Annotated in this window: 89 protein-coding genes, 2 tRNA genes, 2 rRNA genes and 5 pseudogenes (1 of these 98 running past the window's edge); 40 read left to right on the top strand and 58 right to left on the bottom strand. The window is 59.7% G+C overall.

The features are described from left to right. Together ACTG2O_RS08575 and ACTG2O_RS08570 are read left to right on the top strand one after the other, a co-directional pair. A protein-coding gene (locus ACTG2O_RS08575; RefSeq protein ID WP_019445698.1) for a cysteine hydrolase family protein crosses the window boundary here: on the top strand, positions 1-518 show its 3' portion. Its footprint begins 37 nt before the window's first position; only the last 518 of its 555 coding nucleotides appear in the window; its start codon lies off the left edge, out of view; the stop codon is at positions 516-518. Between the two features lie 35 nt (positions 519-553). Then, positions 554-937 (top strand): hypothetical protein, encoded by a 384-nt coding sequence (locus ACTG2O_RS08570; protein ID WP_005335256.1) that lies wholly within the window; start codon positions 554-556, stop codon positions 935-937. 85 nt (positions 938-1,022) lie between these two features. Here the strand turns inward: ACTG2O_RS08570 and hutZ are convergent, their stop codons facing one another. Together hutZ and hutX are read right to left on the bottom strand one after the other, a co-directional pair. Beyond that, positions 1,023-1,580 carry a heme utilization protein HutZ gene (gene hutZ, locus ACTG2O_RS08565; protein ID WP_005335257.1) on the bottom strand — a complete coding sequence of 186 codons (558 nt, stop codon included), beginning with the start codon at positions 1,578-1,580 and terminating at the stop codon, positions 1,023-1,025. Beyond that, positions 1,577-2,088 (bottom strand): annotated as a pseudogene (hutX, locus tag ACTG2O_RS08560) (heme utilization cystosolic carrier protein HutX). Before hutX ends, hutZ begins: the two are co-directional and overlap by 4 nt. A 170-nt stretch (positions 2,089-2,258) precedes the next feature. Here hutX and ACTG2O_RS08555 point away from each other — a divergent pair. The 5 genes from ACTG2O_RS08555 (at position 2,259) to pepE (ending at position 7,544) form a co-directional block, all read left to right on the top strand. Further along, complete coding sequence (locus ACTG2O_RS08555; protein WP_439975611.1) at positions 2,259-3,110, top strand: heme/hemin ABC transporter substrate-binding protein; 852 nt, start codon at positions 2,259-2,261, stop codon at positions 3,108-3,110. Then, complete coding sequence (locus ACTG2O_RS08550; RefSeq protein ID WP_439975610.1) at positions 3,107-4,138, top strand: FecCD family ABC transporter permease; 1,032 nt, start codon at positions 3,107-3,109, stop codon at positions 4,136-4,138. The genes ACTG2O_RS08555 and ACTG2O_RS08550 overlap by 4 nt, the downstream gene beginning before the upstream one ends. Positions 4,139-4,149: 11 nt before the next feature. Further along, positions 4,150-4,962, top strand: a complete 813-nt coding sequence (locus ACTG2O_RS08545) for a heme ABC transporter ATP-binding protein (RefSeq protein ID WP_439975609.1) — start codon at positions 4,150-4,152, stop codon at positions 4,960-4,962. Positions 4,963-5,192: 230 nt separating this feature from the next. Next, positions 5,193-6,563: an endonuclease/exonuclease/phosphatase family protein gene (locus ACTG2O_RS08540; protein WP_429019248.1), complete on the top strand. Its 1,371-nt coding sequence runs from the start codon at positions 5,193-5,195 to the stop codon at positions 6,561-6,563. A 243-nt stretch (positions 6,564-6,806) separates the two neighbouring features. Continuing rightward, positions 6,807-7,544, top strand: a complete 738-nt coding sequence (gene pepE, locus ACTG2O_RS08535) for a dipeptidase PepE (RefSeq protein ID WP_439975608.1) — start codon at positions 6,807-6,809, stop codon at positions 7,542-7,544. A gap of 120 nt (positions 7,545-7,664) precedes the next feature. Here pepE and ACTG2O_RS08530 read toward each other — a convergent pair whose 3' ends face one another. The 3 genes from ACTG2O_RS08530 to dnaB all read right to left on the bottom strand — a co-directional run bounded on the left by ACTG2O_RS08530 (position 7,665) and on the right by dnaB (position 10,743). Further along, entirely contained in the window at positions 7,665-8,084 is a 420-nt protein-coding gene (locus ACTG2O_RS08530) for a secondary thiamine-phosphate synthase enzyme YjbQ (protein ID WP_204477648.1), read from the bottom strand. Continuing rightward, entirely contained in the window at positions 8,084-9,157 is a 1,074-nt protein-coding gene (gene alr / locus ACTG2O_RS08525) for an alanine racemase (RefSeq protein ID WP_033114623.1), read from the bottom strand. Before alr ends, ACTG2O_RS08530 begins: the two co-directional genes overlap by 1 nt. A gap of 191 nt (positions 9,158-9,348) precedes the next feature. Next, positions 9,349-10,743, bottom strand: coding sequence for a replicative DNA helicase (gene dnaB / locus ACTG2O_RS08520; RefSeq protein ID WP_026035132.1), 1,395 nt, complete (start codon positions 10,741-10,743; stop codon positions 9,349-9,351). A 363-nt stretch (positions 10,744-11,106) separates the two neighbouring features. On the opposite strand from dnaB, the gene ACTG2O_RS08515 reads away from it, so the two are divergent. Further along, complete coding sequence (locus tag ACTG2O_RS08515) at positions 11,107-11,967, top strand: Tim44 domain-containing protein (RefSeq protein WP_019446894.1); 861 nt, start codon at positions 11,107-11,109, stop codon at positions 11,965-11,967. 195 nt (positions 11,968-12,162) lie between these two features. Here ACTG2O_RS08515 and ushA read toward each other — a convergent pair whose 3' ends face one another. Continuing rightward, on the bottom strand, positions 12,163-13,887 hold the full coding sequence (gene ushA / locus ACTG2O_RS08510; protein WP_439975607.1) for a bifunctional UDP-sugar hydrolase/5'-nucleotidase UshA: 1,725 nt from the start codon (positions 13,885-13,887) through the stop codon (positions 12,163-12,165). A 268-nt stretch (positions 13,888-14,155) separates the two neighbouring features. Between ushA and ACTG2O_RS08505 the strand changes: the two genes are divergently transcribed. From ACTG2O_RS08505 to ACTG2O_RS08495, 3 genes are all read left to right on the top strand, one after another. Continuing rightward, positions 14,156-14,500 carry a DUF2956 domain-containing protein gene (locus tag ACTG2O_RS08505; RefSeq protein WP_019446896.1) on the top strand — a complete coding sequence of 115 codons (345 nt, stop codon included), beginning with the start codon at positions 14,156-14,158 and terminating at the stop codon, positions 14,498-14,500. A 144-nt stretch (positions 14,501-14,644) separates the two neighbouring features. Further along, entirely contained in the window at positions 14,645-14,980 is a 336-nt protein-coding gene (locus ACTG2O_RS08500; protein ID WP_019446897.1) for a hypothetical protein, read from the top strand. Positions 14,981-15,093: 113 nt separating this feature from the next. Continuing rightward, positions 15,094-15,963, top strand: a complete 870-nt coding sequence (locus tag ACTG2O_RS08495; protein ID WP_019446898.1) for a hypothetical protein — start codon at positions 15,094-15,096, stop codon at positions 15,961-15,963. Between the two features lie 54 nt (positions 15,964-16,017). Here the strand turns inward: ACTG2O_RS08495 and ACTG2O_RS08490 are convergent, their stop codons facing one another. Both ACTG2O_RS08490 and fkpA read right to left on the bottom strand, forming a co-directional pair. Continuing rightward, on the bottom strand, positions 16,018-17,424 hold the full coding sequence (locus ACTG2O_RS08490) for a sigma-54-dependent transcriptional regulator (RefSeq protein WP_100654426.1): 1,407 nt from the start codon (positions 17,422-17,424) through the stop codon (positions 16,018-16,020). A gap of 149 nt (positions 17,425-17,573) precedes the next feature. Next, a complete protein-coding gene (fkpA, locus tag ACTG2O_RS08485; protein ID WP_019446472.1) occupies positions 17,574-18,377 on the bottom strand; it encodes an FKBP-type peptidyl-prolyl cis-trans isomerase in 804 nt (267 codons plus the stop codon). Between the two features lie 118 nt (positions 18,378-18,495). Here fkpA and ACTG2O_RS08480 point away from each other — a divergent pair, with 118 nt between their 5' ends. Together ACTG2O_RS08480 and ACTG2O_RS08475 are read left to right on the top strand one after the other, a co-directional pair. Further along, positions 18,496-19,464: a hypothetical protein gene (locus ACTG2O_RS08480; RefSeq protein WP_019446473.1), complete on the top strand. Its 969-nt coding sequence runs from the start codon at positions 18,496-18,498 to the stop codon at positions 19,462-19,464. A 14-nt stretch (positions 19,465-19,478) separates the two neighbouring features. Next, positions 19,479-19,694, top strand: coding sequence for a SlyX family protein (locus ACTG2O_RS08475; protein ID WP_005335285.1), 216 nt, complete (start codon positions 19,479-19,481; stop codon positions 19,692-19,694). Between the two features lie 101 nt (positions 19,695-19,795). On the opposite strand, the gene slyD is transcribed toward ACTG2O_RS08475, so the two are convergent. Together slyD and ACTG2O_RS08465 are read right to left on the bottom strand one after the other, a co-directional pair. Next, positions 19,796-20,467: a peptidylprolyl isomerase gene (gene slyD, locus ACTG2O_RS08470; protein WP_019446474.1), complete on the bottom strand. Its 672-nt coding sequence runs from the start codon at positions 20,465-20,467 to the stop codon at positions 19,796-19,798. Between the two features lie 143 nt (positions 20,468-20,610). Beyond that, positions 20,611-20,814, bottom strand: a complete 204-nt coding sequence (locus ACTG2O_RS08465; protein WP_019446475.1) for a YheV family putative zinc ribbon protein — start codon at positions 20,812-20,814, stop codon at positions 20,611-20,613. Between the two features lie 39 nt (positions 20,815-20,853). On the opposite strand from ACTG2O_RS08465, the gene ACTG2O_RS08460 reads away from it, so the two are divergent. The 3 genes from ACTG2O_RS08460 (at position 20,854) to ACTG2O_RS08450 (ending at position 23,619) form a co-directional block, all read left to right on the top strand. After that, a complete protein-coding gene (locus tag ACTG2O_RS08460) occupies positions 20,854-21,513 on the top strand; it encodes a hypothetical protein (protein WP_439975606.1) in 660 nt (219 codons plus the stop codon). Positions 21,514-21,666: 153 nt separating this feature from the next. Next, positions 21,667-22,566: a chemotaxis protein gene (locus tag ACTG2O_RS08455; protein ID WP_005335289.1), complete on the top strand. Its 900-nt coding sequence runs from the start codon at positions 21,667-21,669 to the stop codon at positions 22,564-22,566. Between the two features lie 66 nt (positions 22,567-22,632). After that, positions 22,633-23,619 carry a hydrolase gene (locus ACTG2O_RS08450; protein ID WP_439975605.1) on the top strand — a complete coding sequence of 329 codons (987 nt, stop codon included), beginning with the start codon at positions 22,633-22,635 and terminating at the stop codon, positions 23,617-23,619. Here the strand turns inward: ACTG2O_RS08450 and ACTG2O_RS08445 are convergent. Beyond that, positions 23,598-24,749, bottom strand: a complete 1,152-nt coding sequence (locus ACTG2O_RS08445; RefSeq protein WP_439975604.1) for a GGDEF domain-containing protein — start codon at positions 24,747-24,749, stop codon at positions 23,598-23,600. The genes ACTG2O_RS08450 and ACTG2O_RS08445 overlap by 22 nt on opposite strands. A 97-nt stretch (positions 24,750-24,846) precedes the next feature. On the opposite strand from ACTG2O_RS08445, the gene ACTG2O_RS08440 reads away from it, so the two are divergent. The 3 genes from ACTG2O_RS08440 to ACTG2O_RS08430 are packed head-to-tail and all read left to right on the top strand — an operon-like array spanning position 24,847 to position 26,543. Continuing rightward, positions 24,847-25,071 (top strand): YheU family protein, encoded by a 225-nt coding sequence (locus ACTG2O_RS08440; protein ID WP_005335298.1) that lies wholly within the window; start codon positions 24,847-24,849, stop codon positions 25,069-25,071. A gap of 52 nt (positions 25,072-25,123) precedes the next feature. Beyond that, on the top strand, positions 25,124-25,993 hold the full coding sequence (locus ACTG2O_RS08435) for a phosphoribulokinase (RefSeq protein ID WP_005335299.1): 870 nt from the start codon (positions 25,124-25,126) through the stop codon (positions 25,991-25,993). A 16-nt stretch (positions 25,994-26,009) separates the two neighbouring features. Next, entirely contained in the window at positions 26,010-26,543 is a 534-nt protein-coding gene (locus ACTG2O_RS08430) for a DUF4136 domain-containing protein (RefSeq protein WP_005335300.1), read from the top strand. 141 nt (positions 26,544-26,684) lie between these two features. Here the strand turns inward: ACTG2O_RS08430 and ACTG2O_RS08425 are convergent, their stop codons facing one another. Both ACTG2O_RS08425 and ACTG2O_RS08420 read right to left on the bottom strand, forming a co-directional pair. Next, positions 26,685-26,981 carry an MliC family protein gene (locus tag ACTG2O_RS08425; protein ID WP_019446909.1) on the bottom strand — a complete coding sequence of 99 codons (297 nt, stop codon included), beginning with the start codon at positions 26,979-26,981 and terminating at the stop codon, positions 26,685-26,687. 93 nt (positions 26,982-27,074) lie between these two features. Beyond that, on the bottom strand, positions 27,075-27,479 hold the full coding sequence (locus ACTG2O_RS08420) for an OsmC family protein (RefSeq protein ID WP_019446908.1): 405 nt from the start codon (positions 27,477-27,479) through the stop codon (positions 27,075-27,077). Between the two features lie 300 nt (positions 27,480-27,779). Here ACTG2O_RS08420 and crp point away from each other — a divergent pair, with 300 nt between their 5' ends. From crp to ACTG2O_RS08400, 4 genes are all read left to right on the top strand, one after another. After that, the gene (gene crp / locus ACTG2O_RS08415) at positions 27,780-28,418 is read left to right on the top strand and encodes a cAMP-activated global transcriptional regulator CRP (RefSeq protein WP_005335304.1); all 639 of its coding nucleotides are present in this window, start codon (positions 27,780-27,782) and stop codon (positions 28,416-28,418) included. Positions 28,419-28,543: 125 nt separating this feature from the next. Further along, entirely contained in the window at positions 28,544-29,344 is an 801-nt protein-coding gene (locus ACTG2O_RS08410; protein ID WP_019446907.1) for a putative RNA methyltransferase, read from the top strand. Positions 29,345-29,688: 344 nt separating this feature from the next. Then, on the top strand, positions 29,689-30,795 hold the full coding sequence (locus tag ACTG2O_RS08405) for a porin (protein WP_019445029.1): 1,107 nt from the start codon (positions 29,689-29,691) through the stop codon (positions 30,793-30,795). Positions 30,796-30,969: 174 nt separating this feature from the next. Next, the gene (locus ACTG2O_RS08400) at positions 30,970-31,605 is read left to right on the top strand and encodes a murein L,D-transpeptidase catalytic domain family protein (RefSeq protein WP_108613185.1); all 636 of its coding nucleotides are present in this window, start codon (positions 30,970-30,972) and stop codon (positions 31,603-31,605) included. A gap of 77 nt (positions 31,606-31,682) precedes the next feature. Here ACTG2O_RS08400 and ACTG2O_RS08395 read toward each other — a convergent pair whose 3' ends face one another. After that, entirely contained in the window at positions 31,683-32,114 is a 432-nt protein-coding gene (locus tag ACTG2O_RS08395; protein ID WP_005335309.1) for a universal stress protein, read from the bottom strand. A 189-nt stretch (positions 32,115-32,303) separates the two neighbouring features. Here ACTG2O_RS08395 and ACTG2O_RS08390 point away from each other — a divergent pair, with 189 nt between their 5' ends. Further along, positions 32,304-33,047: a substrate-binding periplasmic protein gene (locus tag ACTG2O_RS08390; protein ID WP_439975603.1), complete on the top strand. Its 744-nt coding sequence runs from the start codon at positions 32,304-32,306 to the stop codon at positions 33,045-33,047. A 119-nt stretch (positions 33,048-33,166) separates the two neighbouring features. Here ACTG2O_RS08390 and ACTG2O_RS08385 read toward each other — a convergent pair whose 3' ends face one another. Beyond that, entirely contained in the window at positions 33,167-33,619 is a 453-nt protein-coding gene (locus tag ACTG2O_RS08385; RefSeq protein ID WP_431362495.1) for an RNA methyltransferase, read from the bottom strand. 204 nt (positions 33,620-33,823) lie between these two features. Here ACTG2O_RS08385 and ACTG2O_RS08380 point away from each other — a divergent pair, with 204 nt between their 5' ends. After that, entirely contained in the window at positions 33,824-34,915 is a 1,092-nt protein-coding gene (locus ACTG2O_RS08380; RefSeq protein ID WP_064340751.1) for a PfkB family carbohydrate kinase, read from the top strand. After that, positions 34,909-35,817 (top strand): pseudouridine-5'-phosphate glycosidase, encoded by a 909-nt coding sequence (locus ACTG2O_RS08375; RefSeq protein WP_279499429.1) that lies wholly within the window; start codon positions 34,909-34,911, stop codon positions 35,815-35,817. Before ACTG2O_RS08380 ends, ACTG2O_RS08375 begins: the two co-directional genes overlap by 7 nt. Before the next feature lie 86 nt (positions 35,818-35,903). Here the strand turns inward: ACTG2O_RS08375 and ACTG2O_RS08370 are convergent, their stop codons facing one another. The 4 genes from ACTG2O_RS08370 to ACTG2O_RS08355 form a co-directional block, all read right to left on the bottom strand. Then, on the bottom strand, positions 35,904-36,629 hold the full coding sequence (locus ACTG2O_RS08370) for a carbonic anhydrase (protein WP_439975602.1): 726 nt from the start codon (positions 36,627-36,629) through the stop codon (positions 35,904-35,906). Between the two features lie 350 nt (positions 36,630-36,979). Continuing rightward, complete coding sequence (locus tag ACTG2O_RS08365) at positions 36,980-38,254, bottom strand: alpha/beta fold hydrolase (protein WP_439975601.1); 1,275 nt, start codon at positions 38,252-38,254, stop codon at positions 36,980-36,982. A 426-nt stretch (positions 38,255-38,680) separates the two neighbouring features. Beyond that, positions 38,681-38,756: transfer RNA gene (locus ACTG2O_RS08360), tRNA-Asn, on the bottom strand. A gap of 4 nt (positions 38,757-38,760) precedes the next feature. Further along, positions 38,761-38,836 (bottom strand) — tRNA-Phe (locus tag ACTG2O_RS08355). Between the two features lie 265 nt (positions 38,837-39,101). On the opposite strand from ACTG2O_RS08355, the gene rraB reads away from it, so the two are divergent. Continuing rightward, entirely contained in the window at positions 39,102-39,437 is a 336-nt protein-coding gene (gene rraB, locus ACTG2O_RS08350; RefSeq protein WP_439976652.1) for a ribonuclease E inhibitor RraB, read from the top strand. 63 nt (positions 39,438-39,500) lie between these two features. On the opposite strand, the gene ACTG2O_RS08345 is transcribed toward rraB, so the two are convergent. Continuing rightward, the gene (locus tag ACTG2O_RS08345; RefSeq protein ID WP_019445035.1) at positions 39,501-41,465 is read right to left on the bottom strand and encodes an EAL domain-containing protein; all 1,965 of its coding nucleotides are present in this window, start codon (positions 41,463-41,465) and stop codon (positions 39,501-39,503) included. Positions 41,466-41,641: 176 nt separating this feature from the next. Between ACTG2O_RS08345 and ACTG2O_RS08340 the strand changes: the two genes are divergently transcribed. Further along, positions 41,642-42,136, top strand: coding sequence for a hypothetical protein (locus ACTG2O_RS08340; RefSeq protein WP_019445036.1), 495 nt, complete (start codon positions 41,642-41,644; stop codon positions 42,134-42,136). Positions 42,137-42,205: 69 nt separating this feature from the next. Here the strand turns inward: ACTG2O_RS08340 and ACTG2O_RS08335 are convergent, their stop codons facing one another. From ACTG2O_RS08335 to trhA, 3 genes are all read right to left on the bottom strand, one after another. Then, positions 42,206-60,427, bottom strand: coding sequence for an immunoglobulin-like domain-containing protein (locus tag ACTG2O_RS08335; protein WP_439975600.1), 18,222 nt, complete (start codon positions 60,425-60,427; stop codon positions 42,206-42,208). A gap of 231 nt (positions 60,428-60,658) precedes the next feature. Next, positions 60,659-62,320, bottom strand: coding sequence for a putative transporter (locus tag ACTG2O_RS08330; RefSeq protein ID WP_005335335.1), 1,662 nt, complete (start codon positions 62,318-62,320; stop codon positions 60,659-60,661). Between the two features lie 127 nt (positions 62,321-62,447). Beyond that, a complete protein-coding gene (gene trhA, locus ACTG2O_RS08325; RefSeq protein ID WP_236285756.1) occupies positions 62,448-63,083 on the bottom strand; it encodes a PAQR family membrane homeostasis protein TrhA in 636 nt (211 codons plus the stop codon). Positions 63,084-63,258: 175 nt separating this feature from the next. Here trhA and ACTG2O_RS08320 point away from each other — a divergent pair, with 175 nt between their 5' ends. From ACTG2O_RS08320 to ACTG2O_RS08310, 3 genes are all read left to right on the top strand, one after another. After that, positions 63,259-64,782, top strand: coding sequence for an aminotransferase class V-fold PLP-dependent enzyme (locus ACTG2O_RS08320; RefSeq protein WP_236285757.1), 1,524 nt, complete (start codon positions 63,259-63,261; stop codon positions 64,780-64,782). A 90-nt stretch (positions 64,783-64,872) separates the two neighbouring features. After that, on the top strand, positions 64,873-65,436 hold the full coding sequence (locus ACTG2O_RS08315) for a septation protein A (protein WP_021229465.1): 564 nt from the start codon (positions 64,873-64,875) through the stop codon (positions 65,434-65,436). A 24-nt stretch (positions 65,437-65,460) separates the two neighbouring features. After that, the gene (locus ACTG2O_RS08310) at positions 65,461-65,757 is read left to right on the top strand and encodes a YciI family protein (RefSeq protein WP_236285758.1); all 297 of its coding nucleotides are present in this window, start codon (positions 65,461-65,463) and stop codon (positions 65,755-65,757) included. A gap of 80 nt (positions 65,758-65,837) precedes the next feature. On the opposite strand, the gene cysQ is transcribed toward ACTG2O_RS08310, so the two are convergent. The 11 genes and pseudogenes from cysQ to rpoE all read right to left on the bottom strand — a co-directional run bounded on the left by cysQ (position 65,838) and on the right by rpoE (position 75,508). Next, on the bottom strand, positions 65,838-66,605 hold the full coding sequence (gene cysQ / locus ACTG2O_RS08305) for a 3'(2'),5'-bisphosphate nucleotidase CysQ (protein ID WP_439975599.1): 768 nt from the start codon (positions 66,603-66,605) through the stop codon (positions 65,838-65,840). A 202-nt stretch (positions 66,606-66,807) separates the two neighbouring features. Further along, the gene (pdxJ, locus tag ACTG2O_RS08300; RefSeq protein WP_005335389.1) at positions 66,808-67,545 is read right to left on the bottom strand and encodes a pyridoxine 5'-phosphate synthase; all 738 of its coding nucleotides are present in this window, start codon (positions 67,543-67,545) and stop codon (positions 66,808-66,810) included. An 84-nt stretch (positions 67,546-67,629) separates the two neighbouring features. Continuing rightward, on the bottom strand, positions 67,630-68,340 hold the full coding sequence (gene recO / locus ACTG2O_RS08295) for a DNA repair protein RecO (RefSeq protein ID WP_064341349.1): 711 nt from the start codon (positions 68,338-68,340) through the stop codon (positions 67,630-67,632). Continuing rightward, a pseudogene (era, locus tag ACTG2O_RS08290) lies at positions 68,341-69,239 on the bottom strand (GTPase Era). Continuing rightward, positions 69,236-69,907, bottom strand: coding sequence for a ribonuclease III (gene rnc / locus ACTG2O_RS08285; RefSeq protein WP_058058543.1), 672 nt, complete (start codon positions 69,905-69,907; stop codon positions 69,236-69,238). Before rnc ends, era begins: the two are co-directional and overlap by 4 nt. Next, positions 69,908-70,831 (bottom strand): signal peptidase I, encoded by a 924-nt coding sequence (gene lepB / locus ACTG2O_RS08280; protein WP_005335395.1) that lies wholly within the window; start codon positions 70,829-70,831, stop codon positions 69,908-69,910. Positions 70,832-70,834: 3 nt separating this feature from the next. Then, on the bottom strand, positions 70,835-72,628 hold the full coding sequence (gene lepA / locus ACTG2O_RS08275; RefSeq protein WP_005335396.1) for a translation elongation factor 4: 1,794 nt from the start codon (positions 72,626-72,628) through the stop codon (positions 70,835-70,837). 116 nt (positions 72,629-72,744) lie between these two features. Continuing rightward, a complete protein-coding gene (locus ACTG2O_RS08270; protein ID WP_040068038.1) occupies positions 72,745-73,206 on the bottom strand; it encodes a SoxR reducing system RseC family protein in 462 nt (153 codons plus the stop codon). Positions 73,207-73,299: 93 nt separating this feature from the next. Further along, entirely contained in the window at positions 73,300-74,280 is a 981-nt protein-coding gene (locus ACTG2O_RS08265) for a MucB/RseB C-terminal domain-containing protein (RefSeq protein WP_005335407.1), read from the bottom strand. Between the two features lie 21 nt (positions 74,281-74,301). Beyond that, positions 74,302-74,904: an RseA family anti-sigma factor gene (locus ACTG2O_RS08260; protein WP_005335409.1), complete on the bottom strand. Its 603-nt coding sequence runs from the start codon at positions 74,902-74,904 to the stop codon at positions 74,302-74,304. 22 nt (positions 74,905-74,926) lie between these two features. Beyond that, positions 74,927-75,508 carry an RNA polymerase sigma factor RpoE gene (gene rpoE, locus ACTG2O_RS08255; RefSeq protein WP_005335411.1) on the bottom strand — a complete coding sequence of 194 codons (582 nt, stop codon included), beginning with the start codon at positions 75,506-75,508 and terminating at the stop codon, positions 74,927-74,929. 182 nt (positions 75,509-75,690) lie between these two features. On the opposite strand from rpoE, the pseudogene nadB reads away from it, so the two are divergent. Further along, positions 75,691-77,297 (top strand): annotated as a pseudogene (nadB, locus tag ACTG2O_RS08250) (L-aspartate oxidase). A gap of 158 nt (positions 77,298-77,455) precedes the next feature. Here nadB and ACTG2O_RS08245 read toward each other — a convergent pair. Together ACTG2O_RS08245 and ACTG2O_RS08240 are read right to left on the bottom strand one after the other, a co-directional pair. Beyond that, the gene (locus ACTG2O_RS08245; protein WP_439976651.1) at positions 77,456-77,848 is read right to left on the bottom strand and encodes a protein YgfX; all 393 of its coding nucleotides are present in this window, start codon (positions 77,846-77,848) and stop codon (positions 77,456-77,458) included. 19 nt (positions 77,849-77,867) lie between these two features. Continuing rightward, a complete protein-coding gene (locus ACTG2O_RS08240) occupies positions 77,868-78,137 on the bottom strand; it encodes a succinate dehydrogenase assembly factor 2 (protein ID WP_439975598.1) in 270 nt (89 codons plus the stop codon). A gap of 111 nt (positions 78,138-78,248) precedes the next feature. Between ACTG2O_RS08240 and ygfZ the strand changes: the two genes are divergently transcribed. After that, positions 78,249-79,157, top strand: coding sequence for a tRNA-modifying protein YgfZ (gene ygfZ / locus ACTG2O_RS08235; protein ID WP_438417632.1), 909 nt, complete (start codon positions 78,249-78,251; stop codon positions 79,155-79,157). Positions 79,158-79,163: 6 nt separating this feature from the next. On the opposite strand, the gene ACTG2O_RS08230 is transcribed toward ygfZ, so the two are convergent. Further along, positions 79,164-80,045, bottom strand: coding sequence for a LysR family transcriptional regulator (locus ACTG2O_RS08230; RefSeq protein WP_058053237.1), 882 nt, complete (start codon positions 80,043-80,045; stop codon positions 79,164-79,166). Between the two features lie 125 nt (positions 80,046-80,170). On the opposite strand from ACTG2O_RS08230, the gene ACTG2O_RS08225 reads away from it, so the two are divergent. After that, complete coding sequence (locus ACTG2O_RS08225) at positions 80,171-80,617, top strand: PACE efflux transporter (protein ID WP_005335423.1); 447 nt, start codon at positions 80,171-80,173, stop codon at positions 80,615-80,617. A gap of 162 nt (positions 80,618-80,779) precedes the next feature. On the opposite strand, the gene ACTG2O_RS08220 is transcribed toward ACTG2O_RS08225, so the two are convergent. Then, a complete protein-coding gene (locus ACTG2O_RS08220) occupies positions 80,780-81,136 on the bottom strand; it encodes a hypothetical protein (protein WP_069529227.1) in 357 nt (118 codons plus the stop codon). A gap of 244 nt (positions 81,137-81,380) precedes the next feature. Between ACTG2O_RS08220 and cutA the strand changes: the two genes are divergently transcribed. The 4 genes from cutA to ACTG2O_RS08200 all read left to right on the top strand — a co-directional run bounded on the left by cutA (position 81,381) and on the right by ACTG2O_RS08200 (position 84,459). Then, the gene (gene cutA, locus ACTG2O_RS08215) at positions 81,381-81,698 is read left to right on the top strand and encodes a divalent-cation tolerance protein CutA (protein ID WP_267519701.1); all 318 of its coding nucleotides are present in this window, start codon (positions 81,381-81,383) and stop codon (positions 81,696-81,698) included. Further along, complete coding sequence (locus ACTG2O_RS08210; RefSeq protein WP_439975597.1) at positions 81,695-83,494, top strand: protein-disulfide reductase DsbD; 1,800 nt, start codon at positions 81,695-81,697, stop codon at positions 83,492-83,494. The genes cutA and ACTG2O_RS08210 overlap by 4 nt, the downstream gene beginning before the upstream one ends. Next, positions 83,484-83,975 (top strand): GNAT family N-acetyltransferase, encoded by a 492-nt coding sequence (locus tag ACTG2O_RS08205; RefSeq protein WP_439975596.1) that lies wholly within the window; start codon positions 83,484-83,486, stop codon positions 83,973-83,975. The genes ACTG2O_RS08210 and ACTG2O_RS08205 overlap by 11 nt, the downstream gene beginning before the upstream one ends. A 70-nt stretch (positions 83,976-84,045) precedes the next feature. Continuing rightward, the gene (locus ACTG2O_RS08200) at positions 84,046-84,459 is read left to right on the top strand and encodes a hypothetical protein (RefSeq protein WP_439975595.1); all 414 of its coding nucleotides are present in this window, start codon (positions 84,046-84,048) and stop codon (positions 84,457-84,459) included. A 53-nt stretch (positions 84,460-84,512) separates the two neighbouring features. Here the strand turns inward: ACTG2O_RS08200 and ACTG2O_RS08195 are convergent, their stop codons facing one another. From ACTG2O_RS08195 to ACTG2O_RS08145, 11 genes and pseudogenes are all read right to left on the bottom strand, one after another. Continuing rightward, positions 84,513-85,103: a hypothetical protein gene (locus ACTG2O_RS08195; RefSeq protein WP_439975594.1), complete on the bottom strand. Its 591-nt coding sequence runs from the start codon at positions 85,101-85,103 to the stop codon at positions 84,513-84,515. Positions 85,104-85,342: 239 nt separating this feature from the next. Next, positions 85,343-86,647, bottom strand: coding sequence for an NAD(P)/FAD-dependent oxidoreductase (locus ACTG2O_RS08190; RefSeq protein WP_236285684.1), 1,305 nt, complete (start codon positions 86,645-86,647; stop codon positions 85,343-85,345). A 159-nt stretch (positions 86,648-86,806) separates the two neighbouring features. Further along, positions 86,807-87,886, bottom strand: a complete 1,080-nt coding sequence (gene fbaA / locus ACTG2O_RS08185; RefSeq protein ID WP_005340963.1) for a class II fructose-bisphosphate aldolase — start codon at positions 87,884-87,886, stop codon at positions 86,807-86,809. 115 nt (positions 87,887-88,001) lie between these two features. Beyond that, complete coding sequence (locus ACTG2O_RS08180; RefSeq protein WP_005335436.1) at positions 88,002-89,165, bottom strand: phosphoglycerate kinase; 1,164 nt, start codon at positions 89,163-89,165, stop codon at positions 88,002-88,004. Between the two features lie 61 nt (positions 89,166-89,226). Next, complete coding sequence (epd, locus tag ACTG2O_RS08175; RefSeq protein WP_236285688.1) at positions 89,227-90,237, bottom strand: erythrose-4-phosphate dehydrogenase; 1,011 nt, start codon at positions 90,235-90,237, stop codon at positions 89,227-89,229. An 80-nt stretch (positions 90,238-90,317) separates the two neighbouring features. Continuing rightward, entirely contained in the window at positions 90,318-91,247 is a 930-nt protein-coding gene (locus ACTG2O_RS08170) for an ROK family protein (protein ID WP_439975593.1), read from the bottom strand. 112 nt (positions 91,248-91,359) lie between these two features. Continuing rightward, the gene (gene hemE, locus ACTG2O_RS08165; protein WP_005335440.1) at positions 91,360-92,427 is read right to left on the bottom strand and encodes a uroporphyrinogen decarboxylase; all 1,068 of its coding nucleotides are present in this window, start codon (positions 92,425-92,427) and stop codon (positions 91,360-91,362) included. A 180-nt stretch (positions 92,428-92,607) separates the two neighbouring features. Further along, on the bottom strand, positions 92,608-93,387 hold the full coding sequence (nudC, locus tag ACTG2O_RS08160) for an NAD(+) diphosphatase (protein ID WP_439975592.1): 780 nt from the start codon (positions 93,385-93,387) through the stop codon (positions 92,608-92,610). A 218-nt stretch (positions 93,388-93,605) separates the two neighbouring features. Further along, a pseudogene (putA, locus tag ACTG2O_RS08155) lies at positions 93,606-96,767 on the bottom strand (bifunctional proline dehydrogenase/L-glutamate gamma-semialdehyde dehydrogenase PutA). A 331-nt stretch (positions 96,768-97,098) separates the two neighbouring features. Continuing rightward, positions 97,099-97,704 carry a TIGR04211 family SH3 domain-containing protein gene (locus ACTG2O_RS08150; RefSeq protein ID WP_236285694.1) on the bottom strand — a complete coding sequence of 202 codons (606 nt, stop codon included), beginning with the start codon at positions 97,702-97,704 and terminating at the stop codon, positions 97,099-97,101. 146 nt (positions 97,705-97,850) lie between these two features. Further along, positions 97,851-98,603: a potassium channel family protein gene (locus ACTG2O_RS08145; RefSeq protein WP_005354446.1), complete on the bottom strand. Its 753-nt coding sequence runs from the start codon at positions 98,601-98,603 to the stop codon at positions 97,851-97,853. A 101-nt stretch (positions 98,604-98,704) separates the two neighbouring features. Here ACTG2O_RS08145 and ACTG2O_RS08140 point away from each other — a divergent pair, with 101 nt between their 5' ends. Next, on the top strand, positions 98,705-99,955 hold the full coding sequence (locus ACTG2O_RS08140; protein ID WP_005362726.1) for a methyl-accepting chemotaxis protein: 1,251 nt from the start codon (positions 98,705-98,707) through the stop codon (positions 99,953-99,955). 205 nt (positions 99,956-100,160) lie between these two features. Next, on the top strand, positions 100,161-103,034 hold the full coding sequence (gene glnE / locus ACTG2O_RS08135; RefSeq protein ID WP_236285696.1) for a bifunctional [glutamate--ammonia ligase]-adenylyl-L-tyrosine phosphorylase/[glutamate--ammonia-ligase] adenylyltransferase: 2,874 nt from the start codon (positions 100,161-100,163) through the stop codon (positions 103,032-103,034). Between the two features lie 88 nt (positions 103,035-103,122). Here glnE and ACTG2O_RS08130 read toward each other — a convergent pair. The 9 genes and pseudogenes from ACTG2O_RS08130 to ACTG2O_RS08090 form a co-directional block, all read right to left on the bottom strand. Further along, a pseudogene (locus tag ACTG2O_RS08130) lies at positions 103,123-103,653 on the bottom strand (GNAT family N-acetyltransferase). 95 nt (positions 103,654-103,748) lie between these two features. Next, entirely contained in the window at positions 103,749-105,938 is a 2,190-nt protein-coding gene (locus ACTG2O_RS08125) for a glycoside hydrolase (protein WP_439975591.1), read from the bottom strand. A gap of 108 nt (positions 105,939-106,046) precedes the next feature. Then, positions 106,047-106,811 carry a DUF2861 family protein gene (locus tag ACTG2O_RS08120; protein WP_421293492.1) on the bottom strand — a complete coding sequence of 255 codons (765 nt, stop codon included), beginning with the start codon at positions 106,809-106,811 and terminating at the stop codon, positions 106,047-106,049. 80 nt (positions 106,812-106,891) lie between these two features. Next, complete coding sequence (locus tag ACTG2O_RS08115) at positions 106,892-107,539, bottom strand: response regulator transcription factor (RefSeq protein ID WP_058058526.1); 648 nt, start codon at positions 107,537-107,539, stop codon at positions 106,892-106,894. After that, a complete protein-coding gene (locus ACTG2O_RS08110) occupies positions 107,536-108,918 on the bottom strand; it encodes a DUF3404 domain-containing protein (protein ID WP_439975590.1) in 1,383 nt (460 codons plus the stop codon). The genes ACTG2O_RS08115 and ACTG2O_RS08110 overlap by 4 nt, the downstream gene beginning before the upstream one ends. Before the next feature lie 145 nt (positions 108,919-109,063). Further along, complete coding sequence (locus ACTG2O_RS08105; protein WP_439975589.1) at positions 109,064-111,226, bottom strand: AsmA family protein; 2,163 nt, start codon at positions 111,224-111,226, stop codon at positions 109,064-109,066. Between the two features lie 132 nt (positions 111,227-111,358). Then, positions 111,359-111,865 (bottom strand): NUDIX domain-containing protein, encoded by a 507-nt coding sequence (locus ACTG2O_RS08100; RefSeq protein WP_439975588.1) that lies wholly within the window; start codon positions 111,863-111,865, stop codon positions 111,359-111,361. Between the two features lie 184 nt (positions 111,866-112,049). Then, positions 112,050-112,164, bottom strand: a 5S ribosomal RNA gene (rrf, locus tag ACTG2O_RS08095). A 121-nt stretch (positions 112,165-112,285) separates the two neighbouring features. Beyond that, positions 112,286-115,174, bottom strand: a 23S ribosomal RNA gene (locus ACTG2O_RS08090). Between the last annotated feature and the right edge of the window lie 169 nt (positions 115,175-115,343).

Here is a 115,343-nt window from a genome sequence, read left to right as displayed (position 1 = left end):
TGTTCAACGAGCCCCGTTACCGCCAGGAGCAGGTGCTGGCAAATATCAATCGGGCTGCGGCCCATGTCAGGCAACAACAGGGGCGAGTCATCTATATCCAGCATGATGATCTACCGGGTGGCGAACTGGAACCCGGCACCCCGGGTTGGCAACTGCACAGTGCGCTGCAGCCAGCCAAGAGCGATAGCCGGGTACGCAAGACAGCCTGTGACAGCTTTCTCGACACCGAGCTTGCCTTCCTGCTGGCCGAGCAGCCGGTCGATCGACTCATTCTCTGTGGCTGCGCCACCGATTTTTGCGTCGATACCACGGTGCGCAGTGCCGCCTCCCATGGGTACGAGGTGCTGGTGTTGAGCGATGGTCACACCACCGCCGATCGCCCCCACCTGAGCGCGGCCCAGATCACCGAGCACCATCACTGGATGTGGCGCCACCTCAGCCTGCCGGAGGGGCGCAGTGTGACCCTGCTCACCACCGACGAGCTGCTGGCAGTAACACCCGCACTGCAGCCGTGCTAATCTGCGAGCCTCGTCTCGTTTCTCACCGGTCTGTCGTGCGCCTGTTGTCTGCCACCCTGTTGTTGATTGTTCCCCTGCTGTCGGCCTGCTCCAGCTTGCCCGGACAGAAGTATGACGGGCCGGAACCCCTGTTTCTGACCCACATCAACGAGGAGGGGAGCAAGCGGTTCACCTTTGAAGCTGCGCCCAACGACACCTTGCCACGCGGCCTCTCGGCGGCCCAGAGTCAACGGTTGCTGGAGCAGCGGGAGGCGTTGCAGGAGAACCTGTTGACCGAGACCCTGGCGACCAAGCAGTATTGCCGCCAGGGCTACATCGTACTGAGCCAGACCTCCTGGAAGGTGCGGGGAGAGTGCAACGAAACGGCCACCGACGCCGATCGTCGCGCTTTTCCCAACAAGGCCAGCTGGCAGGATTGAACTGGCGGATGAGATAACGCAATAAAAACGGGCAGCCCAGTGGCTGCCCGTTTTGTTATGCGGCTGTCGTGGTCGACAGGGATCGTCAGACCGGCGCATCGGCCGGGCTGGTGAGCTCGGCACCGTTATCGATGCGCTTGTGCCCTTCCACCAGATGGACGAAATCCACCAGCTCGTCACCGGAGACCGCGAACGCCTGGCCGAAGCCCTTGACGAACAGCCCCTGCTCCGGCTTGAGGCGGAACAGTTTGAAATCCTTGAGGTTGGAGAGACCCTTGATGATCTCGCCAAAACGACCTTCCAGTGCCGCCACCGCCTTGCTCCAGCGGGCGTCGTCACGGGCCACCACTTCAGCCACCGCATCGAAGGTCAAGCGCTTGCGGGCAAACAGCTCGCGGGCACCGCTCTCATCCTCGATCAGCATCAGGGATACCCGGGGCACCTGTTGCAGGTTGCGGGCGTGACGGGCGATCTCGGAGATCAGCACATAGTAGCCATCTTCCTGCAGCACGAACGGGGCATAGCTGGCGTTGGGATTGCCTTCGCCATCGACGGTGGCGAGCTGCAGGGTGCGACAGCTGTCGCGAAACTCGCGGATCTCCGGTTGCAGGCGGTTTTGCAGACGCTCCTGACGTTCACTCATGCTTTGACTTCCTCTTGAGAGTTGTGGCGCAGCGCCATAAAACGGGTGACCTGATCGGCCAGCAGCTGGCGTTTCTCGTCGCGACCCAGATAGACCTTGAAAATGCAGCGGCCGGAGTGACCGAAGAACTGGAAGGAGTGCCCCTCCTTGCCCATGAACAGCCTGCTGACCAGCGCAATCCCCGCCACGTTGTCGAGCTTGAGATGGCCATGCATTTCGCCGTCACGGCCCATCAGGTTGTAGTAACCGCGTGCGTCCTTGCCTTTCGGGAAGGGGGCTTTTACCTCGAAGATGGAACCTTCTGATTCGACGATGGTGGTCACCGGGCCCCAGTCGGCCAGATCTTCCAGCAGACCTTGGGCGCGATCGGCGGGCAGCAGGGTCACCAGCTCGGCGGGCAGATGGCGAACCACCTCCCATTCGCTAATGGCAAGCTGGGCCGCCAGGGTGGACGGATGAGCGCCGGATCCTGCTCCAGCAGCGCGTGAATGCGTTGTGCAATGCTCATGTTTTCTCCCTCTGCGGGACCATATTGTCCCGCTGTTTATCATGGCGGCTACTCTAATAAAGCACCGAAACCAATGCAATTGATAATTGCTATCATTATCAGTGCATTTTTTCCAAAGCCTTGATATTCTCGGCGGCACACCCGTTTCATTCACCCCTTCGGAGGTTAGCATGGGCCGTCGTCTTGCCCTCGCCATCACCCTGCTCTGCAGTTCACTCTCTCCCTTCTCTGCCGTTGCCGCCGACGGCCAGAAAGAGCGTATCGTCAGTATCGGCCCGGCCACTACAGAACTCATTCTGGCACTTGGCGGTGAATCGAGCCTGATCGCCACCGATGTCAGCAGCCCCTTGCCAAAAGGGTTGCCCAAGGTGGGTTATCACCGGGCACTGGCCGCCGAAGGTATCCTGAGCCTCTCCCCCACCCGACTGGTGGGCAGCGACGAGATGGGCCCGGCCCCGACCCTGGATCAGCTGCGCCGTGCCGGGGTCAAGGTGGAGGTGCTGGATACCGCGCCGACTCTCGCCAACCTCAACCAGCGTATCGACACCCTCTCCAGCCTGCTGGGCGACAAAGCCGCTGGCGATCGCCTGAAGGCAGAGATCCAGGCTCAGACCGATCAGCTGGCGACGCAAGCCAAACAGAACAAACCGCTCAAGGTCGCCTTCCTGCTGCTGCACAAGGGGCAACCCACCAGCATCGCCGGGGGTGACACCACCGCCAGCGCGCTGATCTCGCTGGCAGGCGGCATCAATCCGGTCGCCGAATTACGCAACTACAAGCCGGTATCCGCCGAATCCCTCATCGAGATGCAGCCCGATCTGGTGCTGGTCAGCGGTCGTGACTGGCAGCAGTATGCCGATCCGGCCAAGGTGCTGGCCGAAGTGCCCGCACTGGCCGCTACCCCGGCTGGCAATCGTAACGCCATTCACGCCATCGACGGCCACGCCCTGCAAGGGGGCCTGAGCCTCAACTCCCTGCAACAGGCGAACCAGATCGCCCAGTGGATCAAGCAGGGGTCATGATGCGGTTACCCCTCTCCTGGCTGCTGGCCTTCACCACGGCCGCACTGGCACTGTTGCTGCTCGGTTCGCTGGCAACCGGCTCCATGACCCTCACCCTGGGCGAGAGTCTGCGGGCGCTGTTTGCCGGGCAGGAGAGCGGGATTGAGTCACACAAGCTGCTGATCGTGCAGGAAATTCGCCTGCCTCGTACCCTGCTCTGCATCGCAGTGGGGGGGATCCTCGGGCTCTGTGGCGCCGTGATGCAGGGGCTGTTTCGCAACCCTCTGGCTGACCCCGGCATCATAGGTGTCTCCGGCGGCGCGGCGCTCGGTGCGGCGCTCGCCATCGTGCTGCTGGCCCCCCTCGGCCAGCAGTTGCAAGCCACCATCGGGGTTGGCCTGCTGCCGCTGCTCGCCTTTCTCGGCGGCGCGCTCACTACCACCCTGGTCTATCTGCTCGGCACCCGTGAGGGCGGCACCTCGGTCACCGTCATGCTGCTGGCCGGGGTCGCCATCACGGCGCTCTCCGGTGCGGTGATCGGCCTGCTCACCTATCTGGCGGACGATCAGATGCTGCGCAACCTGAGCCTGTGGCAGATGGGAACGCTGGCGGCAGGCAAACCGGCCGATGTGGCGCTGGCCCTGCTCACCCTGGCGGCCCTGCTGTGGCTCTTTATGCGCGATGCCAATCCCCTCAACGCCCTGCTGCTGGGTGAAGGGGAGGCCCGTCATCTTGGGGTCAATGTGCAACCCCTCAAACGCCGCCTGATTCTGCTCACCGCCGCGGGCGTCGGGGTGTCGGTGGCGGTATCGGGGATGATCGGCTTCGTCGGGCTGGTGGTGCCCCATCTGGTGCGCCTGCTGGCGGGCCCCAACCATGTCAGGTTGCTGCCGCTCTCGGCCCTACTGGGCGCAGCCCTGCTGCTGGCAGCCGATATGCTGGCACGCACCCTGCTGGCCCCGGCCGAGCTGCCGGTGGGCATCATCACCGCCCTGCTCGGCGCCCCCTTCTTCATCTGGCTGCTGGTAAAAGGCCGCCGCGCCCTGTGATACGGACTGTTATGCAACCACTCTCATCCTCACTCTCCTCTCCCCTGTTAAGCTGCAGCCAACTCAGCCTGCGCCGTGGCCAGCGCCAGATCCTGGATGGGCTCGATCTTAGTCTCGAGAGCGGCACCCTCACCGCGCTGCTCGGCCCCAACGGGGCGGGCAAGAGCTCGCTGCTCAAGTGCCTGACCGGCGAGCTGGAATATGAGGGTTCCATCACCCTGTTTGGCGCAGATCGCCAGCAGTGGGACAGCAGCCAGCTGGCCCACCGACTCGGGGTATTGCCGCAAAGCTCCTCCCTCAATTTCCCCTTTCTCTGCGAAGAGGTGGTCGCCATGGGGCGCTTGCCCCACAGTGAACCGGCGGCGCGGCGTGACGAGATAGTGGCAGCGGCCATGACCCATGCCGGGGTCGAGCATCTGGCCAAGCGGCTCTATCCCGGGCTCTCTGGCGGCGAGCGGCAGCGAGTGCAGTTTGCCCGGGTGCTGGCGCAGATCTGGCAGGCCCCCTCCCCGACCGGGCAGGCCGAGCAACCCCGCCTGCTGCTGCTCGACGAACCCACCTCGGCGCTGGATCTGAAATACCAGCATCAGCTGCTCACCATGGCGCGCGCCCTCGCCAGCCGCAATACAGCTGTGCTGGTGGTGCTGCACGACCTCAATCTGGCGGCGCGCTATGCCGATCGGCTGGTGATGCTGGAGCGGGGCAAACTGATGGCCGATGGCACACCAGCCGAAGTGCTGACCCCTGAGCTCATCGCCCGTCTCTATGACTATCCGGCACAGGTGATCCACCACCCCGAGAGCGGCCTGCCGATGGTGGTGTGACAAATTCAGAGTGCGGTAACGGCTGGAAGCGCGCCATTCATCCCGGAAACTGCAGCGTATAAACCGGTTTTTCACACCCCATATCGCCCTGCTAATATTCATCATCGCCAGATATGTGGTGTGAATATCCTCACACTTTGCTCAGGCAAAATCCCCGCAGCATCACCGTCTCCTTATAATGGCGCCGCCTCACAGAAGGCATAACTCATTGATGCTACGGAACAATTACAATGAAAAATATCAACAAAACCCTACTGGCTGCCGCCATCTCCCTCGGGATGCTGGCTGGCTGCAACAGCGACAACGACTCAAAGGCAGCTGATCCCATGGTTCGTTTTGCCACCTTCAACCTCTCTTTTGACCGCACTGCCGCCGGTATGCTGACCGGTGAGCTGGCCTTGACCCGCACCGAGCAGGATGCCCTGCTGGCCCGCCTCGCCGAAGGGAGCCTAAAAGGTACGGAAAAAGAGAAAGCTGAACATGTACAGCAGATCCGCAATGTCGCGGAAATCATCCAGCGCACCCGTCCGGATGTGTTCCTGCTCAACGAGTTCGACAACGACGGCAAAGGCGAGAGCACCGCCGATCTGAAAGCCTTCAACGACAACTATCTGGCCCACGCCCAGCATGCCGAAGTGACCGCCATCAGCTATCCGGTGATGCAGAACTTCGCCACCAACACCGGCCTGATGAGCGGTTATGACCTCAATCTGGATGGCAAGGTCAACAGTGGACCAGAAGATGCCTGGGGCTATGGCCAATATCACGGTCAGTACGCTATGGCGGTGATGTCGAAATACCCTATCGACACCAAGCAGATCCGCACCTTCCAGAACTTCAAGTGGAAGGATATGCCTGGCGAGAAGAACCCCATTATTGACGACTGCAAAAAACTCTTCGACAAGAACGGTATCAAAAATCCGTACCGTGAATGTGGCGATGCCTGGTATGCCGATGAGGTGTGGCAACAGTTCCCACTCTCTTCCAAGAACCACGCCGATGTGCCGCTGCGGATCAAGACTGCAAAGGGTGAGGAGGTGATCCACTTCCTGATCTCCCACCCAACGCCCCCTATCGGAAACAATGCGGCTCGCCACAATATCAAGCACAACCGCGCCGAGATCGCCTTCTGGAACGACTACGTCAAGGGGCTCAACTACATGACCGATGACAAGGGCACCAAGGGTGGCCTGGCCAAAAATGCCAAGTTCGTCATCGCCGGGGATCTCAACGCCGATCCGCTCACTGGCGACGGTGACCTGACCGCCATTCAGGCGCTACTGGACAACGCCCTGATGAATCAGGCCATCACCAATGGCACCCTGATCCCGGTCAGCGAAGGAGGCCTGGAGTGTGTCAGCAAAGGGGCCGACTGCAAACGCAACCTCAATCGCCCCAACCCGGAACGCATCACCAATAGCAGCGTGCTGCAGCTGGATCACGTCATCCCCTCCGCCAACCTCAACGCGGTCAAGAGCGGCGTCTTCTGGCCTGCCAGCTTCGAGGCCGGTTATCACCTGGTCTATGATGCGAAACTCGGCATCGCCAAAGGGGTCAGCTCGGATCACCGCATGGTGTGGGTCGATCTCAAACTCGACTAACTCTGCCATGACCCCGCTGCGGCGGGGTCTTTTATTGGCAATGGGTGGCGAGTTGACCACGGCCCATTAATCCACCGCTTGGCATTGAGTTATCCATCCATAACTCCTCCATAGCCGTTGAATGGGCCTCGCGATCACAGAACCGCCACGCCAATGGTGGTAGCTGCCTCCTCTTGCCATCCGGCCGCACGGCGGCTCCGGTGGTCCTCCCTCCTCCGCTTTCACTTTTTGAGGAACGATTTGATGGAACTGCTTCTGCTTAGCAACGGTAAAGCCAACGAATTTCCGGGTCTGCTCGGCTGGGCCCGCGATCGGGTTCAAAGCCTGCTCGCGCGCAAACAGGTCAAGCGCATCCTGCTCATCCCCTACGCGGTGATCCGCAGCGACTGGGATGCCCGCGCCAACGAACTTACCGAGAGCCTCGGGATCGAGACCATCAGCATTCATCACTTCGATGATCCGGTCGAGGCCGTCAATCAGGCCGATGCCATCTTTATCAGTGGCGGCAACACCTGGCGCCTCAACCAGATGTTGCATGAAAATGGCCTGATCGTGCCGATCCAGCGTGCAGTGCGCGAGCGGGGTGTCCCCTATGTGGGCTGGAGCGCCGGTTGCAACGTGGCGACCCCCAGCATCCGCACCACCAACGACATGCCGGTCTGCAACGCCGCCGTGCTGCCCGCGCTGGGCCTGTTCCCGCTGCAGATCAACCCGCACTATCTGGATGCCAGCATCAGCGGGCACATGGGCGAAACCCGCGACGAGCGTCTGGCCGAGTTCTGCGCCATCAACCCGAGCGAATACGTTGTGGCCCTGCGCGAAGCGAGTCTGCTGCAAATCACCGGAGAAAACGGCAGCGAGCGTCTGGAGTACTGGAGCGCCCGCGATCAGGACTTCAAGATCTTCAAACACGGTCAGGAGCCGCAAGCCTTTATGGACGCAGCCTCGCTGGCCGAGCTGACCCCCTTCAAGGTCGGCTAAGCCACGCAGAGCGCTTCACTACTGGCAAGCAGATAGCTCGCGAAACGGTAAAAACAAAAGAGGGATGGCTCAATGCCATCCCTCTTTTTTATCGTCATCTTTCAGCTGGTTGCAGCCTGATTACTCACCCTGCAGAGTCACCAGCACCTTGCGGGCGCCGCCATCAACGCGATGCTCGCCCAGCCAGATCCCCTGCCAGGTGCCGAGCGCCAGCTGACCATCGCGGATCGGCAGTTGCAGGCTCACCCCGAGCAGGGAAGATTTGATGTGGGCGGGCATATCATCCGCCCCCTCATAAGTGTGGCGATAGTAGGGGGCATCCTCCGGCGCCAGCCGGTGCAGATGGGCCTCCATATCGCTGCGCACGCTGGGGTCGCAATTCTCGTTGAGGGTGAGCGAGGCGGAGGTGTGTTGCAGCAGCAGGTGCGCCATGCCTACCCGGTAATCCGCCAGCATCGGCAGCTTGGCCACCAGCTCGTCCGTCACCAGATGAAAGCCCCGCGAACGGGGCTTCAACGTCAGCAGGCACTGCTGCCACATCAGACGTACTCCATAAAGACGCGGGAGGTGAGTTTGGTGATGAGCTCGTAGGGGATGGTGCCAATCTCGTCGGCCACCCGCTCCACCGGCAACCCCTCGCCCCACAGTACCGCCTCGTCACCGGCCTTGTCGGTGGCGCCGGGCCCAAGATCTACCGTGCTCATATCCATGGAGACACGCCCCACCAGCGGCACGATGCGGCCGTTGATCAGCACGGAAGTGCCATTGGGCGCCATGCGCGGATAACCGTCACCGTAGCCGATGGCGATCACCCCGAGCCGGGTATCGCGCTCTGACACCCAGTTGGCGCCATAGCCCACCGGCTCGCCCGCTTTGTGATCCCGCACCGCAATCAGCTGGGTCTTCAAGGTCATCACCGGCTGCAGGTCGTAATCGGCCGCCACCGTGTTGGGGAAGGGCGACACGCCATAGAGGATTACACCGGGGCGAACCCAGTCGCAGTGGGAGTCTGGCCAGGCCAGAATGCCCGCCGAGTTGGCCATCGCCCGCTCGCCCGCCAGCGGTGCGGTCAACTTGCTGAACAAGTCGATCTGCTCGCGGGTAGTAGGCTGCTCCAGCTCATCGGAACGGCTGAAGTGGGTCATGATGTTGAACGGCTGCACCACGTTCTTGCACTTGCCGAGTCGTTCGATAAAAGCGGGCATCTCGTCGGCACGCACCCCGAGGCGGTGCATGCCGGTGTCGAGCTTGAGCCAGGCCACCACGGGGGCTGGCAGCTCGACCTGCTCCAGCGCTTCGAGCTGCTCCCAGGTGTGAACCGCCGTCTGCAGGTTGTTGGCCGCCAGCACCGGCAGGTCATCGGCGGAGAAGAAGCCCTCCAGCAGCACGATGGGTTTGACCACGGCGCAGGAGCGCAGCATCAGCGCCTCTTCGATCCGGGCCACCGCATAGGCATCCGCATCCACCAGGGTGCGGGCGACCGGCAGCAGTCCGTGGCCATAGGCGTTGGCCTTGACCACAGCGATGATCTTGCAAGCGGGAGCGTGGCGCTTGACCACGGCGAGGTTGTGGCGCAAGGCCGCAGTGTTGATTTGGGCAGTAGCCGCTTTCATGGTTTTCCCTTACGAGGGCACAAATGGTCTCCCCCTCATCGGGCAGAAGACCGCCACTCACTTATCGTCGTCGAAGGCCGGACCGGCATAATTGTCGAACCGGGAAAACAGGCCCTGAGCAGCAGCCAATGACTGGCGATCGATCAGGGCAGTCGTGGTAATGACGAAACCGCCATCACCTTGGGTTTACATCAATAATCGTCGTCAAACGCCGGACCGGCGTAGTTGTCGAACCGGGAGAACTGCCCCTGGAAGGTGAGGCGCACTCTTCCGATAGGGCCGTTACGCTGCTTGCCGATGATGATCTCGGCAATCCCCTTGTCCGGGCTGTCATCGTGATAAACCTCATCACGATAGATAAACATGATCAAGTCCGCATCCTGCTCGATGGAGCCCGATTCACGAAGATCCGAGTTGACCGGGCGCTTGTCGGCCCGCTGTTCCAGGCTTCGGTTCAGCTGGGAGAGCGCCACCACAGGGCATTGCAGCTCTTTCGCCAAGGCCTTGAGGGAGCGGGAGATCTCGCCGATCTCCAGGGTACGGTTGTCAGAGAGCGCCGGCACCCGCATCAGCTGCAGGTAGTCCACCATGATCATGGATAGGCCGCCATGCTCGCGCGCCACCCGACGGGCACGGGAGCGCACATCGGTCGGGGTGAGGCCGGAGGCGTCATCGATATACATCTTGCCCTTCTCGAGCAGCAATCCCATGGTGGAGGAGAGGCGCGCCCAATCCTCGTCGTCGAGCTGACCGGTACGCACCTTGGTCTGGTCGATACGCCCCACCGAGGCGAGCATACGCATGATGATCTGCTCCGAGGGCATCTCCAGCGAGAAGATTAGCACCGGCTTGTCGGCAGTGAGGGCCGCATGCTCGCACAGGTTCATGGCAAAGGTGGTCTTGCCCATGGAAGGACGGGCCGCCACGATGATCAAGTCCGAGCGCTGCAAACCGGCGGTCATCTTGTCCAGATCGTTGTAACCGCTCGATACCCCGGTCACCCCGTTGTGGGGGGTCTTGAACAGCTCTTCAATCTTGTCGACGGTCTGCTCGAGGATGAGCTTCAGGGGCTGGGGCCCCTCGTTGGCGCTGGTACGCTGCTCGGCAATCTTGAATACCTTGCTCTCGGCCAGATCGAGCAGATCGCCGGAGGTACGGCCCTGTGGCTCGTAGCCTGCTTCGACTATCTCGTTGGCGACCGAGATCATCTCCCGCACCACCGCCCGCTCGCGCACGATTTCGGCGTAGGCGTTGATGTTGGCGGCACTCGGGGTGTTCTTGGCGATCTCCACCAGATAGGCGAAGCCACCCGCCTCTTCCAGCTGTTCGGAGCGCTCCAGCTCCTCCTGCAGGGTTATGAGGTCGATGGGGTTGCCCGCGTTGGAGAGGCGGGTCATGGCCTGGAAGATCAACCGGTGCGGACGGCTGTAGAAATCCTGATCGATAACCCGTTCGGCAACCCGATCCCAGGCATCGTTATCCAGCATCAGGCCGCCCAGTACGGACTGTTCGGCCTCAAAAGAGTGGGGAGGAACTTTCAGCTGTTGTGTCTTGGCGTCTTTTTTCGCCGTCACTTGCTCTGCCATACACATAAAAACCGCAGCGGGAAGGGGACGGGAATTTTACAAAAGAAAGCCAACTACGGCGAGCCCTATCTGGCGGCTCATACCATCATAAAGGGCCAAACCAGAGTCTGCTCTACCTTGACCATTTTGATTTTGCTTCGCATTTTGCGCTCCTTGCGACTCAATCTTCTGCTTTTCATCCGGTTTACTCCTCTTGTTTCACGCCGCATCGCGGCAACCTCGTTCATGAATAATTCATGCCAGAGGTGATATTGATGAATACAAGCTGCGACACAATTAGGGACAGGCAGCCTGCCATGCGCCTTGCTGAGCTTGCCAAAGCGGAGCATGCCCCACCCACAGACGAGAGTGAAAAGAGTCAAAATGAAAAAGATGCTGACCCTGTTTGCCGTGATCCTGGCCATTGGCCTGGGGGCACCTCACGCCGAAGCCAAGAAATTTGGCGGCGGCAAATCCTTTGGTAAAAGTTACAAAACTGCGCCGGCCCAGCCTGCGGCCAAACCGGTCGACAACAAGAATCCGACACTGAATGCCCAGACTCCGCCGAAAAAGAGCGGCATGATGGGTGGCCTGCTGGGCGGCCTGCTGGCTGGCGGCCTGTTTGCCTACCTGCTGGGCAGCGGTGCCTTTGAAGGTCTGCAAGGAATGGACTTCCTGCTGATCGCCCTGCTGGCGCTGGGGGCAGTCTTCCTGATCCGTACCCTGCGCAAGGGCAAGGTCGCAACGCCACAGCCACAACAGGCGGCCTATGCGGGCTATCAGCCACCACAATCCGCTGCCCCGCAACAGTTTGAGCAGAGCAACAGCGCACCGCAAGCCACCGGCTTTGCCGACAGCGACGTGCCGTTCCGCCTGCCGCCGGGCTTTGACATGAACAGCTTCCTGGCCGGTGCCCGCGATCACTATCGCACCCTGCAAGAGGCGTGGAACAAGAACGATCTGGAAAAGGTGCGCGAGTACGTCAGCACCGAGCTATTTGAGCAGCTCAAAGCCGAGCGCGCCGAACTGACTGGCGACCAGCACACAGAAGTAATGTATGTCGACACCCAGCTGGTACGTGCTGACTATGGCAGCGACTGGGCCCAGGTGAGCGTGCGCTTCAGCGGCCGCTACATGGACCGTCAGGAGCAGGTCGAAGAAGACATCAAAGAGGTGTGGCACCTCGAGCGCGATCTGGCCAAGAACAATGCCCCCTGGCATATCGTCGGTATCGAGCAGCTGTAAGGTTTAGATTGTCACTACGCAAGAGGCGGCCAACGGGCCGCCTCTTTTCATTTCATCCCCTCACCTGACCTCATACAGGCGATTGCTATCGTCATTGATGATTGAAGAGTTGTAACCGCCACCCAAACAACGACAAAGGGCAGCCACCGGCTGCCCTTGGGGATCACATCTGGAGCTAAACGCACCGCTGACGAATCAGTTGCACCCTTCGGCAGATGTTGAGTTCAGATAGCTCACCTCATTGCCTGGCTGATAATCGGCCACGTTGATGGTCTTCTTGATCTCGATGTACTCCTTCAGCACGGCAGCATCGACCAAACCGGCATTGATGGTATCGATCTTCGGATAGCCATCACCACCGGAGGCGCTGAAGCTCGGGATCGCGAAGCTGTAAGTTGCTGCCGGATCAAACGCCTTGCCACCGATACTGGTGATATTGACGCTCTTGGCCTGGCAATCCACCGCCATGTTGATACCGCCAAACTGGGCATAACCACCGGTATTGCGGGTCTTGCTTGCCACTTGGCCCAGATAGGTCGCCAGATCGCTTCCCTTCATGACAGCCTTGTTGACCGTGTTGCCAAACGGGTGCACCAGCAACACGCTGCGGTAGGTGATATCACCGGCCGGGATGCTGTCACGGACGCCGCCAGAGTTGACGATACCAAAGTCGACACCCAGCTTGCTGCTGGTCGCCGTGGTGATGAGGCGACCCAGGTTGGTCTGCTTGTTGCGAACCGAGTTGCGATCACCAACCAGCAAGCCATCTGCCGAGCCAATGACGACATTCAGCTCTTGCTGACCTTTCTCCTGATAACCCAGCAGGGTGTTATACAGCTCGGGATCCTTGGTGATCTCGTCCTGTACGAACTGCATCTTGGCCGGATCCTTGGTTACGGCGCCGTTGGCATCGATCGCCTCGCCCTTGGCGTTGCGCTTGATCAGGTTGACCGGGATCAGGTCATAGCTGGTCAGGGTCAATTTGCCATTCTGGTACTCAAACTGGGCACGGCCCACATACTTGCCCCACTCGTGAGCCTGCATGATCCAGGTGCCGTTTTGCTGATCCGGCTGGCAGTTATCACCCGGTTTGAAATTGGCGTACTTGTTGGTGGTACCCGGTTCCATACAGACCGGATTCTGGGAGTGGCCACCAATGATGGCATCCAGAGTCCCTGCCGGCAGTGCACGAGCCATCTCTACATCGCCCGGCGCATTGCTGCCGTGCTGACCATTCTCGTAATGGCCCATGTGAGTGATGGCGAAGACCAGATTGGCCTCCTTGTTACTGCGGATCTGCTGGCCCAGTTTGGCCGCCTCGCTGGTCGGATCGCGGAACTCCAGGGTCTGCACGTTGTTGGGATCAACCAGCTGCGCGGTATCCTCGGTGGTCAGGCCCAGTACGGCAACCTTGAGACCGCTCTCCAACTTGAACACCTTGTAGGGGTCAAAGTAGTGTTTGCCACTGGCCTTGTCGTAGATGTTGGCCGAGAGCATGGGGAACTGGGCCCACTTGCGCTGCTTCTCCAGTACGTTGAGGGGGTTGTCGAATTCATGGTTGCCCACCGCCATGGCATCGTAGCGAATGTTGTTCATCGCCATGAAGTCAGGCTCGGCATCCTGCAGATCGGACTCCGGCACGCCGGTATTCACATCACCACCGGAGAGAACCAGTACGTCACTGCCAGCAGCCTTGGCATCCGCACGCAGCAGTTCGACCAGAGTCTTCTGGGCAGCCATACCATACTCATTTTCAGCGTTGTGCCAGAAACGGCCGTGGGTATCGTTGGTGTGCAGGATAGTCAGTTTGCAGACATTTTCGGTGCAGGGTGCAACGGTGTCATTGGTCGAGGTATTACAGCCAGTCAGTGCAGCAAGCACGGCCAGTGCCACGCCGCCTTTGATAAAGTTATTATTCATTTCCATATCACCTTGATTGTTTTGTTATTTATCAACCCTGTCCAGCGGGTCGGGCGCCAATATAACAAACAACAGATGACCGTTTTTCATCGATGACTCACAAATTCTGCTAAATGTGATCTTCGGCCCAACATCCAGCTTCCTGCTGATTTATCAGGTTTTTTGTTGAGCAGTCACTCACTTGCTCCCCTCCCGCACCAAGGAGGCGCCACCCGGACGCGCCTTTATGGCATACTCCCCAGCCAGCCATGCCCGAGGAGATGATTTGATGGCCAAGTACGACAAGATTTCCCCCGAGACTAAGCAGGAGGCGATGAAAATTGCCCGTGCCAACCAGAAGCCGGGGCAGAGCAAGGAACAGACCCAGCTTATCGCGCAAGGGATCCAGAAAGGCATCGACGAATACAAGAAACAGATGAAGGCGCGGGCCCGTGAAGCGAGCCGCCAGAAAAAATTGCAGGCCAAAGCCAGGCAGCCACAGGGCGCGCCCCAAACCGAAGAGCCAGACGATCAGCTGGAGCTGGTTGAAGTAAGCCATCAGCATCCCCTGCCCTGGATCTTGCTGGTGCTGAGCTGGCTGGGATTTGCGGCAGCCTGGTTCTGGTTGCACTAAGAGTGCGCTAGCAAACCTTTATCCGGTATCCTCTTCACAGCCCGGGCCCGGGCTGCTGGTGATTACCTGCGAAGAGTGGTTAAATCCCGCGCCTCTTGCACCGGATAACCGGTTTTTTGACGATCAGTTTTCAGGAAAGATGTTATGAACCCCGCTCCGCTCTATCTGCTGGCCCCTTTTGTTCTGTTCCTTGTGACCATGCTGCTCTATCGCATTTCGCCGCTGCGGGCGGTCGCCGCCGGTGGGGTACGCTGGTTTATCCTGCCGGCCTTCACCCTGTTTATTTTGCTGATCATCATCAACAGTGCCGCCGATCCCGCCCTGCGCGATCCGGCATTCCACTGGTTGATGCCGGGCCTTGGCTTTGCCCTGAGCCTGTTTCCGGCCCTGCCCAAGGCGCTGGTACCACGGCTCGCCATCAAAGAGGGGGCCTTTGCCGCCCTCGGTCTGATGCTGATGAGCCTGGCTATGGTCTACTGAGCAACTGGCCACAGCCGTTAACATGACTCAAGGGGCGCTCTGTGACGGGCGCCCCTTGTACAAACAATGGCCTGCAGGCATCTTGGTGACAGGATAACCAGCAAGGAGGCCAAATGGACAATCCGCCCGATTTCATGGCGCTGTGGGATTATCAGGATCCCGCCGCCAGTGCCCTTCGTTTTCACACCCTTCTTCCCGAAGCGCGCGCCGCCGCCGACCTGCAACTCGAACTGGAGTTGCTGACCCAAATTGCCCGCACCCATTCACTGCAGCGCCAGTTTGCCGAAGCCCATCAGCTGCTCGACGAGATAGATCCTCGCCTCACAGATACAACCCCCAGAGCACGGATCCGGGCTCTGCTGGAACGAGGCCGCACCTTTAACTCGGCGGGCGACAAAGCCAGTGCCAAACCGCTGTTTGAACAAGCCTGGCAATGGGGGCTCAAGGAGAAAGAAACCTATCTCGCCATCGACGCCGCTCACATGATCGCCATCGCCGCACCATTGGAAGAGCAGAGCCGCTGGCATCAACTGGCGATGGAGCTGGCGGAACGCAGCAGTGACGAGAAGGTGCGTGGCTGGCTGGCCCCCCTTTACAACAATCAGGGCTGGACCCTGTTCGAACTGGGCCGCTTTGATGAGGCGAAAATCCAGCAACAGAAGTGTCTGGCCTGGCATCTGCAACATAACCAGCCGGCCAAGGCGTTTATCGCTCGCTGGAGTCTGGCTCGCCTGACCCGGGCCCAGGGTCAGCACCAGCAGGCACTGGCAGAGCTGCACCAACTCAAGGTTGATATGGCCGAGGCAGGCGAACCTGAGGATGGTTATCTGTTCGAGGAGCTGGGGGAGAATGCCTTGGTGCTGGACGATCCGCTGGCCGCGGAATACTTTTCCCGCGCCTGGTTTCTGCTGTCACAGGACCGCTGGTTCAGCGCCAACGAGGGAGAGCGACTGGCCCGCCTCAAGCGCCTAGCCAAACTCTGATCCCCAAAATAGCAAGGGCGGCACGCTAGCCGCCCTTTCTGCTGACAAGATGGTTCAGGCCCGATTGGACTCCTCCCACCCCTGCTTTTTACGGTAAATGGTGGAGGGGCTGATCTCGAGCAGGGCCGCCGCCTTGGGAATATTGCCGTCACAGCTGGCGATGGCCTGTTCGATCACCTCTTTCTCCACCAGCCAGAGCGGACGAATCGGCCCGTTGGCCACGCCAGTGGCGGCCGGAGCCGATGCCACCGCTGCCGCAATCGCAGTCGGTAGCTGGGGGCGCACCCCATTGAGCGGTGGCGGCAGAATATCCGGGCTCACCAGCTCCTTGTCATTGAGCACCACGATATTGCGCACCACGTTTTGCAGCTCGCGTACGTTGCCGGGCCAGGGGTAGTCGAGCAGCACTCGCGCCGCCTCAACGTCAAAATCCTTGAAGCGTTTGTTCTCCTCCTTGGCGTAGCTCTGCAGCAGGGTGCGCGCCAGCAGCAGTATATCCTCGCCCCGCTCCCGCAGCGGCGGCAGGGTGAGGGGAATGACGTGGAGCCGATAGTAGAGATCCTCGCGAAAACGGCCCGCTTTCACCTCCACCAGCGGATCCCGGTTGGTGGCGCAGATAAAGCGCACATCCACCGTCTCGAGCTTGCCGCTGCCGACTCGCTGCACTGTGCCGGTCTGGATAAAGCGCAGCAACTTGCTCTGCAGATCCAGGTCCATCTCGCAGATCTCGTCGAGAAACAGGGTACCGCCATCGGCCAGACTGGCCGCCCCCTTGCGATCCCCCTGCGCACCGGTAAAAGAGCCCTTCACATGACCGAAGATCTCGCTCTCCATCAAATCGTGGGGAATGGCGGCGCAGTTGAGGGCAATAAAGGGCTGTTCGCTGCGGGGACTGCACTGGTGAATCGCCTCGGCACACACCTCTTTGCCGGTGCCGCTCTCGCCAGTGATAAAGACGGTCGCCTTGCTGGGCGCCGCGCTCTCGATGATGCGATAGACCGCCTGCATCGACATAGAGGCGCCGATAAAACCGAAGAAGGAGCTGCGCTCGAAGTTCTCCCGATAGTGGGCAACCAGCGAACTCAACTGCTGATGTTTCAAGGCATTGCGAACGGTGGCGCAGAGCCGCTTGCTGTCAAACGGCTTGGTCAGAAAATCGAAGGCACCGAGGCGCATCGCCTCCACCGCCACATCCACCGAGCCGTGGGCGGTGATCACCACCACAGAGCAGGGCAACTGCTGTTCGGTGATCATTTGCAGAATATCCATACCGGACATATCCGGCAGCTCCAGATCCAGCAGCACCACGGGGGGAGGACTTGCCAGCAACTGCGCCAACGCCTGTTGACCGCAATCGGCCAGCACCACCTCATACCCCTCCTGGCGCAGGTACTGTTCATAGACCACCGCCAGACTACGGGTATCTTCCACCAGCAGGACACGCGATTTATTTTCAGCCACTGGACTCATCCTTGTATTTGATTCTGCGATCTATTTTGCCTTATTTTCGCGCGCAAACCCAACGCCAAGACAGCTCTGTTATCCCGCGATTGCAGGGAATACACAAGTAAAAACGGCTCCAAGGAGCCGTTTTTAACTACAAGAAGGGATTACTTCTTGGCGTCGTCTGCAGTCGGCTTCTCGATAGCCAGCAGCTCAACGTCAAACACCAGCACGGCGTTCGCCGGGATGGAGCCTGCACCGTGCTCGCCATAGGCCAGCTTGGACGGCAGGAAGAACTTGAACTTGGAGCCAACCGGCATCAGCTGAACACCTTCGGTCCAACCCGGGATAACCTGGTTGAGCGGGAAGGTAGCCGGCTCGCCGCGATCGACGGAGCTGTCGAACTTGGTGCCGTCGGTCAGGGTACCGGTGTAGTGAACCTTGACGATATCGGTAGATTTCGGCTTGGCGCCAGTGCCCATCTTCTCGACCATGTACTGCAGGCCGGATTCAGTGCTCTTCACACCCTCTTTCTTGGCGTTGGTAGCCAGGAACTCTTCGCCCTTCTTCAGATTCTCAACGGCGTCTTTCTCGGCCTTGGCCTTGGTCAGCTCGTTGATCTTGGCGTCGTAATCCTGCAGTACCTTCTGGATCTCTTCATCAGTCATCTTGGCTTCTTTGCCCAGACCGTCAGTCACCCCTTTCAGGATCACGGCGTTGTCCAGTTTGATGCCCAGTTCCTGCTGACGCTCCAGGGTATTGGCGATGTAACGACCCATGGAGAGGCCAATTGCGTAGCCAGATTGCTCTTCAAAGCTCTTGGCTTCGGCCTTGGTCGCCTCTGCCGGCTTGCTGGCTTCTGCCTTCACTTCGGCGGTATTGGCCGCAGCAGGCTTCTCGTCTTTTTGGCAAGCAGTCAGACCGACGGCAACGGCCGCCGCCAACAGGGACACCTTCAGAAATTTGTTCATCAGTTTCTCCAAACTCCAAATACCGCTCTCGGTTCCATCGTGAAATGAGAGGTTTATCGTGATAAGCGCCTTATACTAACGCCGTGATCGCAGGTAACAAAAGCGTGAGACCGCAAAAATGATAAAAAGTGCCATTTATCTGGTGAGCCTCTGTTTAATGCTCACCGGTTGCGAGCAGAGCTCCCAACCCAACCAGCAAATGACTCTCGCCAGCACGGGTCTGCTGACCGCAGATCTCTCCAGTGATGGCAAGCAGGCCATCGTCTCCAGCATCAGCCAGGGCATCATCGTCTGGGATCTGGAACAGAACCGTCAACGCTGGCGCTGGAAGCAATCCGACTCGGCGGATGAGCTGGTATTCATTACCCGTTTTTCCGAAGGCAACAGCCATGCCGTCACCGCTACCCCCGATACCTTTGCAACCTGGCGGCTGAGCGACGGGCAATCACAAGGCTACTACTCACTTCCTGAATCCAGGCTGAGGGACATCGCGCTCTCTGCCGACGGTCGTTATGTGCTGATCGGGCGGGAAGATGGCAAGGCCGAGTGGCTCGACACCCGAAGCGGCCGTCGCCTGCAGTTTCTGGGGCACACCGAACAGGTCAATACGGTGGATCTCTCCGCCAACGGTCGCTACGCCCTGACCGGCGGCAACGACTACAGCGCCTATCTGTGGGACACCCACAGCGGGCAGGTAATTTGGCGCTTCAACCATGGTGGCCGGGTGATCATGGCCAGACTGGAGCCGAGCGGCCGCTACGCCTTCACCGCCGACAGCAGCCGGGCCAGCATCTGGGATCTGAAAACTGGCAAGGAGGTGAGTCAGCTGCAATATGATCACCGCTTCGAGGTCTACACCAGCGCCCGCTTTGCCAACGATGGCAAGTGGCTCATCACTGGCGCCCCTTCCCGTCAGCTCTCCCTGTGGCAAGTGAGCGATGGTGCCCTGCTGCAGAGCTGGCGCGTCTCGCCGCAACCCAAGGTGAAACCGCCCAGCGCAGTGGTCTACGGCGTCGCTTTGCGCGACAATAGCCACCTTGTCAGTGCCAGCTCCAGTGGTCTGGCCGAAATCTGGACAATCAAGTAAGGACCCGAAGGCCCATGAGTCAGCAACTTAACGATCGCATCGAAACCCTGGAAACCCGTCTCGCCTATGCGGAGTACACCATAGAGCAGCTCAACGACGAGGTAACCACTCAGGGCCGTGAACTCGATCGGCTCAAATACCAGATCCAGCTGCTGATCGACAAACTGCAAAGCGTACAGCCCAGCCAGATTGCCAGCATGGCCGAAGAGACCCCGCCGCCGCACTACTGAACCGGCGCTATCTCCGGTCAGGCAACATGGCTTGGCACAGCTGTCAGCCAATAAAAAACCCGCGATAAATCGCGGGTTTTTTATCATCGGCGTGGCCGTGATCAGTGGTGATGGCCCTTGCCACCACAACCGCCACCACCGCAGCAGCCGCCATGACCATGGTCGTCGCCGTGGTCATGCTCGTGGCTGTGACCGGCACCGCCACAGCAACCGCCGTGAGCGTGCTCTTCGTCGTGGTCGTGACCGTGACCACCGCAGCAACCGCCATGGCCGTGATCGTGGTCATGACCATGGTCGTGACCGCAACCGCCGGCACCGTGAACGTGGCCGTGAGCCAGCTCTTCGGCAGTGGCAGCGCGCACGTCCTTGATCTCGACCTTGAAGCCCAGGGTCACGCCAGCCAGCGGATGGTTGCCATCTACCTTGACGAACTCTTCAGACACTTCAACCACTGTCACCGGACGATGGCCATCGTCGGTTTCAGCCACGAAAGTATCCCCTTCGGAGACTTCCATGCCGTCGAACAGCTCGCCCGGCACTTCCTGCACCAGAGACTCGTCGTATTCGCCGTAGGCCTGGCTCGGGGTCAGGGTCACTTCGAAGGCTTCACCTACCGCACGACCTTCCAGCTCGGCTTCAAGGCCGGAAACCAGATAACGGGTGCCGTGCAGATAGACCAGCGGCTCTTTGCCGACAGTGCTGTCGATGACTTCACCGTGCTCGTCGGTGACTGTGTATTCCAGCGTAACCACGCTCAGAGGAGCTACTTTCATGTCAGGATCCTGCGGATAGAAAAAAACGGGCCCAGAATAACCTAAAAAGCGGGCCACGCATATGCCATGCCCCGTCAGCGGGCGATGAAAAAATCGGCGATACCACCAGTTTGGGCAACAACGCCCTGCACTCTTCAGGGCTATCAGGGACGAAATACGCCGATCACCTCTTCGGCTTCACGGGTTACCCGCTCCACCTGTTCCGGCGTCTGCACCTGGGTATCACCGCACGCGACGCAGGTCACCTTCTCGACTCCATGCTCCATATACAGCATCATGTTGTCCAACTTGCCGCACGCTGGGCAAACCGCACCGGCAATGAAGCGTTTTTTACGTCTGGTTTCCATATTTGTTACCTCCAGGCAGCATCATATCAGGGTTTTTACATGCATCACGCCATCGAGTATCACCATTTTTCCTGTCACGGCCTGCAGGCTGGCAACCGCAAACGCACGCCGGTCGGACAACTGCTGCGGATCACCCGGGGCGCGGCGCTGCTGAGACTGGGCCAACATGAGCTGTTGCTGCCGGCAGGCAGCAGCTTCTGGCTCTGCGCCGATGCCCTCGCGGCCTTCAGCCCCCTCAGCGGTTGCGAGTACGATCAGCTGAGCGTCTCTTTGCGCGTGGCTCAGCCGCAGCTGGCTGGCTGGCTGCAGGCCACGCCTCTGCTCGATGCCCTGCTCGACTCGCTGGCCCGGTGGCAACGTCCGAAAGAGTGGCAAGGAGCCTATGGTCAGCGACTGCAGGTGATCCTGGATGAGCTGCAACAGTGCGCCATCAGCCAGCAGGGTCACGGTGAGCTGCAAGCCTGCTGGCAAGCGCTGGCCAATGGCCAACCGGAGTCTCAGCAACAGTGGGCACAACAAGCCGATGCGCCGGTAGAAGGGAGTGAATTGCAACAACAGTGGCAACTGCTGCAGGCACTCAGATTGCTCAAGGGCGGCAGCAAGCCCGCACAGGTGGCCAGCAAGCTGGGTTATGCCGATGAGGCCGCATTGCAAGCTGCCTGCCAACAGTGGGGCGTTGGCGAGGATGGTGATCAATAACCGGACGCCGGTGTGAGTGTGCCAACGAAATTGGCTGAATGAGTCCAGTTTTTTGCCAGATGGTCGTTAACAAGGAAGGGCCATTCCCCCCGTAATCCTTTATGCTAGAGGCCTGAAGTGACTGCCAACGTTTCGACCAACAGGACATCTGCCATGACGAGCAAAGCCAATCAATCCCAGGGCATGTTGCTGTTTCACCTTTCAGCCAAACAATCCTTTGCCATCGGTACCCTCAAGGTGAAGGAGATAGTGCCCTACACCCAGCTGACGGCAATGCCGCACTCGCACCCGACCGTGTTGGGGGCTGCCAATATGCGCGGCTCCACCATTCCGGTAATCGACATGGCGATGGCGGTGGGCTATCGCCCCATCAGCAAGGAGGAGATGCCCCACTGCTTCATCATCATTACCGATTGCCGCCGCACTCTGGTGGGTTTTCTGGTACGGGGCATCGACAAGATCACCGAGTGCAACTGGCGCGATATCGAATCGCCCCCCGCCTCCCTCGGCCACAATGTGTTCGTAACCGGCGTGACCCGGGTCAATGACCAGCTGATCCAGCTGCTGGATGTGGAGCTGATCCTCTCCCGGGTCTATCCGGACGATCCGAGCCACCTCTATCCGGTGCTGACCGATGTGCAGCGGGAGCGGATCAAGCCGATGCGGATCCTGCTGGTCGATGACTCTTCGGTCGCCCGCCGTCAGCTGATGGCTGCCCTCGACTACATCAATATCCCCTATGAGGTCTGCACCAATGGCAAGGATGCACTGACCCTGATGCAGACGCGGGCAAGCCAGAAGACCCCGATCGACATTCTGGTTAGCGATATCGAGATGCCGGGGCTTGATGGCTACGAGCTGGCCTTCGAGGTACAGAGCGACAGCAAACTGGCGGGGGCCTACATCATCCTGCACACCTCACTCTCCAGCGAGATCAGTGTGGAGCGAGCCCATCAGGTGGGTGCTCATGAGGCGCTGACCAAGTTCGAAGCCAATGAGCTGATCCAGGCCATGCTGCGCGGTGCCGAACATCACGATCGCCTGCTGAAATAAGCCAATGACTGGCGGGAGGAACACGCCTCCCGTCCTCCTTATCTTCGACCCAGACCGACTGACCCCATGCTGACCGAGAGCCACTTCCACGCCCCCTGGTGGGCACGCAATCCTCATCTGCAGACCATATTGCCCAAATGGCTGCGCCGCCCCCCAGCCCGTTTTGTGGCGGAGCGGTTTGAACTGCAGGATGGGGACTTTGTCGACCTCGCCTGGAGCGGGAAAGTCAGCCTTGATGAACGGCCGCTGATAGTGGTGTTTCACGGGCTGGAGGGGAGCATTCACTCCCACTATGCCAAGGGATTATTCGCCCATCTGCAGCAAGAGGGCAGAGAGGCTGTGCTGATGCACTTTCGCGGTTGCAGCGGCGAGCCCAATCGCCACCTGCAGGCCTATCACTCCGGCGCCATCGGTGATGCGCAGGAGCTGATTGCCGAGCTGAGCCAGCGCTTCCCGGGCAAGCCGCTGATCGCCATCGGCTTTTCACTGGGTGGCAATATGCTGGTCAATCTGCTGGCGCGGGGCTGTCCTGCGGCATTGAAAGCAGCGGTGGTGGTCTCGGCCCCTCTGCAACTGGCGAGCTGCGCCGAGCGGGTCAATCAGGGCTTCTCGAAGGTCTATCAGAACTATCTGCTGCGCACCATGCGCCGCAACCTGCTCAACAAGATCAGCCAGCAGCAGAAAGCGAGTGAATGCTGGCAACCTCGACAAGTGGAGCAGATTGCCACCCTGCGCGATTTTGACGAGCTGGTCACCGCGCCACTGCACGGCTTTCACAGCGCCAGCCACTACTACCAGAGCTGCTCGGGGCTACCGCTGCTGGCTCAAATCCCCATCCCTACCCTGATCCTGCACGCCGCCGACGATCCCTTTATGTCACACGCGGTCATTCCCCGGCCGGAGCAACTCTCGCCCACGGTGCGCTATGAGCTGAGCCAGCGTGGCGGCCATGTCGGCTTTCTGCACGGCACGCCCTGGCGGCCACGGTTTTGGCTGGATGAGCGGATCAGCAGCTGGATTGCCGAACAGAGTCACTCCGCAACACAGAATTGATTGCGTCCCGACTCCTTGGCCCGATAGAGCGCCTGATCGGCCCGCTCCAGCAACTGGCTAGCCCCTTCGCCGGACACATTGCTGGCAATCCCCTGACTCACCGTCACCCAGGGGGCAACCTCGGACGCCAGATGCTCCAGCCGCAGGCTGGCCAAGCCATCTTGCAGCCGCTGCGCCACGCTGGCCGCCGCCTGACGGTCGGTATTGGGCAGCAGCAGCACAAACTCTTCCCCGCCATAGCGGGCAACCAGATCAGATGGCGTGCGTACCGCATGGTTGAGCGCTTGTGCCACCTCCTTGAGACACATATCCCCCACCTGATGGCCATAGTGGTCGTTGAAGCGCTTGAAATAGTCCACATCGATCAGGATGAGCGATAGCGGAGCGCCGCTCTCCTGGCTATGGGCTAACGCGCGATCCAGCTCGATATTGAAATGCCGCCGGTTGGCGACACCGGTCAGAGGATCTTGCTTGGCGAGCTGATCAAGTTGGCGCAGCAGCATCAGATTTTCATGCTCCCGCATGATCGCCAGCTCAAACCAGCGGTGCAGCATGCGGCGGCCGACCTCCAGCGCAATCACGCCAAACAACACGCCAAGCAGGTAAATCTGGAGAAAATCGACGCGTAAAAAGAGTTCCAACCCCACACCCACCGTCATCGGGCCCAAGAGATAGCCATAGAACACCTTGCGATCGGGATAAAACGCAATGAGCGCAGCCAGCAGGTTGAGCCGCATGATCCCGTTGGCATAGCTGACCCCTCCCCGCAGCTCCACCTGACCAATCGTGTAGATGTGCAGCGTCCAGAGTCCGCCCCATAGCACCATCATCAGCGCAGCCATCCGTAACCAGAGGCGGTCCTGCATATGGTCACAAAACAGGCTGACAACAGGTAGCAGCAATAGCACCACCATGACCAGGGCCAGCTCACTCTGAAAGCGCCAGGGCAAGCTGTCATCACTGGCAAGCCCGACCTGGCTGTAAACCTCGTAGCGTATCGAAAGAAACAACACCACCAGCCAGTTCAACAACCAGAACCACACCATGCCTCGGGCAATCGCCTCTCGACGTGCGCTGTCCAGATGCTCAGTCAGGGTTAACGGCGCGCTGCGCTGCGCTTCAGACAACATCTCTCAGACTCCGGTGAAAAGGTAAAAAGTGATTGCATTCGCAGGATTCAACACAACAATAGCCTGACGATCACCTCTTTTGCTGTGAGACCTTTAAATGATCATTCCCTGGCAAGAACTGGACGGCGACACCCTGACCAACCTGATCGAACACTTTGTGTTGCAGGAAGGAACCGAATATGGAGAGCAGGATGTACCGCTTGGCGTCAAAGTCGATGCAGTGAGAGAACAATTACAGCAAGGCAAAGCTGTCATCGTCTATAGCGAGCTGCACGAATCGGTGAATATCGTGATGAAAGACCGCTTCATCGAGCAGTCTTGACCCAACCGCAATCCGGACCTTATAACGGAATTCCCAAGGAAGAGAGAATCCCATGTCGGCCAAGCACCCCATTATTGCCGTTACCGGTTCGTCCGGTGCCGGCACCTCCACCTCCACCAACGCCTTTCGCTCCATGTTCCATCAACTGGGATATACCGCGGCGGTGGTGGAAGGTGACAGTTTTCACCGCTACACCCGACCGGAAATGGATGTAGCGATCCGCAAGGCGCGCGAACAGGGGCGTCATATCAGCTATTTTGGCCCTGAGGCCAATGACTTCGGGCTGCTGGAGAGCTTTTTTCAGGGCTATGGACAGGATGGCAATGGCCAGTATCGCCGCTACCTGCACAGCTTTGACGAGGCGGTTCCCTTCAACCAGATGCCCGGCACCTTTACCCCTTGGCAGCATCTGCCCAGCAATACCGATCTGCTGTTTTATGAAGGGCTGCACGGCGGAGTGGTAACCGAGGATCACAACGTAGCCCGCCACGTGGATTTTCTGATAGGCGTAGTGCCCATCGTCAATCTGGAGTGGATCCAGAAGCTCATTCGCGATACCTCGGAGCGAGGGCATTCCCGCGAGGCGGTGACCGACTCCATCGTTCGCTCCATGGATGACTACATCAACTTCATCACCCCGCAGTTCTCGCGCACTCATATCAACTTCCAGCGAGTACCGACGGTGGACACCTCCAACCCCTTCAGTGCCAAGGTGATCCCGAGTCTGGACGAGAGTATGCTGGTGATCCGGTTTCGCGGCATCAAGCAGGTGGATTTCCCCTACCTGCTGTCGATGATCGATGGCTCATTCATGTCGCGGATGAACACCATAGTGGTGCCGGGTGGCAAGATGGGCTTTGCGATGGAGCTGATCCTGCGCCCGCTCATCCAGCAATTGATCGAAACCGGCAAAATAACCTGATTCAAAGGAGTTCACGATGCGGCTTGCTTATCTCTCTGTGGCACTGCTCGCCCTGCTTGGCGGTTGCAGCAGCGGGCCGGCGGCCCCCACGCTGGAGTCCGGCACCATGCTGGTTCGCCCGATGGGCAACTGGACCTATGGTGCAACCCCGCGCTACGCCCTGGCCGAACAGTATCAATTTGCCGGTGAGTTGGCGGAAGGGTGGCTGGAGCCGATGCAGCAGGCGGTAAGCCGGGAGCTCAATGGCAAGGGATGGCAGAGTGCACCGCTCGACGAGGCGGATCTGTGGGTCGCCATCGGCGTCGCGGGCGGCAAGGATATGAGTGATGGCGAGATTTTCGCACGTCTTGGCATGACACCCGGGGTATATGCCTCGGCCAACCAGCGCAAAGGGTCGCTGGCCATCGTGCTGCTCGATCGCAAAACCCAGAAAGCGGTCTGGAGCAGCATCATCCAGCTGACCAGCGATGTGAGCATTGCAGACAGCCAGCGCCAGGCACTCAGCCAGCAGCTCGCGGCCGAGCTGCTCAATCGCGTCCCCACCAACTAGCGCTTGTTTAGTGATAACGGATGGATAGAAAAACGGCTTGCCTCCCGGCAAGCCGTTTTTTGTGGTCTCAACCTCTTGACCCAATCCAGCCTAGGCCAGACCCGGGCACAAAGCTGCACACCTTCAGCTATCTGTGGTCACTTATTTAAGCGTACAGGTCAGCAGTGTGACCCCTTTCTGGGTGAGGAGGGCTTGTTTCTCCTGATTCCAGAAGGTGGTCAGGCCGTCAGAATATTTGGCGCCAGACTCTGACTCAATGCGCGCCAGCTTGTGATAAACCCCGGCATAGGGGAACTGCACCATGTCGGCCTGAGCATCATAGGTAACGGCCAGCATCTCTTCGCCACACTGGTATTGGCTGTATTGATACTGGGTAGGTTGCGGGCTGCTGCACGCCGCCAAACCCAAAAGGGGAAGCAGAGCGATCAATTTTTTCATTGCACTTTCCTTATGTAATGGCTTTATGTCATGGCCTTGTGCAGTGGCCTTACGTAACGGCCTTATGCCAGGGTACCAACGAAACAATCGTTATCAAGCTTCAACAATTTGATAACTATGGGTAATTTGTACCGCTTTTTCCAACATCAGGGAAACAGAACAGTATTTTTCCATCGACAGCTCGACCGCTCTGGCCACCTGTTTCTCTGCCAATCCCTTGCCCGTCACCACGAAGTGCAGATTAATCTTCTCGAAAACCCGGGGCACGCTATCGACCCGTTCGCCACTGACATCAACATGGCATGCGGTCACCGACTGGCGCGCTTTTTCGAGGATGGAGACCACATCAATGGAGCTGCAGCCACCGACCGCCAGCAGGATCATCTCCATCGGGCTGGCCCCCTCACCGGGGTTGGCACCATCCAGGATCACCTTGTGACCGGATTCACTCTCACCCACAAACTTCATCCCTTCCACCCAGCTGACCTTGGCTTTCATCTCGCACTCTCTCCTGTTAATCATGATGATGGATCCCTAGCATAACCCAGTCGCTTATCTCTGCCGAACAGGGGGAGTTGGGATGGAAATAGATCAAAATCAACATCTCCGACCTCTATCTTCCCTAGAATGGCCGAAGCGGCGCAGCAGGCATTACTCAAAGGGCTCTGTCAAAAGCCCGCAAAGCCTTGTCAGCACAGGCAAAGGCTCTTATCCTACTGCGACCAATACAAGGAATGGCAAGATTGGCAGCTTGCCCGGACGCACAAGTCCATAAAAAGACACTACAGAGGAATTCTCATGGTCATTGGCAAACCGCAAAGCGATCCCACCCTGGAATGGTTCTTGTCGCACTGCCACATTCATAAGTATCCCGCCAAGAGCACCCTGATCCATGCGGGTGAAAAAGCGGAGACCCTCTACTACATCGTCAAGGGCACTGTGGCCGTCTTGATCAAGGACGATGAGGGCAAAGAGATGATCCTCTCCTATCTGAACCAGGGCGATTTCCTGGGCGAGATGGGGATGTTCGAGGAGAACGAGAACCCCGAGCGCTCCGCCTGGGTTCGCGCGAAAGGCTCTTGCGAAGTGGCAGAGATCTCCTACAAGAAGTTCCGCCAGCTGATCCAGGTCAACCCGGACATTCTGATGCGTCTCTCTGGCCAGATGGCCAAGCGCCTGCAACACACCAGCCAGAAAGTGGGTAACCTCGCATTCCTGGATGTGACCGGCCGGATCGCCCAGACCCTGCTCAACCTGGCCAAACAGCCGGATGCCATGACCCACCCAGATGGCATGCAGATCAAGATCACCCGTCAGGAGATCGGCCAGATCGTCGGCTGCTCTCGTGAAACCGTGGGCCGCATCCTGAAGATGCTGGAAGAGCAGGAGCTCATCTCTGCTCACGGCAAGACCATTGTGGTATTTGGCACTCGCTGATGACCCGTCCGCAGGCCTGACTGAGGCCTTGGGATAAAAAAGGCTGCTACGGCAGCCTTTTTTGATCCTCTCCCCTATAATCCCGAACGCCCTTCACTGTTCCGGCATTCGCCCAGAGAGTTACTATGCACCTTCAATGTCCCCGCTGCCGCAGTCCGCTCCATCTTCATGAAGCCTCCCAGGGGCGCTATTGCGACAACAAGCATCACTTCGATCCGGCACCGGAAGGTTATCTGGATCTCATCCCCGGCAAGAAAAACCCCAAAGACAGCGACAGCCGGGCCCTGATGCGCGCCAAACACCATTTCCTGGAAGCCGGCCACCAACTGCCGCTGGTTGAGGCCATGGCCGCCCTACTCGCTCCGCTGGCCCCGCAAGAGCTGGTTCATCTGGGATGTGGTGAAGGCTACTACTGCCGCGCGCTGGCAGAGCGCCTGCCCGGCTGGCAGTTTGCTGGGGTTGATATCGCCAAGAACACCATCTTTGCCGCCAAAAAAGCGCAGCCGGACGGCCAGTTTGTCATTGCCGATCCCGCTCGCGCGCCGTTGCAAACGGGTTCTGCTCAGGTGCTGTTGGTCAACGATCTCAAGGTCAAGACCGAACAGCTAGTCAGCTGGCTGGCCCCCGGTGGCTATCTGCTCTATCTGCAGCCAGGCCCGCGCCATCAGTGGCAACTGCGGGTCAGCCTCAATCCGGTGAGCATGGAACACCCCCTCAGCTGGCCAACCCTCGGCGGCCTCAATTCGGTGGCTCAACAGCGCTGCCAGTTCAGCCTCACCATGGATCAGGCCATGCGCAGCTTTATTCTGGAGACCAGCCGTCTTGGCTGGCGGGCAACCGGTGAGCAGCGTCACGCTTTCGCTCAACAAGGCCCGAATGAACTGGAACAGGATCTGCTGCTGACCCTGTGGCAAAAGCCCATCTGATCACTGGGGGGAGCCTTGCAAGGCTCCCCCCCCCCCGTTTTTCCCGCCCCGCCCCATTCTCCCCTGTGTGATATAGCTCACAACTTGAGCCATCGACCTTGTTGCTTAGAACAGTCTTGATGTCAAAAAAGTCACTAGAAAATAATTCATTGAATTTAATCTCTTTTTATCTTGTCAAAAACCGTCACATCCAGTCTTGATAACGACCTCGCCACCTCAATTAAACAACGATGGATTCAGGCCCAGTCAAGGTTGGGACGCCTACCGTGTGGCTATCGGACTATTTCCGATTTCACAGAACCGACAACAAGTTCGGAAGTGTTTACATCAGAGGAATAACGCATATGAAGAAGTCTGCACTGACTATTGCCATCTCCAGCCTGCTGCTGGCGAGCGGCGCCCATGCTGCTACCGTTTACAACCAGAACGATACCAAGCTGGAAATCGGCGGCCGTGCACAAGGTGCTTACTACGGTACTGACGACAACGGTTCCGAAGGCGACCAGAGCTATTTCCGTGTAAACATGCGCGGTGAAACCAAGATCGCCCCCGAAATGAAGGCGTTCGGCTTTGCCGAGTACAACCTGCCGACTTCCGGTTCTGACAACGACGAGCTGCGTTATGCCTATGCCGGCATCAAGCACGACCGTTTCGGCGCATTCAGCTATGGTCGTCAGGATGGCCTGTTCACCAAGGCCGTCAACAACTATACCGACGTCCTGCCTGAGTGGGGCGGTGACGGCTTGGGCAAAGATACTGAAGTATTCGGTACCGGCCGTACCAACGGTCTGGCCCAGTACATCTATAACTACCAGGGTCTGACTCTGGGTGCCCAGTTCACCGGTAACAACGATCCGCAAAACGCCGGTCGCAGTGCAATCACTGAATCTTTCAACGGCAACACCTACAACGGCGAAAGCTGGAATAGCAAAGGTTCTGCTGAAGGCTTCGCAGTATCTGCCAACTACGATTTCGATATGGGCCTGAGCCTGGGTGCTGCCTATAACCAGGCTGGCAAGACTGACGAGCAAGCTCGCTACGCCGCCTTCGGTGGCGACAAGGATGCCAAGCTGATGGGCTTCGGCGCCAAATATGCAACTGGCGACCTCTACCTGGCTGCAACCTACTCCCACGGTGAAGACCACCTGTTCGTCAACAACGGCTACGCCGAGAAGATGGATGGCTACGAAGCCGTTGCCCAGTACACCATCGGCAAGTTCAAGCCTTCTCTGGCCTACCTGCGCACTGACGTGAAAGACTCCGCTCGCGGTATCGATGATACCTACACCGAGTACGTATCTATCGGTGCCTGGTACAACTTCACCGACAACTTCAACGCCTACGTTGATTACAAGCTGAACCTGCTGGACTCCGTAGATGGCAAGTCCACCAACTCTCTGGGCAAGAACACCGACGACGTAGTCGCGGTTGCCCTGCAGTACAACTTCTAAGTAATTGGAAGTCAGTTATACCCTGTGATACCAATGTCTACTGTTTGAATTACTTCCGGCCGCTCTGCGGCCGGTTTTTTTATTGCGCCTTTTCAGCACCTTGCATATAACTATCGAGCGGATTGATGGCAATATCCGCGCCGTTGACAGGGAGTGACAAGGAGATATTCACGGATGAGACAAGCGCGCGGAAACATAGACTGGCAACGCGGATGGCTGTTGTTGCCACTGCTGTTGATATCGCTTATCTGGAGCAGCACGGCAGATGCCAGCTGGGATCAGAGCCTCTATCGTCAACTGGGTCTGGCCGGCAAGCTGGATAAACAGACCTTTCGTCAGGCCCTCAACAGTTATCAAACTGTGCGCCACAAACGCAAACCCATTCTCACCATCATCGATTACAGCAAGCCATCTACCCAGCGCAGACTGTTTGTCATCGATATGAAGCGCCACAAGCTGCTTTATCACACCTGGGTCAGTCATGGCCGCAACTCAGGTGAACTGGCTGCAGAGCGCTTTTCCAACCAGCTCAACTCCCGCCAAAGTTCCCTCGGTGTCTATCGCACTGCAGAAACCTATCTGGGCAAACATGGCTACTCCCTGCGGCTGGACGGGCTCAGCCCCGGCAAGAACAGCAATGCCCGCAAGCGCGCCATTGTGGTACATGGCGCCGCCTATGCCAGCCCGACCCATCTGCGCAAATATGACAAGCTGGGCCGCAGCTGGGGTTGCCCCGCCCTGCCCAAAGAGCAGGCCAGAGCCATCATAGATACCATCAAGGGGGGGAGTGTCATCTACGCCCACGGCTAGCGGGCACAACACCAGAAAACGCAAGGCCAGCAATCGCTGGCCTTGTTTGTTACGCTTTTCACACTAAACGTGGCGCGTTATTGGCGCACCACCAGTACCGGACAGGGTGCATGACGCACCACAGACTCGGCGACACTGCCTACCAGCAGATGGCTGATACCGGAGCGGCCGTGGCTACCCATCACGATCAGCTCAACCTCATCCTCCTTGGCCTGAATGACAATTTCATCGGCGGCGCGGCCAAAGCGAATATCAAAGGTGGCCGGGATCGGCAGGGTGGCAACCAGCTCTTTGAGCTGGGTTCTGGCCTGACGCTCCATCTCGTGAGTGATCTCGATGGCCGTCATATGAAGGATCTTGTAACTATCAAAACCGTGCAGTTGATCAACCACGTGGATCAGCTTGAGCTGGGCCTGATGGCTCTGTGCCATGAAAACGGCATAGTCGAGTACCGCGCGAGACATTTGGGAAAAATCGACTGGACAGAGCAGAGTCTTGATCGATGGCATAATGCAGTCTCCTCTACTGATTGGGGTGCTATTGAATCTTTACTCGATCATAACGATCCGACCGCAAATAACCCTCGACCCTGTCGCAAAATGGAGATGCGAGATGTTTTCTCCGCCCGCCGCGATCAATGGCATGGTATAAATCAGGTGATAAATGCTCTCCTCACCCCTGCGAGGATAATGCTGACCATGCTGCGCATCGGTTGTTTGCTGCTTTGCTCTCTGTGTGCGATCACCCACGCTCGCACAGCCGATATTCACGTCTATTGCGATGGCTGGCCCGGTTTCTGCCAACCGGATGGCCGCGGTATCTATCTCGATCTGGTGCGAACCATCTACCAACCCCACGGCTATCAGATCGTGCCCCATATCGTGCCCTACAAACGCGCCGTCGCCATGGTAGCCAGGCAAGAGGGGGATATGGCGATGAGTGTCTATCGGGACGAGCTCAAGGGAGTCAAACAGCCCCACCAGCCAGCCTCCGCCGATGATGTGACCGTCTTCATGCTCAAGCAGTGGCAGCCACAATGGCGGGGAGAACGCAGTCTGGAGGGAGAGACCGTGCTCTGGCGACGAGGATGGGTGCTGGATAAATATCTTCCGGTCACCATGCGGTGGCACGAAATCGACAACCATGAGATGGCACTGCAGCTGATTGGCAAGGGGCGCTATCGCTATTACCTGACCGCTGGCGTGCTCCATGCAGCCGATGAGACCCCGGCCAATATGTACCGCACCATTTTGCGCTGGATCCCGACTTACCCCATTTTTACCGATACCGAGCAGGGCGAGCGCTTATTGCAGCTGTGGGATCAGGAGATGGTGAATCTGATCCGTCGCGGCACGCTGGCCGAGATATATCGCCGTTATCACCTCTATGACTACTATCGCGACTTTCTCGAGGAGCAGGCGGTCAAGGCCAGCGAAAACTGATCCCACCATAGGGGAAAGAGAAGGATACCGCTGCCCCGTCAACCGCGGCCACCGCCAGCAACCTGTCCATGAGCAACACCTTTCCATTGTGGTTTGAGTCACCGTAGCCACGCCACAACTCAGGGTTGCCGGAACCCCTTCGCCAAGCGGTCATAGAGGATCACATTGACCGAGGCAGCCAGATTCATGCAGCCCTTAGTCGGCACATAGACCACATCTTTCACCGCGCCATAGAGGGCGGGATCGAGCGTACCATCCTCCGGCCCGAAGATATAAAAAGCGCGTTCCGGATGGACATAGTCGGGGAGCGGCGTGGCGCCATCGATCAGATCGACCACCACGGGCACGCATCCCTGCGGGATAAACGCCATCAGGTCATCCACCCCGAGCAGCGGGATCTTCTCCACCATCTGTTTGGTATCGGTGGCAAAGCGGCGCGCCAACTCGAAGCGGTTGCCAGTGTAGTAGACCTCGTCCACCCCGTAACAACCCGCAGCCCGCATCACGGAGCCGACATTTTCCGGAGACTTGGGATTGACCAGCCCCACGCAGCAGAATGCACTCTTTTCCATCATCTCTCCTCATCTTGCGGCGGCCATTATAAGCCGTTGCAGGGCCACCGACCCGTTAAAAGTCCCCTCCCCGGCTAAACCGCTTGCCAACCCAGCTTTGAATGTCGATTTTTTGTGCGCAAGCCGACAAATTTTGTACAAGCCGATAGCCAGCAAACGTTTCCCAGCAATAATGGACAAACGTTTGAAAATGGATGTTTGTCTATGACTGAGCGTGAACAAGAGATCCTCGCCCTGCTGCGTCAGGATCCCATGATTGCCCAGCAGGAGCTGGCCGATCGCCTCGGCATCAGCCGCTCCGCGCTGGCCAGCCACATCTCCAGCCTGATCCGGCAGGGATATGTGCAAGGCAGAGGTTATGTACTGCGAGAGGGCCCCTACGTAGTGGTGATCGGCGGTGCTAATATGGATATTTGCGGCACCAGCCATGACAACCTGCTGCTTGGCGACTCCAACCCGGGCAAGGTACGCACCTCGGCGGGCGGCGTTGGCCGCAATATCGCCGAGAATCTGGCGCGGCTCGGCAGCGACACCCGGCTGCTGACAGCGGTCGGCAACGACCAGTATGGCCACCATCTATTGGAAGTGAGCCAGCGTGCTGGCGTCGATGTGCGCCAGACTCTGGTGCTCGATGGTCACGCCACCTCCTGTTATCTCAGCCTGCATGATGGTAGCGGCGAAATGAGCTGCGCCATCAACGACATGGCCATCATAGAGCAGCTCACCCCTGCCCGCCTGACCCCCCTCGCAGGCTTTCTCGGCGGTGCCCGGCTCTGGGTACTCGACACCAATCTGGCCATCCACACCCTCGACTGGCTGTTCGAGCGACAGGGGGAGCACGCCATCTTTGTCGATACCGTTTCGGTGGCCAAGGTGGAGAAGATCCGCCCCTGGCTCGGCAAGATCCACACCCTCAAACCCAATCGCAGCGAGGCCGAACAGCTGTGCGGCATGACCATCGCCGGGCCCGAAACCTGGCCCATGGTGGCCGCCTGGTTCCACCGCGCCGGGGTCAAGCGACTGTTCCTCAGTCTGGGTGAACAGGGGATCTTCTACAGCGATGGCGAGCAGCAGGGCCACCTGCCGGTGCTGGGCAGTCCGGTGCTCAACGTCACCGGCGGCGGGGATGCCTTTATGGCTGGCCTCGCCCACGCCTGGCTGCAAGAGCTCGACATTGCCCAAACCACCCGCTTTGCCCTGGGCTGCGCCGCCCTCACCGTCAATTGTTCCGATACCGTTTTTTCCGGTCTGAGCAAGACCGCCGTTGACCGCATACTGGAGGAGTACTCATGCTGAACGCTTACCTCGATATCCAACCGGAAGTGGCTGCCGCACTGGCCGCTGGCAAACCGGTGGTCGCCCTCGAATCCACCATCATCTCCCACGGCATGCCCTATCCGCAGAACGTGGAGACGGCCCGTCAGGTGGAGCAGGTGGTGCGCGATAACGGCGCCATTCCGGCCACCATCGCCATCCTCGACGGCCGCCTCAAGGTGGGTCTCGATGCGGGTGCACTGGAAGCGCTCGGCCGGGCAGGCCACAGCGTGACCAAGTGCAGCCGCCGCGACATTCCGTTCGTACTGGCGCGCAAGGGGATGGGGGCCACCACGGTCGCCTCCACCATGATCATCGCCGCCATGGCGGGGATCCGGGTCTTTGCCACCGGCGGTATCGGCGGGGTACATCGCGGTGCGCAAGAGACCTTCGATATCTCGGCCGATCTGCAGGAGCTGGCACAAACGCCGGTAGCCGTAGTCTGTGCCGGTGCCAAGTCGATCCTCGATATCGGCCTGACGCTGGAGTATCTGGAGACCCAGGGCGTACCGGTGATCGGCTATCAAACCGAGGAGCTGCCCGCCTTCTACACCCGCGAGAGCGGCTTCAAGGTCGATTATCGCCTCGATACCCCGGCAGCCATCGCCGAGGCGCTGCGCCTCAAGTGGGAGCTGGGACTGGCGGGCGGCGCCGTGGTGGCCAACCCCATCCCGACCGCACACGCCATGCCAAAAGCCGATATCGACGCAGCCATTGCCCAAGCGCTGCGTGAAGCCGATGAGCAGGGGATCAAGGGCAAGGCGTCTACCCCCTTCCTGCTGGCCCGCGTCTGCGAGCTGACCGGCGGCAACTCACTCGCCGCCAACATCCAGCTGGTACTGAACAACGCGGCACTTGGCGCCCGGATCGCTGCCGCGCTTTAATTGCACACCGATACCTCACCATGTAAAAGAGGGCCTCGCGGCCCTCTTGTTGTTTTTGCTATCTGCAGCGCTATTGCAACGCTGTGTTATTGCAGTACCACGCGCCCATTGAGGGGCTGCACCGGCCGGTTGTTAGGGTGGTGCATCACCGCCTTGAAGGCGTCGATCTGGGCCTGACTGACCTCAACCGGCTGCTTCATTACCAGCCAGCGCACTCCTTCCGAGCAGGGTGGCGTTGTAAGGGAACCGCTGAAGCGATAGTAGTCACGGCTTTCCGGCAGCAGTTGCTCAGCAGAGAGCGGCGCCTTGAGGGCCTGGGTCTCCCCCACCTTGGCAGGTAGTTCACCCCAGGCAGCCGCCAGCACCGGATTGGCCTTGCCAGCCTCGAACATCACCGCCACCACGGCGATCTCTCCCTTGTCACTGACGTGCACCAGATGCCCTTCCAGCGGATAGGATTTGCCCTCGATGAGGTTTTCACTCGGGGCGTGGAAGTGGAACTGCTTGAGCTCAAAGGTGGTGCCATCGAGTTGCAAGGTGCTGCCCGGGGCATAACCGACCTGCACGGTATGACCGTTGTTGACCACTGTGTTGCCACCCGCCTGATAGTGGAGTACCAGCGGGGCCAGTTTGGCCTCGACCAATCCGCTCAGGTCAACCGGCGACTGATTGCTGCCCGCACACTGGCCAAACTCCGGGGTCAGCTTGGCCCAGTGGGCAGGCCCCGCCTCACCGCTATATTCCCAATGGGGGGTGGCAGCAAACACGACAGGGCACAGCAACAGGGAGCAGACCAACAGAGACTTTCTCATCATACATCCTTATCTTGATTGAAAAGCACGACCATCCCCTCCCCCGGATAGCGGGGCATGCAGAGATGGCATATCTGATACGCGGAATACAGAGCATCGGAGCGACTTTCTAATGGTAACGAGCACGGGTTGGTCAATCGGTTTGACAGCGGCTCAATACAGAGTCGTTTGGCAAGTATATGGTGAGGGATCGACAGAGACAGTGAAAGAGGGGGAAATTAATCAGCCGGCTATCCACTCATCGTCTGGCGGATACGGGTCAAGGTTCAGGGTGTCACGCTTTCATAACAACCATCCATCACAACCATCGCGGGAATCCGAGCTCCCGCGATGGTTGCCGATAATGGCAATTAACGGTCGCGATTCAACGCGATCAGACGATCAAGAATCGCTTCACCATCGGCACGCAAACCGTTGTGCTCATACTCATTGGTGATCCAGGCGCGACTGTTGCCAAGGCCACGCAGGGTTTCACGACTGTAGTCAAACTCCACATACATATCCTCGGCATAGACGGCGCATGCTACCGGCACCTGGTTGCGGGCCAGTTGTGCCGGGTCATAGAGCGCCCCCCAGTCCGCCTTGTTGGCCAGCAGATGAGCCGCCTCTTTCAGGGACAGCAACTCGCGGAACTGCTCGAACATCCAGGGGTAAACCATCTCGCCGGTGAAGGCGAAATCCTTGCCTGGCGCCCAGTTCACCGCAGGAAACTCCCCTCTGACCCGATCTGCCGCCCAGCGAGTCGCCTCCCCTTCGGCGTAGATAGCCTCGTGCAGAATGGCAAACAGCGGGTTGGTATTGAATGGCTGCATGCTCTGCACCTGATAGAGAAAGGCCGGGCTCAGCTTGTCACCGATAAAGGCCTCTTCCAGCAGGTAATAAAGCTCCTCGAAAGCACCCGTAGCACCGAGATCCAGCCCCTGCTGCTGGAACTGCTCCACCGTCAGGCGCTGACCGTTGGGCAGCCGCACATCGTGCTGGTGCAGATGGTTGGCCAACCGGTTGGCAATCCCCTGAGCGTGGGGGAAGCGGGCGAAGAAGGCTCGGTTCTTGTCAGCCACCCGCTGATAGGTGGCGCGGTAAACCTCCTCGGCGCTGCGGCCAATCGGCGCGATGCCGCCGGTGATATAGACCTCCCGCAGGCTATCGGGGAAGAGCGAGAGATAGGTCAGGCAGCAAAAGCCGCCAAAGCTCTGACCCAGCAGGCTCCAGCGATGCTTGGGGCTGAGCTCCTGCCGGATGAACTCGGCATCTTGCACTATGCTGTCGGCGCGAAAATGGCCGAGATACTCCGCCTGCTCGGTCGGTGTCATTTTGGCCAGAATCTGCCCATGGATGGGGCTCGACATCCCGGTGCCACGCTGATCCAGCAGCAGCACTTTGAACTCCTGCAACGCCCGTTTGAGCCAACCACTGTTGGCCGTCGGGCGCGGAGCCCCGAATCCCGGCCCCCCTTGCAGAAAAAGCAGCCAGGGCAACTTCTCATCGAGCTTGTCTTTACGGCAGAGGGTACGGGCAAACAGAGTAATGCTGTCGCCATCCGGCTCATCATGATCGAGGGGAACGGTATAAAAGTGCGGCTCGCAATGAATACCGTCCAGTACATAGCTCAAGGGGCTGTTCATCTGGGATCTCTCCGTCAGGATGGGAACATCATTGACCCCATCATATCCCCGCCCGGCCACAGGGTCACTCCGGTTTTCCAAAATGTTAACAATAGCTTAAAGCTCGAAACATCACCCGACAAGCCGCTCTTCAACAGTGCTGAATTAATTGTTTTGCAGGGGAGATTGACGCCATGGCGCCATTCAACAAAGATGGCTCGCCTGCACAGGAGTGCAGCCATTCAGGCCGACAAAATGGATAAGGGAATGTGATGAAACCGAAGTGGATCAGGGCCAGAAAAAGAGAGAAGAAGCCATGCCCTGGCAGCATGTTGCAGACCGGAATGCTGCTGTTCAGTGCCACCTGTGGCGCGACGCTCTTTTTGGCAGCATGCAACAGCAACTAGAAATGAAAAAGCCCGCTCGATTGAGCGGGCTTTTCGAATTTGGCTCCTCCTACTGGACTTGAACCAGTGACATACGGATTAACAGTCCGCCGTTCTACCGACTGAACTAAGGAGGAATTATGGTGCCCAGAGACGGAATCGAACCGCCGACACGGGGATTTTCAATCCCCTGCTCTACCGACTGAGCTATCTGGGCAACGGCGCGCATTAAACCCTTTCCAGCGCAGAGTGTCAACCATGATGGCACGATAAAAAGCGCGTTCGCTCAACAACCGAACGAAGCGACCATTTATTATCCATTTCAGTCCTGTTTGCCATACTTGCTGGCCTCTGCACGCCCTGCAGGCTGTGCCAATATGATGGAAATTCGAGGTTCAGTGGGTCCGCCGCATTGAGCCGAATCCACTCTGCGAGTATGCTTTGCCGCAATGATACCGCCTGGAGGCAACATGAGTCTGAATATGCAAGAGTGGCGTGATGAGACCACCGAGATCGTCAACGAACTGCTGGCCGATGGCAGCAATCCCGATGCGGATTACGACATCGAGCACCACTTCGCCTGCCAGGATTTCGACCGTCTGGAAAAAGCAGCGGTTGACCTGTTCAAGGCCGGTTTTGAAGTGACCGATGCCGAAGAGATGGAGCTGGATGACGGCGCCACTATCTTCTGCTTCGATGCCACCATCGAGTGCAAGCTGAATGTCGAAGCGATCGTCACCGATATCGCCAAGATGCTGCCCATCCTGGAAAAATATGGGGTGGATTACGATGGCTGGGGCACCTACTTCCAGGATTGATCCTGCCTCCATCGTAAAACAACAAGGCCACCTTGCGGTGGCCTTGTTGTTTCTGACGATCTCTCACACCAGATAGCTGGCAGCAAACTCCGCCGGCGGCAGTGGGCGACTGAACAGATAGCCCTGAAGCCGATCACACCCCGCCTCGGTCAACCACAGCTGCTGCTCGGGTGTCTCTACCCCTTCGGCCGTGATCCGGATCCCCAGCTCATGGCCCAACCCGATGACCGAACGCACGATAGCGGTGGTCGCGCTATTGCTGGCCAGCCCCTGAGTGAAGCTGCGATCCAGCTTGAGGGTCGCCACCTGCAAACGCGGCAGATAGGCCAGTGAACAGTAACCGGTACCAAAGTCGTCGATGGCCAACTGAAAACCGGCGGCAATCAGGTTGTCGAGGTTGGTCTCAATCTCGTCGGCGTTCTCCATCAGTACCCCTTCGGTGATCTCCAGCTCCAGTTGACTGGCCTTGAGACCATGGCGAGCGATGCAGGCAGAGACCCGCTCACAAAGCGCCGGATCACGGAACTGCAGCGGCGAGAGGTTAATGGATAGCACCATATCCGGCTGCGCAGTTTGCCACTGCGCCAGCTGAGCACACCCCTGCTCCAGCATCAACTGGCCAAGCTGACCGATGATCCCCATCTCTTCCGCCAACGGAATGAATTCGTCGGGGGAGATCATCCCAAGCTCGGGATGGGGCCAGCGACAGAGCAGCTCAGCGCCATGCAGCCGGTGGGTGCGGGTACAGATGATGGGCTGATAGACGGCAACCAGCTGGGCGGACTTGATAGCGAGCGGCAACTGGGCGGCGATCAACTGACGCCGCTTGAGCCGGGCATGCAGCTCGGGATCAAACAGGGTGCAGTACTGCTGCTGCCGTTTGCCCTGCGCCAGCGCAGCCTCGGCATGGCTGAGCAACCGCTCGGCATCGCTTGCCCGCCCCTGGGCCAGCCCCAGAAACACCGGTATCTGGATGCGATGATCTTCCACCTGATAGTGCTCCATCAACTGCTGCTGCAGATGCTGGCTCCACCCCTGCAATGGCTCGTTGAAGTCGGGCAACAGCAGGCTGAAGTCATCGGCAGCGACCCGACAGAGCAGGGAACGCGGCGGTACCAGCTGCTGCAACCGCTTGGCCACCTGGCTGAGCAGGCGGTCGGCAATCCGGATCCCGAAGCGATCGTTGATTTCACGAAAATGGTGCAGATCGACCAGCACCAATGTGGCACTGCGTCCCCCAAGATGGCGGCTGGTCTGCAAGAACCGGGAGAGTTTGAGCAGTCCGGTCAGACTGTCGTAGTGCTGCTCCTGCTGCAACTGCGCCTGAGTGGTGCGCAGACCGGTGATGTCACGCCCCAGCGTCAGGATCCCGAGAGAGTGACCATCACCATCGGGGACATCGACCCGGGTAATCTCCATGTGTCGCCCCTGCCCGCTGGCATCCAGCAGACAACACTCGCCATGACCCATCCCCTGCGGCGCCGCCAACCGGAACGGCAGCTGCTGACCCAGCACCTCATCGGCCCCATGGCCGATAAAGTCGAGAAACGCCTGATTGCACTCCAGCAACACCCCGTTGTGATCATCGAAACGAATCAGGTCAGGAATGGCATCGAGCAGAAAACGCTGCAACAACTGCTGCTTTTTGACCGTCTGTTCAAGACTTTTGCGCTGGGCAATCTCGTTAACCACGCCAAACACTGCGCAAGCTTCCCCCTGCGGGGTGTAAAGAGGCACCTTGTGCACCTCCATCCAGCAGGTATTCCCGCCCCGGTTGCAATGAAGCTGCTGATACAGCATCGGCACGCCTCCGGCAAGCAGCTGCTCATCCTCACTGCGAAAGAGATCGCCCCAGGGCATCTCTGCATCTGTCTTGCCGACAACCTCGGCAGGCGACTCCAGTTTGGCTTCACGGGCGAACTCACGATTGGCGAACAGGTAACGCCCATGACTATCCCGACAGAAGATACTCATTGGCAATTGGTCGATGATCTGCTGCAGCAGATCCGAGGTGAGCATGTTGTTCACAGGGGCGCTTATGGAGGAATTTCGAGCAAATCTATGATAGCAAACCAATTTTGTAAAGCATCCCGATCACCTCCCCATAACACCAAACGCTGGATGGTTGCTGACAGAGATTGTCGCTCCGGCGATAATAGGCGCCGGTTGGCCAATGGCCTGGTGATATGGACGAGAGAAACAAGATGAAAAAGATGATGGGGAGCGCATTGGCGCTGCTGCTGGTTGGTTGTGCTGGTGACAATAACGGCGGTGAGGAGTATCGCTACAACCCGCCAATTGCCAAGGCAACCAACAACACTCAGGAAATGGCGATCCCGGTGGATCTGGTGTGGGCTCGCGCCGAGAAGTGGTTCACCGATCACGGCCTCACCATCGAAAACAGCCAGCGTGGCTCCGGCCTGATGACTGCCAACGTCAACCAGTCAGCCGACGGGCTGGAGTGGCTGGACTGCGGCACCATGGGTTCCAAAGTTGCACTGGGCAACCCGAACCTGCAGATAAACCTGATCATCACCCAGAGCGGCAACAGCAGCGTGGCCACCGTCAACGTCAAGGGCAACACCGAGCTGTTCTTCGTTGAATCCTCAGGCGAGCGCGTACCGGCCCCGTCCATCAAGCCGGTCTGTGTCTCCCGCGGTACCCTGGAGCAGAGCCTGTTCGCCACCCTCGGCAACTGATTTCGCTTCCCTGCAAAGATAAAAAAAGCGGCAGATTGCTCTGCCGCTTTTTATTGCCCCGAGTTGGGCTTACTTGTCGATATCGAGCATGTTGTTGGTCAACATGAAATCGATCACCTGGTTGGCCGTGGTGCCAGAACCGCCCGTCAGACTGTCGAAGGTATGGTTCATCAACACAATCTCCTGAGTCACCGGCGCAGTACTGCTCTCCTTGACCTGCAGGTGCACCCCTTCATTGTCCTGGAACACCGAGAGTAGACTCTTCAGATCGGTCGTACTGTGAGAGCCATCGTGATCCAGCAGATCGCTCAGATCCAGCTTGTCACCTTCCAAACGGTTGATGGTGCCTGACCCCTTGTTGAAGTCCATGATGTAATCCTTGGTCAGGGAGCCGGATACTGTATCTCCCTTGTTCCAGACAAAGGTATCAGCCCCTTCCCCACCAATCAGGATGTCATTACCCAAACCACCGATCAGATAGTCATTACCAGCTCCACCATCCAGCACATCGCTTCCACTCCCTCCACGCAGCCCATCTTTACCGTCACCACCGTAGAGATGGTCGTTACCCGAACCACCAAAGATGACATCAGAGCCATTTTGACCATAGATGCGGTCATCACCACCACCACCACCATGAGCAATATCCAGATAGGCATTGCTGTTTGCAGTGATTTTCAGGTCGCTGTTTTCATTGTTGGGGTCTTGCAGCAGAAGCGAATCTGCTCCACGGCTGAAGTTATCCACGGCAAGCTCTGCTGCATCCTGTTTCTGCTGGGAATTGCTATCGAAACCGGATACATGGCTGTCTCCCAGATAGATAATATCGTTACCCTTACCCAGGTAGACCTTGTCGCCACCGACACCCACATCGACAACTATGCCGTTTTCAACGTGCTGCAGCGTCTTGTCGATCGGGGTGCCAGTTCCGGATGTCGACCATTGCACTTTCTGATTACTGGCTGTGGGGTCATACATCTGTACAGAGTCGATCATATCGCCCGTTGACTTGATGTCATAACCCACAACAAAGGTCAGCGTGCTTGCACTGGTGTCACCATCGAGATCTTTCAAGGTGTAACCGAAATCAAGCTTGACCGAGGGCGACACTGCAGCACCAAAGAACTGATAACTGCCGTTATCAAGATCGACAATCAACGAATGCTTGTTATCGATGTAGATAGTCAGCGTTTTGGTTGCTGCATCAAAGCTATGGCTGAGCGCGCTCGAACTGCCTGCAGTAGTAACTGTGCTGCCGTCAAAGTTATACGTCACGCCGCGGATCGTAAGTTGGCCAACAAAACCACCATCAGCACCAACTCCATATCCCTCAACACCGCTCAACAAATTACCGCCTATCGGCTGCACCACAGATTGCAACAGAATGGGTGGCAACTTGGTCACGTCCGGGACAATTACCGCATTGCCATCCACATTCAAGTAACCATCAAATGCAACTTTGTCCAGCTCGCCAGCTGGCACACTGTTCCCCATGCCGTATGCAAGCGCAGTCACCTTATTGTTTTGCAGATGTTTCGTCCACGCAGCAAGTTCACTCGCCTCAATGGTGTTGGGATTGCTGCCATCGCTACCTTCCGGTACACCATCAGAGAGGAAATAGCTTACGTTGGAAGCTCCGGTTAACGGTCTTGCATTACTATTGCCACTCCAAAAACTCTCAGCCCATTTAATGGCGTCGTCGTAATCCGTTCCACCATTTGCAGTCAAGCCATTAATCCATCCTTTGGCCTGCTCAACAGTCATCCAGTAGATGGGGCTACCACTTGTTCCCTGATTCACAATACGTGCTTCAGAACTGAACAATACCAACTGCACCCGGGTTTGCCCTTGCGCCAGATATTGATCCAGCAACTGGTTAGCAGACTCTTTCATAACTTCCAAGCGAGTCTTTCCATTACCGGCTGCAAAGCCCATAGAACCGGAAACATCCAAAACCAGCTGTACGTTGGCACCAACTTTGGTTTCTGACTCCACGGCATGGAAGATCGGGCCAGCAACCGGTACATCGTCACGCACAGCCAAGTCAAACGAGCCAGTGGCAGTCTCAGCTCCAGATTTGCTTACCTCATAGTTGACGGTAAAACGCAGTTCATCCTGGCTGGTCAACACTGTGCTCTGGCCATCTACTGTGTGGCTAAGCGGCTTGAGCAGATTAAAGGTGTAGCTCGGTGGATTAGCACTGTTATCCACCGTCACAGTAAACGCCACATTGGCAGGGTTGTTGCCAAAGTACCCTTTGAGCCCGGCGCCATCCTGAACAACATTGACCGGCTGACCATCAATACCCGTCACCCCGCTCAGACCCGTGATGCCAACAAGTTTGAGTTGTACGCCAGAGACATTGCCACCACTGCCATCAGTCACCTGCAGCGACTGAGTCACAGAAAGCGGGCCGCTAGCAGGCATACCCACAGGCTCAGGCAAGTGTGCATTTCCGCCAGACAAACCATCCTCATCAACCAGACCATTGCCCAGTCGCACAGAGAGATCGTTGTCAGTAATGGTTCCGACTCCGGTCGCACCACCTACAGTCAGAGACAAGGTTTCAGTCTGTTCTACCAGCTTGTCATTCACAGTAGGCACTGACACGGTAAAGCTCGTCACACCGGCTGGTACTGAGATTTTGCCTGTGCTGCTGTTATAGGTAACACCGTGACTGAATTGCAGAGTTCCCCAGTCAGAGTTAGATGCAGCATAAGTACCACTGCCCGCGATTGAGAGGCTGTACTCAGTCGCCACATTAGTCGCACCACTCAAGGTCACAACATGCTGCAAGGTGGCCCCTTCAACCACAGTGGCACTCGATACGCCGGTTACATCAGGGCGCGCCAGCGGGTTGACAGCAAAGCTGCCTTGCGAGCCGTCACCGTCCCGATCATAGGCCTTGAAGGTGAAGTCAATGTCGCCATCACCAACCGGGCGCTGCATCTCTGCATACTGGAAGAACTCCCACTTGCCCGTTGCAGGCGTGAATTGCATCTTGAATATCAAGCTGCCATCACTGGCCTTGCCAACCATGCTGTTGGCACCTTCTGCGGTAATGGTAATTGCCAGACCAGCAGCCGTTTTCAGACCCGTTTCAACGGTGCCGGTAACCAGCTCCAGACGCCCTTTACCATCAGCTCCCCATTGCGGTGCCACTGTCCCCGAGCCATAGGCAATTGCCTGCGGAGTAGAGGAGCCAAGGAACTCGATAGACTTGACGGTAAAGTCGCTGTTGTCCTTGACGTTGAACGAATTGCCGTTATCGGTTGCTTTGATCACCATGGTGTCAAAACCACCCTGCTGCACTTGGAAGTTCTGGTTGTACTCTCCCCCCGCTGCATCCGACCTAAAGGGAAGTGTTGAGATCAGTACTCCGTCACGGTAGAACTCGACCACGCCGCTCTCCAGCTCACCACCGAACATCTTGCTGAACTCGATCTTGGCACCGTAAGCCACAGTGCCGGCATCCAGCTTGATCACAAGCTCTTCAGATACCCCTGAGCCGTCGGCCAGTTTGCGGAAATCGACCTCGTTCTCAATATTGTGGTAAGGGGCTGTCGAGCTTTTGACACCAATGCCTTCGCCCGAGCCATTAACCAGTGCATCAGTCAGAGCCGTAGACATTGAAGAGAGGAACCCTTTAGCCGTAATGGTGAACTTGCCACCATCAATACTGGAACGATCCCCGTTATAGCCGGTCATGCTGAACTTGCCGGTCAATACATCAGGAATACTGGTTTTCACCAGCGAAACCGCTGCAGCATCGCCAGCAATGGGGGCATCATCCTCCACAGTGATAGGCAGCGAAGCACTCGTAGTACTCTGACCATCAGAAACAGAGACTCCGACGTTGAAGCTCAGCGCGTCCTCGGCACCAGTCACCGGATGATCGAGGGCTCCTTTCAGAGTAACGTCATAACCCCAATCTCCTTTGGTACTACCTGCTGGTGCAGTCAGCTTGACATCCAACACAGTCTTGTAGTCCGCACCACCCAAGGTACCGGTATACCCGGTCAACACCTTGCCTGACGCATCCCAACTCCACTTCACATCTAGTCCGCCAGACTTGAGCCCAGACGGGCCAGAGAGGCTGACCGTCACGCTACTGCTATCGATATCCCCCACTGTAATAGTGCCGCTAGCGATGGTCGCATTGGTGGTATCAGTATTACCTGTGGTATCAGGCAACCCGTTGGCCAGCCCCTCTTCAGACACCACAGCAGGTTTATTGATCACCACGGTAGGCGGCGCATCGTTGTCAATAATGGTTGCAGTACCGGTCGTGCCATAACCATTAGCCGTAGCCGTCAGGTTGTAGCGCTCCGAGCTTTCCTGCTGAGTGTCATCGATCGTGTTGACCTTGACTTGGAAGCCAGTCTGGCCCGCCGGCACGCTGACACTGAAGCTGCCATTGGCAGCCACAGCCACGCTCTGGCTCACGCTACCAATCACCACGGTCACAGTGGTGCCGGTGAAGTCTACCCCCTTGGTGGCGCTGTCGCCTGCCAAGGTCAGGTTGACGGTGGTGGCTGTGGTGCTGGCGTTGGAGAGGTTCACGCTGAAGGTGTTGGCACTGCCTTCCGCCACGCTGTCGCCCACCACGCTGCTAACCTTCGGCAGATCGGCCTCATCAGTGATAATTGACTCGGTACTGCCTTTAACAGCGTTAATCTCGATAGCTTCAAACGCAGTGTTGGTTTTCACACCGCTGATTGAAGCGGTTAACTTCTCATTGCCTTCATAAATCGTGTCATTGACTGTCGTAACGGTGAACTCAGCCTTGCCATTTGCACCGATTGTCACACTGGCCGGGCGACCGTTGGTGTCGCTGTTATTAGCTGCAGCACCGCCCCAGCTAAGGTTGAGAACCACCTCTTTACCTGCAGGCAAGGCAACAAGATTGCCGTTTTTATCAACCAAGCTGATGGTGAACTTCAGCTGGCCACCTTCCGCCACGCTCGATTTATCAACCTCAATCTGGGCATACACTGAGTCGCCTTCCCCGTTGGGCTCGTCGGTCACCTTGGTGGTCACCGTCTCTTTGCCCAGCGTCAGCTTCTCGAAGCTGTCACCACCGCTCACCCCGGTCAGGGTGGCGCTCAGGTCTTTCTGGCCACCGACGTACACATCATCCCCTGCGGTCACGGTCACGCTGCCGCTGGTCTGGCCCGCTGCGATGGTGATGGTCTGGCCGTTGCTCAGGGTAAAGCTCAGACCGTTGTGGCCACTCACCGGCAGGCCGTCCTTATTGGTCAGGGTCACGGTGTAGGTCACCGTGCCACCTTCGGACACGGTGGGCTTGTCTGCACTCAGGGTGGCAACCACTTCACTTTCGGTATCGCTGATGGTGACGGTGGCATCGCCACCAAGCTCCAGGTTCTCGAAGGTTTTGCCCACCACCGTGGCACTGTCGATCCCCACGGTCAGGGTATCGCCATCCTTGAACACGTCATCGCCCTGCGCCGCCGGGCTGTAGGTCACGCTGGTCTGGCCCGCCGCGATTGTCACACTCTTGCCATCGCTCAGGGTCACGGTCAGATCGCGATCCAGTACCTGGCTCACCTTGATGGTGAACACCGGCTGGTCAGCTTCGGTCACATCACCGTTGCTCTCGATGGTCACCGAAACCTTGTCGCCTTCCCCGTTGGGCTCGTCAGTCACCTTGGTGGTCACCGTCTCTTTGCCCAGCGTCAGCTTCTCGAAGCTGTCACCACCGCTCACCCCGGTCAGGGTGGCGCTCAGGTCTTTCTGGCCACCGACGTACACATCATCCCCTGCGGTCACGGTCACGCTGCCGCTGGTCTGGCCCGCTGCGATGGTGATGGTCTGGCCGTTGCTCAGGGTGAAGCTCAGACCGTTGTGGCCACTCACCGGCAGGCCGTCCTTATTGGTCAGGGTCACGGTGTAGGTCACCGTGCCACCTTCGGACACGGTGGGCTTGTCTGCACTCAGGGTGGCAACCACTTCACTTTCGGTATCGCTGATGGTGACGGTGGCATCGCCACCAAGCTCCAGGTTCTCGAAGGTTTTGCCCACCACCGTGGCACTGTCGATCCCCACGGTCAGGGTATCGCCATCCTTGAACACGTCATCGCCCTGCGCCGCCGGGCTGTAGGTCACGCTGGTCTGGCCCGCCGCGATTGTCACACTCTTGCCATCGCTCAGGGTCACGGTCAGATCGCGATCCAGTACCTGGCTCACCTTGATGGTGAACACCGGCTGGTCAGCTTCGGTCACATCACCGTTGCTCTCGATGGTCACCGAAACCTTGTCGCCTTCCCCGTTGGGCTCGTCAGTCACCTTGGTGGTCACCGTCTCTTTGCCCAGCGTCAGCTTCTCGAAGCTGTCACCACCGCTCACCCCGGTCAGGGTGGCGCTCAGGTCTTTCTGGCCACCGACGTACACATCATCCCCTGCGGTCACGGTCACGCTGCCGCTGGTCTGGCCCGCTGCGATGGTGATGGTCTGGCCGTTGCTCAGGGTGAAGCTCAGACCGTTGTGGCCACTCACCGGCAGGCCGTCCTTATTGGTCAGGGTCACGGTGTAGGTCACCGTGCCACCTTCGGACACGGTGGGCTTGTCTGCACTCAGGGTGGCAACCACTTCACTTTCGGTATCGCTGATGGTGACGGTGGCATCGCCACCAAGCTCCAGGTTCTCGAAGGTTTTGCCCACCACCGTGGCACTGTCGATCCCCACGGTCAGGGTATCGCCATCCTTGAACACGTCATCGCCCTGCGCCGCCGGGCTGTAGGTCACGCTGGTCTGGCCCGCCGCGATTGTCACACTCTTGCCATCGCTCAGGGTCACGGTCAGATCGCGATCCAGTACCTGGCTCACCTTGATGGTGAACACCGGCTGGTCAGCTTCGGTCACATCACCGTTGCTCTCGATGGTCACCGAAACCTTGTCGCCTTCCCCGTCAGGCTCGTCAGTCACCTTGGTGGTCACCGTCTCTTTGCCCAGCGTCAGCTTCTCGAAGCTGTCACCACCGCTCACCCCGGTCAGGGTGGCGCTCAGGTCTTTCTGGCCACCGACGTACACATCATCCCCTGCGGTCACGGTCACGCTGCCGCTGGTCTGGCCCGCTGCGATGGTGATGGTCTGGCCGTTGCTCAGGGTAAAGCTCAGACCGTTGTGGCCACTCACCGGCAGGCCGTCCTTATTGGTCAGGGTCACGGTGTAGGTCACCGTGCCACCTTCGGACACGGTGGGCTTGTCTGCACTCAGGGTGGCAACCACTTCACTTTCGGTATCGCTGATGGTGACGGTGGCATCGCCACCAAGCTCCAGGTTCTCGAAGGTTTTGCCCACTACCGTGGCACTGTCGATCCCCACGGTCAGGGTATCGCCATCCTTGAACACGTCCTCGCCTTGCGCCGCCGGGCTGTAGGTCACGCTGGTCTGGCCCGCCGCGATTGTCACACTCTTGCCATCGCTCAGGGTCACGGTCAGATCGCGATCCAGTACCTGGCTCACCTTGATGGTGAACACCGGCTGGTCAGCTTCGGTCACATCACCGTTGCTCTCGATGGTCACCGAAACCTTGTCGCCTTCCCCGTCAGGCTCGTCAGTCACCTTGGTGGTCACCGTCTCTTTGCCCAGCGTCAGCTTCTCGAAGCTGTCACCACCGCTCACCCCGGTCAGGGTGGCGCTCAGGTCTTTCTGGCCACCGACGTACACATCATCCCCTGCGGTCACGGTCACGCTGCCGCTGGTCTGGCCCGCTGCGATGGTGATGGTCTGGCCGTTGCTCAGGGTGAAGCTCAGACCGTTGTGGCCACTCACCGGCAGGCCGTCCTTATTGGTCAGGGTCACGGTGTAGGTCACCGTGCCACCTTCGGACACGGTGGGCTTGTCTGCACTCAGGGTGGCAACCACTTCACTTTCGGTATCGCTGATGGTGACGGTGGCATCGCCACCAAGCTCCAGGTTCTCGAAGGTTTTGCCCACCACCGTGGCACTGTCGATCCCCACGGTCAGGGTATCGCCATCCTTGAACACGTCATCGCCCTGCGCCGCCGGGCTGTAGGTCACGCTGGTCTGGCCCGCCGCGATTGTCACACTCTTGCCATCGCTCAGGGTCACGGTCAGATCGCGATCCAGTACCTGGCTCACCTTGATGGTGAACACCGGCTGGTCAGCTTCGGTCACATCACCGTTGCTCTCGATGGTCACCGAAACCTTGTCGCCTTCCCCGTCAGGCTCGTCAGTCACCTTGGTGGTCACCGTCTCTTTGCCCAGCGTCAGCTTCTCGAAGCTGTCACCACCGCTCACCCCGGTCAGGGTGGCGCTCAGGTCTTTCTGGCCACCGACGTACACATCATCCCCTGCGGTCACGGTCACGCTGCCGCTGGTCTGGCCCGCTGCGATGGTGATGGTCTGGCCGTTGCTCAGGGTAAAGCTCAGACCGTTGTGGCCACTCACCGGCAGGCCGTCCTTATTGGTCAGGGTCACGGTGTAGGTCACCGTGCCACCTTCGGACACGGTGGGCTTGTCTGCACTCAGGGTGGCAACCACTTCACTTTCGGTATCGCTGATGGTGACGGTGGCATCGCCACCAAGCTCCAGGTTCTCGAAGGTTTTGCCCACTACCGTGGCACTGTCGATCCCCACGGTCAGGGTATCGCCATCCTTGAACACGTCCTCGCCTTGCGCCGCCGGGCTGTAGGTCACGCTGGTCTGGCCCGCCGCGATTGTCACACTCTTGCCATCGCTCAGGGTCACGGTCAGATCGCGATCCAGTACCTGGCTCACCTTGATGGTGAACACCGGCTGGTCAGCTTCGGTCACATCACCGTTGCTCTCGATGGTCACCGAAACCTTGTCGCCTTCCCCGTTGGGCTCGTCAGTCACCTTGGTGGTCACCGTCTCTTTGCCCAGCGTCAGCTTCTCGAAGCTGTCACCACCGCTCACCCCGGTCAGGGTGGCGCTCAGGTCTTTCTGGCCACCGACGTACACATCATCCCCTGCGGTCACGGTCACGCTGCCGCTGGTCTGGCCCGCTGCGATGGTGATGGTCTGGCCGTTGCTCAGGGTAAAGCTCAGACCGTTGTGGCCACTCACCGGCAGGCCGTCCTTATTGGTCAGGGTCACGGTGTAGGTCACCGTGCCACCTTCGGACACGGTGGGCTTGTCTGCACTCAGGGTGGCAACCACTTCACTTTCGGTATCGCTGATGGTGACGGTGGCATCGCCACCAAGCTCCAGGTTCTCGAAGGTTTTGCCCACCACCGTGGCACTGTCGATCCCCACGGTCAGGGTATCGCCATCCTTGAACACGTCCTCGCCTTGCGCCGCCGGGCTGTAGGTCACGCTGGTCTGGCCCGCCGCGATTGTCACACTCTTGCCATCGCTCAGGGTCACGGTCAGATCGCGATCCAGTACCTGGCTCACCTTGATGGTGAACACCGGCTGGTCAGCTTCGGTCACATCACCGTTGCTCTCGATGGTCACCGAAACCTTGTCGCCTTCCCCGTTGGGCTCGTCAGTCACCTTGGTGGTCACCGTCTCTTTGCCCAGCGTCAGCTTCTCGAAGCTGTCACCACCGCTCACCCCGGTCAGGGTGGCGCTCAGGTCTTTCTGGCCACCGACGTACACATCATCCCCTGCGGTCACGGTCACGCTGCCGCTGGTCTGGCCCGCTGCGATGGTGATGGTCTGGCCGTTGCTCAGGGTAAAGCTCAGACCGTTGTGGCCACTCACCGGCAGGCCGTCCTTGCTGGTCAGGGTCACGGTGTAGGTCACCGTGCCACCTTCGGACACGGTGGGCTTGTCTGCACTCAGGGTGGCAACCACTTCACTTTCGGTATCGCTGATGGTGACGGTGGCATCGCCACCAAGCTCCAGGTTCTCGAAGATTTTGCCCACCACCGTGGCACTGTCGATCCCCACGGTCAGGGTATCGCCATCCTTGAACACGTCCTCGCCTTGCGCCGCCGGGCTGTAGGTCACGCTGGTCTGGCCCGCCGCGATTGTCACACTCTTGCCATCGCTCAGGGTCACGGTCAGATCGCGATCCAGTACCTGGCTCACCTTGATGGTGAACACCGGCTGGTCAGCTTCGGTCACATCACCGTTGCTCTCGATGGTCACCGAAACCTTGTCGCCTTCCCCGTTGGGCTCGTCAGTCACCTTGGTGGTCACCGTCTCTTTGCCCAGCGTCAGCTTCTCGAAGCTGTCACCACCGCTCACCCCGGTCAGGGTGGCGCTCAGGTCTTTCTGGCCACCGACGTACACATCATCCCCTGCGGTCACGGTCACGCTGCCGCTGGTCTGGCCCGCTGCGATGGTGATGGTCTGGCCGTTGCTCAGGGTAAAGCTCAGACCGTTGTGGCCACTCACCGGCAGGCCGTCCTTGCTGGTCAGGGTCACGGTGTAGGTCACCGTGCCACCTTCGGACACGGTGGGCTTGTCTGCACTCAGGGTGGCAACCACTTCACTTTCGGTATCGCTGATGGTGACGGTGGCATCGCCACCAAGCTCCAGGTTCTCGAAGGTTTTGCCCACCACCGTGGCACTGTCGATCCCCACGGTCAGGGTATCGCCATCCTTGAACACGTCCTCGCCTTGCGCCGCCGGGCTGTAGGTCACGCTGGTCTGGCCCGCCGCGATTGTCACACTCTTGCCATCGCTCAGGGTCACGGTCAGATCGCGATCCAGTACCTGGCTCACCTTGATGGTGAACACCGGCTGGTCAGCTTCGGTCACATCACCGTTGCTCTCGATGGTCACCGAAACCTTGTCGCCTTCCCCGTTGGGCTCGTCAGTCACCTTGGTGGTCACCGTCTCTTTGCCCAGCGTCAGCTTCTCGAAGCTGTCACCACCGCTCACCCCGGTCAGGGTGGCGCTCAGGTCTTTCTGGCCACCGACGTACACATCATCCCCTGCGGTCACGGTCACGCTGCCGCTGGTCTGGCCCGCTGCGATGGTGATGGTCTGGCCGTTGCTCAGGGTGAAGCTCAGACCGTTGTGGCCACTCACCGGCAGGCCGTCCTTATTGGTCAGGGTCACGGTGTAGGTCACCGTGCCACCTTCGGACACGGTGGGCTTGTCTGCACTCAGGGTGGCAACCACTTCACTTTCGGTATCGCTGATGGTGACGGTGGCATCGCCACCAAGCTCCAGGTTCTCGAAGGTTTTGCCCACCACCGTGGCACTGTCGATCCCCACGGTCAGGGTATCGCCATCCTTGAACACGTCATCGCCCTGCGCCGCCGGGCTGTAGGTCACGCTGGTCTGGCCCGCCGCGATTGTCACACTCTTGCCATCGCTCAGGGTCACGGTCAGATCGCGATCCAGTACCTGGCTCACCTTGATGGTGAACACCGGCTGGTCAGCTTCGGTCACATCACCGTTGCTCTCGATGGTCACCGAAACCTTGTCGCCTTCCCCGTTGGGCTCGTCAGTCACCTTGGTGGTCACCGTCTCTTTGCCCAGCGTCAGCTTCTCGAAGCTGTCACCACCGCTCACCCCGGTCAGGGTGGCGCTCAGGTCTTTCTGGCCACCGACGTACACATCATCCCCTGCGGTCACGGTCACGCTGCCGCTGGTCTGGCCCGCTGCGATGGTGATGGTCTGGCCGTTGCTCAGGGTGAAGCTCAGACCGTTGTGGCCACTCACCGGCAGGCCGTCCTTATTGGTCAGGGTCACGGTGTAGGTCACCGTGCCACCTTCGGACACGGTGGGCTTGTCTGCACTCAGGGTGGCAACCACTTCACTTTCGGTATCGCTGATGGTGACGGTGGCATCGCCACCAAGCTCCAGGTTCTCGAAGGTTTTGCCCACCACCGTGGCACTGTCGATCCCCACGGTCAGGGTATCGCCATCCTTGAACACGTCATCGCCCTGCGCCGCCGGGCTGTAGGTCACGCTGGTCTGGCCCGCCGCGATTGTCACACTCTTGCCATCGCTCAGGGTCACGGTCAGATCGCGATCCAGTACCTGGCTCACCTTGATGGTGAACACCGGCTGGTCAGCTTCGGTCACATCACCGTTGCTCTCGATGGTCACCGAAACCTTGTCGCCTTCCCCGTTGGGCTCGTCAGTCACCTTGGTGGTCACCGTCTCTTTGCCCAGCGTCAGCTTCTCGAAGCTGTCACCACCGCTCACCCCGGTCAGGGTGGCGCTCAGGTCTTTCTGGCCACCGACGTACACATCATCCCCTGCGGTCACGGTCACGCTGCCGCTGGTCTGGCCCGCTGCGATGGTGATGGTCTGGCCGTTGCTCAGGGTGAAGCTCAGACCGTTGTGGCCACTCACCGGCAGGCCGTCCTTATTGGTCAGGGTCACGGTGTAGGTCACCGTGCCACCTTCGGACACGGTGGGCTTGTCTGCACTCAGGGTGGCAACCACTTCACTTTCGGTATCGCTGATGGTGACGGTGGCATCGCCACCAAGCTCCAGGTTCTCGAAGGTTTTGCCCACCACCGTGGCACTGTCGATCCCCACGGTCAGGGTATCGCCATCCTTGAACACGTCATCGCCCTGCGCCGCCGGGCTGTAGGTCACGCTGGTCTGGCCCGCCGCGATTGTCACACTCTTGCCATCGCTCAGGGTCACGGTCAGATCGCGATCCAGTACCTGGCTCACCTTGATGGTGAACACCGGCTGGTCAGCTTCGGTCACATCACCGTTGCTCTCGATGGTCACCGAAACCTTGTCGCCTTCCCCGTTGGGCTCGTCAGTCACCTTGGTGGTCACCGTCTCTTTGCCCAGCGTCAGCTTCTCGAAGCTGTCACCACCGCTCACCCCGGTCAGGGTGGCGCTCAGGTCTTTCTGGCCACCGACGTACACATCATCCCCTGCGGTCACGGTCACGCTGCCGCTGGTCTGGCCCGCTGCGATGGTGATGGTCTGGCCGTTGCTCAGGGTGAAGCTCAGACCGTTGTGGCCACTCACCGGCAGGCCGTCCTTATTGGTCAGGGTCACGGTGTAGGTCACCGTGCCACCTTCGGACACGGTGGGCTTGTCTGCACTCAGGGTGGCAACCACTTCACTTTCGGTATCGCTGATGGTGACGGTGGCATCGCCACCAAGCTCCAGGTTCTCGAAGGTTTTGCCCACCACCGTGGCACTGTCGATCCCCACGGTCAGGGTATCGCCATCCTTGAACACGTCATCGCCCTGCGCCGCCGGGCTGTAGGTCACGCTGGTCTGGCCCGCCGCGATTGTCACACTCTTGCCATCGCTCAGGGTCACGGTCAGATCGCGATCCAGTACCTGGCTCACCTTGATGGTGAACACCGGCTGGTCAGCTTCGGTCACATCACCGTTGCTCTCGATGGTCACCGAAACCTTGTCGCCTTCCCCGTTGGGCTCGTCAGTCACCTTGGTGGTCACCGTCTCTTTGCCCAGCGTCAGCTTCTCGAAGCTGTCACCACCGCTCACCCCGGTCAGGGTGGCGCTCAGGTCTTTCTGGCCACCGACGTACACATCATCCCCTGCGGTCACGGTCACGCTGCCGCTGGTCTGGCCCGCTGCGATGGTGATGGTCTGGCCGTTGCTCAGGGTGAAGCTCAGACCGTTGTGGCCACTCACCGGCAGGCCGTCCTTATTGGTCAGGGTCACGGTGTAGGTCACCGTGCCACCTTCGGACACGGTGGGCTTGTCTGCACTCAGGGTGGCAACCACTTCACTTTCGGTATCGCTGATGGTGACGGTGGCATCGCCACCAAGCTCCAGGTTCTCGAAGGTTTTGCCCACCACCGTGGCACTGTCGATCCCCACGGTCAGGGTATCGCCATCCTTGAACACGTCATCGCCCTGCGCCGCCGGGCTGTAGGTCACGCTGGTCTGGCCCGCCGCGATTGTCACACTCTTGCCATCGCTCAGGGTCACGGTCAGATCGCGATCCAGTACCTGGCTCACCTTGATGGTGAACACCGGCTGGTCAGCTTCGGTCACATCACCGTTGCTCTCGATGGTCACCGAAACCTTGTCGCCTTCCCCGTTGGGCTCGTCAGTCACCTTGGTGGTCACCGTCTCTTTGCCCAGCGTCAGCTTCTCGAAGCTGTCACCACCGCTCACCCCGGTCAGGGTGGCGCTCAGGTCTTTCTGGCCACCGACGTACACATCATCCCCTGCGGTCACGGTCACGCTGCCGCTGGTCTGGCCCGCTGCGATGGTGATGGTCTGGCCGTTGCTCAGGGTGAAGCTCAGACCGTTGTGGCCACTCACCGGCAGGCCGTCCTTATTGGTCAGGGTCACGGTGTAGGTCACCGTGCCACCTTCGGACACGGTGGGCTTGTCTGCACTCAGGGTGGCAACCACTTCACTTTCGGTATCGCTGATGGTGACGGTGGCATCGCCACCAAGCTCCAGGTTCTCGAAGGTTTTGCCCACCACCGTGGCACTGTCGATCCCCACGGTCAGGGTATCGCCATCCTTGAACACGTCATCGCCCTGCGCCGCCGGGCTGTAGGTCACGCTGGTCTGGCCCGCCGCGATTGTCACACTCTTGCCATCGCTCAGGGTCACGGTCAGATCGCGATCCAGTACCTGGCTCACCTTGATGGTGAACACCGGCTGGTCAGCTTCGGTCACATCACCGTTGCTCTCGATGGTCACCGAAACCTTGTCGCCTTCCCCGTTGGGCTCGTCAGTCACCTTGGTGGTCACCGTCTCTTTGCCCAGCGTCAGCTTCTCGAAGCTGTCACCACCGCTCACCCCGGTCAGGGTGGCGCTCAGGTCTTTCTGGCCACCGACGTACACATCATCCCCTGCGGTCACGGTCACGCTGCCGCTGGTCTGGCCCGCTGCGATGGTGATGGTCTGGCCGTTGCTCAGGGTGAAGCTCAGACCGTTGTGGCCACTCACCGGCAGGCCGTCCTTATTGGTCAGGGTCACGGTGTAGGTCACCGTGCCACCTTCGGACACGGTGGGCTTGTCTGCACTCAGGGTGGCAACCACTTCACTTTCGGTATCGCTGATGGTGACGGTGGCATCGCCACCAAGCTCCAGGTTCTCGAAGGTTTTGCCCACCACCGTGGCACTGTCGATCCCCACGGTCAGGGTATCGCCATCCTTGAACACGTCATCGCCCTGCGCCGCCGGGCTGTAGGTCACGCTGGTCTGGCCCGCCGCGATTGTCACACTCTTGCCATCGCTCAGGGTCACGGTCAGATCGCGATCCAGTACCTGGCTCACCTTGATGGTGAACACCGGCTGGTCAGCTTCGGTCACATCACCGTTGCTCTCGATGGTCACCGAAACCTTGTCGCCTTCCCCGTTGGGCTCGTCAGTCACCTTGGTGGTCACCGTCTCTTTGCCCAGCGTCAGCTTCTCGAAGCTGTCACCACCGCTCACCCCGGTCAGGGTGGCGCTCAGGTCTTTCTGGCCACCGACGTACACATCATCCCCTGCGGTCACGGTCACGCTGCCGCTGGTCTGGCCCGCTGCGATGGTGATGGTCTGGCCGTTGCTCAGGGTGAAGCTCAGACCGTTGTGGCCACTCACCGGCAGGCCGTCCTTATTGGTCAGGGTCACGGTGTAGGTCACCGTGCCACCTTCGGACACGGTGGGCTTGTCTGCACTCAGGGTGGCAACCACTTCACTTTCGGTATCGCTGATGGTGACGGTGGCATCGCCACCAAGCTCCAGGTTCTCGAAGGTTTTGCCCACCACCGTGGCACTGTCGATCCCCACGGTCAGGGTATCGCCATCCTTGAACACGTCATCGCCCTGCGCCGCCGGGCTGTAGGTCACGCTGGTCTGGCCCGCCGCGATTGTCACACTCTTGCCATCGCTCAGGGTCACGGTCAGATCGCGATCCAGTACCTGGCTCACCTTGATGGTGAACACCGGCTGGTCAGCTTCGGTCACATCACCGTTGCTCTCGATGGTCACCGAAACCTTGTCGCCTTCCCCGTTGGGCTCGTCAGTCACCTTGGTGGTCACCGTCTCTTTGCCCAGCGTCAGCTTCTCGAAGCTGTCACCACCGCTCACCCCGGTCAGGGTGGCGCTCAGGTCTTTCTGGCCACCGACGTACACATCATCCCCTGCGGTCACGGTCACGCTGCCGCTGGTCTGGCCCGCTGCGATGGTGATGGTCTGGCCGTTGCTCAGGGTGAAGCTCAGACCGTTGTGGCCACTCACCGGCAGGCCGTCCTTATTGGTCAGGGTCACGGTGTAGGTCACCGTGCCACCTTCGGACACGGTGGGCTTGTCTGCACTCAGGGTGGCAACCACTTCACTTTCGGTATCGCTGATGGTGACGGTGGCATCGCCACCAAGCTCCAGGTTCTCGAAGGTTTTGCCCACCACCGTGGCACTGTCGATCCCCACGGTCAGGGTATCGCCATCCTTGAACACGTCATCGCCCTGCGCCGCCGGGCTGTAGGTCACGCTGGTCTGGCCCGCCGCGATTGTCACACTCTTGCCATCGCTCAGGGTCACGGTCAGATCGCGATCCAGTACCTGGCTCACCTTGATGGTGAACACCGGCTGGTCAGCTTCGGTCACATCACCGTTGCTCTCGATGGTCACCGAAACCTTGTCGCCTTCCCCGTTGGGCTCGTCGGTCACCTTGGTGGTCACCGCCCCCGGCAACACCGGGGCCTTCTCGTAGCCACCGCCACTGGTCTCGCTCACGCTGACCTGGAACTGCTCGGCCGGCTCAGCATAGACGTCATCCAGGGTCGCCACGTCGAAGCTCACCGAGGTGGTGCCCGCCTTGATGACCACGTCGCGGGTCACCGCCTGGACATCACCGTTGTCGGTGGTGATATGACCCACCACCACCTTGACGGTCAGATCCGTTTTCGGGGCGTCGCTGATGCTCAGGGTGTAGTTGGCCTTGCCCCCCTCGACCACATTGGCATCGCCGGTCAGGGTCAGGGTCGGCGCATCCTGATCATCCACCACTTTATTGGTGATGGTGCCAGTGGTAACAACGCTCTCGTAATTGCCACCACTGGTCTTGTCGATAGTGACACTTAGTGACTCTTCACCTTGCTGATATATGTCATCTCCACGAACCGGTACCAGTTCACTGTTGGCACTGCTGCTGCCCACCGGAATGGTGATCACCACCCCGTTGGAGAGGGTCACGGCCAGCGGGCTGCCGGTCACCGGGTTGCTGACACTGGCGGTGTAGACAATGCTGCCGCCCTCGATCACGGTCTGGCCGTTGGTGGCCGAGCTCAGGGTCACGGTGGTAGTGTCTACAGTGTCGACCACGTCGGTGGTCACCTTGCTGCTGGTGTCCAGCTGTTCATAGTTGCCACCGCTGCTGCCGGTGATACTCACCGTCAGGCTGCTGCCATCTTTGTAAACGTCGTCACTCGGGGCATCGACCGTCACACTGCCGCTCAACTCACCCGCCTTGATGGTGATGCTGGCGCCGTTGGACAGGGTCAGCACCAGGTCACTCTGCGGGGCGTTGTTGACGCTGGCACTGTAGGTGATCTGCCCACCTTCGTTGACCTGCGCCGGAGCACCCAGGGTCACGGTGGTGGTGTCGACAGTGTCGTTAATCTGGGTAGTCGTTGAAGGTCCAGTGATAATCTGGTTGAAACCACCACCCTGAGTACCGGTAATCGAAACGGAGATCGTTGACGGGTCGACATAAGGGCTGTCTGCTGGAGCAGCAACAGTGACTGAACCGGAACTCTGGCCGACGGGAATGGTGATCACTGCACCATTTGACAGCTGAATAACCAAGTCAGAACCAAAAACAGGTTCATCTAATGTCGCAGTAAAGGTGATAAACCCACCTTCATTCACCTGTGCATCCGCACTCAAGACAAGGTTGGCGGAGGTAAAAAGAGGATCATCTTCACCAACGGCTTCAAGCGGCGGCTCGCCATCGGTGTTGTAGGTGGTATCGAAGGTGGCTTCAGCAATGGTTGCGGAACCGGTACGGTCGATGGTGACAAAACCGCCGTTGCCACTGGCACCGGCTACGCCCCCAATACCGCCACCACCGGCAGCAGGTGCACCGCCTGCTGCAGAGGCTTCAAAGGCCTGGGTCGGGTCAGCGCCACCCAAGATCGCCTGTTGCAAGGCACTGATATCATCAGGAGTGCCAGCGACTCCATTTTGCGCCAGCTGGGGAGCATCTCCCTCTTCGGCAGGCTCACTCTGCTCGCTGGTTGGTTGCACAGTGAACGACTGTCCGCCACCCATGAAACTGGCGCCATCCGGCGACATGATCACCGCCCCTTTCGGCAGCACATCACCTTCAGCCAACAGCTTCCGGCTGCCATCTGCGGCCACCAGATAAATTTGTCCTTTGAGTTGGGTTACGGTTACGCCCTGTTCCAAGGTAACGGCATTGGTAATCATGTTCTCTCCTGAATCCTGATTTGCATGCAATAAGCCACAGTCTACTTTGCAGACTGAGGGAAAAAATAACCAGCTCGAAAATTCGAAAGGATAGACCGATTTGAGGCTGAACTGTTCAGCCAGACAGAAGTGTGTAAAACGAGGTTGCGAGAATGGCAAAAACCAAAATTATCAATAAATTACAGAATGATGACGGGAGCATGACAAAGCATGCTCCCGTCAGGATTAACCCTAGGCCCCCGCCCAGAGGATGATAGCCAGCAGCTGTGGCGAGATGATCCGCAGGAACATAACCAGCGGGTAGACAGTGGCGTATGAGAGCGCACTGGCGCCACTGGTCGGGTGCATGGCGTTGGCAAAGGCCAGCGCGGGAGGATCTGTCATGGAGCCGGCCAGCAAGCCGCACAGGGTCAGATAGTTCATCTTGCCGTAGAGGCGCGCCAGCACACCGACTACCAGCAGCGGGATCAGGGTAATCGCCATACCGTAGAGCATCCAGGCTGGGCCATCACCGTTGATCAGGGTATCGACGAAGCCGGCACCGGACTTGAAGCCGACCACCGCCAGAAACAGCACGATCCCGATCTCCCGCAGCGCCAGGTTGGCGCTGGGTGGCATGAACCAGTAGAGCTTGCCGATGCTGCCGATCCGCGACAGGATCAGCGCCACCACCAGCGGCCCACCCGCCAGACCCAATTTGAGAGCGGCCGGGAAACCGGGCAGGTAGAAGGGGATGGAACCGAGCAATACACCGAGGCCAATCCCGATAAATACCGGCAACATCTGCACCTGCTGCAGTTTTTGCTGCACGTTGCCGACCACATTGGTCACCGCTTCGATGGCGTCGAGACGGCCAACCAGGTTGAGGATGTCACCAAACTGCAGGCTAGTCTGACTGGTCGGCACCAGTTCGATACCAGCCCGGTTGAGACGGGAGATCACCACGTCATAGCGCTGTTTGATGTCCAGATCGCGGATCTTCTTGCCAAGAACCTGCTCGTTGGTCACTACAACCCGCTCGACGCGCAGATCGGTGCCGCGGGTCGAGAGCGAGGTCTCCACCTCCTCCCCCAACACCAGCAACACCTTGTGCAGCGCGTGGCGCTCACCCACCAGATGCAGCAAGTCACCCAGTTCGATACGGGATTCCGGCCGTGGCACCATCAGCTCGTCGCCCCGTTTGAGCCGTGAACAGATGACATCAGACTCGTCGAGACTCGGGATCTCGCTCAGCATCAGGCCGTGCATATTGGGGTTGCGCACCGCGATGTTGATGGTCTGCAAGCTCTCCTTGGTTTTACCGGTTTGTAGCTCGAACTGGGCGGCTTCATCGTCGATCTTGATGCGAAAGAAGACCCTGACCAGCCACATGGTGAGCAAAATGCCACAGATACCAAACGGATAGGCAACCGCATATCCCATCCCCATCAGGCCGGTAGAACCGGGCGCGGCGCCCAGCTCGGCCAGGATCTGCTGGCCCGCACCGAGGGATGGCGTATTGGTGACGGCACCGGAGAAGACCCCCAGAATGACCGGCAACGGCACATCGAAAAATTGATGCAAGCCAGCGGCCACCACGCAGCCAAGGATGACCAGCAAGGCGGCAAAGGCGTTGAGTTTGAGACCCGAACTGCGCAATGACGAGAAGAAACCCGGCCCGACCTGGATGCCGATGGTATAGACAAACAGGATCAGGCCAAATTCTTGAATAAAGTGAAGCGTTTGTGCATCCAGCGCGAGATCGGAGGCGCCTGCAAAGTGACCTACTATGATGCCGCCGAACAGCACCCCCCCTATTCCCAAGCCAACGCCATAGACTCGCCAGTTTCCCAGCCAGAGTCCTAGCACTGCCACCAGCGACAACATGCTGATGGAAAGCGCGATTTCACTCATTTCGTGCATCCTTTGCGAATTGAACTGGCCCTAGCTTGTCAGCAAACGCTGATGCCAACTGTGTGATACCGCACGAATTTATCCTTTTACGCGCTAAAAATACCAATTAAGGGCTAGTTGCAAGACGTTAGGCGACGTAGCCGTAAATGGCCATAAAGTGACAAACGCTGCCACCCAGCACAAAGAGATGCCAGATGGCGTGGTTATAGGGAATCCGCTTGGCCACATAGAAGATGACCCCGAAGCTGTAGATAAGGCCACCAAGCCCGAGCAGCAGCAGCCCCTCACCGGCCAGATGGATGTAGAGCTGATAGATGACCACCAGCGACAGCCAGCCCAGCATCAGGTAGGTAAAGAGCGACAACTTCTTGAAGCGATTGATAAACACCAGCTTGAACACCACACCAGCCAGCGCCAGGGCCCAGATCACCACCATCAAGCCCTTCGCCAGCGGCGTGTCGAGCGCCACCAGCAGAAAGGGGGTATAGGTGCCGGCAATCAGCAGATAGATGGCGCAGTGATCAAACACCTTGCACCAACGTCTGGCCCGCCCTTCCGCCATGCTGTGATAGAGGGTCGAGGCGAGATAGAGCAGCACCAGACTGCCGCCATAAAGGCTGTAGCTCACCAGCGCCTGTGTACCCTGTCCCCATCCCTTGATGAGCAACAGCACCAGCCCGACAATCCCCAGCAAAAATCCCGCACCGTGGCTCAGCCGGTTTGCCAGCTCCTCCCGAGGGGAGTAATCCATCACACCACTCATAACATCGACTCCACAATAACTGTGGCTCACTCTACCCAGCGCCATTTCGGAGTACAAGTGTTCGCTTAAAAATTGGAGTGGCTGTCACCTGCCCCCCTTTGGTGTATGCTCTGCCGCCGATGCCCGAGACAAGCGGCATAGACACCTACCCCGGTGACCTGGTCTGGAGAACCTGATGAAGTTGACTGAGCTGTTTGCACAAGCGGATCCCGCCTTTGGCGAGGCGATGAACACCTTGCTGGAGAGCTTCCACCACTCCGACGACAGTCAGGCCCCCTATCAGCGCGACCTGTTCACCCACCAGCTCGATCAATCCCGCATGCCGGCAGTCGGCCAACCTATCGAGGAGTATCTGGCGCGGCTGGCTACTCTGGTACCCGGCGCCTCGCACCTCACCTCGCCACGCTACATGGGCCACATGACGGCGCCACTGCCGGCCTATACCGCCGAGCTGTCGCGCCTGCTGGTGATGCTCAACCAGAATCCGATGAAGATGGAGTCCTCCCGGCTGCTCAGCTTTCTGGAGCGGGAGGTGCTGGCCAAGCTGCACCGCCTCATCTATGGCAGGGACGATGCCTTCTACGGCGAGCAGATGCATGCCAAGGATGCCGCCCTCGGCGTCATGACCAGCGGCGGCACCATCGCCAACGTCACGGCACTGTGGCTGGCCCGCAACCGCGCCTGTGGCGACAACCTGTTCGCCCTCTATGAGCAGGGCTATCGGGGCGCCGTCATTCTGGGCTCCCGCCTGATGCACTACTCCTTCGACAAGGGGATGGATCTGCTGGGACTGGGCGCCCGCAGCGTCTGGCGCCTTGAAACCGACGAGCAGAACCGGCTCAGTCTGGCGGCGCTGGAACAAGCGCTGATCCAGTGCAAAGAGCAGAAATTGAAAGTGCTGGCGCTGGTCGGCGTAGCCGGTAGCACCGACTTTGGCTCCATCGACCCCCTGCCGGAGCTGGTAGCCATCGCCGAGCGCGAGCATATCCACTTCCACGTGGATGCGGCCTGGGGCGGCCCGACCCTCTTCTCCCCCCGCTATCAAGGTTTGCTGGCCGGAATAGAGCAGGCCGACACCGTCACCCTCGATGGCCACAAGCAACTGCTGGTGCCGCTTGGTACAGGCATGCTGCTCTGCCGCCAGCCGGACCTGATGATGGCGGTCAAGCGGGAGGCGCCCTACGCCATTCGTGCCACCTCGTTCGATCAGGGCCGCTTTACCCTGGAGGGCACCCGCCCGGCCAATGCCCTCTATCTGGATGCCGCCTTCCAGCTGTTCGGCCAGCAAGGCTATGCCGACCTCATCGAGGCCAACTACGACCGGGCCCGACTGATGGCCGAGCTTATTACCAGCAATCCGGCCTTCGAGCTGATGTCTGCTCCGGTGATGAATCTGCTCTCCTACCGCTGCATCCCGCCCCATCTGCAGGGCAAGGTGCTGGATGAAGCAGCCAACGAGCAGATCAACGCCTTCAACGTAGCGCTGCAAAAAGCCCAGCGCGCCGAGGGACACAGCTTTGTCTCCCGTACCCAGCGGGCGGTGGTACGCTACGGTGCCCAACCGCTCACCCTGCTGCGCGCTGTGCTGCTCAACCCGCTTATCGAAGAGCGCCATATCCGCGACCTGCTGGCCGATCAGCAGCGACTGGGGATCTCGATTGCACGCCAACTGTTTGGCGACAGCGCGGAACCGGCGTAAAAATGAGCGGTCTTATTCATTTGCCGTTGTCCACCGTACAGGTAGACTGGGCAAAATTTGCAGGCCATCTTTGAGGACTAGGCGCCAACAATGAAGCAATTTATTGAATTTATTCCACTTATCGTTTTCTTCGCGGTCTACAAGTTCTACGACATCTACATGGCTACCGGCGCACTGGTGGTGGTCACCGGTCTGCAGCTCGCCTATAGCTGGATCCGCTATCGCAAAGTCGAGAAGATGCAGCTCTTTACCTTCCTGCTGGTCGGCTTCTTTGGCGGCCTCACCGTCTTCTTCCACGATGACACCTTCATCAAGTGGAAAGTGACTGTCATCAACGTACTGTTCGCACTGGGTCTGCTCATCAGCCGCTACGGCTTTGGCAAGAATCTGATCAAACAGATGCTGGCCAAGGAGCTGCAAGCACCCGATAAGGTCTGGGACACAGTCAATCTCGGCTGGGTCGGCTTCTTTACCGTCTGTGGCCTGCTCAACCTCTACGTGGCATTCAACATGCCGCAAGAGATGTGGGTCAACTTCAAGGTGTTCGGCCTGCTGGGGATGACGCTGGTCTTTACCCTGCTCAGCGGCGTCTACCTCTACCGCCATATCCCTGCCGAGCAGTTGTCCCAGCAAAAAGACGAACCAAAAAAATAACCCTCATCAGAAAAGGATTGTCTCATGTGGTATCTCATCTACTCCGAAGATGTCCCCGATAGCCTGCCACTGCGCAAGCAAGTTCGCCCTGCCCATCTGGCTCGCCTGCAAGCCCTGCAGGATGAGGGTCGGCTGCTGACCGCCGGCCCCAACCCGGCTATCGATGCAGAGGATCCGGCCGATGCAGGCTTTACCGGCAGCACCGTCATCGCCGAGTTTGCCTCGCTGGCTGACGCCAAAGACTGGGCCGATGCCGATCCCTATGTGGTAGCTGGTGTCTATGCCAAAGTGACCATCAAGCCGTTCAAAAAGGTCTTCTGACCGCAAAGCGCATAGCGAAATAAAAAAGGCCGGACTGGAAGTTCATTCCAGTCCGGCCTTTTTGCATCCCGACATCAGGCTTACGCCCTGGCGACAAACCAGGGGTTGAGAATATCGGGCTTGTTGTAGACAAGGGACGAGCCATCGAGTTGGGTGACGCTGCCACCGGCCCCCTCCAGCACCGCCTGCGCAGCGCCGGTATCCCACTCGCAGGTGGGGGCGAGGCGCGGATAGAGCTCGCCCCCCCCCTCGGCAATGATGCAGAACTTGAGGGAGCTGCCCATGGAGACCAGCTCGAGCTCGCCAAAAGGAGCCAAGAAATCGAGGGTCTCCTGCGACAGGTGGTTGCGACTGCCCACCACTCGCCACGCCTCGCCTTCACGATGAGGCCGGGTCTGGATAGGCTCGCGCTTGCCATCGGCGATGCGCCAGGCACCGAGACCCTTTCCGCCATACCAGAGCTTGTCCAGCACAGGGGCATAGACTAGCCCCCAGCGCGGTGCCCCCTCTTCAATCAGCGCGATATTGACGGTGAACTCACCGTTGCGGGAGACAAACTCCTTGGTGCCATCGAGGGGATCCACCAGCCAGTAGCGGGACCAGCAATGACGCACCGCCATCACCTCGGGCCCTGACTCCTCCGACAGCACAGGGATATCAGGAGTCAGCCGTGCCAACGCCTGCACTATCACCTCATGAGCCCCCTTGTCGGCCGCGGTCAGCGGACTCTCGTCGCTCTTGTACTCCACAGCGAAGGGCTGGCTGTAGATGGCCATGATGGCCGCCCCCGCCGCGCGGGCGACAGGTTCAAGTTCGGTGATATCGGGGTGGTACAGGGGATGATCCATAACAATCTCGTCCAACTCACAGGGTCAACCAGTGTAACCCTTTTGACATCAACTGCTTATAGCCGATTGTGCTGGGTTATTACAGCTCGGTGGCCGCCAGCCCATTGTCCTCACTTGAACAACACCTGAAATAACAAAGGACGCCGTGGCGTCCCTTGTTATTTCTAGCGGCCAGTCTCAGGCCGCGGGCCTATTTTGCAACTCAGATCCCCTGACGGGCTTCCTGCATCAGCAGGCGCATATCGCTCACGGCCTTGGCCAGGCCATCGAAGGCGGCGCGGCCGATGATGGCGTGGCCGATGTTGAGCTCATAGAGCTCGGGGATGGCGGCGATGGCCTTGACGTTGTGGTAGTGCAGGCCGTGACCGGCATTGACCTTCAAGCCCTTGCCAGCGGCATAGGAGGCACCGGCGGCGATACGCTTGAACTCGGCGTTGCGCTCGGCATCTGTGGTGGCATCGGCATAACGGCCAGTGTGGATCTCGATAAAGGGGGCGCCACTCTCGGCAGCCGCATCGATCTGGATGGGATCGGCGTCGATAAAGAGGGATACCTGGGCACCCACAGCAGAGAGGCGGGCAACGGCGTCAGTCACCTTGTCCAGCTGACCGGCCACGTCCAGACCGCCCTCGGTGGTCACTTCGGTGCGCTTCTCCGGCACCAGACAGACGAAGTGGGGCTTGATGCGGCAGGCGATGCCGATCATCTCTTCGGTCACCGCCATCTCCAGGTTCATTCTGGTCTGGATAGTCTGGCGCAGGATCTCCACATCGCGGTCGGTGATGTGGCGACGATCTTCACGCAGATGCACGGTAATGCCATCGGCCCCGGCCTGCTCGGCCACGAATGCGGCCTGTACCGGATCCGGATACTGGGTACCACGGGCGTTGCGCAGGGTGGCGATATGGTCGATGTTCACACCCAGATAGATTTCACTCATTGAGAACTCCTTGAAAGGCTTCATCTGTTGACTGCGCGGTCAGCGAATCACCCCGCGCCAATATCCGTATGTCTGTAATCTGTGTCAGCCTTGCATACTGGTTTTGCGTTTTAAAAACAGCTCCCGGCTCTTTAGCTGACGCTTGCCCAGATAGGGTTGCAATGCCAGTCGGCTGAAACGTTTGGCAGCCTGCAGCAAGGGAGGGGTATCGAAACGTCCCTCGGCAAAGGCGAGCAGGTGGGCACCTAGAAACAGGGTACGGGGATCCGGCGCCCGCTCGCAAGCAACAAAGCCCAATTCACGCTCGAAGCCATAGAGCAGGGTCGGCTCGATGGGCGACTCATCGTCCGCTGTGTATTCGAAATCCACCGCATAACCGAGCGCCTGCAACAGCAGGAACTCGAAGCGACGCAGCGGCAGCTCCGGCGTCTCGCCGTCGGCCAGCGCCATGATGGCACGGGCATAGGCGTCGAATACTTCGGGGAACGGGGTGTGCGCTTCCAGCAGGTAGTAAACCAGCTCGTTGAGATAGAGGCCGTAGAAGAGGCGATCGCCGCCGAGTCGCAGGGAGTGGTCCGGGCATTCGACCTGGGTGAGGTTCTTGAGATCGCCCTTGCCTCGCCAGGCGATGGTGAGCAGGGTAAAGGGCTGCAGCAGCCCCTTGAGAGGGGAGCGTGGCCCGCGAGAACCGCGAGCCACCAGAGTAAATCGGCCACTATCCTGGGTGAAGACCTCGACCAGCTGGCTGGTCTCCCGATAGGGCCGACTGTGGATGACGAAAGCCGGGGTCAGCAATCAGTCGTCGCCATACCCGAGGCTGCGCAGGGCGCGCTCGTCATCAGCCCAGCCGGACTTGACCTTGACCCACAGCTCGAGGTGTACCTTGTTCTGGAACAGACGTTCCATGTCGAGGCGCGCCTCGGTGCCGATGGTCTTGATCTTCTCGCCCTTGTTGCCGATAACCATCTTCTTCTGGCCATCGCGCTCGACCAGAATGAGGCCGTGGATGTGGTAGAGGCCGTTCTCTTCCACCTTGAAGCGCTCGATCTCCACCGTCACCGAGTAGGGCAGCTCCTCACCGGTGAAGCGCATCAGCTTCTCGCGGATGATTTCGGAGGCCATAAAGCGGGAAGAGCGATCAGTCACGTAATCTTCCGGGAAGAAGTGGACGTTTTCCGGCAGCAGATCCTTGGCCCACTCGCGGATCTTCTCCACGTTGGTGCCCTTTTCGGCACTGATAGGCAGAATATGGGCGAAGTTCATCTGTTGGCCCAGCCACTCGAGGTGGGGCAGCAGATCTTCTTTCTCTTTGACGTTGTCGATCTTGTTGACCGCCAGCACCACAGGGCACTTGAGATTGCGCAGCTTGCCCAGCACCATCTCGTCGTCTTTGGTCCAGTGAGTGCCGTCCACCATGAACACCACCATGGCCACATCACCCAGCGAACTGGTGGCGGCACGGTTCATCAGGCGGTTGATGGCCCGTTTCTCTTCATGTGCAGACCCGGGGTATCTACATAGATGGTCTGGTAGTTATCCTCGGTGTCGATCCCCAAAATCCGGTGACGGGTGGTCTGGGGTTTCTTCGAGGTGATGCTGACCTTCTGGCCAAGCAGCTTGTTGAGCAGGGTGGACTTGCCCACATTCGGGCGGCCCACGATGGCGACAAAGCCGCAGTAGGTGGTATCTGTCATGACAGTTTTTCCAATGCTTGCTGCGCCGCGGCCTGTTCGGCCTTGCGACGGCTGGTGCCGACCCCTTTGATCGGACCATCCAGACCTTCCACGTCACACTGGACGGTGAACTCCTGGTTGTGGGCCTCGCCCTTGACGTTGGTCACGGTGTAGGTCGGCAGGGATTTGCGGCTTCCCTGCAAAATTTCTTGCAGACGGGTCTTGGGATCTTTCTGCTCGATGCCCGGCTTGATCTCTTCCAGGCGGCTGGCGTACCAGCTCAGCAGCAGTGTCCGCACCGTCTCAAGATTGGTATCCAGATAGACGGCACCGATCACCGCCTCGACCGTATCGGCCAGAATGGATTCGCGGCGAAAACCGCCGCTCTTGAGTTCGCCGGGACCGAGGATCAGGTGATCCCCGAGGTCGAACTCCCGGCCCAGTTCGGCCAGGGTCTTCTCGCGCACCAGGGTGGCGCGCATCCGGCTGAGATCCCCTTCCGCCGCTTGCGGGAAGCGGTGGAACAGATCGTCGGCAATCACCAGACTCAAAATGGAGTCACCCAGAAATTCCAGTCGCTCATTGTGACGGGAACCGGCGCTGCGGTGAGTCAGCGCCCGGGTCAGCAGTTCCAGATCCGCAAAAACATGCCCGAGACGGGACTGCAGTCTGTTCATCTTGATATTCATTTACTTGATTCCGCCAATGCGGTTGAAGCGCACACCTGTCGGTACCCAACTTGGCAGCAGGGAGCCTTCTTCGCGCTCGAATTCAAAACTTATCCAGATAGCGACCGCCTTGCCGACCAGATTCTGCTCGGGCACAAAGCCCCAGAAGCGGCTGTCGGTACTGTTGTCGCGGTTGTCACCCATCACGAAATACTGGCCTTCCGGTACCACCCACTCGTCGGGATAGGTGCCGGGCTGGCGATAGTAACGGCCAACCATGTCGGGCATCAGCGGATTGCGCAGGGTCTCGTGGGAGACATCACCCAACTGCTCGGTATAGCGGTCAAGGGGGATCCCCATCTGGGTAAATTCGCCTCTTTGTTCAAACTTGACGTCGAGCTTCTTGAAGCCCGGGCACGTTTTCCCTTCCTGCTCTTCGCACTTGGGCCGGATCATCAGCTCCTTGTTGCGATAGATAACCCGATCACCCGGCATGCCGACCACCCGCTTGATGTAGTCAACGCGCGGTTCAAGGGGATACTTGAACACCACCACGTCGCCACGCTTGGGCTCGCCGGTCTCGAGGAACTTGGTGTTGGTCACCGGATCCCGCAGACCATAGGCAAATTTTTCCACCAGGATGAAGTCGCCCACCAGCAGGGTGGGCATCATGGAACCTGACGGGATCTGGAACGGTTCAAAAATGAACGAACGCAGGATCAGCACAAAGGTGATGACCGGGAAGACCCCGGCGGTCTGTTCAATCCAGACCGGCACAGGGGCGACCTTGGCCAGGGTCTTCTCATCCAGGTGGGCACCGCCATGGGCACGAGCCACGGCAATCTTGGCGGCGCGCTGCTTGGACCAAATCATCTTGTCCAGACACCAGATAACACCGGTGATCGCGCAGACCACCACCAGGATCAGGGAAAACGTGCTTGCCATCTATTAATCCTTTCCGACGTGGAGAATCGCGAGGAAGGCTTCCTGCGGCACGTCGACACGGCCGAGGGACTTCATCCGCTTCTTACCTTCTTTCTGCTTGTTCAGCAGTTTCTTCTTACGACTCACGTCACCACCGTAACACTTGGCGGTTACGTCTTTACGCAACGCCTTGACGGTGCTGCGAGCGATGATCTGGTTGCCGATGGCCGCCTGAATGGCAATATCAAACATCTGGCGCGGGATCAGCTCACGCATCTTCTCCACCACCTGACGACCGCGATACTGGGCGTTGTCCTTGTGGGTGATGATGGCCAGGGCATCGACGCGCTCACCGTTGATCATGATGTCCAGACGGACCATGTCGGAGGTTTCGAAACGCTTGAAGCCGTAGTCCAGCGAGGCGTAACCGCGACTGGTGGATTTCAGACGGTCGAAGAAGTCGAGCACCACTTCCGCCATCGGGATTTCATAGGTTAGCGCCACCTGCTTGCCGTGGTAGACCATGTTGGTCTGCACGCCACGCTTCTCGATACAGAGGGTGATCACGTTGCCCATGTACTCCTGCGGCAGCAGGATATGACACTCGGCAATCGGCTCGCGCATCTCCTTGATGCTGGTGATGGCGGGCATCTGGGCCGGGCTGTCGATATGGATGGTGGAGCCGTCGGTCAGCTCGATCTCGTACACTACGGTCGGCGCCGTGGTGATCAGATCCAGATCGTATTCACGCTCCAGACGCTCCTGAATGATCTCCATGTGCAGCATGCCGAGGAAGCCACAACGGAAGCCGAAGCCCAGCGCAGTGGAGCTCTCCGGTTCGAAGAACAGGGAGGCATCGTTCAGGGAGAGCTTGTCGAGGGCGTCACGGAACGACTCGTAGTCATCGCTGGAGATAGGGAACAGACCCGCATAAACCTGCGGCTTCACCTTCTTGAAGCCAGCCAGCGCCTTGTCGGCACCGTTCTTGGCCTGAGTCAGGGTATCGCCCACCGGCGCGCCGTGGATGTCCTTGATACCGCAGACAACCCAACCTACCTCGCCGCAACCCAGACCCTGGGTATCCACCTGCTTGGGCGTGAAGATACCGATACGATCGACACCCCACACCTGACCAGTGCTCATCACCTTGATCTTGTCGTTCTTCTTCAGGGAACCGTTCTTGATCCGCACCAAAGAGACAACGCCCAGATAGGAGTCGAACCAGGAGTCGATGATCAACGCCTGCAGCGGGGCATCCGGGTCACCTTCCGGCGCCGGGATCTTGGCTACGATCTCTTCCAGCACCAGGTCAACACCCAGGCCGGTCTTGGCGGAGCAGCGCACCGCATCAACCGCATCGATACCGACGATGTCTTCGATCTCCTCGGCAACCCGCTCGGGTTCTGCGGCCGGCAGGTCAATCTTGTTCAGCACCGGCACCACTTCCAGATCCATTTCCATGGCGGTATAGCAGTTGGCCAGAGTCTGTGCCTCAACCCCCTGGCCGGCATCCACCACCAGCAGCGCCCCTTCACAGGCCGCCAAAGAGCGGGAGACTTCGTAGGAGAAATCCACGTGGCCCGGGGTGTCGATAAAGTTCAGCTGGTAGGTGTTACCGTCTTGTGCCTGGTAGTTCAGGGTCACACTCTGTGCTTTGATGGTAATGCCGCGCTCGCGCTCCAGATCCATGGAGTCAAGCACCTGAGCCTGCATCTCGCGGTCGGACAAGCCGCCGCAAGTCTGGATCAGACGGTCCGACAGGGTCGATTTACCGTGGTCGATGTGCGCAATAATCGAAAAGTTACGAATGTGTTTCATCGAGCAAGAGTCACTCAAAATTAGTTAAGGTCAGTTATGGAGGCGCGATTTTACTGGATAACCCGGCTGACGGCCATTCTTTAGTCGCCAGCGCCAGTGAAATAGCGCCTGTTCAGTCAGGGGAGGATGCGGACAGGGACCACGACGCCGAGCATCTGCGGGCCGTAACGCCCCTGATCCAGGCGGTTGGAAAAGTAACGAACCAGTAAAAAGCCCAGCACGCCCCCCAGCAGGCAGCAGAGAATGGTAATCCCCTCCCCGCCCGAGAGCAGCGGCGCCAGCCAGAGCTGCCCCAGCAAGGCGCCGGCCAACAGACAGAAAAGCGGCAGCACATAGACCAGCGCAGCCCCGCGCAGCAGACTCTCCTGCGGGATACCGAGCCTCACTTGCTGGCCAACCCGCACCTCGGCGGTCAGCCTGACCCGCAAGCGGGGAGCTTTCAGGGGAAACGCCTTGGCCACGGTGCCGGTACCGCAGTTGGACTGTTGCTGACAACCACTGCAGGCGGAGCGACGCTCGCACTCCACCCAGGCATGGTCACCCTCAATGGCCACCACGGTCGCCAGCTCTTCACTCATCTCATTCACGGCAACACCTCGGGTTCACACAATCAGGGGATCTGACCACGACTCGCCACGCTCGGCAAGCGAGGGACAACCCCGTATCCCCCGTTACTGCACCGCTTCGTTGCGGGCCAGCGGCTGGACCGACTCGGCGATGCGCTTGGCGGTTTCGGCAGGCACCTCGCCGACCACGGTGATCTCGACCCCCACCTCATTGACATAGCTCACCAGCGAAGTCGCCCCCTGGCGGATCAGCTGCTGGCGCACCGCCTGCTTGGGATCGACCCGGGAGACGTAGACCGAGAGATCCACCAGCCCGTCGGAGAGCATCATGTAGTCCACCGGCATACTGGTGGTCACCAGCTGGTGCCGATCTTGCGACAGCACCTTGAAGCCATCGGGCAGCCAGGTAATCTGCCAGTTCAACTGCTGTTGTGGCGCTGGATAGGCATCCTCCAACGCCAGCGCCGGAGGCTGCTTGCTGTTGGCCAGCTTCACCAGCCAGGGGGCCGGTTTGCTCTGCAGATCCAGCTCGACACCGAGCACCTGCTCCACCAGATTGCCTTCCCGCTCGACCATGTCGATCCGCAGCAGCAAGTGGCTCTGCTCGTCAATCCAGAGCACGAAACCATATTTATCGGCCTCTTTAGGCACCAGCCTCACCACCTGTGCCACCACACCGGCGACCCGGCTGCGGCCAGCCAGCACAGGATCATAGCTCTCCAGCACCTGTGCCAGCGGCATCTTCACCAGGGTCGACCAGATGCCGGGGAAGCGGGCATCCTTCAGGGTGTAGGGATCGTGGCTGTTTTCAAAGAAGGTGTATTCGTTCTGGCGCTGGAGATACTCGATCGCCTTGCCGTCGAGGTAACTGAGGTGGGCCACTTCCTTGCCGTTGATCACGGCATGGCTGATCCGGATCGGTTCAAGACGCCCCTGACGGGCCTTGACCATGGACAACTCGAAATTCTGTTGCTGCACGGCACTCTGCATCTGCTGCAACAAGGCCTCGGCCGACTTATCGTCGGCCGAGGCCTTGGCACTAATCAGCAGGAGAGAGGCCAGCAAAATACGGCTGGACTGGCGCACGTTTGTATCCCTGACAATTCGTTATTGTTGGATCTGTCTGTCTTGCAACAGGCGCTGCTGCAACTGGTGGTCACGCAGGAAGGCGTTGATCCGCTCCCGCTGCTCCTGCATCTGCTGTTCGGTCAGCCCTTGCTGACGGGCACGGGCGCCATCCTGTTGCGGATAGTGAACACTCACAGGTGCCGCACTGCCACCGATTGGAATGGTATTGAGCACCGGATTGGCCGGAACGCCATCCTGTCCCTGATACTGCTGCACCCCGAAGATAACGGCAGCGGCCACAGATGCCGCAATGGCATATTGACCCAGCTGCTGACCGACACGGCGGAACAACGGAACCACATTGGAATCAGTCTTGACCGGCGCAACGGCAGGTTGCAGCACGGGAGCCGTCTCGACCGGCTTGGGTGCCAGTATGGTGGGCTCATCCTCCAGCGCAGCCATGATGCTGTCACTGAGATCCAGTTGCAGATTGACCGGCAGGTCACCCCGCATGGCATCGCCGATCAGGTGGTAACGACCCCAGGTATCTTGCAAGTCGGAGTCCATCTCCAGCTCGTTCAGTACCTCTGCGTCACTCAGGTCACCATCCATCAGGGCAGAGATTTGCTCTTTATTTGCCATAAGTTAACCCGTCTTTCCCCAGTTAATTCTCGATCAGAGGTTGCAGCTTTTTATCGATTGCTTCCCTCGCCCGGAAGATACGGGATCTGACCGTACCCACTGGGCAATCCATGATTTCGGCAATCTCTTCGTAGCTCAGCCCTTCCAGTTCGCGAAGGGTGATAGCTGTCCTCAGGTCTTCCGGCAATGCCTCTATGGCTGAAAACACGGTGCGTTTGATCTCGTCAGTCAGCGCCAGGTTTTCAGGGGTTGAGACCTCTTGCAAGGCTTCACCACCACCATAAGACTCCGCTTCGTCAGCCTCCACATCACTGCTGGGCGGCCTGCGCCCCTGGGAGGTGAGATAATTCTTCGCCGTGTTCACGGCAATTCGGTACAACCAGGTGTAAAAAGCACTTTCGCCACGGAATGTCGGCAATGCACGGTAGGCTTTTATAAAGGCCTCTTGCGCCACATCGGGCACATCACCGGGATTGTTGACATACCTGGCAACCAGGTTGACCACCTTATGCTGGTATTTTTTTACCAACAGGTTGAAAGCTGCTTTATCGCCGCGCTGGACCCGTTCAACCAGCTGTTCGTCCAGTAGATTCTGGTCGCTCATCAGAGCCGTAAAACCCCCATCAGGTTATCGTTTTTCTTTTCCGGCCCTTCCTAAGCGCACAAGTTCAGACAGGGAGAATCAGAGAAAGTTCGCTTCAATTGAAAAAAATGTGATGCAGGCTGCATCCTCGCCCTCGCTTGGGCTACCATGGTGCCAGTTCTTAATCCAGGCCAATGATACTTATGAAAGCAAGTGTTGAATACCTTTGCGATGTACTGATCATTGGCAGCGGTGCCGCTGGTTTGTCCCTCGCGTTGCGATTGGCAGACCACGCCAAAGTCCTGGTTCTGAGCAAGGGGCCCATCAGTGAGGGGGCCACTTTCTATGCGCAAGGAGGCATCGCTGCCGTTTTCGACGAAACCGACAGCATCGAATCCCACGTGAGCGACACGCTCAACGCGGGCGCCGGGTTGTGTGACCCGGCAGTGGTGGAGTTCACCGCTCGCCACGCCCGCGAGTCCATCCAGTGGCTCATTCAGCAAGGGGTCCCCTTCGATCAGGAGGAGAATGCCGACGGTGAATCCCAGTACCACCTCACCCGGGAAGGGGGTCACAGCCATCGCCGCATCTTCCACGCGGCGGATGCCACCGGCAAGGCGGTGCAGCTCACCCTGATCGATCAGGTGCGCGCTCACCCCAATATCCAGCTGATGGAGCGCTTCAACGCGGTCGACCTTATCACCACCCGCAAGCTCAACCTGCCAGGCAACAAGGTGCTGGGCGCCTACGTCTGGAACCGCAACGCCGAGCAGGTCGAGGTGATCCGCGCCCGTTTCGTGGCACTGGCCACCGGTGGTGCCTCCAAGGTCTACCAGTACACCTCCAACCCGGATGTGAGCTCTGGCGATGGTATCGCCATGGCATGGCGGGCCGGTTGCCGGGTGGCGAATCTGGAGTTCAACCAGTTCCACCCCACCAGCCTGTTCCACCCGGACGACCCCAACTTCCTGCTGACCGAAGCGCTGCGTGGCGAGGGGGCCTATCTGCGCCGCCCGGACGGCAGCCGCTTTATGCCGGAGTTTGACGAGCGGGGGAGCTGGCGCCACGGGATATCGTCGCCCGCGCCATCGACCACGAGATGAAGCGGCTCGGGGCAGATTGCATGTATCTGGACATCAGCCACAAACCGGCCGACTTCATCATCAAGCACTTTCCGACCATTTATGAGCGCTGCCTCGCGGTCGGCATCGACATCACCAAGGAGCCGATGCCCATCGTGCCGGCCGCCCACTACACCTGTGGCGGCGTGATGATCGACAACAACGGCCAGACCGATATCCCCGGCCTCTATGCCATCGGCGAAGTGACCTACACCGGTCTGCACGGCGCCAACCGCATGGCCTCCAACTCCCTGCTGGAGTGTGTGGTCTATGCCCATCAGGCGGGGGCCGACATTCTGGCCAAGCTGCCGATGAGTGTGGAGCCGCCGCGCCTGCCGGTGTGGGACGAGAGCAAGGTGGAAGACTCCGACGAACTGGTGGTGATCCAGCACAACTGGCACGAGCTGCGGTTGATGATGTGGGACTACGTGGGGATAGTGCGTACCAACAAACGCCTGGCCCGCGCCAAGCGCCGCATCGACCTGCTCAAGCAGGAGGTGCAGGAGTATTACGCCAACTTCCGTGTCTCCAACAACCTGCTGGAGCTGCGCAACCTGCTGCAGGTGGCCGAGCTTATCGTCAACTGCGCCCTGCAGCGCAAGGAGTCGCGCGGCCTGCACTACAACCTCGATTACCCGGAGATGCTGCCGGACTCGAAACCGACCGTACTGACCCCGGAGCGGGATTAATCCCCCTTCCTGCCAAGCGTTGCAGCAATCAGTGACCCCGCCATGGCGGGGTCACTTGTTTTCAACCGCTTTTCAGTCACAAAAAGAGTACCGTCATCAGCCACATGGCAGCAGCTTATCACGATAAATCAGCGCATGGTCATCACGGAAAGCAGGCATCAGCGCCGGGACGGCAGAAAGTGGATGGCTCGCGCCAGCAGGCGGTAATGTTCGGGGGAAAGGGCATCGGAGAAGAGCCACAATTGCCGTGGCGACACGGCTCCACTCTCTTGCGGTTCGGGACAAAGCGCCAGCCTGAGCACACCGGGCAGAATGCGGCTTTTCTTGTCAAGCTGATAGCGGCGACCTTGCCACTGCAACCACTGACCATCCCAGACAAGCTCGAACGGGGGCTCGGCGAGCGCACGCCAGCTCAGCCAGAGCGCCACCAGCCAGACGGGCAGCAACAGCGCCCACTGCCAACCGGCAATCAGGCCAGCCACCGGCCAGAGCAGCAACAGAAAGAGGGCCACCAGCAAACATTGCTGATGGCGGGAGGGGTGAACCGTCATGAGCACCCGCTCCACGGTATTACCCCTGGCGGTCGTGGCGCGCCTGATTGCGCTCCAGGATCATCGGGATCATGGAGGCAAATGCGGGATCGGCAGGTACACCATGACCCATGCACCATTTGAACAGATCCGGATCGTCGCTCGCCAGCAGGCGGATAAAGGTCTGCTGATCGGCTTCGCTCAGGGAGTCGAACTCGTGTTCGAAAAAGGGCATAAAGATCACATCCAGCTCGAGCATACCGCGACGGCAGGCCCACTTCAGGCGGGATTTTTCAACTGGGCTCAACATGGCACTCTCCTTACAAAGACCGGGGGATGGTACCAGCTGGATTTTCCGGCTGACAAACATTAGTTACGTCTTTACCATGCAGCTCACATACTTTCTCTCTGGAATACCATCGTGAGCCTGCAACCACCTGTTTTTCCTGCCGAGCCGACCCGCTTCCCCCTGACCAAGCTGGCCATCACCCGTATCAGCGGCCAGGATCGCGCCAAATATCTGCAAGGTCAGGTCACCTGTGATGTCAACGCCCTGCAACCGGGGCAACAGACCCCGGGTGGCCACTGTGATCCCAAGGGCAAGCTGTGGAGCAATTTCCGCCTGCTCTGCCTCGACGACAGTCTGCTGCTGCTGACCAGCCCCTCTGTACTGGAGCGTCAGTTGCCGGAGCTGAAGAAATTTGCCGTCTTCTCCAAGGTCGAGATCGCCGCCGATGAGCGTCACGCCACCGGGATCGCCGGTACGGGCAGCGATGGCTGGATCTCTGCCCAGTTCGGCCTTGAGCAGAGCGGTCTGATCGACGGCGGCATGGCGGTGAAGATTGAACAGGATCGCTGGCTGCTGGTGAGCAATCAGCAAGCCGACGCCCTGCCGCAAGGGGACGAGTCACTCTGGTGGGGGCTCGAGATCAAGGCGGGCCTGCCACACATGGAGGCAGTGCATCAGGGGGAGTTCATCCCGCAGATGCTCAACCTGCAGGCGCTGGATGGCATCAGCTTCAACAAGGGCTGCTACATGGGGCAGGAGACGGTGGCCCGCGCCAAGTATCGCGGCGCCAACAACCGCGCCCTGTTCCTGCTGGCGGGGACTACCGGCGAGCCGGTCGCCAGTGGCGATACCCTGGAGCTGCAACTGGGTGACAACTGGCGCCGCAGCGGCATGGTGCTCAACGCCTGGCAACAGGCCGGGCAGGTGTGGCTCACCGCCGTACTGCCGAAAGATACCGAGGCTGACGCCCTATTCCGCCTCAAGCAGGACGAAGGCTCCCGCCTCACCCTGCAACCCCTGCCTTACGCCCTGACCGAGTAAGGTCGGCTAGCGAGGCACCCGCGCCAGCAGTGCCTCCTTCAGCCAGCGCCCCGCCTGCCCCAGCGGGCGGGCGCGATGCCACTGCAACTCCAGCGCCAGCGCGTGGCTGGCGATAAAGTCCGGCTCCAGCACCACCACTTCGCCGCGAGCCAGCGGCTGATGCAGCAGAAATTCCGGGATGGCGGACCAGCCAAGGCCCCGCTTGACCAGCTCCAGCACCCCGAGATCCCCCTCGACCCACCACACCTGAGCCGAGATGCGAAAACGCTGACGCTCGCTCCCTTCCCGTCGGCCGGTCACCATCAGCTGGCGTGCTCCCTGCAGATCGACCTCCCGCAGCGGCTGCTTGCGGGCCAGCGGATGATCCGGTGACACCACCAGCGGCATGGTCACCTCCCCCAGCGAACGGGCGACAATCTCCCGCTGGGGATGCACCTTCTGATAACTGATGCCGAGCTGGGCCCGGCCGGTCACCAGCATCTCGGTCACATCCTCCATCAGCGGGAAGAGCAGCTCCAGCTCCACGGTCGGGTAACGAGTGGCGAACTCCTCCAGCAGGGTGCCGAGCCAGGGGAGGTGGGAGTCATCATCGATGGCCAGAGTGAGGCGCGTCTCCACCCCGGCCGCCAGCTCCCCAGCAATGGACTGCAACCGTTCACTCTGCGCCAGCAGGATCCCCGCCTCCTGCACCATGCGGGCCCCCGCCTCCGTCAGTTGCGGATAGCGGCCGCTGCGGTCAAACAGGGTGAGCGCCAGATCGATCTCCAGATTGGCGATGGCGCTGCTCACCACCGACTGCGCCTTGCCCAGCTTGCGGGCGGCAGCGGAAAACGAGCCGGTTTCGGCGGCCGCCAGCAAGATCCTCAGTTGTTCCAGTGATGGTGTCATCTTATGGCCCTCCGGCAAGCTCTCTCATCCATCTATTTTAGCGATGGATACCAACATGAATCTATCGCTAAAGTTCTATAGATTAACCTGCAATTCGTGAATGAACCTGATTGAGAGAGTGACTTATGCGTACCCGTAACGATCGCCTGCGCCATGCCATTGGCTTTGAATTCATTGGCCTGCTGATTGCCGCCCCGCTGGCCAGCTGGGTTACCGGGGTCGGGCTCAACCATATGGGCCCGCTGGCACTGTTCTTCTCGGTGCTGGCCACCGTCTGGAACTACATCTACAACATCGGGGTCGACAAGCTGCTGCTCAAATATCAGGGCCATACCCACAAGACCCTGTGGCAACGGGTGCTGCATACCTTCGGCTTTGAGGGCGGTCTGCTGATCGTCGCGCTACCGGTCATGTCCTGGTGGCTGAGCGTCAGCATGCTGGAGGCGCTGGTGCTGGATCTGGGCTTCGTCGTCTTCTACCTGATCTATGCCTTCGTCTACAACTGGGGCTATGACAAGGTGTTCCCCATCCCCCGCGAAGTGCCGCACGGCATGCCACAAGAGGCGCGCTAAGGCACGAATCCGTTGGATTGAAACCGAGAAGTGAAGGTCAACAAGGGGAGGCAACTGAAGAAACGACACGGCCCCATCATGGCAGACATGATGGGGCCGCAACAGGGATCAGCGCTGGCAGGCCGGCTGATTCAGAGGTAAGGATTCAAACCTGCCCGTCGCTCAAGCCTGGGCTTTGAGCTCTTCGCCGCTCTCGTCAGTTGCGACAGCCTCTTCAGGCTGCGCCTGGGCGGCCTGCAGCGCTTCCAGTTCGCTCTGATAATCGCTCAGGATCTGCTGGGCAACCGCCATATCACCCTTGTGTTTGCGCTCGAACAGATGGTGCTGCACCACGCCGTTGAGATACTCCACCGTGATGGGCTGCTCCAGGGTGGCCATCAGCTCCTCTTTCTCCAGCTCGGCATTGATTTCATCGGCGGTCGTGCGCAGCAGCCCGGCCAATTGAACCAACATGCGGCGCTCACCTTCGCGCAGCAGGCTCAACATGCGGTTTCTCTGCTGCTCATTCTGTTGGGTCATACATTTCCTTACGTCAATTGGGAACAAGCCCGCTCATTCTGCCCTGTCCCCATGACAGCGTCTATCTCATGCCCCCCACAAATTTTTGGCGCTGGCTCACAAATGGCTACAGATGCTATTTGAAGCGGCTCTGGGGTATAGTAGCCGCTGATTTTCAGGCGCTTTTTTCACCTTCATCCGCAGACAGGGATGAGACGGCAAGGGCGCCTGCCCGGTTTACCCCAACGAGGTGAAGATCCGCTTTATGACCGACGCCATTGTGGTGCTCTGCACCTGCCCAGATCAAACCAGTGCCGACCTTCTCTGCGAACAGCTGCTGAACCAGCGGCTGGCCGCCTGCATCAATCAACTGCCGGGCATTACCTCCGTCTATCGTTGGCAAGGCAAGGTGGAACGCGCCACCGAGATCCAGCTCATCATCAAATCCCGCCAATCGCGCTTTGCCGAGTTGCAGACATGTATTCAAGCCAATCACCCCTATGAGGTGCCCGAGCTGCTGGCCCTGCCGGTGAGTGCCGGACTACCTGCCTATCTCGACTGGCTCAATGGGGAGACCTCATGACGTTCATCCGCTTGCTCTCTCCCCTGCTGCTGCTCTGTGCCCTGTTGACGACAGCGGTGGGCAGCTCCCCAGCCCACGCCAGCGGCGCCGATCTGCTCAGCTCGCTGGGCATTGAGGCCAATGCCAAACCCAAATTTTTGCAGGTCGATGAGGCCTTTCAGATCGAGAGCGAACAGCGGGGTGATCAGCTGCTGCTGACCCTCAACATTGCTGACGACTACTACCTCTATCGCCACAGCCTGCGCTTCAAGGGAACCAACCTCACCTTCAGCGACCCGGCGCTGCCGGAGGGAAGCGAGCATGAGGATGACTTCTTCGGCAAGACCCGGGTCTACTACCAGCAGGTGAGCATCGCGGTGCCGCTCAAAGAAGTGGGCGACGGCGCCACCCTGCGGGTGCGCTATCAGGGCTGCACCGACGGCCTCTGCTACCCGCCGACCGACAAACTGATCGATGTGGCCCCGCTGGTCACGGCAACCACAGCGTCCACTGCTGACACGGCACAAAGCGTCGCACCGGTTAGCCAGCAGGATCAGCTCGCCGCCGCCCTCGGCCATCAGGGGTTCTGGCTCAGCATCGTCGCCTTCTTCGCGCTGGGGCTGGGGCTCGCCTTCACCCCCTGCGTCTTCCCCATGTACCCGATCCTGACCGGCATCATCGCCGGTGCCGGCCATCGCCTCTCTACCGGTCGCGCCTTCCTGCTCTCTCTGGTCTATGTGCAGGGGATGGCGGTCACCTACACCCTGCTGGGGCTGGTAGTGGCCTCGGCGGGCCTGAAATTCCAGGCGGCGCTGCAACACCCTTATGTGCTGATCGGCCTCTCGGTGATGTTCGTGCTGCTGGCCCTCTCCATGTTCGGACTCTACACCCTGCAACTGCCGAGTAGTTTGCAAACCCGACTCTCCGGCCTCTCCAACCGCCAGCAGGGCGGCTCGGTAGTCGGGGTCGCCATCATGGGGATGATCTCCGGGCTGGTCTGCTCCCCCTGCACCACGGCGCCGCTCTCGGGGGCGCTGATCTACGTGGCCCAGAGCGGCGATCTCTGGCTCGGCGGCGCGGCGCTCTATGCACTGTCACTGGGGATGGGGCTGCCGCTGCTGCTGCTCGGCACCTCGGGTGGCAAGCTGCTGCCCAAAGCGGGCGCCTGGATGGATGTGATCAAGCAGCTGTTTGGCTTCGCCCTGCTGGCAGTGCCGATCCTGCTGCTGTCACGGCTCTGGTGCGATCAAGTTACTACCCTCGCCTGGCTTGGCTGGGGGCTGCTGCTATGCGGCTATCTCTATCACCACAACCAACATCAGCCCCACTCGGTAGCCAAGAGCGTGCGCGGCTTCGTGCTGTTGCTGGTGATGATCAGTGCCGTGGTGGTGGGCAAGGATCTGCTGCAACCGGCCACCCCTGCTGCCGTCACGGCGGGCGCTAGCCAGAGCGCCCCTCAGTTTATCCGCATCAAGACGCTGGATGATCTCAAGGTGCAGCTGGCCGCCGCCCGCGGCAAGCCGGTGCTGCTCGACCTCTACGCCGACTGGTGCGTCGCCTGCAAGGAGTTCGAGCACAAGACCTTCAGCGACCCGGCGGTGCGGGAGCGCTTCGGCCAGATGGTGCTGCTGCAGGCAGACGTCACTGCCAACGACGATGCCGATATCGAGCTGCTCAACACCCTCAATGTGCTGGGGCTGCCGACCCTCATCTTCTTCGACCGCGAGGGCAAGGAGCTGACCGGCCAGCGGGTCACCGGTTTTATGGGGCCTATCCCCTTTGCCAAACATCTCGAGATGGTAAGTGATGCACACTGAGTTGCGTCGGCTGCAGACAAGCGATGCACCTGCCTTGCTGCGGCTGTTCGAGCAGGCCCCCTCCTATCAGGCGGCGGTGAGCAATGACCCTCTCTCTGCACAGGCAGGAGAAGAGGAACTTGTCGCCTGCCCATCCGGCCTGCCTCTCTTCGACAAACATCTCATCGGCCGCTGGGAGCAGGGAGAACTCACCGCTGTCATTGATCTGCTGCGCGGCTACCCCAATCCAGACACCGCCTATCTGGGTCTGTTACTGGTGGGGGAACCCTGGCAAGGGAGTGGCCGTGGTCAGTCGCTCTATCTTCATGCCTGCACGCTGGCAAGCTCATGGGGGGCTACCCGGCTTCGCCTGTCAGTAATTGCCAGCAATGAGAGTGCTCTATCCTTCTGGCTGCGCAGAGGGTTCACCGAGTGCTATCGCCGCGAGCTGGCAGGTTATCGAGCCGAGGCCATCGTGCTGGAACGTTCACTGGAACCGTGAGCCGAGGTTTGCCGCCGCGCATTCGCGTGGCACAATCGCCCCTCTCGTTTTGCACTTGTCCGGAGTTTTGATGAAAAAGTGGTTCATCCCCCTGCTAGCCCTCTGGCTTTATGGCTGCAGTGCAGGGCCCGGTGAAGAGGATATCCGCCAGCAGGTCACCGCCAAGCTGCTGGCCGAGACAGACGCCAACCTGTTCGATATCAGCGACTTCACCATCCTCGGCAAGGAGGAGCGGATGGAGGGGGTCTATCTGGTCAAGGTGAGTTACCAGCTCCACTTCAAGCAGGGGCTCGATCAGTTGCAGGTGTTGCACGACGAGGACCTGGTCTACGACCGGGTTGGCCCCTTCCAGCAGGAGATGGGGCTGATGGAGCTCGAGCGCAAATATGGCGAGTTCGAGGCGGGCCAGGTGCTGCCACAAGAGGCCGTGGTGTGGATGATGAAGGACGAACAGGGCTGGCGGCTGGCGGAACCGGCCCAATAAAGGGCTTCTAACCCCTTCTGTCTGCAACGGCAGATCTGCCATTGCTAACCAGCTCAAACCTGGGTATCGACCCGATACCCTTTTCGCTCTGCAGGTTCGCTCGGCAGCTTGCTGGCCAACCCTGACAGCACCTCCTTGAGGGTGACCCCGCTCTCTGCCGCACCACTGCTCTCCAGCAGCTTGGTCAGCTGGCTCTGCAAGGGATTGACCGCTTCGATCTCGGCTCCTTGCTCGCTCTCTTTTTCCTGTCCGCCCTGTTGCTCCAGCGTCTCCAGCAGGCGCTCCAGATCCCGCTTGAGCGGGTTCTCGCTGCTGTCGGCGATGGCGAGTTTGCGCTGTTCCTGCTCTTGCCGCTGTTGTTGCTGCAATGCCAGCTGTTGCTCCTGCTGCTGTTGCAGGGAGCCCATCATGGTGTTGATGAATGCTTCCAGCGAATCTCTGATTAAGATGCTGCTCCCGCTGCGATCCTCCCCTTTCGGCGACAACCCGAGCTCATCCAGCACAGCGCCAAGATCGCGTACCATCCGGCTGTCGCTGCCCGTTGATGGTGAAGTTGCAGCCCGCTCCTGTGCCTGCACAGCGGGAGAACCCTGCCGTTGCGACAGCGGGCTGAGCCCACCTGACGCGACCACATTTATCTCCATCTTGGTCCTCCTCCCCCCGTCTTCGGCCCTTTCTCGGCAAATATTCCGGCAATCTGACAACCCCTTGCCCCTTGGCAGATAACCGCTCTCACACCTAAAAGATAGCGCCAACCGGACGAGATTGGCGCGAATGCATCTTTTGGTCTATCAGGCGGAACGATAGTGCCAACCCGCTATAAACAAGGGGTTGGCAAAAAGGGGCCACGTTCAGCCAGCACTGCGCAGGCTAACAATGGGGGTCAGAAGATATCCTTCATCCGGTGCCACAGCATACCCAGTGCCAACAGCGGGGAGCGCAGCGCCGGGCCGCCGGGGAAGGTGATATGGGGCACACTGGCAAAGAGATCGAAACCCCGGCTCTCGCCGCGGATCGCCTCGGCCACCAGCTTGCCTGCCATGTGGGTGGCATTGAGGCCGTGACCCGAATAGGCCTGGGCGTAGAGCACGTTGGGGTGTTCCTTCAAGCGGCCAATCTGCGGCAGCCGGTTGGCGCCGATCCCGATCATGCCGCCCCACTGAAACTCGATGGCTGTGCCAGCCAGCTCGGGGAAGACTCGCAGCAGCTTGGGCAACATAAAGGCCTTGATATCGCGGGGATCCCGGCCGGAGTAGTTACAGGCACCGCCAAACAGCAGGCGGCCGTCGGCGGAGAGGCGGTAATAGTCGAGCGCCACATTCTGATCGCACACGGCCATGTTTTGCGGCAGCAAGCGCTGGCGCAAGCGGCGATCCAGCACTTCGGTGGCGAGGATGTAGGAGCCCGCGGGCAGCACCCGCCCCCCCAGCTCCGGATTGAGGTCGTTGAGATAGGCGTTGCAGCCGATCACCAGATAATCAGCAGTGACACGGCCATGAGCCGTGGTCACCTCGACCTGCTTGCCGTAATCGATATGGGTCACTCTGGAGTGTTCAAACAGGGAGACCCCGAGGCTGGCGGCGGCGCGCGCCTCGCCGAGCGCAAGATTGAGAGGATGCAGGTGGCCGGAGCCCATGTCGATAAGGCCGCCGATATAGCGATCCGATCCCACCACGCTATGGATATCTTCCCGCGGTACCAGCTTGAGTTCGTGCTCATAGCCGAGGCTCGCCAGATGGTCGAGATCCTCCTCGAAGCCAGCCAGATGACGCTGACGGGTGGCGAGGTCGCAGTAGCCCCAGTTGAGATCGCACTCGATGTTGAAGCGCTCAACCCGCTCGCGCACCAGCTGCACCGCCTCCAGCCCCATCAGGTCGAGCTCGCGAACCCCCTCCTCACCAATCCAGCGGGCAAACAGGCTGGTATCGTGGCCGATACCGCGAATAAGCTGACCGCCGTTGCGCCCGGAGGCGCCCCAGCCGATGCGGTTGGCCTCCAGCAAGGCGACCTTGTAACCGGCATCAGCCAGATTGATAGCGGTATTGAGACCGGTAAAACCGCCGCCGATGATGCAGACGTCAGCCTTGTGCTCCCCCTCCAGCTCGGGCCACTGTTGCGAGTCGTTGCGGGTGGCCGCGTAGTAGGAGGCGACGTGCTCCTGATATCCGTTGTGCTTTCCTGCCTGCATACTCAGCATCCTGCCTTGGTTACAAATTGTTTAATAAAATAAGCAAAGTTGTTTCGATAATACCCAGTTCCTCCTCCACTCACCAACCGGTGCGGATCACAGAAATGCAAAAGGCGCCCCGAAGGGCGCCTTTTCATGCAATCAAGGTGCTGTAACGAATTACAGTACGTCGATGGCGTTCAGGTCGGAGAATGCTTTCTCCAGACGAGCGATCATGGAAGTCTGACCTTCACGCAGCCATACGCGCGGATCGTAGTACTTCTTGTTCGGCTTGTCGGCGCCTTCCGGGTTGCCCAGCTGGCCTTGCAGGTAAGCTTCGTTCTTCTTGTAGAAGTTCAGCAGACCTTCCCAGGTTGCCCACTGGGTGTCGGTGTCGATGTTCATCTTCACTACGCCGTAGGAGATGGACTCGCGGATCTCTTCCAGAGTGGAACCTGAACCACCGTGGAATACGAAGTCCAGAGACTTGGCTGGAACGCCAAACTTCTCGGAAACGTACTTCTGGGAAGCGTCCAGGATGGACGGGGTCAGCTTGACGTTACCCGGCTTGTATACACCGTGTACGTTGCCGAAGGAGGCAGCGATGGTGAAACGCGGGCTGATCTTGGACAGACGCTCGTAAGCGTAAGCAACATCTTCCGGCTGGGTGTACAGAGCGGACTGATCCATGTGGCTGTTGTCGACGCCGTCTTCTTCGCCACCGGTGCAACCCAGTTCCAGCTCCAGAGTCATGTTCATCTTGGCCATGCGGGTCAGGTACTCGCAGCAGATGTCGATGTTCTCTTCCAGAGACTCTTCGGACAGATCCAGCATGTGGGAGGAGAACAGCGGCTTGCCGGTTTCAGCAAAGTGCTTCTCGCCCGCTTCCAGCAGACCGTCGATCCACGGCAGCAGCTTCTTGGCAGCGTGGTCGGTGTGCAGGATTACCGGCACGCCGTAAGCTTCGGCAACAGCGTGAACGTGCTTGGCACCGGAGATGGCACCCAGGATGGCAGCTTTCTGACCTTCCAGCTTCAGACCCTTACCGGCGGTGAACACGGCACCACCGTTGGAGAACTGAACGATAACCGGCGCTTTAACCTTGGCGGCAGCTTCCAGTACGGCGTTAACGGAGTCGGTACCAACGCAGTTTACGGCCGGCAGAGCGAAGCCGTTTTCTTTAGCGATGGCGAACACTTTCTGAACGTCATCACCAGTGATCACGCCGGGTTTTACGAAGTCGAAAATTTTCTTAGACATGTTTAATCGTCCTGTCTCGTATGCCGTTAATAAAAAATGGGGGGTTCATCATGAACCGGCACAGCGGGCACATGATAAACGAAACGGGAGGCTTTTGCCCCCCGTTCCGGGTCAATTAGGCTTTAGCGCGCTGTTCCAGAATCGCAACAGCCGGCAGTACCTTGCCTTCTACGAACTCCAGGAAGGCGCCGCCGCCAGTGGAGATGTAGGAGACTTTGTCAGCGATGCCGAACTTGTCGATAGCAGCCAGGGTGTCACCACCGCCAGCGATGGAGAAGGCCGGAGAAGCAGCGATGGCTTCAGCGATAACCTTGGTGCCTTCAGCAAACTGGTCAAACTCGAATACACCAACCGGGCCGTTCCACAGGATGGTCTTGGCGTTCATGATGATGTCAGCCAGGGCCTTGGCAGAATCCGGGCCGATGTCGAAGATCATGTCGCCGTCGGTCACGTCAGAGACGGACTTGATGGTCGCCGGAGTGGACTCGGAGAACTCGGCACCTACAACCACGTCGGTGGTCACAGGAATGTTGGTCTCGGCAGCCAGTTTCTTGGCGGTGTCGATCAGATCGTGCTCGCACAGGGACTTGCCGACGTTGTGACCGGCAGCAGCGATGAAGGTGTTGGCGATGCCACCACCGACAACCAGCTGGTCAGCGATTTTGGAGAGGGATTCCAGAACGGTCAGCTTGGTGGAGACCTTGGAGCCGCCAACGATGGCAACCATCGGGCGCTCGGGCTTCAGCATGGCTTTGCCCAGCGCTTCCAGTTCACCCGCCAGCAGCGGACCAGCACAAGCGACCGGAGCGAACTGGGCCACACCGTAGGTGGAACCTTCGGCGCGGTGAGCAGTACCGAACGCATCCATTACAAAGACGTCACACAGGGCGGCGTATTTTTTGGCCAGCTCTTCGGTGTTCTTCTTCTCGCCTTTGTTGAAGCGGCAGTTTTCCAGTACAACCAGCTCACCGGCAGCGACTTCTACGCCATCCAGGTAATCCTTGGCCAGGCGAACCGGGCAGGACAGAGCGTCTTTCAGATAGTTGACAACCGGAGCCAGGGAGAATTCTTCGTTGTATTCACCCTCGGTCGGACGACCCAGGTGGGAGGTGATCATCAGCTTGGCGCCCTTTTCCAGAGCCAGCTTGATGGTCGGCAGAGTCGCAACGATACGTGCATCGGAGGTGACCTTGCCGTCTTTTACCGGTACGTTCAGGTCAGCACGGATCAGAACGCGTTTACCCGCCAGATCCAGGTCAGTCATCTTGATAACAGACATATTCAGTCCTCTATATTTTCCAGGTAATGTTAAAAACAGTAACCTTTCGCCCGGGGCAGGCTCAGCCTGCGGCCATCATGGCCCGGGTGGTATCCAGCATCCGGTTTGCGAAGCCCCATTCGTTATCGCACCACATCAACATCTTGACGAGGTTGGCATCGCTCACCCGGGTCTGGGTACCATCAATGATGCAGGAGTGTGCATCATGATTGAAGTCTACGGAGACCAGCGGTTCTTCCGTGTAATCCAGAATACCGTGTAATGTACCTCTGGATGCCCGTTGCAGGGCTTGATTTACGTCAGTAACTGTCACTTTTTTACGAACAGTAATACTGAGATCCATCGCTGTTACATTGATGGTCGGCACCCGCACCGCGATCGCCTCAAACTTGCCGGCGAAGTGGGGCAGGATACGCTCCAGCCCCTTTGCCAGCTTGGTGTCCACCGGAATGATGGACTGACTGGCAGCGCGGGTTCGGCGCAAGTCACTGTGGTAGGCATCGATGACTTGCTGATCATGCATGGCCGAATGAATTGTCGTAATAGTACCACAATTTATCTCGAATTCTCGATGCAATGTTTCAATCACCGGCACCACACAGTTGGTGGTACAGGAGGCGTTGGAGACGATCCGCTCGCGCCCCGTCAGCACCTGATGATTGACCCCGTAGACGATGGTAGCGTCCACATCCGCTTCGGCCGGATGGGAGAACAATACCTTGCCCGCCCCCGCTGCCAGATGCAGCTCGGCATCGGCCCGCGAGCCAAATACCCCGGTGCAGTCGAGCACCACATCCACCCCCAGCACCCGCCACGGCAAGTTCGACGGATCCCGCTCGGCAAACAGGGAGATGAGATCCTCCCCCACCAGCATGCTGTTGCCCGCCAGCTGCACCGGATAGTGAAAACGGCCGTGGCTGGTATCGAAGCGGGTCAGGTGCACCATGGCTTCGGGAGCCGCCAGCTCGTTGATGGCGACGATCTTGATGGTCTTGTCGCGCCCGCTCTCGTAAAGGGCTCGCAGTACATTGCGGCCGATCCGTCCGTAACCGTTGATGGCAATCTTGATCATCTGGCAGCCAGTTCCTTACCACAGATTTGCTAGCGCATGGGCTAGAGAAAAGAGCAGCCGACCGGCTGCCTGGGCCCGGCTCACGACAGCAGGGCATCCTTGAATTCACCACGGGCCAGCAGTGCGGCCCCAAACACCCCGGCACTGTCACCCAGGGCTGGAGCAATAATGGGGGCACTGAAACGGGGATTAAAGAGGAAGGGCAAAATAGTCTGTCTTCCCACGCTGTAGAGGCTCTGCACGTTGCCCACCCCACCGCCGATGACAATAACATCCGGGTCGAGAATGTTGACCACGTTGGCCAGCGCCTGACCAAACAGCAGATGCAGCCGGTCGATGGTGAGCCTGGCCACATGATCGTGGGCGGTGGCAGCCGCGATTTGAGCCAGCGAGAGGCGACGCTTGGCCTTGGCCTCGTACCAGGCCTCCAGCGCCGGGCCGCTGATCAGGGTCTCGACGCAGCCGTGCTTGCCGCAGTAGCACTCGGGGCCATCGGGAGAGAGCACATTGTGACCCCACTCGCCGGCGATGCCATGATGACCGTTGAGAATGCGGCCGTTGATGACGATGCCGGAGCCGACCCCGGTACCCATGATGATGCCGAACACCACTTTCGCATCGGGATGGTGCTGGCGCACCGCACCAAGATGGGTTTCTGCCAGCGCAAAGCAGTTGGCATCGTTGGCGATCAGCACCGGCACGCCGAGCCGGCGCTCCAGCTCCTCCTTGAACGGCTTGCCGTTGAGCTCGGTGGTGTTGCAGTTCTTCATCAGGCCGGTTTGCGGATCCCGCGCCCCCGGCGTGCCCATGCCGATGACGGTCGGGCGCTGGCCAATCTTCTCGGCGCACTCAGCTACCAGCTTGGCGATCTGGCCGATCATGTGCTCATAACCGCCAGCCCGCTCGGTGGGGATGCGGTGGCGCAGCAGCACCTCGTCGCCATCCAGCACCACGCATTCACACTTGGTACCGCCAAGATCGATACCCCAATCCAGTGACTTGCTGCTCATCTTGCCTCCTGCACGGACGCCACGCGCTCGTCGTCGTAGCGCCATTTTTTAATGTAAAACGGGGCCTGACGGCCCCGGATATCAAACACACTCTTCTTCTCTCGCCCCGGCCTTAGCGACCGTGGTACTGGGCGGAGAGCTCGTGTACCGCGTTGACGAACACGCCGGCGTGTTCCGGGTTCACATCCTGATGGATGCCGTGACCCAGATTGAATACGTGGCCATTGCCGTGACCGAAACCGGCCAGAATGGAGGCGACCTCTTCACGGATGCGAGCCGGAGTAGCGTAGAGCATGGAGGGATCCATGTTGCCCTGCAGTGCCACCTTGTCGCCGACCCGACGCTTGGCGTCGGCGATGTCGGTGGTCCAGTCCAGACCCAGCGCATCGCAACCGGTGGCGGCAATCTGCTCCAGCCACTGACCGCCGTTCTTGGTGAACAAGGTGACCGGCACGCGGCGACCGTCGTGCTCGCGGATCAGACCATCGACAATCTTGTGCATGTACTGCAGGGAGAAGTCGCGGTAATCGCGCGGGGTGAGCACGCCGCCCCAGGTGTCGAACACCATGACAGCCTGCGCACCCGCCTTGATCTGGGCGTTGAGGTAGGCAATCACGCTGTCGGCCAGCTTGTCGAGCAGCAGGTGCAGGGTTTGCGGCTCTGCGTACATCATCTGCTTGATCTTGGTGAACGCCTTGGAGCTGCCCCCCTCCACCATGTAGGTGGCCAGGGTCCATGGGCTGCCGGAGAAGCCGATGAGCGGCACTTCGCCCTTCAGCTCGCGGCGGATGGTGCGCACCGCATTCATCACGTAGCCCAGCTCATCTTCCGGATCCGGAATGGGCAGCGCCTGCACGTCGGCCATGGAGGTGATCGGACGCTCGAAGCGCGGGCCTTCACCCTGCTCGAAGTAGAGACCCAGCCCCATGGCATCGGGCACGGTCAGGATGTCGGAGAAGAGGATGGCGGCATCGAGCGGGTAGCGGCGCAGCGGCTGCAGGGTGACTTCACAGGCCAGTTCGGCATTGCGGCACAGGGACATGAAATCCCCCGCCTGGGCGCGAGTCGCCTTGTATTCCGGCAGATAGCGCCCTGCCTGGCGCATCATCCATACCGGCGTCATGTCTACATCCTGACGCAGCAAAGCGCGCAGGTATCGATCGTTCTTCAGCTCTTTCATCCCAGTTCCTGAATTCATATCACGCATAAAATGGCGGCCATAATACCACTTTGCCCAGTCAAGCGGACTGCCCAAAACGTGGCAAATAGGCTCGCGGTTGCAAAGATGTGAAGGGGCGCAAACCAGAGCGTCCCGTTTTTAAAAAGAGGTGCAAAAAGGTTGGCGAAAAGATAAGCGCCGTTACCCCTCGCCAGCCAGTGACAACTCGATAAGCCGCCGGGCAATGGTGCCGTGGGGTGGCAAGCGCGGCAGCCGGTCGGCGGCAAAGAAAGCGGCGGCCACCAGTTCGTCATCCTGCACCCGGATTTCGCCGCTCTCGTAGTCGGCGGTAAAGCCCATCATCAGACTGTGGGGGAATGGCCAGGGCTGGCTCGCCACATAGCGCACATTGCGCACCCGGATGCCGCTCTCCTCGAACACCTCCCGCGCCACGCACTGCTCGAGATTCTCCCCCGCCTCCACAAACCCGGCCAGCACGGTATACATAGGATCGTCCGCCTGATAGTGACGGCGATGGGCCGCCAGCAGGATCTCCGGCCCCTTGCGCACCGCCACGATAATGCAGGGTGAAATGCGCGGATAGGCCGTGTGGCCGTGGTGGCACACCTGCGCCCACTCCCCCGCCTTCGGGGTCATGGGGGCGCCGCACTCGCCGCAGAAACGGTGAGTACGCCGAAAGGTGGCGAGCTGCCAGGCACGGCCCGCGAGACGAAACCCCTCTTCATCCCCCGCTACCATCAACTGGCGCAGCGGGCTCATGGCGCTCGTGTCGGCCTCAGCCCCCAGATCGAGCAGATAGCAGGGCAGCCCCTGCCACTCATCAAAACGCTCGAAATGGGCGTCAGCCAGCGCTGCGGGCAGGCACGCTTTACTTCCCTGTGGCACCTCTCCCTGCTGATCGAGCAGTACCAGATGATCGCCCCCCAGCACGAACCAGCGGGCTTGTTCGGTTAATGACATCGGATAAACACTCTCGTTAAAACAAAACCCTGGCTACGGCGGGCCCGCCAAGGGGCAAACGCCGCGCGAGTGGCTCCCATCTTACGACCAGCACGAGTCGCTGACGACCCCGCCGTGGCCGATTGTCCCATTCGTAAAAAACGGATGGTGCAACAGAGGCCGCCCGAAGGCGGCCCGCTGTTATCCGGCATCCAGTATCCGGCCTCTATCGACGCGGATCAGGCATCGCCCATCGCCAGCAAGGAGGCGTTGCCGCCCACCGCCGTGGTGTTGATGGTGCGGGTCTTCTCGGTAACGAAACGGCTCAGGTAGTGAGGGCCACCCGCCTTGGGGCCGGTGCCGGAGAGTCCCTGGCCGCCGAACGGCTGCACCCCGACCATGGCGCCGATCTGGTTGCGGTTGATGTAGACGTTGCCGACGTTGATGCGGCTCGCCAGCTCCTCCGCGTGGGATTCGTTGCGGCTGTGGATCCCGAGCGTCAGGCCGTAGCCGGTGCCGTTGATGTCGCTGATCACCTTGTCCAGATCCCGGGTCGCGTAGCGCACCACGTGCAGGATGGGGCCGAACTGCTCCTTGGCCAGCTCGCGGATGGAGCCGATCTCCAGCGCGGTCGGCTGGACGAAGTGTCCCTCCATGGTCGCGGCGGGCATCGGCGCCTGCGCAATCAGGCGAGCTCGCGGGATCATGTAGGCGAGATGAGCATCAAGACCGGCCTTGGCATCGGCATCGATCACCGGGCCGACATCGGTGTTGTGCTCGGCCGGGTTGCCCACTTTCAGCTCCTGCATGGCACCGGTGAGGATCTCCAGCACCCGCTCGGCGATCTCCTCCTGCAGGTAGAGCACCCGCAGGGCCGAACAGCGCTGACCGGCGCTCTGGAAGGCGGCGCTCACCACGTCGCGCACCACCTGCTCCGGCAGGGCGGTGGAGTCGACGATCATGGCGTTCTGACCACCGGTTTCAGCGATAAGCGGCAGGATGGCACCATCGCGCTGGGCCAGGGTCATGTTGATCAGCTTGGCAGTCTCGGTGGAGCCGGTGAAGCAGACGCCGCCAATGCGCGAGTCCGCAGTCAACTTGGCCCCCACGGTGGCGCCGTCACCGGGCAGCAGCTGCAGCACGTCGCCCGGAATACCGGCCTGATGGGCCAGTCACCGCCAGATGGGCGATAAGGCCGGTCTGCTCGGCAGGCTTGGCGATGACGGTGTTGCCGGTGGCCAGCGCAGCTGCGATTTGGCCGAGGAAAATCGCCAGCGGGAAGTTCCACGGGCTGATGCAGACAAAGACACCGCGCCCCTGCAGGAACAGCTCGTTCTGCTCGCCGGTGTAACCGGGCAGCAGGGTCGCCTGCCCCATCAGGCTGCGGGCCTGCACCGCGTAGTAGCGGCAGAAATCGACCGCTTCACGCACCTCGTCGATACCATCTTGCAGCAACTTGCCCGACTCGCGGGTACAGAGGGAGACAAACTGCTCGCGGTTCGCTTCCAGCAGATCTGCCAGCTTCTCCAGCGCGGCGGCCCGCTCGCTCACCGGGGTTTCGCGCCAGCGCGGGAAGGCAGCGTGGGCCGATGCCAAGGCCTGCTCCACCGCCTGCTCGTCGGCCCAGTGGATCTTGCCGACGGTGAGGCTCACATCCTGCGGGCTCAGCACGGTGCGTGCCTCGCTGCGCTTGAGGGTCTCGCCATCGACGATGGGGCCTGCCAGCCACTGCTTGCTCTCCAGCTCTTTCAAGCGGGCGAAGAAGGGGCGCTGGATGGAGAGGATGTTCATGTTGACGCCGCTGGAGTTCTTGCGGTCGGTGAAGAGATTCACCGGCTGCGGAATGCGGTCGTTGGCAAAACCGGAGTAGCGCTTGAGGGTGCGCAGCGGATGCTCGGCCAGTGAATCCACCGGGGTGTTGGGGTCCACCAGCTTGTGAACGAAGGAGGTGTTGGCCCCGTTCTCCAGCAGGCGGCGCACCAGATAGGGCAGCAGATCCTTGTGCGCGCCGACCGGCGCATAGATGCGGCAGTGCAGGCCGGGATTGTCGTTCAGCACGGCGTTGTGCAACTCCTCCCCCATGCCGTGCAGACGCTGGAATTCAAACTGGCGCTCACTGGCCATCTCCAGAATGCTGACCACGGTATTGGCGTTGTGGGTGGCGAACTGGGGAGCGATAAAGCCGCGAGTCGGCTCGCTCAGCAGGTAGCGGGCGCAGGCGAGGTAGGAGATATCGGTGCCCGCCTTGCGGGTAAAGAGCGGGTAGCCGGGCAGGCCCGCCTGCTGGGCATATTTCAGTTCGCTGTCCCAGTAGGCGCCTTTTACCAAGCGAACCGGAATGAGATCACCCTGCTCGCGAGCCAGTGCAGTGAGCCAGCAGAGTACCGGCAGGGCGCGCTTGGAGTAGGCCTGCACCACCATGCCGAGTTTGCCCCAACCACGGTTGGCGTCGGAGCGATAGAGCTGCTCGAACAAGTCCAGCGACAGCTCGAGGCGGTCCATCTCCTCGGCGTCGATGCTGATGGCAACATCCTTGTCGCGGGCCAGCCGTACCAACCCCACCAGCCGCTCGCACATCTCGCCGAGCACCCGCTCGCGGTTGGCCACGTCATAGCGCGGATGGAGCGCCGACAGCTTGATGGAGATCGAGGGGGCCGGGCCGCCGTCGCTGATCCGCTCGTTGCCCACCGCCTCGATGGCGTTGCGGTAATCGGTCAGATATTTATCGGCATCCTGCATGGTCAGCGCCGACTCACCCAGCATGTCGTAGGTGTGGGTGTAACCCAGCTCGCGGGATTTGCGGCTCGCCTTGAGCGCCTCTTTCATGTCGCGCCCCAGCACGAACTGCTTGCCCATGATCTTCATGGCGGCGTACATGGCGGAGCGCACCACCGGCTCCCCCAGCTTGTTGACCATGCGCCCCAGCAGGTTGGCCGGGTTGCCGTCGAGCTTTTTATCGAGCTTGATGATCTTGCCGGTCAGCATCAGCCCCCAGGTAGAGGCGTTGACCAGAGTAGAGTCGCTCTTGCGGAAATGAGATGACCAGTTGGCGCCGGAGAGCTTGTCCTTGATCAGGGCGTCAGCGGTCTCGGCATCGGGAATGCGCAGCAGCGCCTCGGCCAGACACATCAGGATAATCCCCTCCTGAGTATCCAGGCTGTACTCCTGAGGAAGGCGTCGATACCGTCACCGGAGCCGCTCTCCTTGCGCACCTTGGTCACCAAAGTACGGGCACGCTGGGTCACCTGCTCCAGCGAGGCGCCATCCCCCGGCAGCATGGCCGACAGTTCGGCCAGATAGGCATTTTCATCCACCACATAGTTCTGGGTGATGGCTTCGCGCAGGGCGGCCAGATCGGAGGGGATATAGTCAGCGGCAAGCACTTGTGTAGCTTTGAACATATGGGGTCTTCCTGTACGCCCTAGGGCTGATATCGACAAAGGCGGACGCGCCGCCGAAACGCCGATAATGTATACAATGTTGCACCCTATATGAAATGAATTTGTTGCCACTCTTTAACAAAGATCGCTCATTCCCCCCATGAATTCCCTTTTGAAGCTAATACGCCAGCAAGCGTGAGGGTCATCTGACTTCATTTTGTATACGATCTGCCACCGCCTCTCTATCGCAAAGCAGTCACGCATTCCGCCCAATAACGGATGTCCCCAATGCGCCCAAAAAAGAAGGGCCGCCACGGCGACCCTTCTCAGCAATTCATTCAGCCAGATGCTGTCAGTTCATCCAGCGATCGCCACGGCTGCGACGACGGGGCAGCATGGGCAGCAGGATGCCAAGCAGGATACCGGCCCCCACCATGGCACCACCACGGATAAACCAGTCCATCTGCATGTCGTGCTCCTGGTTGTCGTAGCTCTGGGTCAGGGCATCATTCTGCTCTTTGAGATTGCTCATCTCCTCACCCTGACTGACCAGCTGGGCCTTGAGGGCGGCGATCTCCTTGCTCTGGGCAGCGATCTGGCCATCCTTCTCGGTGAAGCGTTTCTCGTTGTCACCGTTGAGGTTCTGCAGGCGATCTTTAAGCTCATCGCGCTCTTTTTCCACCAGGGGCAGACGCTCGCGCAGGCTGATCTGGCTCTGCAGTTCGCTGTTTTTGATCCACCCCTCGCGGCCACGACCGTCCACCACCTGGGTGAAACCGGCCTCGCTGTTCACCGCCTTTACCTCCAGCGGTTCACCAGCCTTGACGCTGCCAAGGATCCGGTACTGGGTACCCGGGCCATTGTGGATATAGGTAAAGATGTTGTCTGAAACATAACGGGTATCGGCCAGTGCCTGTTGGGCACACAAGCAGATCAAAATCCCGAGAAGGGCGCGCATGGTCGATCGGTTCTCTTTTTCAGGTTTGGACAAGAGGTTGAATGTTAAGCCGCCAGCAGGTTAAAGGACAAGCAAAGAAAAAGCACCTCCCCCGGATTAAAGAGCGCAGAGTTGCGAGTCACCTCGCAACTTGCCCGTCTACGGTCTCACTTGTTTTTCAGCTCCTGCACCTCGCTGCGCAGCGCGCGGATCTCCCGCAGCAGCTCCTCTTGCTGATTGTTGTAGTGATGACGCCACTTGTCGGTCTCGCCATCCCCCTTGTTGGGCTGCAAAAACAGGCTGGCCATGAAACCGCTGATGGCACCGAACAGACCGACTCCGAACAGGATCAGCAGGCTGGCGACAAACCGCCCCTCCTCGGTCTTGGGCACCAGATCCCCGTAACCCACTGTCGAGAGGGTCACCAGCGTCCACCAGAACGCGTCATAGGGTGTCTCAATCTGGCTGCCGGGCTGGCCTGACTCAATCCAGTACATGACGCCGGAGCCCACCCCCAGCAGCAGAAAGAACAGAAACAGGATACCGGAGAGGGTGGTCTCGTTGCGCTCGCGACGGAACATGGCCCAGAGATCCGGGTGCTCCTTGAACAGCTGATAGACCCGCCACAGCTGGATCAACCGCGCCCAGCGCAGCTGCTCCGCCATCGGCAGGCTACCCGGCAGATAGATCCAGTTGGCCTTGAAATAGGCCTTGCGATCAGAGGCCCGGATCCAGCCATAAGCAAAGTGCGCGAGGAAGAAGTAGCAGATCAGACTGTCGAGGTCATAGAAGAGCTGCAGGGTCTGTGGTGTCAGGCTCTCATGGCCCCACCAGCGGGCCGTCACCAGCACAACCGAGATAATCGACAGAAATGCCATCAGCAGATCCATCGCCCGCAGATGAGTTAAGTGATGTCGCATACATTTTCCAACTTTAAGCACAGTGCAAATTAATAAAAGAGAAGATAATGCCGATAGTCCTGAGGGCAAAGGAAAAAACGGCTTTTAAAAGGAGAATGACAATGCAGCTGAACCTGCTGGAGAAAAGAATGAGCAACATCCGGTTGGTACCCAAAGTGGTGCTGCTGATGGTGTTCAGTACCCTCCTGCTACTGACAAAACTCTGGTTTGACGCCAACAATCTGGAAGCGACCCTGCTCAGCGAAGGGCTCGATCCCGCCAAGGCGGATGCGATCTCCAATCGCCTGCTCTGGACCGGCCTGATGGAGACCGCCATCATGGGGCTGCTGTTCGTGATCCTGCTGCTCACCGGCTCCCGCCTGATGGTCAAGCAAGTGCACTATCTGGTGGGCCTGCTGGAGCGCTTCGCCAAGCGGGACCTCAGCCACAAGGTACTGCTCAAGTCTCGTGACGAATTCGGTGACATCGCCAAGGCGGTCTCCCACTCGCAGGAGAACCTCAAAGAGGTGTTTGGCAACCAGCGTGCCGCCTGCAAGGAGCTCAACGACATCGCCTCCCAAGTGACCCTTTGCATGGAAGAGGCCAACGAAGCGATCAACGAAGAGTTCACCCAGATCGAACAGCTGGCCAGCGCCATGAGCCAGATGGTCGGCGCCATTCGCGAAGTGGCCGCCCATGCGGATCAGGCCTCTCATGCCACCGCCGAAACCAGCCAGCTGGCGGAAGAGGGGAGCCGCTGCGTCGCCGACACCGTTAGCACCATAGACACCCTCTCCGGCAACATCCAGCGCTCCGCCACCGTGGTCAACGAGGTGGAGCAGGGGGTCGAGCGCATTGGCTCGGTAGTCGACACCATTCGCGGCATCTCGGAACAGACCAACCTGCTGGCACTTAACGCGGCCATCGAAGCGGCTCGCGCCGGTGAAGCTGGTCGCGGCTTTGCCGTGGTGGCCTCCGAAGTTCGCGAGCTGGCCAACCGGGCTCAGGCCGCCACCGTCGAGATCCAGAAGATGATCGAACAGCTGCAGGGCAATGCCCATCAGGCTGGCGAGCTGATGGCCCAAAGCGTACAGCAGGCCGACAAGGGGGTGGAACAGGTGACCCAGGCCGGTACCCAGCTCGCCACCATAGTGCAGCGGGTACAGGGTGTCGCCGACATGAACCGCCACATCGCCGCCGCCTCCGAGCAACAGAGCTCGGTCGCCGAAGAGATGCGCGGCAATCTGGAGCAGGTCAAGCAGATCGCCGAAGGCTCCGTCGTGGTGCTGCGCGAGCTGCAAGAGGCCTCCGAGCTGGTCGAGCAGCACAGCAAGGAGCTCGACAGCCAGATCCAGTCCTTCAAGCTGGCGTGACCACAGCGCATAGACAGAAAGGCCCTGAGGGGCCTTTCTTCATATCCCCACCAGCAACCCATTTTCCTTTCTGGATCATGCTTCTCGCCCCTGCGCTGTGACGCGGGGGCCTGACAGTGCTAGATTGGCAGCCACCATTTTGAACCGGCAGCGTTGTTAACCTCGTGTCGTTAACCCGCTGTCGTGAACCACAAGGACGGCAACCGTGGCCCAGCATTCTCCCTCTTTCTCCGCCCTCTCCCCCTTGCTGCAAGAACAGGCCGAGCGCCAGTGGCAGCGACTGGTCGAGCTGGCCCCCGACTATGGCAACCAGCCCGAGCCGGTGCACCAGACCCTGCTGACCCTGCTCGGTCTCTCCGATTTTGTTGCCGATTCCCTTTTCAAACAGCCCGAGTTGCTGGCCGAGCTGATCGCCTCCGGAGATCTGGAGCGCTCCGAACGCTGGCCCGCCTACCAGAGAGATCTGACTGCCCTGCTCGCCGAGGTGAGCGATGAAGAAACGCTCAAGCGCATCCTGCGCCAGTTCCGCCGCAGCCGCATGCTGGTGATCGCCTGGCGCGAGCTGCTGGGCCATGCGGCGGTGGAAGAGAGCTTTATCCACCTCACCAAGCTGGCGGATGCCCTGATCTGCTCTGCTCGCGACTGGCTCTACGCCAAACAGTGTGGCGAGCTGGGCACCCCGATGGATGGCAACGGTAATCCGCAACCGCTACTGATCCTCGGCATGGGCAAGCTCGGGGGCGGCGAGCTGAACTTCTCCTCGGATATCGACCTTATCTTCACCTTCCCCGAGAACGGCTACACGGTCGGCGGGCGGCGCGAGCTGGCCAACCAGCAATTTTTCATCAAGCTGGGCCAGCGCATCATCAACGCCCTCCACCAGCCCACCCAGGATGGTCAGGTGTTCCGGGTCGATATGCGGCTGCGCCCCTTTGGCGACGCTGGGCCGCTCGCCATCTCCTTTGCCGCCATGGAGGATTACTACCAGCACCACGGCCGCAACTGGGAGCGCTACGCCATGGTCAAAGCGCGGGTACTGGGGCCCCAGTGCGAGCACGCGGTGGAGCTGGCCGAGATGCTTCGCCCCTTTGTGTTTCGCCGCTATATAGACTTTGGCGTTATCGACGGCCTGCGCCAGATGAAAGCGATGATCGCCTCCGAGGTGCGCCGCAAGGGGCTGGAGGGCAACATCAAGCTGGGGGCTGGCGGCATTCGCGAAGTGGAGTTTATCGCCCAGGCGCTGCAGCTTATTCGCGGCGGGCGCGAACCGGCGCTGCGGGTGCGCCACCTGCCCGAAGCGCTGGCCGCCATCGCCCAATGTGGCGCCCTCGAATCCGCCCATTGCGATCGCTTGCTGGATGCCTATCGCTTCCTGCGCCGGGTCGAGAACATATTGCAGGAGATCGGCGATCAGCAGACCCAGACCCTGCCCACCGAGGAGCGGGATCGCCAGCGGCTGATCGCCGCCCTCGGTTTTGCCGACTGGGGCGCCTTTATGGCTCATCTCGATGAGGAGATGGCTGCCGTCCATCAGGAGTTCGCCGCCGTGGTGGGGGAAGAGAAAGAGGCACCCGCCCATCTGGAGCAGCTTTGGCTCGATCTCTGGCGCACCGAGCTCGATGCCGCCGAGCTGGAAAAATTGCTGACTGCTCAAGGGGTCGTCGAGCCCGCTCCGCTCTGCGCTGCCCTGCTGCGCTTCAAGGAGGAGTACAAGCGCCGTCAGGTGGGGCCGCAGGGGCGCATCGCACTGGACTGGCTGATGCCGGAGCTGCTGCGGCTGGTGGTCGCCAGTGAGCAACCCGCCCGCCTGTTCGAGCGGGTATGCGAGCTGCTGACCCGCATCTTCACCCGCAGCGCCTATCTGCAACTGCTGGCGGAAAACCCGGGCGCCCTGCGCCAGCTGGTACGGCTGTGCGACGCCAGCCATCTGGTGAGCGAACAGCTGGCCCGCTACCCCATCCTGCTGGATGAGCTGCTCGATCCCCAGCACCTCTACCACCCCACCCCGCTCGACCAGTACAAGCCCCAGCTGCGCCAGTTCCTGCTGCGCATCCCCGAAGAGGACGTGGAGCAGCAGATGGAAGCGCTGCGCCAGTTTAAGCAGGTGCAGTTGCTGCGCATCGTGGCGGCCGACATCGCCGGCGCCCTGCCGCTGATGAAGGTGAGCGACCACCTCACCTGGCTCGCGGAGGCGATCACCGAAGAGGTGGTCAATCAGGCGTGGGCCCAGATGAGCGAACGCTACGGGGTGCCGCCCGAGGTGGCGTTAAGCGGCCAGCGCGGTTTTGCGGTGGTGGCCTATGGCAAGCTGGGTGGCATCGAGCTCGGTTACGGCTCGGATCTCGATCTGGTATTCCTGCACGGCGGCGACCCCAACAGCTACACAGATGGCCGCAAGCCCATCGACAGCCGCCAGTTCTACCTGCGCCTGGCCCAGCGGATCCTGCACCTGTTCAGCACCCGTACCCCCTCCGGCATCCTCTACGAAATAGACATGCGGCTGCGTCCCTCCGGCGACTCCGGCCTGCTGGTCTCGTCGCTGTCGGCCTACGAGCAGTACCAGCAGAACGAGGCGTGGACCTGGGAACATCAGGCGCTGGTGCGGGCTCGCCCCATCTATGGCGATGATGCCATCGTTGCCGAGTTTGCCCGCATCCGCCGCGATGTGCTGGCCAGGGAGCGCGACCTGCCGACTCTGGCCCGCGAGGTGCGCGAGATGCGCCACAAGATGCGGGATCACCTGCTCAAAGCCGGTGCCGGCGAGTTCGACCTCAAGCAGTCCCCCGGCGGCATGGTGGATATCGAGTTTATCGCCCAGTATCTGGTGCTGGCCCACGCCTGCGGCGAGCCCGATGCCCTCACCCGCTGGTCCGATAACGTGCGCATCTTCGATGAGTGCGTCATGGCGGGGGTGCTGACCCTGGAGCAGGCGGAGGGGCTGAAGCAGGCCTATCTGGAGATCCGCAACCTAGGCCATCGCCTCAACCTCTCGGAGATCTCCCGCAAGGTGAGCGACGATCAGCTGCAGAGTGAGCGCAGCCATGTGCTCGCCGTCTGGCACAAGCTGCTGGGGGAGTGATTCCCACCAGCGGCAATGAAAAAGGGCCCGCCTGAATTGCTTCAGGCGGGCTCCTCTATTATCGGCAAGTCGGCATCCTTACGGTTGCTCAGCCGTGATCCATCACCGTCTCCACCAGCATGCTGTTGAAACGCTGATAGGCCTCTTCCTCAAGGAGCCCCGGATAGCTCAACACCCGCAGCGCATGACCTTGATAGTCAGGATGATAGGGCGGGTGGACATGGGCATAGTCGTTGAGACAAAAGCCCAGCCCCTGATAGAAGCGCAGACGGCGAATAGCAATCTCATCCTCTGGCGAATCGATCTCGAGAATGACGGTTTTGCCTGCCCGCTCGCAAAATTCAGCCAGCAGGCGGCTGCCGTAGTTGCGGCCGCGCTACGCCTGATTGATGGCCAGATGCTCGATATAGATCTGCTCGCCGCACGCCCACCAGAAGATAAAACCGAGCAGCAGGGCATCCTGATAAAAGATTTGGCAGTGATAGCGAGGATCCCGCATCTTCTGGGGCTGATGCTGTGACTGGCGCTGCTCGTAGCGGGGAAAACTCTCGCCATAGATCTGCCAGACCAGCGGCCACGCCGGATGGTTTACCTCTCTAATCACTTCACTCTCAATCATCAGAACTACCTCTCGTTTATTTTGCAGAACGTTCATCTATACATGAAAAGTTCTGCCACATCATTCTCTGATGAAATAAAAGCCAGAACGCCAGATTAGCGGGCGCCATCCGGTTGCGAGACAAACTGCAGCTGACTGCCATCGGGCAACAGCGCCAACACGCTTTGAGCGGCCAGTTTTATCCCCGCCTGCTCGGTGGCCGGGCCAAAGTTGGCAATCAGTCGAGTGCCATCAGCAAACTCGCTCTGCTGCACCACTCCTCGTTTGTCGAGCCAACGAAAACCGGTGAGCGGCTGGTTGTAGAGCCGCTCATGCAGCGGGCGGAAGAAGGCATCGAGTCCCTTGAGATAGGGAATGCGCGCGCTGGCGCTATCCAGACTGAGGTTGAGCAGCGGCGGCACGTTGTAGAGCTGCTGCAACAGTTCGGTCACCTGACGGCTCTCCCTGAATTTGAGGCTGTCCATCGTCCAGTGGTGGGTGGTCACTATGCTGTCGTGAAAGACGCTCTGGAACAGCGGCAGCCGCAGCGCCGGATCGAAGTAGAGCCCCTGATACCCGGGCTTGAGGTGGCTCTGGCGAAAGAAGAACGCAGGCTGATAGTCGGGATACCAGGCCCCCAGATAGTAGGGGCGGCGCATATCGGGATCCTGCCAGCCAAAGCCGCTGGTCTGGGGGCCGTGGGCAAAGGCCGCGGTGCGGTTGGCAACCGCACCGCCCTCCTCGGAGCCCACCAGCACACCCTGACTCCTGGCAATCCACGCCATCCCGGCCATCCGGTTTTGTGCATCCTGCGCCTGGGTGGTCGGCTTGGCCGGGTCGAAATCGTCAAACACCATGCCGGTCGCCGCCACATCGAGGAACCAGCTGTTGTAGTGGCTCGCCTGCTGCAACCAGGGTACGCGCTGCTCCATCACCGGGCGCACGCAGGCCTGATTGGTGTAGACGCCGCTGTTTTGAAAGCCGCTCTTGCGCCGCCCGTTCTCCTGCATGATGCCGCAGCGCAGGTAAATATCCTGCCCCATCTGGGCGGTGAGCCAGCTCGGCTGCCGATTACCCTCCGGCAGCGCGGTATCGTAAGAGTCGTAAGGGGCGATGAGATAGCCCGCCGCTTTGGCAAGTTCAATCCCCTGCGGCGCGGCAAAGCCCGCCGTCCACTGGGGCAGCCCCAGCCAGAGTCTGGGTAGTCCAGCCTGCTTGAGAGCGGCGATCATCTTGGCCGAGCTGCCATCACCCCAACTCTGCGGCTCGTTGAGCGCCGCCCCCAGTTGCGTGGCCGCCAGCGTGCGCCGGGCGGCGAAATCGGCCGGTTGCTGACCGGGATGGCGCTGCGCCAGCGCCTGCTCTACCCCGGCCAACACCAAATTTTGCAGGTAGCGGTTGCGGGCCAGATCGGGGGCCTGCAGCGCCGTTTTGCTCTCCCCCTTGAGCCAGTCGGCGGGGATCAGGCGACGCAACTCGGACCAGCTCTTCACATCCTGTGGCACCAGCAGTCGCTCGCCCCAGAGGTAGAGGTGAGAGGCGCCGATCAGCCGCTTGCCATCCTTTACTGCCGCCAGCTTGCTCTCGAGCGAGACCTGCTCGCCCCGCTCCTGCAACCAGCTGCGATAGGCCTTGGCCGCTGCTAGCCAGTCGTTGCCCGGCTGCAGCGACACCGCCACCTCATAGGGAGCAGCAAGATTGAGGCGATTGACGCTATGGGTCGCCGTCAGGGCAATACCATCTTGCTTGGGGGCAAAGGTGAGCCGGTTGTTGAAGGGGTTGGCAAAGAGGATCGCCAGCTGCTGATCACCGTAATCCAGCCCGACCAGCGGCAGGGTAAGATTTTCGGTGGTGTTGATCCCCTGATACTCCTGCGCCAGCGCCTGGCGCCACGCGGGATGAGTAGCGGGAATGCGAAAACCCTCGTGGATCGGCAGCATCAGCGCCTGCGCCCCTGCCGGCACCCGCGGCCACACCAGCTCGCCAGCACTCGCACGGCTGAGGGTAAGGATCAGACGGTTGCCCGCAAGGCGAGCCAAGGCCCGCACCTCACCATCGGCGCGGGTCAGCCAGCTGGCGCGCTCCCCCTCCTGCTGCAGAGCGGTGACCGGCTGGCGCGGGCCGGGGGAAGAGATGGCAAGGTGCTTGCCCGAGGGCAGCACAGCCTCGGCCGCCAGGGTGGCGGGATCCAGCTCGATGCGCCACTGATCGTTGGCAAGGGTCAGCGCCTCGGCAGGCAGGGAGAACAGCGGCGCCAACAGCAGGAGCGGGCGGATCCGGCTCGTTAGCACGGGAAGAAGAGTCATGGTCGGTGATTCCTGATAAAACACGGGAATCGCCATTTCAGCAGATTGGCCGCCTGCGATTGTCAGGCCAATGTCAGGATTGCGTGCACCTGACCATCACGACGACCATTACTCAACCGGCCCCGCCTGACTGTGGCTTAGCTGCAACACCAGCTGGCCACGCTGGCTGGTTTGCACCAGCGAGAGGGTGCGCCAGCTATCAGGCGTGGCGGCAGGCCAGTTCACCGGCTCATTGGGTGCAATCCGGTGCCACCAGAGCAGGGAATATTGCGGGCGGGCCAGCACCGTCTGCTCGAGCCAGAGAGGAGTGCACGAAGCGGGATTGGCGGGGGGATTGGCCACCGCCAGCGGCGAGCGGGAGAGCCAGTCCAGATCCTGCACCGCAGGCAGCGGCAGCGCTACCTGCCAATCCTTGCCCGCCACCGCCAACCGCAGCAGATAGAGTCCGGCTGGCAAAGGCGTAGGTAGATCGGCCCCGACAACCCTGACCCCTTTATTCTCTTCCGCCTCCCACTGGGCACTTGCCAGTCGGTCACGGCCAGCGGGATCGATAAGTTCAGCGGCGGTGATGGGCCCCTCCCCGGTCAACTGCACCCGATAGTCCCGCAGCAGCGGCGCATCGCGCTGGATCAGCTCAAGACGCAGCTCGCTCACCCCATCAGGCAAGGTCAGCGGGAAATCCTTGCCGCAATGCTGGGCACTCAGCGCAGTCAGCATCCCCTGCCAGCTGCGGCGCTCGGCATCGCTGTTGAGGGCGGGCCAAGCCTGCTGCAAAGATTGCCAGGCGTGCCGGATATCCCCCTGCAACAGTGCCAAGGTAGCCGGTTGCAGCGGGTCGGCGCGCTCGGTTTCCAGGAGGCGATCGGTTGCCATCACGCAGCTTGCGTTTAGAAGGCACAGGCTCAGAAGGCCGACGCTTAGAGCCAACAGCAGTCCAGCCAGCGTTGCACGCTTCACGCTGGCACCTCCAGCCGGTAGCCGATGCCGCGCACCGTCTCGATGGCCAGCCCGGGCAGCTTCTGGCGCAGTTGCAGAATATGGGTATCGACGGTGCGGGTGGAGGGAAACGCCTGATAGCCCCACACCCGGTTGAGGATCTCCTCCCGGCTCAGCACCCGCCCCGCCATCCGCACCAGCAGGGTGAGCAGGGCAAACTCGGTGGGGGTAAAGCTCACCTCCGCATCCTGCCAGCTCGCCTGCATCCGGGCGGGATGAAGCTGCAAGCCGCCTACCGCCTGAGTGCCATCCCCCAGCTGACGCAGCTGGGCTCGGATCCGCGCCAGCAGCTCGTCATGGGAGAAGGGCTTGGTCAGGTAGTCGCGCGCCCCCGCATCAAGCCCGGCCACCCGATCGCTCACCTCCACCCGGGCGGTCAGCACGATCACCGGCAGCGCCTTGCGCGCCAGCCACAGGGGCAACCAGTCGAGAGCATCCCCCTCCGGCATGGTACGATCCAGCAGCACCAAATCCGCCGCCAGCCACTGCTGCTCCGCCGCAGCCAGAGTGTCGCACCAGAGGCAGCGATACCCTTCCCGGGTCAGATAGCGTTGCAGGTTCTCCGCCAGCAGCGCCTCGTCTTCGACAAGCAGGATGGTTTTCATGATTCGGGGTCGCTCCAGAGTTGGCAGGGCAGCGTCAGGGTAAAGGTAGTGGGCGGGCCGGATAGGGTGAGGCGCCCGCCAAGACGACGCAGCAGATGGCGCACGATGGCAAGCCCCAACCCCAAACCCTCGGCACGGGCACCGCGGCGCAGCAGGGTGGCGAGCCGGTAATTTGGCAGCTCGCCACCATCGCTGACTGCGAGGTTCAAACGCCCCGCCTGCCAGCTGGCACAGATCCGAACCGGCGCGCGGCCATGCTGGCTGGCGTTGCGCAGCAGGTTGTCGAGGGCGAGATCGAGCCAGTAGAAGGGGAGCGCCAGAGTCATCTCCCGCTCAAGGCAGAAGGTGGCGTCATGCCGCTCGCAAGCCAGGGTGAGCCACTCGGTGAGACTGACCGCCACCCGCTCATCTTCCAGAGTCTCAGCCGCCAGATAGTGGCGACTGGCCTGCGCCAGCTGATGCAGGCGGGCGACACTGCCCAGCAGCTGACCCACGCTCTGTTGGGCGGAAGGGGGCAGTCGGTCGAAATCGTGGCGCAGCTCCTCGCTGATGCCGGAGAGCGCCATGATGGGAGTGCGCAGCTCGTGGGTCAGCATCTGCAATGCGACGCGCCGCTCCCGCAGCAGGCGCCAGCGCTGCCAGCTGGCCCACCCCAGCAACAGGATAAAACCAAACGAGCTGGCCAGCGCCAGCCACTGCCAGCCAAGCGTGGGGAGAGCATTGAAGCAAATCGCTCCGACTCGCTCCTGACAGGGACCATCGGTACGGCGATCCAGCGTCACACCAAGCCGCTCGGCCAGCGGCTGCCACTGCCCGGCGCCATAACGGCGCCACTGCCCATCGGCAAGTAGCCAGAGCTGACCCGATTGCAGCAGCCAGCGCTCACCCCGCAGCAGGGCATCGAGGTTGTCATCGCCGAGCTCGCCAAGCAGCCCCAGCTGATCACGCCGCTCCCGCACATGGAGCAGAGCATCGAGCCCGGCCACCGGATGACCAGCCAGCCAGCGCGCAGCGCTGGAGCCACCCAGCGGATAAACGGGGTGAGCGGCAAACCAGCGGGTCGAGGGTACAGCCCCTTGGCCACAAAGCGCCTGCAGTAGCGGCAGCCACTCGGCGGGCAACTCATTCTCTGTCCCGCACTCCTGCTGATAGCGATAGATGGCCTGCAGTTGACGCAGCGGATAGCGCTGCCAGGCAGGATGAAGGGAGTCGGGAGCGATCAGGCGACGATCGAGCCGCTGCACCTCGTCAAGAGGCAGCGCCTGTTCGGGAGCCTGCCTGGCCAGCGCGCCCGCCAGGCGATCAGCCAGCGGCCCGGCCAGCACGGGATACGCCATGCCGTAGCAGATCAGGGAGCAGAGCAGCAGGATCAGGCGCATGGGTTCAACTCGAGAGGACTCCGGATCAAGGCACAGCAGGTCACTGCGCCATAAAGAATGTCAGCGCCATTTTTCAATGGCGCTGACATCCGGTCAACCGCTAACGGCATTGGCGCGGCTCCCGCCAGCCCATATGAACCGTCATCTATTTGAACAGCCCCTTGAGCAGCTGGTCGGCCACCCCTTTGACGGCCTCGTTCTCGGCCTTGTCACCCAGCAGCTTCTTGAGGCCGCGTTCGGCCTCCTTGCGCGCCTTATCCTCCAGCAGCTTGTTGTTGCTAAGCAGCGCCTTCACATCGAGCTGGTAGCTGGGGGCTTGCCAGTGACCGCCGATCCGCACCGGAATGGTGATCTCCTTCAGCTCATCCACATCCTTGCCCCCCTGCCCCTTGCTGCTCTCGACAATGGAGGTGAGGAACAGGAAGTCGAGGCTCTCCAGCACCAGCGCCGTCTGCCCCTCGCCCTTGACCCGCAAGGCGGGGGCAAAGAGCTGGATGTCGTTGCTACGGGCGATGCCGTCGGCAATCTGGAAGCTGGCGGTGAGGGCGCTGAAGTCGGTCTTGCGCGCCTCCTTCACCTGCTCGGCCCCCTTGCCGGTGAGGGTGGCCCGCGCCTCGCGGATCATTTCCGCTAGGTTGATGCCGTGCAGGGCGCCGTCGCTCAGCTTCAAGGTCACCTTGCCCTGCATTCCGTTGCGCAGTGCCAGAGGGGAGAGACCACGCCCCTGCACCTGCACATCGAGATCGCCCTTACCCTCCAGCAGATCGCTCTGGGCCAGAGTCTGCAGCAAGGGACGAATGTTCACTCCGGCCACCTGCTTGTGCACCTTGTAGGTGGCGGGTTGCTGGCGTGCGTCGAGAACCCCTTTCGCGCTTACCTGACCGCCCGCCACGGTCGCGCTGAACTGTTTGAGCGTCAGCAGTCCCTTGGCCAAAACCACCTGCAGATCGACAGTACCGAGATCCAGCCCTTTCAGGCGCAGGCTACCGAGTTGCAACCGACCATCCAGATCCACACCTTTGAGCGCGCCCAGATCCGGTTCAACCGCGGAGAGGGCTTCGCTCTTGCCGGTTGCTTCTTTATCGCCAGTTGCAGCGGTATTGGAAGCACCGACCGTTGGTTTGTCCTCTCTCGCCTGCGCTGGTGTGGTCGGTGCCGATCTGGCGAGCCATTTGTCGAGATCCAGCTTCTCCCCCTTGAGATCGAAGCTGATCGAGGGAACAGCGCCAAGCTGCACGGTTCCATCACCACTCAGCAGCGCCTCATCAGCACTCATCACCAGCTTGCTCAGGGTAATCAACTGCTTGTCGAGCTCGGCACGGGCAAACCCGGCCAGTTTCAGCTTCATCTGCGGGCGCGGCAGCGCATCACCTTCCAGCGCAGCCGTCAGCAGCACATCGGAGAGCTCGGCAAGCTTCATCTCTTTATCGAGCCGTCCCTTGAGCGTTCCTTCCAGCGAACCAGCCAGTGAAGCTTGCTGCCCCTCACCCTTGGCTCCTTTCAGCGCCAACGTGAGGTTGCTCCACTCACCAAGGGCCAGTCGGTCTCCCTTGATGGAGAAACTGTCGAGTCGCAGAGACGGGTCACTCAGGCTGCCGCTGAGGCTCAGATCTTTCAGCTCACTCGCCATCACCTCCTGCGCCAGCTTGATCTGGGTCTGCCCTTTAACGTCGAAAGCGAGCTTGTCGGCACTCCCCTTGGCGGCCAGCGTCACGGGTACCCACTGACCGGTGGCCAGTTGCCCCATATCGAGATCGAGGCGATCCAGTCGCAGCGACGTGCCGCTGCGATCATCCTGTACCAGCGCACTGGCCTGGGAGAGCGCGACACCCTGCAAGCTGATCTGCCAGGGCTTGCTATCAGCGGTTGGCGCTGGGGTTGCGGGGACGACCGGTTCGCTTGCATCAGCAGTGGCATCTTTGAGCAGTCCGCTCAGATTGGAGCTGCCATCCGCCTTGGTCTGGATAAAGAGATTGGCGCCACTCAGGGTCACCTTGCCGATCTCCAGACGATGGGAGAGCAGCGGCAACAGGGCCACCGAGGCCTCGCCCTGCTCGAAACGAACCAGATCCGGCTCGGCAAAACCGGCCGGATTGCGCAGAGCGACCTTCTCCAGCGAGAGCCCGAGACTCGGCCAGAAACGCCAGTCAATCTCCCCCGCCATCACCAGCTCCCGACCCGTGCTCTTGCGCACCTGTTCAGCCAGTTGGGGCTTGAATTGATTGGGGTCGATAAGGCTTATCAACGTCACTATGGCCAGCAAGGCTGCCACGGCGATGCCGAGCAAGATGAGAACTATCTTCTTCACGATATGCTCCTTGAATCCGGATCCACTGCTGACTATACCACTCACCGTCTGACGAATGGCGTCTGCGGGACAAAAGTGGACAAGGATGAGACAGGGATGGTCGCTGCCAATCCCCATCGTCATCAGCAGGGATCAGGCTTGCAAAGAGGATTGCTGCAGCCGCGCCACCGCGGTGCGCGTCGATTCGAAAGCAAAGCGGGGCAAGGGAATATCGCTGATCTTCAGCCACTGACAGGCGGCCACATCGTCAGCCGGCTGGATGAACGGTTTTTCACTCAGCTTGATAGCGAAAAAGGTGTCACAGGTGTGATAGGTGATGCCATCGTAGGGGTAAATATTGGAGAATGAACCGAGATAGGTAAAAGGTTGGGCGCTGACATCGAGCCCCAGCTCCTCCTGTAACTCGCGCACCAGCGCCCCCTCCAGCGACTCGCCGGGATCGACAAATCCGCCCGGCAGATCCAGCAACCCCTTGCACGGATTGCGGGCACGCTCCGCAACCAGCACCTCGTCCTGCCAGCAAAGCGCCACCATCACCGCCGTCGCCACATTCTGGAAAAAATGAAAACCGCAGCCACAGAGAAACTCTTTAGGGCTGACGCTCTGCAAGGTTTGACCACCGCATTTTGGACAAAACATGGGCTATCTCCGACGAAATAAAGCGCTATTTTACGCTGCCATGGCTGTTTTTTATGAGTAAAACCGACGGGGGAAGACTAGGAATTGGAAGGGAGAGGAATAAAACAGGGCAATTATCAGGCGACTTACTGAATTGCAGGCAATAAAAAACCCCGCTCGATGAGCGGGGTTTCTTGTATTGAGTGCCTGGCAGTGTCCTACTCTCGCATGGCGAATGCCACACTACCATCGGCGCTACCGCGTTTCACTTCTGAGTTCGGCATGGGATCAGGTGGTTCCACGGCGCTATGGCCGCCAGGCAAATTCTTCAATCCAGAAAGCTGACGTGAATAACGATGTTGCTCGTGGCTTGTCGTTATCACTGAATTAGTAGTTCGCTTGGTATTTGCTACAAGCCTTAGAACACTTCTTGGGTGTTGTATGGTTAAGCCTCACGGGTAATTAGTACGGGTTAGCTCAATGCATCGCTGCACTTACACACCCCGCCTATCAACGTTGTGGTCTCCAACGGCCCTTTAGGACCCTCAAGGGGTCAGGGATGACTCATCTCAGGGCTCGCTTCCCGCTTAGATGCTTTCAGCGGTTATCGATTCCGAACTTAGCTACCGGGCAGTGCCACTGGCGTGACAACCCGAACACCAGAGGTTCGTTCACTCCGGTCCTCTCGTACTAGGAGCAACTCCCTTCAATCATCCAACGCCCACGGCAGATAGGGACCGAACTGTCTCACGACGTTCTGAACCCAGCTCGCGTACCACTTTAAATGGCGAACAGCCATACCCTTGGGACCGACTTCAGCCCCAGGATGTGATGAGCCGACATCGAGGTGCCAAACACCGCCGTCGATATGAACTCTTGGGCGGTATCAGCCTGTTATCCCCGGAGTACCTTTTATCCGTTGAGCGATGGCCCTTCCATTCAGAACCACCGGATCACTATGACCTACTTTCGTACCTGCTCGACCTGTCCGTCTCGCAGTTAAGCTGGCTTATGCCATTGCACTAACCTCCTGATGTCCGACCAGGATTAGCCAACCTTCGTGCTCCTCCGTTACTCTTTGGGAGGAGACCGCCCCAGTCAAACTACCCACCAGGCACTGTCCGCGAGCCCGATTCAGGGCCCTGCGTTAGAACATCAAACATACAAGGGTGGTATTTCAAGGACGGCTCCAGCGCAACTGGCGTCACGCCTTCAAAGCCTCCCACCTATCCTACACATGTAGGTTCAATGTTCAGTGCCAAGCTGTAGTAAAGGTTCACGGGGTCTTTCCGTCTAGCCGCGGGTACACCGCATCTTCACGGCGAATTCGATTTCACTGAGTCTCGGGTGGAGACAGCATGGCCATGGTTACACCATTCGTGCAGGTCGGAACTTACCCGACAAGGAATTTCGCTACCTTAGGACCGTTATAGTTACGGCCGCCGTTTACCGGGGCTTCGATCAAGAGCTTCGCTTGCGCTAACCCCATCAATTAACCTTCCGGCACCGGGCAGGTGTCACACCCTATACGTCCACTTTCGTGTTTGCAGAGTGCTGTGTTTTTGATAAACAGTCCCAGCCATCTGGTCACTGCGACTCCCGACAGCTCCATCCGCAAGGGACTTCACCATCAAGAGCGAACCTTCTCCCGAAGTTACGGTTCTATTTTGCCTAGTTCCTTCACCCGAGTCTCTCAAGCGCCTTGGTATTCTCTACCCGACCACCTGTGTCGGTTTGGGGTACGATGACTTGTAATCTGAAGCTTAGAGGCTTTTCCTGGAAGCAGGGCATCAATGGCTTCCACACCGTAGTGTGTTCGTCTCGTGTCTCAGTGTTGTGTCTCCGGATTTGCCTGGAAACACCACCTACGCACTTTCACCAGGACAACCGTCGCCTGGCCCACCTAGCCTTCTCCGTCCCCCCATCGCAATTACAAGTCGTGCAGGAATATTAACCTGCTTCCCATCGACTACGCCTTTCGGCCTCGCCTTAGGGGTCGACTCACCCTGCCCCGATTAACGTTGGACAGGAACCCTTGGTCTTCCGGCGAGGAGGCTTTTCACCCCCTTTATCGTTACTTACGTCAGCATTCGCACTTCTGATATCTCCAGCATACCTCTCGATACACCTTCGCAGACTTACAGAACGCTCCCCTACCACTCACACATAAGTGTGAATCCGCGGCTTCGGTGCCTGGTTTGAGCCCCGTTACATCTTCCGCGCAGGCCGACTCGACTAGTGAGCTATTACGCTTTCTTTAAATGATGGCTGCTTCTAAGCCAACATCCTAGCTGTCTGAGCCTTCCCACATCGTTTCCCACTTAACCAGAACTTTGGGACCTTAGCCGGCGGTCTGGGTTGTTTCCCTCTTCACGACGGACGTTAGCACCCGCCGTGTGTCTCCCGGATATTACTTACTGGTATTCGGAGTTTGCATGGGGTTGGTAAGTCGGGATGACCCCCTAGCCCAAACAGTGCTCTACCCCCAGTAGTATTCGTCCGAGGCGCTACCTAAATAGCTTTCGGGGAGAACCAGCTATCTCCGAGTTTGATTGGCCTTTCACCCCCAGCCACAGGTCATCCCCTAACTTTGCAACGTTAGTGGGTTCGGTCCTCCAGTTGATGTTACTCAACCTTCAACCTGCCCATGGCTAGATCACCCGGTTTCGGGTCTACACCTTGCAACTAGACGCCCAGTTAAGACTCGGTTTCCCTACGGCTCCCCTATACGGTTAACCTCGCTACAAAATGTAAGTCGCTGACCCATTATACAAAAGGTACGCAGTCACCCCGAAGGGCTCCCACTGCTTGTACGTACACGGTTTCAGGTTCTATTTCACTCCCCTCACAGGGGTTCTTTTCGCCTTTCCCTCACGGTACTGGTTCACTATCGGTCAGTCAGGAGTATTTAGCCTTGGAGGATGGTCCCCCCATATTCAGACAGGATGTCACGTGTCCCGCCCTACTCGATTTCACATCAAGGTTGTTTTCGTGTACGGGGCTATCACCCTGTATCGCCGGCCTTTCCAGGACCGTTCCACTAACTTCCAAGATGCTTAAGGGCTAATCCCCGTTCGCTCGCCGCTACTGAGGGAATCTCGGTTGATTTCTTTTCCTCGGGGTACTTAGATGTTTCAGTTCTCCCGGTTCGCCTCTGTTACCTATGTATTCAGTAACAGATACCCGAGTTATCTCGGGTGGGTTTCCCCATTCGGAAATCTGTGAGTAATAGCGTCTCTTACCGACTTCTCACAGCTTATCGCAGGTTAGTACGTCCTTCATCGCCTCTGACTGCCAAGGCATCCACCATGTACGCTTAGTCACTTAACCATACAACCCCAAGAAGTGTCGTCGAAACGGCATTCAAGTTGCTGTACAACAAGGACCAAATAAAATTTGGTTTTCGCCAAGAAGTTTCCAAAGCACTTGTAACAAATGTTTGAGAACTACTTTTTAAATCAGCTTTCCAGATTGTTAAAGAGCATGTTTGCAACGGCGC

Source organism: Aeromonas sp. 61P, from assembly GCF_051919545.1.
Lineage (GTDB): Bacteria > Pseudomonadota > Gammaproteobacteria > Enterobacterales > Aeromonadaceae > Aeromonas > Aeromonas veronii.
Note: the sequence above shows the minus strand (reverse complement) of the source record. Positions and strands in the feature narration are given on the sequence as shown.

Excerpts from the sequence above, each read along its gene's own strand:
- ACTG2O_RS08115 (WP_058058526.1), bottom strand. The coding sequence starts at position 107,539 with ATGAAAACCATCCTGCTTGTCGAAGACGAGGCGCTGCTGGCGGAGAAC.
- rraB (WP_439976652.1), top strand. The coding sequence starts at position 39,102 with ATGCAAGAGTGGCGTGATGAGACCACCGAGATCGTCAACGAACTGCTG.
- ACTG2O_RS08330 (WP_005335335.1), bottom strand. The coding sequence starts at position 62,320 with ATGAGTGAAATCGCGCTTTCCATCAGCATGTTGTCGCTGGTGGCAGTG.
- ACTG2O_RS08240 (WP_439975598.1), bottom strand. The coding sequence starts at position 78,137 with ATGTTGAGCCCAGTTGAAAAATCCCGCCTGAAGTGGGCCTGCCGTCGC.
- pdxJ (WP_005335389.1), bottom strand. The coding sequence starts at position 67,545 with ATGAGTGAAATCTATCTGGGTGTGAACATCGACCATATCGCCACCCTG.
- ACTG2O_RS08500 (WP_019446897.1), top strand. The coding sequence starts at position 14,645 with ATGAACCCCGCTCCGCTCTATCTGCTGGCCCCTTTTGTTCTGTTCCTT.
- ACTG2O_RS08405 (WP_019445029.1), top strand. The coding sequence starts at position 29,689 with ATGAAGAAGTCTGCACTGACTATTGCCATCTCCAGCCTGCTGCTGGCG.
- ACTG2O_RS08365 (WP_439975601.1), bottom strand. The coding sequence starts at position 38,254 with ATGAACAGCCCCTTGAGCTATGTACTGGACGGTATTCATTGCGAGCCG.
- pepE (WP_439975608.1), top strand. The coding sequence starts at position 6,807 with ATGGAACTGCTTCTGCTTAGCAACGGTAAAGCCAACGAATTTCCGGGT.
- ACTG2O_RS08435 (WP_005335299.1), top strand. The coding sequence starts at position 25,124 with ATGTCGGCCAAGCACCCCATTATTGCCGTTACCGGTTCGTCCGGTGCC.
- ACTG2O_RS08465 (WP_019446475.1), bottom strand. The coding sequence starts at position 20,814 with ATGGAAACCAGACGTAAAAAACGCTTCATTGCCGGTGCGGTTTGCCCA.
- ACTG2O_RS08110 (WP_439975590.1), bottom strand. The coding sequence starts at position 108,918 with ATGCGCCTGATCCTGCTGCTCTGCTCCCTGATCTGCTACGGCATGGCG.
- fbaA (WP_005340963.1), bottom strand. The coding sequence starts at position 87,886 with ATGTCTAAGAAAATTTTCGACTTCGTAAAACCCGGCGTGATCACTGGT.
- dnaB (WP_026035132.1), bottom strand. The coding sequence starts at position 10,743 with ATGGCAGAGCAAGTGACGGCGAAAAAAGACGCCAAGACACAACAGCTG.
- ACTG2O_RS08515 (WP_019446894.1), top strand. The coding sequence starts at position 11,107 with ATGAAAAAGATGCTGACCCTGTTTGCCGTGATCCTGGCCATTGGCCTG.
- ACTG2O_RS08195 (WP_439975594.1), bottom strand. The coding sequence starts at position 85,103 with ATGGAGATAAATGTGGTCGCGTCAGGTGGGCTCAGCCCGCTGTCGCAA.
- ACTG2O_RS08310 (WP_236285758.1), top strand. The coding sequence starts at position 65,461 with ATGTGGTATCTCATCTACTCCGAAGATGTCCCCGATAGCCTGCCACTG.
- ACTG2O_RS08205 (WP_439975596.1), top strand. The coding sequence starts at position 83,484 with ATGCACACTGAGTTGCGTCGGCTGCAGACAAGCGATGCACCTGCCTTG.
- fkpA (WP_019446472.1), bottom strand. The coding sequence starts at position 18,377 with ATGAACAAATTTCTGAAGGTGTCCCTGTTGGCGGCGGCCGTTGCCGTC.
- alr (WP_033114623.1), bottom strand. The coding sequence starts at position 9,157 with ATGAAAGCGGCTACTGCCCAAATCAACACTGCGGCCTTGCGCCACAAC.
- ACTG2O_RS08420 (WP_019446908.1), bottom strand. The coding sequence starts at position 27,479 with ATGAAAGCCAAGGTCAGCTGGGTGGAAGGGATGAAGTTTGTGGGTGAG.
- ACTG2O_RS08340 (WP_019445036.1), top strand. The coding sequence starts at position 41,642 with ATGAAAAAGATGATGGGGAGCGCATTGGCGCTGCTGCTGGTTGGTTGT.
- ACTG2O_RS08475 (WP_005335285.1), top strand. The coding sequence starts at position 19,479 with ATGAGTCAGCAACTTAACGATCGCATCGAAACCCTGGAAACCCGTCTC.
- ACTG2O_RS08180 (WP_005335436.1), bottom strand. The coding sequence starts at position 89,165 with ATGTCTGTTATCAAGATGACTGACCTGGATCTGGCGGGTAAACGCGTT.
- ACTG2O_RS08220 (WP_069529227.1), bottom strand. The coding sequence starts at position 81,136 with ATGACCCAACAGAATGAGCAGCAGAGAAACCGCATGTTGAGCCTGCTG.
- ACTG2O_RS08260 (WP_005335409.1), bottom strand. The coding sequence starts at position 74,904 with ATGGCAAATAAAGAGCAAATCTCTGCCCTGATGGATGGTGACCTGAGT.
- hemE (WP_005335440.1), bottom strand. The coding sequence starts at position 92,427 with ATGAAAGAGCTGAAGAACGATCGATACCTGCGCGCTTTGCTGCGTCAG.
- rnc (WP_058058543.1), bottom strand. The coding sequence starts at position 69,907 with ATGAATATCAAGATGAACAGACTGCAGTCCCGTCTCGGGCATGTTTTT.
- ACTG2O_RS08430 (WP_005335300.1), top strand. The coding sequence starts at position 26,010 with ATGCGGCTTGCTTATCTCTCTGTGGCACTGCTCGCCCTGCTTGGCGGT.
- ACTG2O_RS08225 (WP_005335423.1), top strand. The coding sequence starts at position 80,171 with ATGCGTACCCGTAACGATCGCCTGCGCCATGCCATTGGCTTTGAATTC.
- ACTG2O_RS08370 (WP_439975602.1), bottom strand. The coding sequence starts at position 36,629 with ATGAGAAAGTCTCTGTTGGTCTGCTCCCTGTTGCTGTGCCCTGTCGTG.
- ACTG2O_RS08100 (WP_439975588.1), bottom strand. The coding sequence starts at position 111,865 with ATGTTTTGTCCAAAATGCGGTGGTCAAACCTTGCAGAGCGTCAGCCCT.
- cutA (WP_267519701.1), top strand. The coding sequence starts at position 81,381 with ATGACCGACGCCATTGTGGTGCTCTGCACCTGCCCAGATCAAACCAGT.
- ACTG2O_RS08410 (WP_019446907.1), top strand. The coding sequence starts at position 28,544 with ATGCACCTTCAATGTCCCCGCTGCCGCAGTCCGCTCCATCTTCATGAA.
- ACTG2O_RS08270 (WP_040068038.1), bottom strand. The coding sequence starts at position 73,206 with ATGAGTGAAGAGCTGGCGACCGTGGTGGCCATTGAGGGTGACCATGCC.
- ACTG2O_RS08145 (WP_005354446.1), bottom strand. The coding sequence starts at position 98,603 with ATGCGACATCACTTAACTCATCTGCGGGCGATGGATCTGCTGATGGCA.
- ACTG2O_RS08210 (WP_439975597.1), top strand. The coding sequence starts at position 81,695 with ATGACGTTCATCCGCTTGCTCTCTCCCCTGCTGCTGCTCTGTGCCCTG.
- ACTG2O_RS08190 (WP_236285684.1), bottom strand. The coding sequence starts at position 86,647 with ATGCAGGCAGGAAAGCACAACGGATATCAGGAGCACGTCGCCTCCTAC.
- ACTG2O_RS08320 (WP_236285757.1), top strand. The coding sequence starts at position 63,259 with ATGAAGTTGACTGAGCTGTTTGCACAAGCGGATCCCGCCTTTGGCGAG.
- ushA (WP_439975607.1), bottom strand. The coding sequence starts at position 13,887 with ATGAATAATAACTTTATCAAAGGCGGCGTGGCACTGGCCGTGCTTGCT.
- ACTG2O_RS08480 (WP_019446473.1), top strand. The coding sequence starts at position 18,496 with ATGATAAAAAGTGCCATTTATCTGGTGAGCCTCTGTTTAATGCTCACC.
- hutZ (WP_005335257.1), bottom strand. The coding sequence starts at position 1,580 with ATGAGTGAACGTCAGGAGCGTCTGCAAAACCGCCTGCAACCGGAGATC.
- ACTG2O_RS08545 (WP_439975609.1), top strand. The coding sequence starts at position 4,150 with ATGCAACCACTCTCATCCTCACTCTCCTCTCCCCTGTTAAGCTGCAGC.
- ACTG2O_RS08495 (WP_019446898.1), top strand. The coding sequence starts at position 15,094 with ATGGACAATCCGCCCGATTTCATGGCGCTGTGGGATTATCAGGATCCC.
- ACTG2O_RS08395 (WP_005335309.1), bottom strand. The coding sequence starts at position 32,114 with ATGCCATCGATCAAGACTCTGCTCTGTCCAGTCGATTTTTCCCAAATG.
- ACTG2O_RS08455 (WP_005335289.1), top strand. The coding sequence starts at position 21,667 with ATGACGAGCAAAGCCAATCAATCCCAGGGCATGTTGCTGTTTCACCTT.
- ACTG2O_RS08120 (WP_421293492.1), bottom strand. The coding sequence starts at position 106,811 with ATGGCAACCGATCGCCTCCTGGAAACCGAGCGCGCCGACCCGCTGCAA.
- ACTG2O_RS08445 (WP_439975604.1), bottom strand. The coding sequence starts at position 24,749 with ATGTTGTCTGAAGCGCAGCGCAGCGCGCCGTTAACCCTGACTGAGCAT.
- ACTG2O_RS08385 (WP_431362495.1), bottom strand. The coding sequence starts at position 33,619 with ATGGAAAAGAGTGCATTCTGCTGCGTGGGGCTGGTCAATCCCAAGTCT.
- ACTG2O_RS08530 (WP_204477648.1), bottom strand. The coding sequence starts at position 8,084 with ATGTGGCAGCAGTGCCTGCTGACGTTGAAGCCCCGTTCGCGGGGCTTT.
- ACTG2O_RS08125 (WP_439975591.1), bottom strand. The coding sequence starts at position 105,938 with ATGACTCTTCTTCCCGTGCTAACGAGCCGGATCCGCCCGCTCCTGCTG.
- ACTG2O_RS08170 (WP_439975593.1), bottom strand. The coding sequence starts at position 91,247 with ATGAGCAGCAAGTCACTGGATTGGGGTATCGATCTTGGCGGTACCAAG.
- ACTG2O_RS08400 (WP_108613185.1), top strand. The coding sequence starts at position 30,970 with ATGAGACAAGCGCGCGGAAACATAGACTGGCAACGCGGATGGCTGTTG.
- crp (WP_005335304.1), top strand. The coding sequence starts at position 27,780 with ATGGTCATTGGCAAACCGCAAAGCGATCCCACCCTGGAATGGTTCTTG.
- lepA (WP_005335396.1), bottom strand. The coding sequence starts at position 72,628 with ATGAAACACATTCGTAACTTTTCGATTATTGCGCACATCGACCACGGT.
- ACTG2O_RS08315 (WP_021229465.1), top strand. The coding sequence starts at position 64,873 with ATGAAGCAATTTATTGAATTTATTCCACTTATCGTTTTCTTCGCGGTC.
- rpoE (WP_005335411.1), bottom strand. The coding sequence starts at position 75,508 with ATGAGCGACCAGAATCTACTGGACGAACAGCTGGTTGAACGGGTCCAG.
- ACTG2O_RS08335 (WP_439975600.1), bottom strand. The coding sequence starts at position 60,427 with ATGATTACCAATGCCGTTACCTTGGAACAGGGCGTAACCGTAACCCAA.
- ACTG2O_RS08505 (WP_019446896.1), top strand. The coding sequence starts at position 14,156 with ATGGCCAAGTACGACAAGATTTCCCCCGAGACTAAGCAGGAGGCGATG.
- ACTG2O_RS08460 (WP_439975606.1), top strand. The coding sequence starts at position 20,854 with ATGCATCACGCCATCGAGTATCACCATTTTTCCTGTCACGGCCTGCAG.
- ACTG2O_RS08140 (WP_005362726.1), top strand. The coding sequence starts at position 98,705 with ATGCAGCTGAACCTGCTGGAGAAAAGAATGAGCAACATCCGGTTGGTA.
- ACTG2O_RS08425 (WP_019446909.1), bottom strand. The coding sequence starts at position 26,981 with ATGAAAAAATTGATCGCTCTGCTTCCCCTTTTGGGTTTGGCGGCGTGC.
- ACTG2O_RS08440 (WP_005335298.1), top strand. The coding sequence starts at position 24,847 with ATGATCATTCCCTGGCAAGAACTGGACGGCGACACCCTGACCAACCTG.
- ACTG2O_RS08375 (WP_279499429.1), top strand. The coding sequence starts at position 34,909 with ATGCTGAACGCTTACCTCGATATCCAACCGGAAGTGGCTGCCGCACTG.
- ACTG2O_RS08150 (WP_236285694.1), bottom strand. The coding sequence starts at position 97,704 with ATGCGCGCCCTTCTCGGGATTTTGATCTGCTTGTGTGCCCAACAGGCA.
- ACTG2O_RS08200 (WP_439975595.1), top strand. The coding sequence starts at position 84,046 with ATGAAAAAGTGGTTCATCCCCCTGCTAGCCCTCTGGCTTTATGGCTGC.
- trhA (WP_236285756.1), bottom strand. The coding sequence starts at position 63,083 with ATGAGTGGTGTGATGGATTACTCCCCTCGGGAGGAGCTGGCAAACCGG.
- ACTG2O_RS08230 (WP_058053237.1), bottom strand. The coding sequence starts at position 80,045 with ATGACACCATCACTGGAACAACTGAGGATCTTGCTGGCGGCCGCCGAA.
- ACTG2O_RS08380 (WP_064340751.1), top strand. The coding sequence starts at position 33,824 with ATGACTGAGCGTGAACAAGAGATCCTCGCCCTGCTGCGTCAGGATCCC.
- ACTG2O_RS08540 (WP_429019248.1), top strand. The coding sequence starts at position 5,193 with ATGAAAAATATCAACAAAACCCTACTGGCTGCCGCCATCTCCCTCGGG.
- cysQ (WP_439975599.1), bottom strand. The coding sequence starts at position 66,605 with ATGGATCATCCCCTGTACCACCCCGATATCACCGAACTTGAACCTGTC.
- slyD (WP_019446474.1), bottom strand. The coding sequence starts at position 20,467 with ATGAAAGTAGCTCCTCTGAGCGTGGTTACGCTGGAATACACAGTCACC.
- epd (WP_236285688.1), bottom strand. The coding sequence starts at position 90,237 with ATGATCAAGATTGCCATCAACGGTTACGGACGGATCGGCCGCAATGTA.
- ACTG2O_RS08390 (WP_439975603.1), top strand. The coding sequence starts at position 32,304 with ATGCTGCGCATCGGTTGTTTGCTGCTTTGCTCTCTGTGTGCGATCACC.
- ACTG2O_RS08555 (WP_439975611.1), top strand. The coding sequence starts at position 2,259 with ATGGGCCGTCGTCTTGCCCTCGCCATCACCCTGCTCTGCAGTTCACTC.
- ACTG2O_RS08550 (WP_439975610.1), top strand. The coding sequence starts at position 3,107 with ATGATGCGGTTACCCCTCTCCTGGCTGCTGGCCTTCACCACGGCCGCA.
- ACTG2O_RS08245 (WP_439976651.1), bottom strand. The coding sequence starts at position 77,848 with ATGACGGTTCACCCCTCCCGCCATCAGCAATGTTTGCTGGTGGCCCTC.
- lepB (WP_005335395.1), bottom strand. The coding sequence starts at position 70,831 with ATGGCAAGCACGTTTTCCCTGATCCTGGTGGTGGTCTGCGCGATCACC.
- nudC (WP_439975592.1), bottom strand. The coding sequence starts at position 93,387 with ATGTCATTAACCGAACAAGCCCGCTGGTTCGTGCTGGGGGGCGATCAT.
- ACTG2O_RS08450 (WP_439975605.1), top strand. The coding sequence starts at position 22,633 with ATGCTGACCGAGAGCCACTTCCACGCCCCCTGGTGGGCACGCAATCCT.